This window comes from Sphingomonas oligophenolica (genome assembly GCF_039522915.1).
Lineage (GTDB): Bacteria > Pseudomonadota > Alphaproteobacteria > Sphingomonadales > Sphingomonadaceae > Sphingomonas > Sphingomonas oligophenolica.
On sequence record NZ_BAAAEH010000039.1, the window covers coordinates 1 to 115,343 of the forward strand.

98 protein-coding genes (1 of these 98 running past the window's edge) are annotated in these 115,343 nt (G+C 66.2%); 51 read left to right on the forward strand and 47 right to left on the reverse strand.

Annotation, left to right across the window (positions count from 1 at the left end):
- Window positions 1-109: 109 nt before the first annotated feature.
- Complete coding sequence (gene ruvB / locus ABD050_RS19150) at window positions 110-1,132, reverse strand: Holliday junction branch migration DNA helicase RuvB (RefSeq protein WP_343891099.1); 1,023 nt, start codon at window positions 1,130-1,132, stop codon at window positions 110-112.
- A 59-nt stretch (window positions 1,133-1,191) separates the two neighbouring features.
- Here ruvB and ABD050_RS19155 point away from each other — a divergent pair, with 59 nt between their 5' ends.
- The gene (locus ABD050_RS19155) at window positions 1,192-2,094 is read left to right on the forward strand and encodes a 2-hydroxyacid dehydrogenase (RefSeq protein WP_343891100.1); all 903 of its coding nucleotides are present in this window, start codon (window positions 1,192-1,194) and stop codon (window positions 2,092-2,094) included.
- 380 nt (window positions 2,095-2,474) lie between these two features.
- Here ABD050_RS19155 and ruvA read toward each other — a convergent pair whose 3' ends face one another.
- The 5 genes from ruvA to ABD050_RS19180 form a co-directional block, all read right to left on the reverse strand.
- Window positions 2,475-3,065 (reverse strand): Holliday junction branch migration protein RuvA, encoded by a 591-nt coding sequence (gene ruvA, locus ABD050_RS19160; RefSeq protein WP_343891101.1) that lies wholly within the window; start codon window positions 3,063-3,065, stop codon window positions 2,475-2,477.
- Window positions 3,066-3,182: 117 nt separating this feature from the next.
- On the reverse strand, window positions 3,183-3,674 hold the full coding sequence (ruvC, locus tag ABD050_RS19165; RefSeq protein WP_343891214.1) for a crossover junction endodeoxyribonuclease RuvC: 492 nt from the start codon (window positions 3,672-3,674) through the stop codon (window positions 3,183-3,185).
- Window positions 3,671-4,414, reverse strand: a complete 744-nt coding sequence (locus tag ABD050_RS19170) for a YebC/PmpR family DNA-binding transcriptional regulator (RefSeq protein ID WP_343891102.1) — start codon at window positions 4,412-4,414, stop codon at window positions 3,671-3,673. The genes ruvC and ABD050_RS19170 overlap by 4 nt, the downstream gene beginning before the upstream one ends.
- A gap of 115 nt (window positions 4,415-4,529) precedes the next feature.
- Window positions 4,530-4,769 carry a DUF2312 domain-containing protein gene (locus ABD050_RS19175; RefSeq protein ID WP_343891103.1) on the reverse strand — a complete coding sequence of 80 codons (240 nt, stop codon included), beginning with the start codon at window positions 4,767-4,769 and terminating at the stop codon, window positions 4,530-4,532.
- Window positions 4,770-4,818: 49 nt separating this feature from the next.
- Entirely contained in the window at window positions 4,819-5,130 is a 312-nt protein-coding gene (locus ABD050_RS19180) for a DUF1244 domain-containing protein (protein ID WP_343891104.1), read from the reverse strand.
- A gap of 73 nt (window positions 5,131-5,203) precedes the next feature.
- On the opposite strand from ABD050_RS19180, the gene pyk reads away from it, so the two are divergent.
- The gene (gene pyk, locus ABD050_RS19185; protein WP_343891105.1) at window positions 5,204-6,661 is read left to right on the forward strand and encodes a pyruvate kinase; all 1,458 of its coding nucleotides are present in this window, start codon (window positions 5,204-5,206) and stop codon (window positions 6,659-6,661) included.
- On the opposite strand, the gene ABD050_RS19190 is transcribed toward pyk, so the two are convergent.
- Window positions 6,658-7,272, reverse strand: a complete 615-nt coding sequence (locus ABD050_RS19190) for an HAD family hydrolase (RefSeq protein ID WP_343891106.1) — start codon at window positions 7,270-7,272, stop codon at window positions 6,658-6,660. The two genes, pyk and ABD050_RS19190, sit on opposite strands and share 4 nt — an antisense overlap.
- A complete protein-coding gene (gene ykgO / locus ABD050_RS19195; RefSeq protein ID WP_004210176.1) occupies window positions 7,273-7,398 on the reverse strand; it encodes a type B 50S ribosomal protein L36 in 126 nt (41 codons plus the stop codon).
- A 152-nt stretch (window positions 7,399-7,550) separates the two neighbouring features.
- On the opposite strand from ykgO, the gene ABD050_RS19200 reads away from it, so the two are divergent.
- From ABD050_RS19200 to ABD050_RS19220, 5 genes are all read left to right on the forward strand, one after another.
- Complete coding sequence (locus tag ABD050_RS19200; protein ID WP_343891107.1) at window positions 7,551-8,168, forward strand: DUF4136 domain-containing protein; 618 nt, start codon at window positions 7,551-7,553, stop codon at window positions 8,166-8,168.
- Window positions 8,165-9,283 carry a M14 family metallopeptidase gene (locus ABD050_RS19205; protein ID WP_343891108.1) on the forward strand — a complete coding sequence of 373 codons (1,119 nt, stop codon included), beginning with the start codon at window positions 8,165-8,167 and terminating at the stop codon, window positions 9,281-9,283. The genes ABD050_RS19200 and ABD050_RS19205 overlap by 4 nt, the downstream gene beginning before the upstream one ends.
- Before the next feature lie 60 nt (window positions 9,284-9,343).
- Entirely contained in the window at window positions 9,344-10,030 is a 687-nt protein-coding gene (gene gpmA, locus ABD050_RS19210; protein WP_343891109.1) for a 2,3-diphosphoglycerate-dependent phosphoglycerate mutase, read from the forward strand.
- Between the two features lie 161 nt (window positions 10,031-10,191).
- Complete coding sequence (gene purE, locus ABD050_RS19215) at window positions 10,192-10,677, forward strand: 5-(carboxyamino)imidazole ribonucleotide mutase (protein ID WP_343891110.1); 486 nt, start codon at window positions 10,192-10,194, stop codon at window positions 10,675-10,677.
- Complete coding sequence (locus ABD050_RS19220; protein ID WP_343891111.1) at window positions 10,674-11,753, forward strand: 5-(carboxyamino)imidazole ribonucleotide synthase; 1,080 nt, start codon at window positions 10,674-10,676, stop codon at window positions 11,751-11,753. Before purE ends, ABD050_RS19220 begins: the two co-directional genes overlap by 4 nt.
- Window positions 11,754-11,967: 214 nt before the next feature.
- Here the strand turns inward: ABD050_RS19220 and ABD050_RS19225 are convergent, their stop codons facing one another.
- The 9 genes from ABD050_RS19225 to ABD050_RS19265 form a co-directional block, all read right to left on the reverse strand.
- Window positions 11,968-12,267 (reverse strand): hypothetical protein, encoded by a 300-nt coding sequence (locus tag ABD050_RS19225; RefSeq protein WP_343891112.1) that lies wholly within the window; start codon window positions 12,265-12,267, stop codon window positions 11,968-11,970.
- Between the two features lie 23 nt (window positions 12,268-12,290).
- The gene (locus tag ABD050_RS19230; RefSeq protein ID WP_343891113.1) at window positions 12,291-15,113 is read right to left on the reverse strand and encodes a M16 family metallopeptidase; all 2,823 of its coding nucleotides are present in this window, start codon (window positions 15,111-15,113) and stop codon (window positions 12,291-12,293) included.
- 66 nt (window positions 15,114-15,179) lie between these two features.
- Complete coding sequence (locus ABD050_RS19235; RefSeq protein ID WP_343891114.1) at window positions 15,180-17,321, reverse strand: penicillin acylase family protein; 2,142 nt, start codon at window positions 17,319-17,321, stop codon at window positions 15,180-15,182.
- 15 nt (window positions 17,322-17,336) lie between these two features.
- Window positions 17,337-18,695: a DUF5690 family protein gene (locus tag ABD050_RS19240; RefSeq protein ID WP_343891115.1), complete on the reverse strand. Its 1,359-nt coding sequence runs from the start codon at window positions 18,693-18,695 to the stop codon at window positions 17,337-17,339.
- Window positions 18,692-19,504 (reverse strand): phosphonoacetaldehyde hydrolase, encoded by an 813-nt coding sequence (phnX, locus tag ABD050_RS19245; protein ID WP_343891116.1) that lies wholly within the window; start codon window positions 19,502-19,504, stop codon window positions 18,692-18,694. Before phnX ends, ABD050_RS19240 begins: the two co-directional genes overlap by 4 nt.
- Before the next feature lie 10 nt (window positions 19,505-19,514).
- A complete protein-coding gene (locus tag ABD050_RS19250; protein ID WP_343891117.1) occupies window positions 19,515-20,654 on the reverse strand; it encodes a TIGR03364 family FAD-dependent oxidoreductase in 1,140 nt (379 codons plus the stop codon).
- Window positions 20,655-20,926: 272 nt separating this feature from the next.
- On the reverse strand, window positions 20,927-23,050 hold the full coding sequence (locus ABD050_RS19255; protein ID WP_343891118.1) for a phosphocholine-specific phospholipase C: 2,124 nt from the start codon (window positions 23,048-23,050) through the stop codon (window positions 20,927-20,929).
- A 14-nt stretch (window positions 23,051-23,064) separates the two neighbouring features.
- Window positions 23,065-25,119, reverse strand: a complete 2,055-nt coding sequence (locus tag ABD050_RS19260; RefSeq protein WP_343891119.1) for a tetratricopeptide repeat-containing sulfotransferase family protein — start codon at window positions 25,117-25,119, stop codon at window positions 23,065-23,067.
- Window positions 25,120-25,209: 90 nt separating this feature from the next.
- Window positions 25,210-27,867 carry a TonB-dependent receptor gene (locus tag ABD050_RS19265; RefSeq protein ID WP_343891120.1) on the reverse strand — a complete coding sequence of 886 codons (2,658 nt, stop codon included), beginning with the start codon at window positions 27,865-27,867 and terminating at the stop codon, window positions 25,210-25,212.
- 231 nt (window positions 27,868-28,098) lie between these two features.
- Between ABD050_RS19265 and ABD050_RS19270 the strand changes: the two genes are divergently transcribed.
- The 4 genes from ABD050_RS19270 to ABD050_RS19285 all read left to right on the forward strand — a co-directional run bounded on the left by ABD050_RS19270 (window position 28,099) and on the right by ABD050_RS19285 (window position 36,938).
- The gene (locus ABD050_RS19270) at window positions 28,099-28,980 is read left to right on the forward strand and encodes a LysR substrate-binding domain-containing protein (protein WP_343891121.1); all 882 of its coding nucleotides are present in this window, start codon (window positions 28,099-28,101) and stop codon (window positions 28,978-28,980) included.
- Between the two features lie 329 nt (window positions 28,981-29,309).
- On the forward strand, window positions 29,310-31,889 hold the full coding sequence (gene clpB / locus ABD050_RS19275; RefSeq protein WP_343891122.1) for an ATP-dependent chaperone ClpB: 2,580 nt from the start codon (window positions 29,310-29,312) through the stop codon (window positions 31,887-31,889).
- Between the two features lie 781 nt (window positions 31,890-32,670).
- Window positions 32,671-35,898, forward strand: a complete 3,228-nt coding sequence (locus ABD050_RS19280) for a TonB-dependent receptor domain-containing protein (protein ID WP_343891123.1) — start codon at window positions 32,671-32,673, stop codon at window positions 35,896-35,898.
- 269 nt (window positions 35,899-36,167) lie between these two features.
- Window positions 36,168-36,938, forward strand: a complete 771-nt coding sequence (locus ABD050_RS19285) for a 2OG-Fe(II) oxygenase (RefSeq protein ID WP_343891124.1) — start codon at window positions 36,168-36,170, stop codon at window positions 36,936-36,938.
- A 526-nt stretch (window positions 36,939-37,464) separates the two neighbouring features.
- Here ABD050_RS19285 and ABD050_RS19295 read toward each other — a convergent pair.
- The 5 genes from ABD050_RS19295 to ABD050_RS19315 form a co-directional block, all read right to left on the reverse strand.
- Complete coding sequence (locus ABD050_RS19295) at window positions 37,465-37,809, reverse strand: hypothetical protein (RefSeq protein ID WP_343891125.1); 345 nt, start codon at window positions 37,807-37,809, stop codon at window positions 37,465-37,467.
- Window positions 37,806-39,314 (reverse strand): putative 2OG-Fe(II) oxygenase, encoded by a 1,509-nt coding sequence (locus tag ABD050_RS19300; RefSeq protein ID WP_343891126.1) that lies wholly within the window; start codon window positions 39,312-39,314, stop codon window positions 37,806-37,808. The genes ABD050_RS19295 and ABD050_RS19300 overlap by 4 nt, the downstream gene beginning before the upstream one ends.
- The gene (locus ABD050_RS19305; protein ID WP_343891127.1) at window positions 39,311-40,471 is read right to left on the reverse strand and encodes an aspartyl/asparaginyl beta-hydroxylase domain-containing protein; all 1,161 of its coding nucleotides are present in this window, start codon (window positions 40,469-40,471) and stop codon (window positions 39,311-39,313) included. Before ABD050_RS19305 ends, ABD050_RS19300 begins: the two co-directional genes overlap by 4 nt.
- Window positions 40,468-42,480: a tetratricopeptide repeat-containing sulfotransferase family protein gene (locus tag ABD050_RS19310; RefSeq protein WP_343891128.1), complete on the reverse strand. Its 2,013-nt coding sequence runs from the start codon at window positions 42,478-42,480 to the stop codon at window positions 40,468-40,470. Before ABD050_RS19310 ends, ABD050_RS19305 begins: the two co-directional genes overlap by 4 nt.
- Before the next feature lie 131 nt (window positions 42,481-42,611).
- The gene (locus tag ABD050_RS19315) at window positions 42,612-45,785 is read right to left on the reverse strand and encodes a TonB-dependent receptor domain-containing protein (RefSeq protein ID WP_343891129.1); all 3,174 of its coding nucleotides are present in this window, start codon (window positions 45,783-45,785) and stop codon (window positions 42,612-42,614) included.
- A 226-nt stretch (window positions 45,786-46,011) separates the two neighbouring features.
- Here ABD050_RS19315 and ABD050_RS19320 point away from each other — a divergent pair, with 226 nt between their 5' ends.
- On the forward strand, window positions 46,012-46,536 hold the full coding sequence (locus ABD050_RS19320) for a hypothetical protein (protein WP_343891130.1): 525 nt from the start codon (window positions 46,012-46,014) through the stop codon (window positions 46,534-46,536).
- 288 nt (window positions 46,537-46,824) lie between these two features.
- On the opposite strand, the gene ABD050_RS19325 is transcribed toward ABD050_RS19320, so the two are convergent.
- Genes ABD050_RS19325 through xseA form a run of 3 tightly spaced genes read right to left on the reverse strand, consistent with a single transcriptional unit; the run spans window position 46,825 to window position 49,370 of the window.
- Window positions 46,825-47,754 (reverse strand): M23 family metallopeptidase, encoded by a 930-nt coding sequence (locus tag ABD050_RS19325; protein ID WP_343891131.1) that lies wholly within the window; start codon window positions 47,752-47,754, stop codon window positions 46,825-46,827.
- Complete coding sequence (locus ABD050_RS19330; protein WP_343891132.1) at window positions 47,751-47,951, reverse strand: DUF2093 domain-containing protein; 201 nt, start codon at window positions 47,949-47,951, stop codon at window positions 47,751-47,753. Before ABD050_RS19330 ends, ABD050_RS19325 begins: the two co-directional genes overlap by 4 nt.
- 30 nt (window positions 47,952-47,981) lie before the next feature.
- A complete protein-coding gene (xseA, locus tag ABD050_RS19335) occupies window positions 47,982-49,370 on the reverse strand; it encodes an exodeoxyribonuclease VII large subunit (RefSeq protein ID WP_343891133.1) in 1,389 nt (462 codons plus the stop codon).
- Here xseA and purD point away from each other — a divergent pair.
- Window positions 49,369-50,631 (forward strand): phosphoribosylamine--glycine ligase, encoded by a 1,263-nt coding sequence (gene purD / locus ABD050_RS19340; protein WP_343891134.1) that lies wholly within the window; start codon window positions 49,369-49,371, stop codon window positions 50,629-50,631. The genes xseA and purD overlap by 2 nt on opposite strands.
- A gap of 240 nt (window positions 50,632-50,871) precedes the next feature.
- Here the strand turns inward: purD and ABD050_RS19345 are convergent, their stop codons facing one another.
- Window positions 50,872-52,137 carry a thiolase family protein gene (locus tag ABD050_RS19345; RefSeq protein WP_343891135.1) on the reverse strand — a complete coding sequence of 422 codons (1,266 nt, stop codon included), beginning with the start codon at window positions 52,135-52,137 and terminating at the stop codon, window positions 50,872-50,874.
- 123 nt (window positions 52,138-52,260) lie between these two features.
- On the opposite strand from ABD050_RS19345, the gene ABD050_RS19350 reads away from it, so the two are divergent.
- From ABD050_RS19350 to ABD050_RS19400, 11 genes are all read left to right on the forward strand, one after another.
- On the forward strand, window positions 52,261-52,590 hold the full coding sequence (locus ABD050_RS19350; RefSeq protein ID WP_343891136.1) for an ArsR/SmtB family transcription factor: 330 nt from the start codon (window positions 52,261-52,263) through the stop codon (window positions 52,588-52,590).
- Entirely contained in the window at window positions 52,587-53,030 is a 444-nt protein-coding gene (locus ABD050_RS19355; protein ID WP_343891137.1) for an SRPBCC family protein, read from the forward strand. Before ABD050_RS19350 ends, ABD050_RS19355 begins: the two co-directional genes overlap by 4 nt.
- Window positions 53,027-53,542, forward strand: coding sequence for an SRPBCC family protein (locus ABD050_RS19360; protein ID WP_343891138.1), 516 nt, complete (start codon window positions 53,027-53,029; stop codon window positions 53,540-53,542). Before ABD050_RS19355 ends, ABD050_RS19360 begins: the two co-directional genes overlap by 4 nt.
- A gap of 386 nt (window positions 53,543-53,928) precedes the next feature.
- Entirely contained in the window at window positions 53,929-54,624 is a 696-nt protein-coding gene (locus ABD050_RS19365; RefSeq protein ID WP_343891139.1) for a response regulator, read from the forward strand.
- Window positions 54,621-56,189, forward strand: coding sequence for an ATP-binding protein (locus ABD050_RS19370; RefSeq protein WP_343891140.1), 1,569 nt, complete (start codon window positions 54,621-54,623; stop codon window positions 56,187-56,189). Before ABD050_RS19365 ends, ABD050_RS19370 begins: the two co-directional genes overlap by 4 nt.
- A gap of 119 nt (window positions 56,190-56,308) precedes the next feature.
- Complete coding sequence (locus ABD050_RS19375) at window positions 56,309-57,511, forward strand: BaiN/RdsA family NAD(P)/FAD-dependent oxidoreductase (protein WP_343891141.1); 1,203 nt, start codon at window positions 56,309-56,311, stop codon at window positions 57,509-57,511.
- A 64-nt stretch (window positions 57,512-57,575) separates the two neighbouring features.
- Window positions 57,576-59,267, forward strand: coding sequence for a DEAD/DEAH box helicase (locus ABD050_RS19380; protein WP_343891142.1), 1,692 nt, complete (start codon window positions 57,576-57,578; stop codon window positions 59,265-59,267).
- A gap of 44 nt (window positions 59,268-59,311) precedes the next feature.
- Window positions 59,312-60,412: a histidinol-phosphate transaminase gene (gene hisC / locus ABD050_RS19385; RefSeq protein ID WP_343891143.1), complete on the forward strand. Its 1,101-nt coding sequence runs from the start codon at window positions 59,312-59,314 to the stop codon at window positions 60,410-60,412.
- On the forward strand, window positions 60,409-61,119 hold the full coding sequence (locus ABD050_RS19390) for a haloacid dehalogenase type II (protein ID WP_343891144.1): 711 nt from the start codon (window positions 60,409-60,411) through the stop codon (window positions 61,117-61,119). Before hisC ends, ABD050_RS19390 begins: the two co-directional genes overlap by 4 nt.
- Before the next feature lie 105 nt (window positions 61,120-61,224).
- A complete protein-coding gene (locus tag ABD050_RS19395) occupies window positions 61,225-62,340 on the forward strand; it encodes a DUF47 family protein (protein ID WP_343891215.1) in 1,116 nt (371 codons plus the stop codon).
- 7 nt (window positions 62,341-62,347) lie between these two features.
- On the forward strand, window positions 62,348-63,343 hold the full coding sequence (locus ABD050_RS19400) for an inorganic phosphate transporter (RefSeq protein WP_343891145.1): 996 nt from the start codon (window positions 62,348-62,350) through the stop codon (window positions 63,341-63,343).
- Window positions 63,344-63,726: 383 nt separating this feature from the next.
- Here ABD050_RS19400 and dinB read toward each other — a convergent pair whose 3' ends face one another.
- Window positions 63,727-64,779, reverse strand: a complete 1,053-nt coding sequence (gene dinB, locus ABD050_RS19405; RefSeq protein WP_425542488.1) for a DNA polymerase IV — start codon at window positions 64,777-64,779, stop codon at window positions 63,727-63,729.
- Between the two features lie 118 nt (window positions 64,780-64,897).
- Between dinB and ABD050_RS19410 the strand changes: the two genes are divergently transcribed.
- On the forward strand, window positions 64,898-66,520 hold the full coding sequence (locus ABD050_RS19410; RefSeq protein ID WP_343891147.1) for an NAD(P)/FAD-dependent oxidoreductase: 1,623 nt from the start codon (window positions 64,898-64,900) through the stop codon (window positions 66,518-66,520).
- Window positions 66,521-66,648: 128 nt separating this feature from the next.
- Window positions 66,649-67,239: a DUF805 domain-containing protein gene (locus tag ABD050_RS19415; protein WP_343891148.1), complete on the forward strand. Its 591-nt coding sequence runs from the start codon at window positions 66,649-66,651 to the stop codon at window positions 67,237-67,239.
- A gap of 411 nt (window positions 67,240-67,650) precedes the next feature.
- Here ABD050_RS19415 and ABD050_RS19420 read toward each other — a convergent pair whose 3' ends face one another.
- Entirely contained in the window at window positions 67,651-68,307 is a 657-nt protein-coding gene (locus ABD050_RS19420; RefSeq protein WP_343891149.1) for a sulfite oxidase-like oxidoreductase, read from the reverse strand.
- A gap of 55 nt (window positions 68,308-68,362) precedes the next feature.
- On the opposite strand from ABD050_RS19420, the gene ABD050_RS19425 reads away from it, so the two are divergent.
- The 6 genes from ABD050_RS19425 (at window position 68,363) to ABD050_RS19450 (ending at window position 72,101) form a co-directional block, all read left to right on the forward strand.
- Entirely contained in the window at window positions 68,363-68,782 is a 420-nt protein-coding gene (locus ABD050_RS19425) for a secondary thiamine-phosphate synthase enzyme YjbQ (protein WP_343891150.1), read from the forward strand.
- A 2-nt stretch (window positions 68,783-68,784) separates the two neighbouring features.
- Window positions 68,785-69,045 (forward strand): hypothetical protein, encoded by a 261-nt coding sequence (locus ABD050_RS19430; protein ID WP_343891151.1) that lies wholly within the window; start codon window positions 68,785-68,787, stop codon window positions 69,043-69,045.
- A 113-nt stretch (window positions 69,046-69,158) separates the two neighbouring features.
- Window positions 69,159-70,214, forward strand: coding sequence for a winged helix-turn-helix domain-containing protein (locus tag ABD050_RS19435; protein ID WP_343891216.1), 1,056 nt, complete (start codon window positions 69,159-69,161; stop codon window positions 70,212-70,214).
- Window positions 70,215-70,280: 66 nt separating this feature from the next.
- The gene (locus tag ABD050_RS19440; RefSeq protein WP_343891152.1) at window positions 70,281-70,472 is read left to right on the forward strand and encodes a hypothetical protein; all 192 of its coding nucleotides are present in this window, start codon (window positions 70,281-70,283) and stop codon (window positions 70,470-70,472) included.
- Window positions 70,473-70,521: 49 nt separating this feature from the next.
- Entirely contained in the window at window positions 70,522-70,818 is a 297-nt protein-coding gene (locus ABD050_RS19445) for a UvrB/UvrC motif-containing protein (RefSeq protein WP_343891153.1), read from the forward strand.
- Window positions 70,815-72,101 carry an NRAMP family divalent metal transporter gene (locus ABD050_RS19450; protein WP_343891154.1) on the forward strand — a complete coding sequence of 429 codons (1,287 nt, stop codon included), beginning with the start codon at window positions 70,815-70,817 and terminating at the stop codon, window positions 72,099-72,101. Before ABD050_RS19445 ends, ABD050_RS19450 begins: the two co-directional genes overlap by 4 nt.
- 3 nt (window positions 72,102-72,104) lie before the next feature.
- Here the strand turns inward: ABD050_RS19450 and ABD050_RS19455 are convergent, their stop codons facing one another.
- From ABD050_RS19455 to ABD050_RS19465, 3 genes are all read right to left on the reverse strand, one after another.
- Window positions 72,105-74,741, reverse strand: a complete 2,637-nt coding sequence (locus ABD050_RS19455) for a glycoside hydrolase family 3 C-terminal domain-containing protein (protein WP_343891155.1) — start codon at window positions 74,739-74,741, stop codon at window positions 72,105-72,107.
- Window positions 74,742-74,764: 23 nt separating this feature from the next.
- A complete protein-coding gene (locus tag ABD050_RS19460) occupies window positions 74,765-75,772 on the reverse strand; it encodes an alpha/beta hydrolase (RefSeq protein ID WP_343891156.1) in 1,008 nt (335 codons plus the stop codon).
- Window positions 75,773-76,036: 264 nt separating this feature from the next.
- Window positions 76,037-76,837: a glycerophosphoryl diester phosphodiesterase membrane domain-containing protein gene (locus ABD050_RS19465; protein ID WP_343891157.1), complete on the reverse strand. Its 801-nt coding sequence runs from the start codon at window positions 76,835-76,837 to the stop codon at window positions 76,037-76,039.
- Window positions 76,838-76,995: 158 nt separating this feature from the next.
- Here ABD050_RS19465 and ABD050_RS19470 point away from each other — a divergent pair, with 158 nt between their 5' ends.
- The 12 genes from ABD050_RS19470 (at window position 76,996) to ABD050_RS19525 (ending at window position 90,195) form a co-directional block, all read left to right on the forward strand.
- Entirely contained in the window at window positions 76,996-77,700 is a 705-nt protein-coding gene (locus tag ABD050_RS19470; protein WP_343891158.1) for a DUF4129 domain-containing protein, read from the forward strand.
- Entirely contained in the window at window positions 77,697-78,926 is a 1,230-nt protein-coding gene (locus tag ABD050_RS19475; protein ID WP_343891159.1) for a DUF4350 domain-containing protein, read from the forward strand. Before ABD050_RS19470 ends, ABD050_RS19475 begins: the two co-directional genes overlap by 4 nt.
- Entirely contained in the window at window positions 78,923-79,879 is a 957-nt protein-coding gene (locus tag ABD050_RS19480; protein WP_343891217.1) for an AAA family ATPase, read from the forward strand. The genes ABD050_RS19475 and ABD050_RS19480 overlap by 4 nt, the downstream gene beginning before the upstream one ends.
- Entirely contained in the window at window positions 79,876-81,186 is a 1,311-nt protein-coding gene (locus ABD050_RS19485; RefSeq protein ID WP_343891160.1) for a DUF58 domain-containing protein, read from the forward strand. Before ABD050_RS19480 ends, ABD050_RS19485 begins: the two co-directional genes overlap by 4 nt.
- Complete coding sequence (locus tag ABD050_RS19490; RefSeq protein ID WP_343891161.1) at window positions 81,183-82,202, forward strand: stage II sporulation protein M; 1,020 nt, start codon at window positions 81,183-81,185, stop codon at window positions 82,200-82,202. Before ABD050_RS19485 ends, ABD050_RS19490 begins: the two co-directional genes overlap by 4 nt.
- Window positions 82,202-83,080 carry an RDD family protein gene (locus tag ABD050_RS19495; RefSeq protein ID WP_343891162.1) on the forward strand — a complete coding sequence of 293 codons (879 nt, stop codon included), beginning with the start codon at window positions 82,202-82,204 and terminating at the stop codon, window positions 83,078-83,080. Before ABD050_RS19490 ends, ABD050_RS19495 begins: the two co-directional genes overlap by 1 nt.
- An 81-nt stretch (window positions 83,081-83,161) precedes the next feature.
- Window positions 83,162-84,433 (forward strand): MFS transporter, encoded by a 1,272-nt coding sequence (locus ABD050_RS19500; protein WP_343891163.1) that lies wholly within the window; start codon window positions 83,162-83,164, stop codon window positions 84,431-84,433.
- Entirely contained in the window at window positions 84,430-86,064 is a 1,635-nt protein-coding gene (locus ABD050_RS19505; protein ID WP_343891164.1) for a glycoside hydrolase family 43 protein, read from the forward strand. Before ABD050_RS19500 ends, ABD050_RS19505 begins: the two co-directional genes overlap by 4 nt.
- Before the next feature lie 376 nt (window positions 86,065-86,440).
- Window positions 86,441-87,082 carry a PilZ domain-containing protein gene (locus ABD050_RS19510; RefSeq protein ID WP_343891165.1) on the forward strand — a complete coding sequence of 214 codons (642 nt, stop codon included), beginning with the start codon at window positions 86,441-86,443 and terminating at the stop codon, window positions 87,080-87,082.
- Window positions 87,083-87,188: 106 nt separating this feature from the next.
- Window positions 87,189-88,313, forward strand: a complete 1,125-nt coding sequence (locus tag ABD050_RS19515) for an 8-amino-7-oxononanoate synthase (RefSeq protein WP_343891166.1) — start codon at window positions 87,189-87,191, stop codon at window positions 88,311-88,313.
- The gene (gene bioD / locus ABD050_RS19520; RefSeq protein WP_343891167.1) at window positions 88,310-88,939 is read left to right on the forward strand and encodes a dethiobiotin synthase; all 630 of its coding nucleotides are present in this window, start codon (window positions 88,310-88,312) and stop codon (window positions 88,937-88,939) included. The genes ABD050_RS19515 and bioD overlap by 4 nt, the downstream gene beginning before the upstream one ends.
- A complete protein-coding gene (locus tag ABD050_RS19525) occupies window positions 88,936-90,195 on the forward strand; it encodes an adenosylmethionine--8-amino-7-oxononanoate transaminase (protein WP_343891218.1) in 1,260 nt (419 codons plus the stop codon). Before bioD ends, ABD050_RS19525 begins: the two co-directional genes overlap by 4 nt.
- Window positions 90,196-90,255: 60 nt before the next feature.
- On the opposite strand, the gene ABD050_RS19530 is transcribed toward ABD050_RS19525, so the two are convergent.
- From ABD050_RS19530 to ABD050_RS19550, 5 genes are all read right to left on the reverse strand, one after another.
- Window positions 90,256-91,680 carry an efflux transporter outer membrane subunit gene (locus tag ABD050_RS19530; protein WP_343891168.1) on the reverse strand — a complete coding sequence of 475 codons (1,425 nt, stop codon included), beginning with the start codon at window positions 91,678-91,680 and terminating at the stop codon, window positions 90,256-90,258.
- Between the two features lie 13 nt (window positions 91,681-91,693).
- Window positions 91,694-94,879 (reverse strand): efflux RND transporter permease subunit, encoded by a 3,186-nt coding sequence (locus ABD050_RS19535; RefSeq protein ID WP_343891169.1) that lies wholly within the window; start codon window positions 94,877-94,879, stop codon window positions 91,694-91,696.
- Window positions 94,880-95,063: 184 nt separating this feature from the next.
- On the reverse strand, window positions 95,064-96,329 hold the full coding sequence (locus ABD050_RS19540) for an efflux RND transporter periplasmic adaptor subunit (protein ID WP_343891170.1): 1,266 nt from the start codon (window positions 96,327-96,329) through the stop codon (window positions 95,064-95,066).
- Window positions 96,326-96,745, reverse strand: coding sequence for a hypothetical protein (locus ABD050_RS19545; RefSeq protein WP_343891171.1), 420 nt, complete (start codon window positions 96,743-96,745; stop codon window positions 96,326-96,328). The genes ABD050_RS19540 and ABD050_RS19545 overlap by 4 nt, the downstream gene beginning before the upstream one ends.
- Window positions 96,746-97,051: 306 nt before the next feature.
- Window positions 97,052-97,666 (reverse strand): TetR/AcrR family transcriptional regulator, encoded by a 615-nt coding sequence (locus tag ABD050_RS19550; protein WP_343891172.1) that lies wholly within the window; start codon window positions 97,664-97,666, stop codon window positions 97,052-97,054.
- Window positions 97,667-98,120: 454 nt separating this feature from the next.
- Between ABD050_RS19550 and ABD050_RS19555 the strand changes: the two genes are divergently transcribed.
- The gene (locus ABD050_RS19555; protein WP_343891173.1) at window positions 98,121-98,720 is read left to right on the forward strand and encodes a hypothetical protein; all 600 of its coding nucleotides are present in this window, start codon (window positions 98,121-98,123) and stop codon (window positions 98,718-98,720) included.
- Between the two features lie 11 nt (window positions 98,721-98,731).
- On the opposite strand, the gene ABD050_RS19560 is transcribed toward ABD050_RS19555, so the two are convergent.
- Window positions 98,732-99,364: a TetR/AcrR family transcriptional regulator gene (locus ABD050_RS19560; protein WP_343891174.1), complete on the reverse strand. Its 633-nt coding sequence runs from the start codon at window positions 99,362-99,364 to the stop codon at window positions 98,732-98,734.
- A gap of 168 nt (window positions 99,365-99,532) precedes the next feature.
- Between ABD050_RS19560 and ABD050_RS19565 the strand changes: the two genes are divergently transcribed.
- Complete coding sequence (locus ABD050_RS19565) at window positions 99,533-99,856, forward strand: 2Fe-2S iron-sulfur cluster-binding protein (protein WP_343891175.1); 324 nt, start codon at window positions 99,533-99,535, stop codon at window positions 99,854-99,856.
- A 38-nt stretch (window positions 99,857-99,894) separates the two neighbouring features.
- Window positions 99,895-101,115, forward strand: coding sequence for a cytochrome P450 (locus tag ABD050_RS19570; protein WP_343891176.1), 1,221 nt, complete (start codon window positions 99,895-99,897; stop codon window positions 101,113-101,115).
- A gap of 70 nt (window positions 101,116-101,185) precedes the next feature.
- On the opposite strand, the gene ABD050_RS19575 is transcribed toward ABD050_RS19570, so the two are convergent.
- From ABD050_RS19575 to ABD050_RS19590, 4 genes are all read right to left on the reverse strand, one after another.
- Window positions 101,186-102,502, reverse strand: coding sequence for a hemolysin family protein (locus ABD050_RS19575; protein WP_343891177.1), 1,317 nt, complete (start codon window positions 102,500-102,502; stop codon window positions 101,186-101,188).
- 174 nt (window positions 102,503-102,676) lie between these two features.
- The gene (locus ABD050_RS19580; protein ID WP_343891178.1) at window positions 102,677-102,940 is read right to left on the reverse strand and encodes a hypothetical protein; all 264 of its coding nucleotides are present in this window, start codon (window positions 102,938-102,940) and stop codon (window positions 102,677-102,679) included.
- Between the two features lie 137 nt (window positions 102,941-103,077).
- Window positions 103,078-103,506 (reverse strand): nucleoside deaminase, encoded by a 429-nt coding sequence (locus ABD050_RS19585; RefSeq protein ID WP_343891219.1) that lies wholly within the window; start codon window positions 103,504-103,506, stop codon window positions 103,078-103,080.
- Window positions 103,507-103,582: 76 nt separating this feature from the next.
- Entirely contained in the window at window positions 103,583-103,873 is a 291-nt protein-coding gene (locus ABD050_RS19590; RefSeq protein ID WP_343891179.1) for a hypothetical protein, read from the reverse strand.
- 168 nt (window positions 103,874-104,041) lie between these two features.
- On the opposite strand from ABD050_RS19590, the gene rpmB reads away from it, so the two are divergent.
- The gene (rpmB, locus tag ABD050_RS19595; RefSeq protein WP_343891180.1) at window positions 104,042-104,341 is read left to right on the forward strand and encodes a 50S ribosomal protein L28; all 300 of its coding nucleotides are present in this window, start codon (window positions 104,042-104,044) and stop codon (window positions 104,339-104,341) included.
- Between the two features lie 66 nt (window positions 104,342-104,407).
- On the opposite strand, the gene ABD050_RS19600 is transcribed toward rpmB, so the two are convergent.
- The gene (locus ABD050_RS19600) at window positions 104,408-105,415 is read right to left on the reverse strand and encodes an esterase-like activity of phytase family protein (RefSeq protein ID WP_343891181.1); all 1,008 of its coding nucleotides are present in this window, start codon (window positions 105,413-105,415) and stop codon (window positions 104,408-104,410) included.
- Between the two features lie 136 nt (window positions 105,416-105,551).
- Between ABD050_RS19600 and ABD050_RS19605 the strand changes: the two genes are divergently transcribed.
- A complete protein-coding gene (locus ABD050_RS19605) occupies window positions 105,552-105,950 on the forward strand; it encodes a glycine zipper 2TM domain-containing protein (RefSeq protein ID WP_343891182.1) in 399 nt (132 codons plus the stop codon).
- A gap of 128 nt (window positions 105,951-106,078) precedes the next feature.
- Here ABD050_RS19605 and ABD050_RS19610 read toward each other — a convergent pair whose 3' ends face one another.
- From ABD050_RS19610 to ABD050_RS19630, 5 genes are all read right to left on the reverse strand, one after another.
- On the reverse strand, window positions 106,079-107,362 hold the full coding sequence (locus tag ABD050_RS19610) for a hypothetical protein (RefSeq protein WP_343891183.1): 1,284 nt from the start codon (window positions 107,360-107,362) through the stop codon (window positions 106,079-106,081).
- Between the two features lie 276 nt (window positions 107,363-107,638).
- Window positions 107,639-108,361: an acetoacetyl-CoA reductase gene (phbB, locus tag ABD050_RS19615; protein WP_343891184.1), complete on the reverse strand. Its 723-nt coding sequence runs from the start codon at window positions 108,359-108,361 to the stop codon at window positions 107,639-107,641.
- 34 nt (window positions 108,362-108,395) lie between these two features.
- Window positions 108,396-109,403, reverse strand: coding sequence for a ferrochelatase (gene hemH, locus ABD050_RS19620; RefSeq protein WP_343891185.1), 1,008 nt, complete (start codon window positions 109,401-109,403; stop codon window positions 108,396-108,398).
- A complete protein-coding gene (locus tag ABD050_RS19625) occupies window positions 109,400-111,640 on the reverse strand; it encodes a xanthine dehydrogenase family protein molybdopterin-binding subunit (RefSeq protein WP_343891186.1) in 2,241 nt (746 codons plus the stop codon). The genes hemH and ABD050_RS19625 overlap by 4 nt, the downstream gene beginning before the upstream one ends.
- Before the next feature lie 44 nt (window positions 111,641-111,684).
- Window positions 111,685-113,394, reverse strand: coding sequence for a class I adenylate-forming enzyme family protein (locus tag ABD050_RS19630; protein ID WP_343891187.1), 1,710 nt, complete (start codon window positions 113,392-113,394; stop codon window positions 111,685-111,687).
- A gap of 64 nt (window positions 113,395-113,458) precedes the next feature.
- On the opposite strand from ABD050_RS19630, the gene lgt reads away from it, so the two are divergent.
- Both lgt and ABD050_RS19640 read left to right on the forward strand, forming a co-directional pair.
- Window positions 113,459-114,349 carry a prolipoprotein diacylglyceryl transferase gene (lgt, locus tag ABD050_RS19635; RefSeq protein ID WP_343891188.1) on the forward strand — a complete coding sequence of 297 codons (891 nt, stop codon included), beginning with the start codon at window positions 113,459-113,461 and terminating at the stop codon, window positions 114,347-114,349.
- On the forward strand, window positions 114,342-115,343 hold the 5' portion of the coding sequence (locus ABD050_RS19640; RefSeq protein ID WP_425542486.1) for a class I SAM-dependent methyltransferase. The gene runs 72 nt beyond the window's last position; 1,002 of the gene's 1,074 nt are visible here — the first part of the coding sequence; its start codon is at window positions 114,342-114,344; the stop codon falls past the right edge of the window. Before lgt ends, ABD050_RS19640 begins: the two co-directional genes overlap by 8 nt.

Genomic DNA, 115,343 nt, shown 5'->3' on the forward strand with positions numbered 1-115,343 from the left:
GCAGAATCCTCAGGATTTGTCTGCCGTGCACCAACCCCTACAGATAAAATCCCGGACAGCAGTGGGAGGTGTGCCGGGGTCCAATCGTGCCGCAGCGCGTCGCCCAGGCCTAATCGAACAGCCCGTCCTGCGTGCTCGCGGGCGGGTTCAACCCGAGATGCTTCCACCCGCCGGCATTGAGGCAGCGTCCCCGCGCCGTCCGTGCGATCAGGCCGAGCTGGATGAGATAGGGCTCGATCACTTCCTCGACCGTGTCGCGCGGTTCGCTCAAGCCCGCCGCGAGCGTCTCGACGCCGACCGGGCCGCCGCGATAGACGTCGGCGATCATCATCAGATAGCGCCGGTCCATCGCATCCAGCCCGAGCCCGTCGACCTCGAGCCGGGTGAGCGCCGCGTCGGCGATCTTCGCGTCAACGGTCGCATTGCCGGCGACATTGGCGAAATCGCGCACCCGCCGCAGCAGCCGCCCGGCGATGCGCGGGGTGCCGCGCGAGCGGCGCGCGATTTCGTGGGCGCCGTCGGGCGCGACATGGAGATCGAGCAGGGTCGCCGCCCGCGTCACCACCCGCTCGAGCTCGTCGACACTGTAGAAATGGAGCCGCACCGGGATGCCGAAGCGATCGCGGAGCGGCGTCGTCAGCAGGCCCTGGCGCGTGGTCGCACCGACCAGGGTGAAGCGCGGCAGGTCGATCCTGACCGAGCGTGCCGACGGCCCTTCGCCGATCATCAGGTCGAGCGCACGGTCTTCCATCGCCGGATAGAGAATTTCCTCGACCGCCGGCGCGAGGCGGTGGATCTCGTCGATGAAGAGAACGTCGCCGTCCTCGAGATTGGTGAGGAGGGCGGCGAGATCGCCCGACTTGGCGATCACCGGGCCCGAGGTGGCGCGGAAGCCCACCCCCATTTCGCGCGCGATGATCTGGGCGAGCGTCGTCTTGCCAAGCCCCGGCGGGCCGAAGAACAGGACATGGTCGAGCGCCTCGCCGCGGTTCTTCGCCGCCGAGATGAAGATGCGCAGATTCTCGCGCGCCGCCTTTTGCCCGACGAAATCGTCGAGGCTCTTCGGGCGCAGCGCCGCGTCGATATCCTCGGGCTTGCGCGCGGGCGTGATGAGGCGGTCGCTGTCGGTCACGTCACGGCGATAGCGCGCCGATGCTGGCGGGGGCAAGGCGCGCGCCTTATGAGGACGAGATGAGCGATCTTCCCGACCTGTATCTCCCCGCCGCGATGGCGCCTTCGTTGATGGCCGAGCTGGCACAGCGCTTCCGGATCCATCGCGACAACCCGCCCGCCACGACGCGCGCGATCGTCGGCGGTGGCTCGGTGCTGGTCGACACGGCATTGCTCGATGCGCTGCCCGCGCTCGAAATCGTCGCGGTCAACGGCGTCGGGCATGACCGGATCGATCTCGCCGCGGCACGGTCGCGCGGTGTGCGGGTGACGACCACGCCCGACGTGCTGATCAGCGACGTCGCCGACCTTGCGATCGGGCTGATGCTGGCGGTCGACCGGCGGATCGCCTTCAACGATCGCGCGGTGCGGGCGGGCGGCTGGGACGTTCCGCTCGGCCGGCGAACCAGCGGGCGGCGGATCGGCATTTTCGGCTTCGGCCAGATCGGCCAGGCAATCGCCCGCCGCGCGGAACCCTTTGCCAGCGAAGTGCTGTATACCGCCCGGCACGAGCGCCCGGACTTACGCTTCCGCTTCGTCCCCGATATCGCGGCGCTGGCCGATGCCTGCGACACGCTGATCCTGATCGCGCCGGGCGGAAAGGAAACCCGGCATATCGTCGATGCGGCGGTGCTCGAGAAGCTGGGCGAGCAGGGCGTGCTGATCAACGTGGCGCGCGGCAGCCTGGTCGACGAGCCGGCGCTGGTTGCTGCGCTCGCCGCCGGCACCATCGCGGGCGCCGGGCTCGATGTCTTCGAGAACGAGCCGCAGGTGCCCGACGCGCTCAAGGCGATGGACCGCGTTGTTCTCATGCCGCATCAGGGGAGCGCCACGGTCGAATGCCGTGTAGCAATGGCCGCTCTCGTCCTCGCCAATCTCGATGCGCATTTCGCGGGGCTGCCGCTGGTGACTCCGATCCTGTGACCGGGTCGGCGCCGCGTTGAAGGTGTCGATTCAACTTCGACCGAGATTTTGGAACGGATGGAGCGGGCGGAGTCGCAGGTCGATTTCGCACCGCTCTTTGACATGACTGAAATCCGTTGACCGACAGGCGCCGCTGTTATCCCGCTGTTCGCCGCTGTTGTGGCCGGCGGCGCCGCTGTTAATCGCCGCTGTTCCCCGCTGTTATTCAACAACAGCGGGATCGCCGACAAGCGTTTGATAATACGTAAGGAAATTGCCCGCAAAATCCAACATAACAGCGGCGGAAAAAATTTTTCGAAAGAACAGCGGGAACAGCGGGCGGGCGAGCTCTCAGGCGATTGCCTGGGTCCGGGGGACCGATCCGATTTGCACGGCCCTCCCTATCGGGCTGCCTTCCTGAGCGCGAGCCGCACCAGCGCATCGAGGCTGGCGCTCCCGCCCAGCTCCTCCTCGGCGGCGGCCACCGCGCTGCTCGCTTCGGCGGGGCGGAAACCAAGGTTGAGCAGCGCCGACACCGCATCGGCGCTCGCGCCGCTTGCCGCGATCGGGGCCGCGCCGCCGATCGCGACGCCGCCGATCTTGTCCTTGAGTTCGCGCACTATGCGCTCGGCGAGCTTTGGGCCGACGCCATTGGCGCGCGCGACCATTGCCTTATCCTGGGCAGCGATCGCGCGGCTGAGATCAGCCGGATCAAGCGCTGAGAGGATGGCGAGCGCCACCCGGGCGCCGACGCCCTGGACGCCGGTGAGCAGGCGGAACCAGTCGCGTTCGCTTGCGGTCGCGAAGCCGACGAGACGGATGAAATCCTCCGCGACGAGCATTTCGGTGTGGAGCATCACCGCCTCGCCGACCGGGCCGATCGCGGCGAGGGTTTTCGTCGAGGCACCGACCAGATAGCCGACGCCGCCGACGTCGATCACCGCATGGTCGATGCCGGTTGAGTCGAGGCGGCCTTTGAGATGGGCGATCATGTCGTGGTCTGGTTCAATCCGTCATGCCGGACTTGTTCCGGCATCCACCGGGCCGCAAGCGCCGCGCGCTGTTCGTATGCGGCACGGTGGACCCCGGAACAAGTCCGGGGTGACGGGTCAGGCTCGGGGCACATGCCGCGCCGACGCCATATGATGCGCGTGGCATATCGCCACCGCAAGCGCATCGGCCGCATCGGGGCCGTCGATCGTCACGCCCGGCAGCAGCCGCGCGACCATCGCATGGACCTGGGCCTTCTCGGCAGCGCCGGTGCCGACCACCGCCTTCTTGACCAGCCGCGCGGCATATTCGCCGACCTCGATCCCGCTGCGCGCCACCGCGCACAGCGCCACGCCGCGGGCCTGGCCGAGCTTCAGCGTCGATTGCGGGTTGGCGTTGACGAACACTTCCTCGACCGCGGCGCTTTCAGGCGCATGATCGGCGATCAGCGCGACCAGCATCGCGTCGAGATGAGCGAGACGGCGAGGGAGCGCCGTCGTACTGTCGGTCTTGAGCCTGCCATTGGCGAGGTGGGAAAGCCGGTTGCCCTCGGCGCGGATCAGGCCCCAGCCGGTCGTGCCGAGGCCCGGATCGAGGCCGAGGATGATCAGCCGAGCTTCTCCATCACTGCATCCGACACTTCGTAATTGCCCCAGACCTGCTGGACGTCGTCGTCATCGTCGAGCGTGTCGATCAGCTTGAACAGCAGGCCGGCATCATCCTCGCCGACATCGACCATGGTCTGCGGCCGCCAGGCGAGCTTGGCGCCTTCGGGCTCGCCGAGCACCGGCGTGATTGCCTTGACGACCTCATGGAGCGATTCGTTCGACGTCCAGATCTCGTGACCTTCATCGCTCGATTCGACATCCTCGGCGCCGGCATCGAGCGCTGCCTCGAACACCTTCTCGGCGTCGCCGGCACTGGCCGGATAGGAAATCAGCCCCATCCGGTCGAAGCCATGGCTCACCGAGCCGCTCGCGCCGAGATTGCCGCCATTCTTGGAAACGGCGGTGCGGACATTGGTGGCGGTGCGGTTGCGGTTGTCGGTCAGCGCCTCGATGATCAGCGAGACGCCGCCTGGACCAAAGCCCTCATAGCGGATTTCCTCGTAATTCTCGGCGTCGCCGCGCGCTGCCTTGTCGATCGCGCGCTGGATATTGTCCTTGGGCATCGACTGCGCCTTGGCGGCGTTGACCGCCGCGCGCAGGCGCGGGTTCATGTCCGGATCGGGCGTGCCCATCTTCGCCGCGACGGTGATTTCGCGGCTGAGCTTCGAGAAGGCCGCTGACCGTTTCTTGTCCTGCGCGCCCTTGCGGTACATGATGTTCTTGTATTTGGAATGGCCTGCCATCGGGTCCTCTATCTCACAATCCGGGCGGAGCCTGTCGGTCCGCTCTTTTCTCTGAACCCCGGGGTAGAAGAAAGAACGGCCCTTCGACAAGTTCAGCGGCGAAGCGACGGGCTGATCAATCCAGCCCGAGCGCCGCCTTGTAGGTCTCGAGCAGCATCTCGGCCTCGTCGCGGTGATGCTTTTCCATCCGGCGCAGACGGACGATCGCACGCATCGTCTTGGTGTCATAGCCGTTGGATTTCGATTCGGCATAGACGTCCTTGATGTCGTCAGCGATGCCCTTTTTCTCTTCCTCGAGCCGCTCGATCCGCTCGATGAAGAGTCGAAGCTGGTCGGCGGCGATCACGTCGCTCATGGATATTCCTCGGTTGAATCGGTGAAGGTGGCGGCCTTAGCGGCGCTGGTCACGCGCGTCCATTCTTCGCGACGCTTGTCGCCATTCGGGCGAGCTGTTCGGGCGTCGCCTCGGGCTGGTTGGCCTTCCACTGCGCATAAGACATGCCGTAGATCGCCTCACGCGCCGCCTCTTTGTCGAGCGCACCCCCGGGGACTTCGGCGCTTGCCTCCCGCACCCAATCCGACAGGCAATTGCGGCAGAAACCGGCCAGCCCCATCAGGTCGACATTCTGCGCATCGGCACGGTGCCTGAGATGCGCGACGAGTCGCCGAAAGGCGGCGGCTGCCACCACATCATCCAGGTCTTCGATCGTCGCCATGCCATTCTCCCAACTTGATCGTCCCGAGATAGGGATTAGAGGCAGTCGCGCACAAGCCGAGGAAAGCGTTGTCATGACCAAGGCCATTCATCCGCGATCGCGTCAGGTACGCGTGCTGGCGACGCTGGGCCCCGCCAGCAACACGGTGGAAATGATCGGCCGCCTTTTCGAGGCGGGCGCCGACGCGTTTCGCGTGAACATGAGCCATGGCGACCAGCATTCGAAGATCGCGGTGATCGCTGCGATCCGCAGCCTCGAGAAGAAATTCGGCCGGCCGACGACGATCCTCGCCGACCTGCAGGGCCCCAAGCTTCGCGTCGGCAAGTTCGAGGGCGGCAGGACCGAGCTCGTCACCGGCACCAGCTTCACGCTCGATCGCGACAAGGCGCCGGGCGACGCAACCCGCGTCGAGCTGCCGCACCGCGAGATCTTCGAGGCGATCAGGCCGGGCGCGCGGCTGTTGCTTGACGACGGCAAGCTCGTGCTTCGGGTGGAAAGCCATGATGAGAAGACGATCGTGACGACGGTGGTCGTCGGCGGGCCGCTGTCGAACAACAAGGGGCTGAACGTCCCTGATGTCGTGCTGCCGATGGCGGCGCTGACCGAGAAGGATCGCAGCGACCTCGCCTTCGCGATCGACCAGGGGGTCGACTGGATTGCCCTGAGCTTCGTCCAGCGGCCCGAGGATCTCGCCGAAGCGCGCAAGCTGATCGGCGGCAAGGCGGCGCTGCTCGCCAAGATCGAGAAACCCTCGGCGATCGACCGCCTCGAGGAGATTGTCGAGCAATGCGACGGCGTGATGGTCGCGCGCGGCGACCTCGGCGTCGAGCTGCCGCCCGAATCGGTGCCGCCGCTCCAGAAGAGGATCGTCGAGACGGCGCGGCGGCTCGGCCGGCCCGTGATCGTCGCGACCCAGATGCTCGAATCGATGATCACCGCGCCGACGCCGACCCGCGCCGAAGTCTCGGACGTCGCGACCGCGGTCTATGACGGGGCTGACGCGATCATGCTTTCGGCGGAAAGCGCCGCCGGCGCCTGGCCGATCGAATCGGTCGCGATGATGAATTCGATCGCCAACGCCGTCGAACGCGACCCGATGCATGGCGACCGGATCCACTTCACGATCACCCGGCCCGACCCGACCACGGCGGATGCCCTTGCCGAGGCAGCGAAGAACATCGCGGCGACAGTCTCGGCGGCGGCGATCATCTGCTTCACCTCCTCGGGCTCGACCGCACGGCGGGTGGCGCGCGAGCGGCCGTCAGTGCCGCTGCTCGTCCTCACCCCCAAGATCGATACGGCGCGGCGGCTCGGGCTGCTCTGGGGGACTCATGCCGTCCACACCCGCGACGTCGAATCGTTCGAGGACATGGTCGCCAAGGCGAAGCGCATGGCGCTGCGCCACAATATCGCCAAGGCGGGCGACCGGGTGATCCTCATCGCCGGCGTTCCGTTCCGCACGCCGGGCTCGACCAATGTGCTGCATGTGGTGCGCCTGCTGGGCGACGAGCTGAAGGGCTATGGGGGTTAGGCGAGCAGCCCGAGCCTGACGAGATCGCTTCGCAGCGTCGGCGCATCGACGAAGAGCAGGCCCTGAATCCCCACGGCTTCGGCGCCTTCGATATTGTCTTCGCGGTCGTCGACGAACACCGCCTCGCCCGGCTCCAGCCCGAAACGATCGAGCGCTAGCCGGTAGATCGCCGCATCCGGCTTGACGAGCTTCTCGTCGCCCGAGACGACCACGTCGCGAAAGCGATCGAAGATCGCGGCTTCCCGCGCGCGGAACGGCACCCAGAATTCGCCCGAGAAATTGGTGATCGCGTAGAGCGGAACGCCCGCCGCATCGAGCTCCTCGACCAGTTCGGCCATGCCCGGCAGCATGCCCGGGATCGTCTCGCTGAAGCGCGGACCCCAGGCGGCGATATGGTCGGCGAATTCCGGATGCGCTGCACTCAGCTCGGCCGAAGTCTCGGCAAAAGGCCGGCCGGCATCATGCTGGAAATGCCATTCCTTGGTCGCGACATCGCGCAGGAATGCATCGAGCGCCCGATCATCATCGATCAGGCGCTCGTAGAGGAACCTCGGGTTCCAGTCATAAAGGACGTTGCCGACGTCGAAGACGACGGCAATCGGCCGCGTCACTTAGCCCTGGCGGGCCTTGAAGCGGCGATTCGTCTTGTTGATGACATAGGTACGGCCACGGCGGCGAATCACGCGGTTGTCGCGGTGACGCCCCTTGAGCGACTTGAGTGAATTGCGGATCTTCATGAGAGCGCTTCTTTGATTCTCGGGTGTTCGGAAAAGAGGCGCTCGCATATGGTCCGGGGGGCTTCAAGTCAACCCGCATGGGCATGGAACCCGTAAGCGGCTATGGAGCGTTACAAGAGCGCAACAACCGGTTTCGAAGAGGATAGCATGAGATGAGCACGGCGCGGATTTTGCTGGTCGCCCTGGCGGCGACGGGCCTGGCAGGTTGCACGACGACCGAGAGCGGGCCTGTGCATGTAACGCGTTACCACCTCGGCGCGCCGCTCGAGCGCGGCACGGTTGCCGTCGAACCGGCGGTTCGGGGCGGCCCTGCGAGCCTGGAATTCGAGACCTATGGCAATGCAGTCCAGAGCGAATTGCTCGGCCAGGGCTATAGCGCCGCGGCGCCCAATGCACCGACTCAATATCTCGCGGTCGTCAGCTACACCAACACGCTGCGCGAAGGCCCGCCAAAGCCGCCACCGTTCACCATCGGCATCGGCGGCGGCGGTTACAGCGGCGGCGGCTATCATGGCGGCGGCGGGGTCGGGATCGGCGGGGGTGTCTCCTTTCCCGTCGGCAAGCGCCGCAGCAACGATCTGGTCGTGACTGAACTGGCGGTTCAGATCAGGCGCCGCAGTGACGGCACGGTGATCTGGGAAGGCCGTGCGCAGACCGAAGCGAGCGAGCACGCCGCAGCCGCGCAGCCGGGCGTCGCGGCGGCAAAATTGGCGCACGCGCTGTTCCTGGGCTTTCCCGGCGAATCGGGCCGCTCTATCACGATCAAATGAGCATCCAGATCAACGCCGCCTTTGACGGCGGCAATATTCGCCTCGTCGCGATTGATGGAGACCGTGTCGACCTGGAGATCGCGCAGGATCACCAGTCCGAATTCTATCAATGGTTCTATTTCCGGGTGGCGGGCGCGACTGGCCGCAAGATCACCTATCGCATCGTGAACGCGGGGAAATCGGCCTATCCATTCGGCTGGCCGGGGTACAAGGCGCGGGTCTCGACTGACCGGCTAAGCTGGCGGATGATCGAGACGCGCTATGCGGACGGCGTGCTCGAATTCGACTGGGCGGGCGGCAGCCAGCTCGTCTGGTTCGCCTATTTCGCCCCCTATACGATGGAGCAGCATGACGCGCTGGTCGCGCGGATTGCGGCGCAGCCCGGCGTGGCGCACCGCCAGCTCGGCGAATCGCTAGACGGCCGCGCGATCGATTGCCTCGACATCGGTAGCGGGCCGAAGCCGGTGTGGCTCTATGCCCGCCAGCATCCCGGCGAGACGATGGCCGAATGGTGGATGGAAGGCGCGCTCGAGATGCTGACCGACCGGGCGAACCCGGTGACGACGGCACTGCTCGGGAAAGCGACCTTCCATGTCGTGCCCAACATGAACCCGGACGGCTCGTTCCGCGGCCATCTCCGCACCAATGCGGCCGGCGTGAACCTCAATCGCGAATGGCATGCGCCGTCGCCCGAAAGAAGCCCCGAAGTGCTGTGCGTGCGGAACGCGATGGACGAGACCGGCGTCGCCTTCGCTATGGACGTACATGGCGACGAGGCGATTCCGGCCAATTTCCTCGCCGGATTCGAGGGCATCCCGAGCTGGACGGAGGCGCTCGGCGACAAATTCTACGCTTATGCGCGCCGCCTTGCCGACCACACCCCCGATTTCCAGCTCGACAAGGGCTATGAGAAATCGGCGCCCGGCAAGGCGAACCTGACCATGTCGACCAACCAGCTCGCCGAGCGCTTCGGCGCAGTCGGCATGACGCTGGAGATGCCGTTCAAGGACCATGACCCGAACCCGGATGCCGAATATGGCTGGTCGCCCGAGCGCTCGAAAAAACTGGCGCATGCCTGCCTCGAAATACTGGCTGACGTGATCGACACCATCTGACCCATTGACGCGGTCACGCCGACCCTGTTTCAGCGTCCCCGCACGGTCTGAAGGAAATCAATGCCAATTCTAGTCCTGATCCGCCACGGCCAGTCGGCGTGGAACCTCGAGAACCGCTTCACCGGCTGGTGGGACGTCGACGTGACCGAAAAGGGCGCCGAGGAGGCGCGCGCGGCCGGACGGCTGATGGCCGAGAAGGGCCTCGATTTCGACCAGACCTTCACCAGCGTGCAGACCCGCGCGATCAAGACGCTTGACCTCGCGCTCGAGGAAATGGGGCGGCTGTGGCTTCCGGTCGAGAAGGACTGGCGATTGAACGAACGCCATTATGGCGGGCTGACCGGGCTCAACAAGGCCGAGACAGCCGCGAAACATGGCGACGAGCAGGTCCATATCTGGCGCCGCAGCTTCGACATTCCGCCGCCGCCGATGGCGCCGGGCAGCCCCTTCGATCTCTCGCAGGACCGCCGCTATGCCGGCATCGCGATCCCGGCGACCGAAAGCCTGAAGGACACGATCGCCCGGGTGCTGCCCTATTGGGAGGGCCGGATCGCGCCGGCGCTCAAGGCCGGGCAGCGCGTGCTGATCTCGGCGCACGGCAATTCGCTCCGCGCGCTGGTCAAGCATCTGTCGAACATCCCGGACGACGCAATCACCAGCCTCGAGATTCCGACCGGGCAGCCGATCGTCTACGAGCTTGACGAAGCGCTGAACGCGACCGACCGCTATTATCTGAGCGAGCGCTGAGCTTCATCCGCCATGCCGGAGTCGTTCCGGCACCCGCTGCGCCGCAAATCCTGCAGCCTTTGGGCTGCGGCACGGTGGACCCCGGAACAAGTCCGGAGTGACGGGTTGCGGTTGCGGCTGGGCATGGTTACCAGCGTCCCTCCTCCCACCGGGTATCTCTCATGACGGATCACCCCCTTGTCGGCATCATCATGGGCAGCGCTTCCGATTGGGAGACGATGCGCCATGCCGCCGACATGCTCGCCGAACTCGGCGTGCCGCATGAGAGCAAGGTGATCTCCGCGCATCGCACGCCGCAACGCCTCTATGATTATGCGATGCAGGCCGAGATTCGCGGGCTGAAGGTGATCATCGCCGGCGCCGGCGGCGCCGCGCATCTGCCGGGCATGACTGCCTCGATGACTCATCTGCCGGTGCTCGGCGTGCCGGTCGAATCCAAGGCGCTGAAGGGCATGGATAGCCTGCTCTCGATCGTCCAGATGCCCGGCGGCGTTCCGGTCGGCACGCTCGCGATCGGCAAGCCGGGCGCAAAAAATGCCGGACTGCTCGCCGCCGCGATCCTCGCGACGCATGACGCGCTGCTTGCCGAGCGGCTCAAGAAATGGCGGGCGGCGCAGACCGAGGCAGTCGCGATCAACCCCGAATGACTGCCGAAAAGACGATGCTACCTCCAGGATCGACGATCGGCATTCTCGGCGGCGGCCAGCTCGGGCGGATGCTGGCGAGCGCAGCGGCCGAGCTCGGCTATCATACCCGCGTCCTCGCGCCCGACGCCGAAAGCGTGGCGGCGCAGACTGCGTCGAGCTTCACCCGCGCCGATTATCACAGCCGGATCGTGCTCGACGAGCTCGCTTCCTCGACCGATGTGGTGACGTACGAGTTCGAGAATATCGCGCTCGACCCGGTCGAATATCTGGCGAGCCAGCTGCCGGTCTATCCGCCCCCCGCTGCGCTCAGGGTCGCGCAGGACCGGGCGACCGAGAAGGGCTTCGTCGAGGCGCTTGGCGGCCGGACGGCGCCGTGGCGCAAGGTCACGAGCCTTGACGAACTGCGAGGCGCGCTGGCCGAGATCGGCGCGCCCGCGATCCTGAAGACGCTGAGGCTGGGCTATGACGGCAAGGGCCAGGTACGCATCCGCGACATCGCCGATGCTGAAGCGGCGTGGGACGCGATCGGGGCGCGACCGGCGATCCTCGAAGGGTTCGTCACCTTCGGGCATGAATTCTCGATCCTGCTGGTGCGCGGCGTCGACGGCGCGATGGTCAGCTATCCGCCGCCCTGGAACGAGCATGTCGACGGCATCCTTGCCCGCTCCTCGCTGCCCGCGCCGGTCGAAATCGCGCGGCACTGGACCGAGGCGGCGGCGCTGGCCGGCCGGGTTGCCGACAAGCTCGGTTATGTCGGCGTGCTGACCCTCGAATATTTCGCGACCGACAACGGGCCGGTGTTCAACGAGATGGCGCCGCGAGTGCATAATTCGGGGCATTGGACGATTGAGGGTGCCGTCGCGTCGCAATTCGAGAACCATATCCGCGCAATCTGCGGGTTGCCGCTTGGCGATACGGGACTGACGGCGGCGCACATCGAGATGGAGAATCTGATCGGCGAGGATGCGGAGCGCTGGGCGGAAATTCTCGCTGAGCCGGGTGCCCATCTGCATTTGTACGGCAAGACGATCCGCCCGGGGCGTAAGATGGGGCACGTCACACGGCTGGCCCGATAGATAGTTCTCCCCTTGCTCGGGGAGGATTTATTTGACCCCCGGCAGGTCGATATAGCTCTGCCCAACGGCCGCGACCGTCACCTTTTGCGTCGCCTTCACATGATCCCCGGGCTCGGGGCAGCGGACGCCTGAACGAGTCCGGGGTGACGAAAAGGAAAACGGCCCGCCTCCCGAGGAAGACGAGCCGCTTTCGCAAGCAGGGGTAGCCGCCCGCTTATGCGGCGCGCGTGCCGCTCATCGGGAAGCTGCCGAACGCGCCGGCGCCGACAGTGCCGGTGATCGAATCGCCATCGGCGGTTGCCTTGCAGTCGAGCGTCATCGGCATCGGCACGGTGATGCTCATTGACCAGGCGATCGTATCGCCGTCAGCAGTGCCGCTGATGTCGACCGAGCCCATTGCGCCGACATAGCTGCCGCTGAAGGCACCGCCGTCGGTCTTGACCGTCAGCACCGCCTTCTGGTCGCCGAGCGGCGATTTCACGACCGTATCCCAGCTTCCGTCGATACCAGCCATTGAGTCTCTCCTAGCCTGAATTCCTAGCGCACTTCCGCGACGGAAGCGGCGGGCACCACCTCAACCGGCAGCCCGAGGCTGTCAAGCTGAGGGCGGACCTTCGCCGCGTCGCCGACGACAATCCAGATGAACTTGTTCGGGTCGATTGCCGCGCGTGCCGCAGCGTCAAGCTGCGGTAAGGTCAGCGCGCGATATTTTTGCGTGATCGTCGCATAATAATTGTCCGGGCGGCGATAGAGGTCGTTCGACTGCATCGCACTCAACACAGCGGACGAGGTTTCGAAATTGCCGGGCAAGGCGCGAATCGCGCCGACGATGGTGCGATCGAACTCGGGCTGGGTGATCCCGCTCGTCGTCAGGAAGTCCTTCACATCGCTTTGCAGCGCGGCGATCGAGGCGCCGGTCTTGTCGGCCTGGACCGGGGCCTGGATCAGATAGGGCGACGCGAATTCGGCGCGGCGAATCGTGCCCGAGACGCCATAGGACCAATGCTTGCCTTCGCGCAGGTCCATGTTGATCCGCGACAGGAAATTGCCGCCGAGCGAATCATTGGCTGCAATGACCGGCAGCAACTCGTCAGTGCCGACGAGAGGCGTCGGCGCAGCGCCGATGATCAGCGATTGCGGCGAATCAGGGCGGTCGATCAGCAGGATCTTCGGCGCTGACGGGCTGGACGCGACCGAGAAATCCTTGGTCCCGGCCGGCCCCGTCGCGGCCCAGCTGCCGAAGCGCGAATCGAGCACTGTCCTGATCTCGGCCAGCGGCCGATCGCTGACGACGAAGATCTTCGCCTTGTCAGGCCTGAGCCAGGCGTGCTGGAAGGCGATCAGGTCATCGCGGGTCAGCAGCGCGACTGCCTTGGGGTCGCCGCTGCCGAAGCCGCGGGCGTAAGGCGAGGCCGGACCATAAACGAGCCGCGGCAGCACCCGCGAGGCGAGGCCGCCCGGATTGGTCAGCTCGGCCGAGATCTGGGCGAGCTGCTGCCCCTTGACGCGCTCGACCTCAGCCGGCGCGAACGCCGGATTCTCGACCACGTCAGCGAACAGATCGACCGCTGCGCCGAGATTGGGGCTTGGGGTGAACAGCGAGAGGTTGGTGCGATCAGTAGTCGCGCTCGCCCCGATATTGGCGCCGAGCCGCTCCTTGGCCTCGGCAAGCGTGATCGAGTCCCTGCTCGTGGTGCCCTCGCCCATCATCGACAAGGTTAGCTGCTGCGTGCCGAGCCTGGTCGCCGGATCGGCGGCAACGCCCGCATCGAAACTCATGATCATGCGGGTGACCGGCACCGCCGCCTGGTGCGCATAGACGATCTCGATGCCGTTGCTCAGTTTGGTGCGCTCGACCGCCGGAAAGACGAGATCGGCGATCGTGCCGACCGCCGGCAGCGCGCCGCGCGTTCCCTTGGCGGGCGGGCTGTTGTCGGCGGGCGCCTTGGCGGGCGTGCCCGCCTCGGCATAGGCGGCACGCGGACCGGGCTCGACGGTTAGCGCATAGACCGGGCGCGACAGCCATTTGGCGGTCGCTGCCTGGACCGTGGCGGGAGTTTCAGCGGCGAGCGTCGCCAGCTCCTTCTTGTAATGGTCGGGATCGTGCGAATAGAGCTCGCCCGACGCAAGCGTGACTGCCTTGCCCCCGAAGCCGCCGACGGATTCGAGCCCGGCGATGGTTCCCGAAACGCTGCCCGTGGCGACGCGCTGCACTTCGTCAGCAGTCGGGCCCTTCGCGATCAGATCAGCAATGATCTCGTCGAGCCGCTTCGACACCAGGGCCGGATCGACGCCCGGCTTCACATCGGCATAGACGGTGAAGAGGCCGGTCTGCGCGAAGGTCTCGTTGCTCGCGGTGACTCGGACGGCGAGCTTCTCGCGGCGCACCAGCGCATTGTCGAGCCGCGAGCTCGACAGGCCGCCCAGCACGCCGGCGGTCACGTCGAGCGCGACCGAATCCTTGTTGTCCAGCCCGGGCACCGCCCACATCCGGTAGAGTCGCGTGGTCGAAACCCGGTCCTTCATCACCTCGGATTTGGGTGCGGCCAGCGTCGGCACATTGGCTGCCGGCACAAGGCTCTCGGGGCCGCGGGGGATGCCGCCGAAATATTTCTCGACCAGCGGCTTCGCGGTCGCCGCATCGATATCGCCGGCGAGCACTAGCACGGCGTTGTTCGGGCCGTAATGGCCGCGGAACCAGTTCTTCACATCATCGAGGCTCGCCGCGTCGAGATCGGCCATCGAGCCGATCGTCGTGTGGCCATAGGGATGATTGGCGGGGAACAGGGCCTCGATCTGCTTGTATTCGACCAGCCCGAAAGGCTGGTTGTCGCCCTGGCGCTTCTCGTTCTGGACGACGCCGCGCTGCTCGTCGAGCACGCCTTGGGTCATCGCGCCGAGCAGATAACCCATCCGGTCGCTTTCGAGGAACAGGGCCCGCTCGAGCGCGGGTGCGGGCACCGTCTCGAAATAATTGGTGCGATCGAAATAGGTCGTGCCGTTGAAGTCGGTCGCGCCGACTTCCTTCAAGGGCGTGAAGAAATCGCCCGGCGCATTCTCGCTGCCGTTGAACATCAGATGCTCGAACAGATGGGCGAAGCCGGTCTTGCCGGCGGGCTCGAACTTCGAGCCGACATTGTACCAGACGGACACGGCGACGATCGGCGCCTTGCGATCGGTATGGACGATCACCCTGAGGCCGTTGGGAAGCGTGAACTGCTGATAGGGAATATCGACGCTCTTCACGAGTGCCGAGACCGGCGCCGGCTTGGCGGCATCGGCCTTGGCAGGGGCGGCGGCGACCGGCGCGGCAAGCGCGGCGAGCGCCACGCCGGCCAGCGCGAAGAGCTTTATATTCATGAAGTTATACCCTCGAAATAGAAAGACTGTCTTGCGATGGTATAGCAGCGCCTTTGGGCCACGCAATCAGGGGCGATAGACCCTTTCGAGATGATGCCTGAGGTCGGCGGGATCGAACCAGACCGGCTTCAGCTGGTGCCGCACGAACAGCGGCGCCTGATCGGCATAATGCGGCGAATCAGGCCGCGTGGTCGCCGCGCCGAAGGGCTGGATCGACTGCGAGCTGACCTTGCCCTGTTTGTCCCAGGCGATGAACATGATGAAGCTGTCGCCATGCTTCACCGCGAGCCGGCCATCGGGCGCCTCGTCCCACAACTCCGCGGCGTGGAGCACATCGGGGCCGCCGTCCATCGCCAGGTCGACCTTGCCCTGACGAACCCGCAGGACCTCGCCGAGCGGCGGATCGAGCCGACCGAAATGGCTCTTCAGATAGGCCGCCGCGGTTGCGAGCGCATCGCGTGGATCCGCCGGGGGCCGGCGCTGATAATGCCATTTGTTGCCCGCGCGCATCAACAGCGCGGCGATCGCATCCGCCGGTCCCTTGCCGTCGAAATTCCAGTCCCATCTGGCGAGCAGCGCCTTGGCGTCGATCAGTGCGCGATCTCCCCTGGGATCCACCGCCGCCAGATCAGCGAACCATTTCGCGGCCCAACTGACATGGCTCACCCCGGTATCGAACTTGATCGCGTGGAGATCGGCGTCGCTGATCCTCGGGTTCGCCCCCATCAGTTCGAGCGCGCGCGTGGCGCGGTTGGTGGTGTCGGTCTCGATCCCGAGCAGCGGCGAATAGTCTTCCGGCCTGATCTCCGAGCCGGTGCCCGCCGCCTGGAAAGGCGTATTGTTGGCGTTGATCAGGAAGCCCGATGCCGGGTTCACATTTCGCGGCACCTGCGACCAGGGCACCGTCCCCGCCGCCAGGTCGCGCGAAATATCGCCGGGCAGGACATGGGCATAATCATAGCCCGGCTTCCGGTTGAGGAAGCTCGCATTGTAGAAATAGGCGATATTGCCCTTTGCATCGCCATAAATGAAATTGGTCGCCGGCACGCCCTGCATCGCCAGCGCCTTCTGCCATTCGCCGAAATCGCGGGCGCGGTTGAGGCGGTAATATTCCTCGACCATCTTCAACTGATCGGCGCCCGCATAGCGGATCGCGAAATCGCCCCTGGGCGTTTCGACCACCGGGCCCTGCACTGCGCGCAGCACCGTCTTCGGCACCGGCAGGACGAACGGGCCCCAGAGCTTCACGTGCAGCCAGACCCGGGTCCTTTCAAGCGGCCGCCACTGGCCATCGAAGCGGTAATGGGTGCGATCGCCGTCCAGGGCGAGCTTGTAGACGTCAGTCAGATCGGGGCGGTTTACCGTGTTGGTCCAGCCCAGAGTCCGGTTGTGGCCGAGGAGCGGATAGGGCGCGCCCGGGAAGGTGGCGCCAGCGAAATTCCAGCCGGTGCCTGAATGCACCACCAGCTCATACCAGGCCGCGCCACCGCGCCAGGGCTGGTGCGAATTGGAGACGAGGCGGGTGAAGCCGTCCGACGACCGCTTCGGCGCGACGACGAAGGCGTTCGATCCATTCTCGTTGCCGTTGGGGCCGATCGGCGTGATGTCGGGCCCGTCGGGGGTCGGGCCGGCGCTGTCGGGCGGCAGGGCAGTGTCGCCGGCCAGCGCTCCGAGCACCTGATCGAGCCCGAAGAAAAAGGGCGAGCGCAGCACGAATCCGGTCGCGACGTCCTCGCCACTGACCGGGAAGAGCCCCGCCAGCCGGATCTCGCCTGGATGCTTGTCGGCATAGCGGTTGAGCCCCGAGGCATAGCCGTCGAGCAGCGCCCGCACATCGGACGGCTGCTTCCCATAGTCGCGCGCGACGGTCTCGCGTGCGCCGAGCAGATGGAGGACATAGTCGGTCTTCGCCCCATCCTGCCCGGTCATCGCGCCGAGCCGGCCGCGAGTCATCGCCAGCACTTCCTGCAGAGTCGAGAAATCATCCTCGGCATGGGCATAGGCGATGCCATAGGCGACATCGGGGTCGGTCTTGCCGAAGATGTGCGGCACGCCGAACGTGTCGCGGGCAATCTTCACGTCATAGGCATGGGCGGGCGGCGGCGCAGGAGCGGTCGCGGTCAGCGGCTCCCAGACGGCGAGGCCGATCGCGACCAGGATCAGAAAGACGACCAGTCCGGTCGCGCCCCGCACGAGATTTCGCCGCATTCACCCTCACCCGCTCTATTGTGCGGCGAGTGTAGCGGCGGGCGATGTCCGGGGCGAGCGCGATTGCACCGAAGCGCGGAGGCGGTTCATGGCAAATCCTGTCGCGACGATGCCGACAAGGCTGGTGACATAGGCCAGGTCGCACATGAAACTGGTCCAGCGCAGCGACATATGGGCGAAATTGCGCAGGAGCAGGAGGAGCACGCTGCCGCAATAGCCGCTCGCATCGGCGACATAGATGAGGAATCCGGCATTGCCGGCGGTGGCGGTCGCCGCGATCATCCGGTCGAACAGCAGCGCATTGAATGGCGTGTAGGAAAGATACAGGCCGGCGCCGACCGCTATCATCCAGGCCACCGGCCCCAGCCACCCAAGCTGGAAGGCTGCCGTCGCCAGACCCGCCACAGCGAGGCCGATCGCGATCAAAGCGAGGTTCCACAAGACCGCATCGCGATTGTCGCGCACCCGGATCAGCAAGCTGAGCGCGACCAGGACGACGATCGCGACCGGCAGTTCGGACCAGGTGAAGATGCTCGCCTCGCCGCCATAGCCCAATTCGCCCCAAATCTCGGCGGCGAAATTATCGCGGAAATCCCGGAGCATGGTCAGCAGCACATAGACTCCGATCAGCGCAATCAAGGCTGGTGCATGGGCAGCGAAAAACCGGCGCCGCTGCGCTGCATTCATCGGCGTGCGCGGCACGCGCTCGAGTTCGTCGCGCGCGTCGGGTGGCGGCAGCTGGACGAGCGCCCAGACCGAAAGCAGCAATATCGGCGTGAACACCAGGCCGGTCGCCGCCGGCATCCAGCGCTCGCTCGCCCAGCCGCCGACCAGCAGCGCAGTCCCCGCCGATTTCACGACCCCGGAGGACAGGATGAAGCTCGCGCACAGCATTGCGCCGAGGACCTCGGTGAGGCGGCGGCCCTCGAGGAAACCGAATACCAGCCCCCAGATCATGCCGAGGCAGAGGCCGTTGAGGAACAGCGCGGCGACGCCCGCGACCGGCGGCACGATTGCGAAACCGGCCAGCGCCACTTCGGACAAGCCGATCAGCAACAGGATCGCGCCGGCACGATGCGCCGGCGGCATTTCGGAGACGATCTTGATGCCGATCAGCTTGGAGAGCGCATAGCCGGCGACCTGTGCGATCACGAGCATGATCTTGAAATCGATCACGAATGGCCAGCCGGCGACATGCGCATAGTTCGCCGCGGTGAAGGGCTTGCGGAAGGCGTACATCGCGAAATAGGCGCCGAACGCCGCGAGCCCTCCATAGAGTGCGAAGGCGGCAGGCGGAGCGGTGCGCAACCAGGTGGTGACGGCGCTTTCCCGGCGGGTCCGCGCCACATCCAGAGGCGCGTGCAGGGTGGTCATGCGCCGGGCCTCTCGCCCGCGTCGATCCGCGCGGCGATCGTCTCGAGCACCGGCCAGAGATCGGCAACGCTCGGCACGACATAATCAGCGCCGGCGGCGCGCAGATCGGCCGCGGCGGCCGCGATCCGCTCGTCGCGCTCGCCTTCGGGCAGGGCAAGCAGCGCCTCATAGCCAAGGCCGACGCCGTTGCCCGAGGCTGAGAGGCCAACCGTCCAGGCGCCGGCCGCACTGCCTTCGCCAATACCCACTGTCGCGTCGTCGACCTTGACGCAGGTCCAGGCGGGCCAGACGCCGAGCTCGACCAGGCCTTTCCAGAGCATCAGCGGCGACGGGCGGCCCTCGAGGGTCTCGCCCGAGCAGACCACGACATCGGGCGTATAGCCCTGCTCGGCGGCGAGCGGCAGGATGTCCGCCATCATCGGGCGGGTATAGCCGGTGCAGGACGCGATCCTGACGCCCTCCGCCCGGAGCCTGACCACCAGATCGGCAGCGCCCGGGATGAGCGCGGCGCAGTCCTTCGCGGCGCCGCGCATCATCGGCTCGACCGCATCGTGGAGACTGGCCACGTCCGCTTCGGTCGGGGGAGCACCATGCATGGCGCGCCAGGCCTCACCGACGCGCGGCGCGGCGAGGATCGCACGGATATGGTCGCGCTTGGCACGGCCCATATCGGCTCGCGCCTCGGCCTCGGAGATCGGCGTCCCCGCCTGCTCGAACACCCGCTGCAGCGCCACGACCGGCGCGCGGCAGCCATGATCGATCATCGTGCCCGCCCAATCGAGGATGACCGCCCTGATAGCGAAACTCATTTCACGAAGCTCATGCGGCGGCTCCAAGCCTGTCATCGGTGAGGTCGGCGATCACCTCCTCGGCGAGCGCGAAGGAAGTCGAGGCGCCGGTGCCGCTCGTCACGACGACCAGCCGCACGCCCTCGAGCGGCGCCTCGACGATGCTGTGGCCGGCCGCCGACGCGTAGGTGCCTGTCCAGCGTTCGAGGACAGGCGGCACGCTGCCGAACACGGCGCGGAACTCCTCTAGGATCAGCCGGTCGACCTGGTCAGAGGCGAAGGGGTCGGGCGTCCGGGCATAATGATGGCTGTCGCCGACGATGAGGCTGCCATCGGCGCCCTGCGCGACGATCAGGTGGATGCCGTTGGCGAGATGATCGGGGCGCTCGGCCTGAAGGCGCCGCTTGAGCGCCTTCGCCTCGGGCAGCGCGGCATAGCCGAGATAGCGGACCATCCCGAGATCCGACATGATCGTCGCCGGGAGCCCGTAGCCGGGCGACGCGAGGCGGAGCATCTGCAGCTTGCAGCGGGTGATCTCCGCTTTGGCGAGCGCGTCGGGAAAGAGCGTGGTGAGATCGTCCCCGGGGCAGACAATGATATGCTGCGCCCGGATAACGCCTTCGGCGGTTTCGAGCCGCCCGCTCTCGACATGATGGACAGCGACGCCGCGCCGGAACGCGACCCCCCGGCCCTGTTCGAGCCACGCAGCCAGCGCCGGAATGGCGGTGCGGGATTCGACCCGAAGATCAATCATGCTCGACAGCACGCCTTCGAGATGGGTCGGCCGCATGTCGCCCAAGAACGCCCTGGCCGCTGCACCCTCGATCCAGGTGCAGCCCTCCGCCATCTCGGTTGCGAGAAAGGCTTCGCAGACCAGCCGCGCTTCGGGCCGCTGGGCGACCATGGCGAGGCCGCGCTGCTCGACGGCGATCCCGGCCGGGCCGGCGATCTCGGCCCACACATCGCGCGAACGACGGGCGCGACGCCACACATTGCCCTGTTCCTGCCCCGTCACCGTGACGAAACCGAAATTGCGGATCGAGGCGCCATTGGCCTGGGCGTCGCGGTCGACAACGACAGCGCTCAGGCCGAGCCGTGTCGCCGCCAGCGCATGGGCGAGGCCGACAATGCCGGCGCCGACGATAGCGATGTCGAACGAATCCTGTGCCAATCCACTTACTCCCGGGCGCCTGTTCTGGGCTCGGGCAGCGGGGTCGCGCCAAGGCTTTGGCCATATGGCACTCATAGACGGCGCCTATGGAAAATGCCGCGCGCGCCGAAAGCAGGTTGCGCCCTTCTTCAGCCCGACCCGAACAATCATGGTGTCGGATACCGCAGCGCGCGGAGAGGTTGAATCGCGTGCGGTTGTAGGGAATGTCATGAGGGTCGCTGACATTTCCAATTGTACAGAAAATTGTACAATGTCCGGGAAAAGGCGCGCGGTTACGGCAGGTGCAGCATGGTCGCAGGACCGCCCATTGCCGGGTCGGAAATCGAATCCCGGCCGGTTTCCAGGCGGCCGGCGAAACGACGCAGATAGCGGCTGTCCTCGGGCACGCGCACCGCGATATCATACCAGCCATGGGTGGCGGACACGGACCAGCGTGCGGTGGTGGATTGGCCTGGCGCAAGCGTGAAGGATCCTGGGCCGAGCGCATGGCCATAGGCCATGGGGCGGGCCTCGATCCGCCGGGTCGCCTTTCCCGGATTGGCGATCGTCAGGGCGATCGACAGGCGGTCCGGATCGGCACTCAGCGAGACCCGCGGCTCGGCCATGGCGAGCCTGCCCGCGACGTGGCGATGGAAGCCGTTCGGGCCGAGTATCCAGAGATCAAGAGGTTCGTTCTCGCGCCCGCCCCAATCGCCGGTCAGCCTCTCCCCGGGCCCGACCGTGTAGCGGCGCGGGATGCGGTCGCGGTGCAGGCGATCATAGACATGGAAGACGGCGGCGGCCCGACCGGCATTCTCGAAGACCAGCCGGACGCCATCGTTCGCGACGTCGGCGCGCACCTCGAGCCTGTAGGGAAGCGCGCGCGATCGGCGCGCGCCGCTCGCCTGGACCGGCATATGCGGCTCGGCCGGCGGCGCAGCCGGCGTCTCGCCGGGAAGCGCCGCGGCGCGCGCCGATTGCGCGGCCGTCGCCGGCAAGGGCGCCCAGTTCCGCGCGTCGTTCGGGCGGCGGAAGTCGAAGGCCGATGTGAGATCGCCGCACACCGCCCGCCGCCAGGGCGAGATATTCGGTTCCTGGACCCCGAACCTTTGCTCGAGGAAACGGATCACCGAGGTATGATCGAAAACCTCGCTGTTGACCCAGCCGCCCCGGCTCCAGGGCGAGACGACATACATCGGCACGCGCGGACCCAAGCCGTAGGGGCGGCCGATCAGCGCCGGAGTCTCCGACTTCGCGTCAGCCTCGGAGCGGACGAGATGATATTCGCCGCCGGTCGCGACGGTCGAACCGCCGGCCAGCCCGTCCGGCGCGGCCGGATCGCGCGAGGGCGGCGCCGGCGGCGGCACATGATCGAAAAAGCCGTCATTCTCGTCGAACATGACGAACAGCACGGTGCGGCTCCATACCGCCGGATTGGCGGTGAGCGCCTCGATCACCCGGGCGGTATAATCAGCCCCCTGGGCGGGGCTCGACGCGGCCGGATGTTCCGAACTCGCCGCGTCGGCGACGATATAGGAGACCTGCGGCAATTTCCCCGCCAGCACGTCCCGGCGCAGCCGATCGAGCTTTTGCGTGCTCAGGCCACGATCGACCAGATCATGATCTGGGCCGCCCGGCCCGGCATCGTGCGCATCGCGGAATCGGGTGAAACCGGCGAGCGGATTGTCGGTGAAATTGTCCGCCATGTCCTCATAGATGCGCCAGTCGATCCCCGCCGCCTGCAGGCGCTCAACATAGGTGGTCCAGCGATAGCCGATCGGGGAGCCGCCATCCTTGACCAGGCTGTCATGCGAATTGCCGATCGCCGGCCCGCCCTGCGCGCCGCCGGGGTCATTCGTCCCGCTCCACAGGAATAGGCGGTTCGAGTTGGTGCCGGTCTGAATCGAGCAATGATAGGCGTCGCACACGGTGAACGCGTCGGCGAGCGCAAACTGGAAGGGGATGTCCCCGGCCAGATAATATCCCATCGAGCGCACCGTCTTGGCTTCGGGCCAGCGGCTCATCCGGCCTTCGTCCCATGCCGCCTGCGCGTCGGGCCAGCTGTGGGGCGTCCCCTCGGCGCGCATCAGCGCGAAACTGGCCTTGGTATCCAGATGGAAGGGCGCGACCGCGGCGGGCGTCGCCGGATCCTGGAATTGAGTCCAGACGGTCTGGCGCGGATGCCCGGCCGCCGACGGAATCGGGAAGCGGTCGCCGAAACCGCGCACGCCGGCCATCGATCCGAAATAATGATCGAAGCCGCGATTCTCCTGCATCAGGATCACGACATGCTCGACATCCATCAGCGAGCCCGAGCGGACATCAGCGTCGATCGCGAACGCCCTGGCGATCGGGCTTGCCGCAACCATGCCGGCGCCGGCAGCGAGGAGCAATTTTCTCCGGTCCATGTCCACCATCGAGCGCTCCCCTTTCATGACCGGTACCGGACCATCGCGTCGCCCAGTGCCTCTTTCAATGGCTCGAGCCAGGGCTCATATTTCTTCCACTGATCGAGCCCGTCGCGAAAGATCGGCTGGCGCACCTGTTCAGAGCTCGGCGTCCGGACGCTGCGCCGGTTCTGGTGGAACGCGATACAGGCGGCCTCGAAATCGAGCCCGACATGATCCAGGATCCGCCGCACGCTGCCGTCCAGATCGTCGACGACATCCTCGTGCTGCACCCGCAGGACTCGTCCCGGCAGCACCCTGTCCCAATGCTCCATCAGATCGAGATAGGTCCGGTAATAGCGCGCGATATCGTCGACGCCGTAGGAGAATTCCTGCCCCTGGGCGAAGAGCTGTTTCAAATTGCTGAAGCAACAGGAGATCGGATCGCGCCGGGCATCGATGATCGTCGCATTGGGCAGCATCAGATGGATCAGCCCGATATGCCGGAAATTATTGGGCATCTTGTCGATGAAAAAGGACCGGCCGCTGCGATAGACCCGGGTATCGTCCCTGTAGCGCCTGCCGAACGCGTCGATATCGTCGCGCGTCAGGTCAGCGAGGACAGCGGGGTAGCGGGGATTGTCCAGACCCGGATCGCGCCCCTGCAGATCGAGCACGATGCGCTGCACATCAGCCAGCTCCTGCGTGCCTTCGACCTGCGAATGCGAGGCGAGGATCTGCTCGATCAGCGTCGAGCCCGAACGCGGCAGGCCGAGGATGAAGATCGGGTCGCGATCGGGGATTCCCCAGCCGGCGCGGTTTTCGAAGAAGGCGCTTGTGCACACAGCGATCTGCTGCCGCGTGTTGGTCTCGAGGATTTCCGGGCGGTAGCGGCTTTCAGCGCGCTGCAGGGCATTGCCCCGCTCATAATGGAGCCAGGAGTCAGCAATCTCGCCCCGGTCCTCGAGCGCCTTGCCGAGCGCGAAGCAAAGATGGACCCTGTCGATGGCGGCGGTTGAAGATAAGGCCTCAACGGCGCGCATGCTGGTGATCTCGGCGTCGGTGAAAAAATAGCGTTTGAGATTCGCGAGGCTCCACCAGGCGTCTCCGAAATCGGGCCGCGCGGCAATCGAGGCCCGATAGGCAGCGATTGCCTCGAGCAATTCGCCCACCGTCTTCAAGGCATGGCCGAGCCAGAGGTTCAGGTCGGCCCGCGCCTGGACCGATATCCCGGCATCCCGCTGGCCGGCCGGCGCTGCGGCGATCTGGGCGAGCATGGCGCGGTAGAGCGCGATCGCCTCGTCATGTCGGCCCAGCCCCACGGCGATGGTCGAGGCGAGTTCGCGAAAATCGTGACTGGTCGGCTCGGCCGCCAGCAGCGGCGCGAGCGCGGCGCGCGCTTCGGCATATTTGTGGCGATAGGTCAGCGCCTGGGCATATTCGAAGCGTGCCGCGCGGTGATCGGGCATCATCTCGAGCACGCCGGCCAGCAGCAGCTCGGCATCGTCATAGACTTTATGGGCAAGGCCGATCTTGGCGAGCAGCCGCATCGCCTCGGGATGGTCGCCGTGCGCGAGGAGGAAAGCGCGGATCATCGCCTCGGCCGGGGCAAGGTCTCCGTCGAAGAACAGCGCCGTGGCGGCGACCACCGGTGGCGGGAGCGCCTGCAGCGCAGCGACATGGCCGGCGGCGATGGCGGCATTGTCGGTGTCGCCCGTGATCCGGTAGAGTCCGGCGAGCATCTTCCAGCTCATCGGCAGCGCGAGGTTGATGTTGACCGCCTCGAGCAACGCGGCGATCGCCGCCGGTGCATCCTTCCGCGCGACATGGCAGAGCCCGCGCTCCTGATGCATCAAGCTGAAGCGCGGATGATGCAGAGCGAGCCGGTCGACGCTCGCCAGCGCCTCGTCGATGCGGCCAAGATGGCGCAGGCTGACCGCCTCGATCAGCAGCAGATCCCGAGCCTCGGGCCATGCGGCAAACGGCGCGCACAGCTGCGCCAGGACGGCCTCGTGCCGGCCGTCGTCCTGCATTCGCCGCAGCCGGGCGATCTCCTGTTCAAGCTGAGCCGGCGCGCCGATCGGGATTTGCGTATTCATGCGTCAGGGTCCGTACCAGGGAAACGGGCGGCACCCTGGATGCCGCCCGTTTCAGTCTGGTGACACCGGGCCTAATCCGGCGGGTCGGCGTCAGAAATCGACGCCGACCTTGAGGCCATAGGTCGTCGGCCGCACCACAACCTCGGATTTGATGAACTGCGCCGAGGAAGTGAAGGTGCTGGCATGGCTGTCAGCGATATTCTCGCCGAAGATCGACAGGTTCCAGTTGCCATGCTTGAAGCCGATCGCGGCATCGACCAGCGCATAGCCGGGCTGGCGATAGCGCAGCAGGGTCGTGCCGGGGACGACCACGCCTTCGCCCGAAGGATAGGTCGAGGGCTGGTTATAGGTCACGCCCGTATAGGAGACGCCGCCCGAGACGAACCAGTCGAGCTTGGCCGGGCCGGTCCACTCATAGCGGGCGCGGATATCGCCCTGGACATGCGGGGCATAGGGCAGGCTCGAACCGAGCGCGCCGAACGGGCTCTGCAGCGGGATCTTGTTTCCGCCGCTGTAATAATAGGTGATGCACTTGCCCAAAGTCTCCGAACCCGCGACGTTCGAGATGAAGCAGGGCGCCGAGACCTGCTTGCTTTCATTATAGGTCGCGCTGGCCTGGATGCTGAGGCCGGCCATCGGGCGCGCCACGACCTGCGCCTCGAGCCCCTTGACGTGGAAATTGGCGCCATTGGTGACGAAGCTGGTGTTGCCGAAGCCGCCGGCCGGATTGAAGAAGCCGATCTGCACATTCTCCCAGATCATGTAATAGGCCGAGAGGTTGAGCTGAACCTTGTGGTCGAGCAGGTCGGTCTTGATGCCCGCTTCCCAGTTGGTGAGGCTGTCGGGAGCGTAGCCGTTGGGGCGGTTCAGCTGGGCGACGCCGTTCTGGCCGGGCAGGATCAGCTTGGTGGCGCGATTGAAGCCGCCCGGGCGGAAGCCCTGGCTGAAGGTCGCGTAGAGCATGGTGTGATCGCTTGGCTTCCAGGACAGCGACCCGCGGCTCTTGAAGCCGTGATAGACGACATGGTCGTGGGCTGCGTCGATGTTGACGTTGCCCGACCCGGCGACGGCACAGACAAGCACCTGATAGCAATTGCCCGCATAGGTCTGGTACTGCGAGCCGGTCTCGAACTCGCTGTAATGATAATAGCGGGTGCCGCCGGTCAGCGTCAGGTTCGGCAGGATGTCGAAATCGACCGATCCGAAAAAGGCATATTGATCATAGCCGCGCTGCGTGTCCTCGCCAAAGGCGGTGCTGTTCGACTTGAGCCCGGGCGTGTTGATGGTCGAGCCCGGATAGGGCTGGACCAGGCCCGAACAGGCAGCGTTGGCCGCGATCAGCCCGGTGGTGCAGGTCGGGATCGTCTTGTAGTTGAAATCCATGACATCGTAGATGCGGAACTCTTCATAGAAGGCGCCCGCGATCGCCCGGATCCGCTTGTCGTCGGGCGTGCTGACCCGGAATTCATGAGTCATGTGGGTGTTGCGCACCTTGTCGTGCCAATAGGCGACCGGCGAATAGCAGAAGGGCGTGCCGCTGCCCCAGCCGGTGCCGCCGCCGGTGCACTGATAATACATGCCGCCGCCGGTGCGCGAATAATTGGTGTAATCCTGCTGGGTTTCCAGATGCCGGGTCATATAGGCGCCGGTATAGACCATCTTGAAATCGCCGACCTTGCCGTTCAGCGTCCAGGCGGTGTTCCAATATTCGTCCTTGTTGTAGCTTGGCGAAAAGACGGTGGTCTGGAGCTCACCCAGCTTCTGGAAATCGGAACCGGTCGGGTAGGTCGCGAACGTGCCTTCGGAATGAATCCGCTGATAGCTCTCCGAGATCAGCGCGTCCCAATCGGGGCTGATCTCCCATTTCGCCGAAACGCGCCCGCCGATATAATCGACCGGGTTGAAGTCCTTCGCCGCCAGCGCGTGGTTGTCATATTGGCCCGCATTTGATTGCAGGCTCGGCGGCAGCACATGGCCGCCATTATAGGCGTTGAAATAGGAATTGCCGGTATCCGAATCCGAGCGGGTGAAGGTGCTCGGCACGTTGTCGATATAGCCGCCGTGATGATCGGCATAGATCACCGCGCGGACCGCCAGCTTGTCGTTGATCACCGGCACATTGACCATTGCGTTGAACGCGCCGTTGGGCGCGCCGCCGATGGTGCCGCCAACGGTGCCGTCGACATGGCCCTCGAAGGTGTCGAGCTTGGGCTTGTTGGTGATGTAGCGCACCGCGCCCGCCTGGGCGCCGCCGCCGAACAAGGTGCCCTGCGGGCCCTCGAGCACTTCGACGCGCTCCAGATCGACCGCATAGACATCGGCGTTGCGCGCCGGGAACTGCATCGACTGGTCGTCAAGATAGAGCGCGACGTTCGGGAAATAGGCGATCGTTGCCGAGGACTGGTTGCCCGCGAAGCCCGACGACAGGCCGCGCATGAAGATCGCACCCTGGCCTGGGCCGTTGTTGCTGTAGGTGACGTTGGGCGTATATTTCAGCAGGTCGTTGAAGGTGGTGACATTGAGCTGCGCCAGCGTGTCGCCCGAAAACGCCTGGATGGTGGCCGGCACCTTCTGGATGCTTTCGTTGCGGCGGGTTGCCGTCACGATGATGTCGCCGCCCTGTTCGGCGGGCTGGGCCGCCGCCGGCTGATCGTCCGCGGGCCTGGCGCCGGCTTCGATCGGCGCTGCGTGCGCCGCGGTGCTGAGCACCGCCGCCGCGGCACAGGACATCAGATATCGAGCTTTCATCGCCTTCATCCCCAAAGAGAACCGCCCGGGCGAAGCGACTTTGCGTCGCGCCCGGTGCAGATTCATGTTTCCCCGTCGGGCCGAGTCGATCCGGTCCCGCGAGAAACGCTTTCATCGGATTGCTGCACTGCGGCTAAGTCTTTGGCTGGATGGCCGCATAGGCGCCGCCTATGGAAAAGTCGCGAGATCGTCACGCAAGCGTCACGGCTCGGGGTTAGGCGTGACCCCATCATGGCAGCGAATTATCAGCATTTACGGACGTTTCACGCCATCGCGGCGGAAGGAGGCGTGTCCCGCGCGGCGCGACGGCTCAATGTCTCACAACCGACGCTATCGCAGCAGCTCAAGGCGCTCGAAGCGCGCTACGGCGTGACGCTGTTCGAAAGCCGCAAGGTGCCGCTCCGGCTGACGAGCGCCGGGCTCGAACTGTTCCGGCTCACCCAGAGGCTGTTCGCGACGGCCGGCGATATCGACGAGATGCTCGGCGAAACCCTGTCGCTTACCGGCGGAGTGCTGCGGCTGGGATCGGACAACCCCTTTTACGCGGCCAAGACGGTACAGCTTTTTCGCCGCGACAATCCGCAGACCGTCGTGCAGGTCAGGATGGGCAATGCACGGGAGGTGATGCGCTGGCTGAACGATGCGCAGATCGATGCGGCGCTGGCGAGCGACCCACCGGGCGACGGCACCCTCGGCTATGAGCCCCTGGCCAGCGACACCCTGTCCTGCGCCCTGCCGCACGATCATGCGCTGACCGCGCTCGATACCGTCCCCATCGCTGCGTTCGCGCGCGAAACGCTGTTGCTGCGCGAGCCCAACTCGAAGACCCGCGCCTTTACCGAGCGCGCCCTGGCCGATGCCGATATCGAGCCATGCGCGTTGATCGAGCTGCAGAGCCGGGAGACGATCCGCGAAGGCATCGCCCTTGGCCTTGGGATCAGCGTGTTCTTTACTTCCGAATGCCCGCCCGACACGCGCATCGCCTATCGCCCGCTCGATACGGGCGATCGCCAATATCAGCTGAGCAATTATCTCGTTTACCAGAAGGAGCGTCGGCGAAGCGCGCTGATGCGGGCACTGCAGTCGATCGCCGCTGAACTCAGGGCACCCTGACCCATGCTATAGCGTCAGCCGGTCGAGCAACGGCCCATAGGCTCTCCGAACCGGTCGAACAGATCGAAGACGTCATCCAGGTTGATAGTGGTCATTCTCATCGGCGAGTCACTCATGTCCAATGGATGGGACGACTCGCGACGCGTAGCGACCAATTCGGGCAGTTATGTTGCGCCTGGGCGCTGCGTGCCCACCGGGAGCGCGAGAGTGGCAAGTCGCCTTCGTGACAATTACGTATCGACCGCGCCCGCGCCGCGGGACATGTCAGCAAAAGGGCTTGTGTTGCAAATGTGCAACACCATATCGCGTGCGACATTGGAGGGACATTCATGAACCTGGAAAAATTCACCGATCGCGCGAAGGGTTTTCTGCAATCGGCTCAGACCGTTGCAATCCGGATGAGCCACCAGCGGATCGCGCCCGAGCATATCCTGAAGGCATTGCTCGAGGACGAGCAGGGCATGGCAGCCGGCCTGATCACCGCCGCCGGCGGTGACGCGAAGCGGGCGGTGACCGAGACCGATGCCGCACTGGCGAAGATTCCGGCGGTTTCGGGCGGCGGCGCGCAGCAGACGCCGGGTCTCGACAATGATTCAGTCCGCATCCTCGATTCAGCCGAGCAGATCGCGACCAGGGCGGGCGACGGCTATGTCACGGTCGAACGGCTGCTGGTGGCGCTCGCGCTGGGCTCGATCACCGCGGCAGGCAAGGCGCTTGCCGCCGCCGGGGTGAAGGCGGAAGCGCTGAACGCAGCGATCAACCAGGTCCGCGGCGGGCGCACCGCCGACACGCCCGGCGCCGAGGACCGGTTCGACGCGCTCAAGAAATTCGCCCGCGACCTGACCCAGGCGGCACGCGACGGCAAGCTCGATCCGGTCATCGGCCGCGACGAGGAGATTCGCCGCACCATCCAGATCCTCGCGCGGCGCACCAAGAACAATCCGGTGCTGATCGGCGAGCCCGGTGTCGGCAAGACCGCCATCGCCGAGGGCCTCGCGCTGCGCATCGCCAATGGCGACGTGCCCGATACGCTCAAGGACCGCAAGCTGATGGCGCTCGACATGGGCAGCCTGATCGCGGGCGCCAAATATCGCGGCGAATTCGAGGAGCGGCTGAAGGGCGTGCTCGACGAGGTGCGCGCCGGCGAAGGCGACATCATCCTGTTCATCGACGAGATGCACACGCTGATCGGCGCCGGCAAGGGCGACGGGGCGATGGACGCCTCGAACATGATCAAGCCGGCGCTCGCGCGTGGCGAGCTCCACTGCGTGGGCGCGACCACGCTCGACGAATATCGCAAATATGTCGAGAAGGACGCGGCACTCCAGCGGCGATTCCAGCCGGTGTTCGTCGGCGAGCCGACCGTCCCCGACACGATCTCGATCCTGCGCGGGCTGAAGGAGAAATACGAGCTGCACCACGGCGTGCGGATCACCGATGCGGCGATCGTCGCCGCCTCGACTCTCTCGAACCGCTACATCACTGACCGTTTCCTCCCCGACAAGGCGATCGACCTGATGGACGAGGCGGCGAGCCGGATCCGGATGGAGGTGGAATCCAAGCCCGAGGAGATCGAGAATCTGGATCGCCGGATCATCCAGCTCAAGATCGAGCGCGAGGCGCTGAAGAAGGAAACCGATGCGGCTTCGCGCGACCGGCTCGTCGCGCTCGAAACCGACCTCGCCAATCTCGAGCAGCAATCGGCAGAGCTGACCACACGCTGGCAGGGCGAGAAGGACAAGATCAATGCCGAGGCAAAGCTCAAGGAGCAGCTCGATGCCGCGCGGCTCGAGCTCGATCAGGCGCAGCGCGCGGGCGACCTAGCCCGCGCCGGCGAGCTTTCCTATGGCACGATCCCGCAACTGACCCGCCAGCTCGACGAGGCCGCCGGGGCGACCAAGGGCGCCATGCTGCGCGAGGAAGTGAACGCCGACGATATCGCGGCGGTCGTCAGCCGCTGGACCGGCATTCCGGTCGACCGGATGCTCGAGGGCGAGCGCGCCAAGCTGCTCGGCATGGAGGAAGCGCTCGGCAAGCGGGTGATCGGCCAGAGCCAGGCAGTGCGCGCTGTCTCGACCGCGGTGCGACGCGCTCGCGCCGGCCTGCAGGAGCCGAACCGGCCGCTCGGCTCCTTCCTGTTCCTCGGACCCACGGGCGTCGGCAAGACCGAGCTGACCAAGGCGCTCGCTGAATTCCTGTTCGACGATCCCGCCGCGATGGTGCGCATCGACATGAGCGAGTTCATGGAGAAGCACGCGGTCGCCCGCCTGATCGGCGCCCCTCCCGGCTATGTCGGCTATGAGGAAGGCGGCGTGCTGACCGAGGCGGTACGGCGCCGGCCCTATCAGGTCGTGCTGTTCGACGAAGTCGAGAAGGCACATGGCGACGTGTTCAACGTGCTGCTCCAGGTGCTCGACGACGGGCGGCTGACCGACGGCCAGGGCCGCACGGTCGATTTCTCGAACACCTTGATCATCCTCACCTCGAATCTCGGCAGCCAATATCTGTCGAGCCTCGCCGATGGCGCCGATGTCGCGAGCGTGGAGCCGCAGGTTATGGAGATGGTCCGCGCGCATTTCCGGCCTGAATTCCTCAACCGGCTCGACGAGATCATCCTGTTCCATCGCCTCGGCCAGAGCGAGATGGCGCCGATCGTCGATATCCAGGTGAGCCGCGTGCAGAAGCTGCTCGCCGATCGCAAGGTGGTGCTCGACCTGACCGATGGCGCGCGGGCGTGGCTGGGGCGGGTCGGTTACGACCCGGTCTATGGCGCCCGGCCGCTGAAGCGGGCGGTCCAGCGCTACCTGCAGGACCCGCTGGCTGACCTGATCCTGCGCGGCGACGTGAAGGATGGAGCCACCATTCGGGTCGACGAGGGCGACGGTAAGCTGGAGTTGAGTGTCGCGTGATCGCGGGCGCCGGTACGGCGCGGCCGGAGATTGTCGGGGCAGCAACGCGTCGGCGGACTATTTCCTGCAACCAGGCAGAATATATCCGCTCGCGGATCCGGCGCGTGGCTGGCCATGATGCGTCGGCCCGCGCCGGCGGTCCCGCGTAGAGCGACATCGGATCAATCGATCCGTCCGGCAGGAGGTTGCCGAACTGGGCTGCGTGGCGGGCGCCACCGGTGATCGTCGGCGCTGCCTGCTCGAATCGGGTTTCGCCGCCCTGATAGCCCCTTGAGGCAGACAGGCTCGGTCTTGATGCGCTGATCAGGCGCCGCCAGCACGTCGGTTTCGGCCAGCTTCTTTGCCATGACCTCGATCCCGAGAGCGCTGTCGACATTGCAGGCCGATGCGGAGCCGGTGACTGGCGGAATCGTTCAGCCACGTGAGCGCGCCGGCCAGCGGCTTCGCCGATGCCTCGGGCAGCCCTCCGGCGCCACGTCAGCGCCGCGCTATGGATCACGACCGTTAGCGCCTGCAACAAAATTACTCAGGCGGCACTTATGTTGCACGTCCATGTCGCCGCTGTGTCATTTGGGATACATGTCCGGCGAAAGGTGAACGCCGATTATGAATGGAAGCTTTACAGCCCATCGCGGCCTGTTCAATCAAACCACATGTCTTTGGGGCCGTATTGCGTGCGGCGACAGGGGCTTGGCAATCACCTTGCCGGATCGCAACAGCGGCCGGAAGGGTCAAGCGAGGGAAAAATTACGTGATCAACAGCACCCTTTTCGCGCGGAAAATGAGCTTGCTCGCCACCGTGGCGCCGATCTCCATCCTGCTGGCGGCGACACCCGCTCACGCCCAGGCTCAGACTGCTCCGGCTTCCGTAGCCGACGCGGCAGCACCGGATGACGCCAAGGCCGACAAGGACGAGGTCGTCGTTACCGGCTCGCGCATCGCGCGCCCCAACGACAATTCAACCGTTCCGGTCACCACCGTCACTGCCGCCGAGATCCAGCAGACCGCGCGGGTTTCCGTCGGCGACGTGCTGAACGATCTGCCGGCGCTGCGGAGCACCTTCAGTCAGGCGAACTCGACTCGCTTCCTCGGGACATCGGGCCTCAACCTGCTCGATCTTCGTGGCCTCGGCACCCAGCGCACCCTGGTTCTGGTCAACGGCCGCCGCCATGTCGGCGCCGACATCCTGAACAATGCCGTGTCGCCGGACGTCAACACCTTCCCGACCGACTTGATCGAGCGCGTCGACGTCGTGACCGGCGGCGATTCGGCAGTGTACGGCTCGGACGCGCTGGCAGGCGTCGTCAACTTCGTCCTCAAGGACCATTTCCAGGGCCTTCAGCTCCACGCGCAGGGCGGCATCAGCCAATATGGCGATGCCGGCTCCTATTATGCCAGCGTTCTCGCCGGCAAGAACTTCGCCGGCGGCCGCGGCAACATCGCCATCGACCTCGAATATGCCCGCGAGAACAGCCTCTACGCATCCGAGCGCGACTATCTGCGGCACGCTGATGGCTTTGTATCCGTCGAAAGCGATGCGGCCGGTCTGCCCAACGGCAGCGATGGCATTCCTGACTCGGCGTTCTTCCACGACATTCGCGTCGGGACCTTCTCAGCCGGCGGCCTGGTCGCTTTCAGGGGCAACGGCACCACTTGCGGAAAAGACTTCGCCGGTCGGGCATATACCTGTAATTTTCTGTTCCAGCCCGATGGCACGATTACGTCGGAGACCGGTAGCCGCATCGGCATCGCGGGTGGATCGGTGGCGGTTCCCAGCGCCACGCCGACCGGCTCGTTTCTGGGTGGCAATGGCGACACGCGGCGTACCGGCGATCTCGTGCAGATCCTGCCGCAGCTCGATCGCTATTCGGCTAACCTGATCGGTCACTTCGAGGTTTCGGATGCGTTCGTGCCGTTCGTCGAAGCCAAATATGTCCGTACCGATTCAGTCGGCCAGGGCGGTTCGGGTCCGGCATTTTACACGGGCGGAACGATCGACGGCTTCTATGAGCGGCCGCGGCTCGACAACCCATATCTGAGTGCGCAGGCGAAGTCGGTGCTGACAACGCAGGCGCTCGCATCCGCGACTGCGGGCTTCCAGCCCAATACTGGCGCGGCGTTCGCGCCCACCTTCAATCCTGACGGCAGTGTCAAACTGACGGCCGCGCAGGTTCAGCAGAACACGATCAACGCGATCAACGCGGGCTCGTTCCGCTTCATTCTGCGCAAGAACCTGACTGACCTCGGCTCGCGCACTGAAGCCGCCAAGCGTGAGACCTATCGCATCGTCGGCGGCGTGAAGGGCACGTTCAACGACGATTGGCACTATGAAGTGTCCGCCAACTATGGCGAGTTCCATGAGAAGACCAAGGTCCTCGGCAACGTGAACGTCCAGCGCGAGCTGCTCGCGCTGGATGCGAAGAAGAACTCGTCCGGCCAGATCGTCTGCGGCTCGCAGATCGATCCGACCCGCGCCTATGACGATTTCGGCGGAAATCCGGCGACGCTCGCCGCCGATATCGCCGCGTGCAAGCCGCTCAACCCGTTCGGCGAGGGCAGCATCTCGCAGGATGCCAAGAATTATATCCTGCAGGACACCGTCGCGACCGGCAAGATTACCCAGCTCGACCTGACCGCCTTCATCAACGGCGATTCGAGCAGCTTCGTCAACCTGCCGGGCGGCCCGATCGGTTTCGCCATCGGTGGCGAGTATCGCCGTGAAACCGCCTTCTTCCGGGAGGACCCGCTCGTCGAGAAGGGCTACACCTTCTACAACGCGATCCAGAAGTTCGCGCCGCCGTCGTTCGAAGTGACCGAAGGCTTTGCCGAGCTTCGCCTGCCGGTTTTGAAGGACCTCCCCTTTGCGCACGAGCTGACGCTGAGCGGCGCCGGTCGCGTGTCGAGCTACAAGGGGTCGGCCGGCACGGTCTGGACCTATAATGCCGGTGTCGATTACGCGCCGATCCAGGACATTCGCTTCCGGGCGAACTATTCGCGCGCCGTTCGCGCACCGAACCTGTCGGATCTGTATTCGCCGCTGGGCCAGAATTTCGCGCCGGGCTTCTCGGATCCCTGCTCGAACGTCAACATCTCCAGCGGAACCACGTTCCGCGAGCACAACTGCGCGTCGGCAGGCATCAACACCACCGGCCCCAACCCCTATGACTTCCGGTACGCCCAGTCGCTGGAGATCATGAGCGGCGGCAACCCGAAACTCAATGTGGAGAAGTCGGACTCGTACACTTATGGTGTCGTGCTCCAGCCGCGTTTCGTGCCGTGCCTGAGCCTTTCGGTCGACTACTACAACATCAAGGTGAACAACGTGATCACGGCGCCGTCGGCGCAGCAGATCGTCAATAGCTGCTATGACTCGCCGACCACCGCCAACCAGTTCTGCGCGCAGTTTAAGCGCGATGACGCGGCGGGTACGGTTACCGGCACCCCGTTCCGCATCATCGAGGGTAGTCTCCAGCAGGTCACGCTGAACTATGCGCGGCTCCAGGTTCGCGGCATCGACGTCGACCTGAACTACACGCATCGGTTTGGCGACGTGCGGTTGACGTCCCACCTGGTCTATACGCACTCGCTCACGAACGAGACTTTCCTCGATCCGAGCCAGCCGGGCTTCGCGGATAACCTGAACGGCGAGATCGGTAACCCGAAGGATGCCTTCAACTGGAATATCTCGGGCGACTTCGGCCCGGTGTTCCTGAACTATCAGCTTCGCTATCTGTCGAGCATGGCGGTCGGTGCGATCGAGAATCACGAGGCGTTCCAGGGCCGTCCGGCCCAGAACATCGACGATTTCAGCATCCCCTACTATCCGTCGGTTCTCTATATGGACGCTCGTTTCGGGTTCAACATCAGCAAGGGGTCGAACTTCTATCTGGGGGTCGACAATCTCACCAACCGCCTTCCCCCGCTCGGCTCGACCGCCATCGGTGGTGGTACGGCGATCTACGAGCCGGTCGGCCGCCGCTTCTATGCGGGCGTGACCGCGAGTTTCTGAGTAACCTGCAACAGGCTTTCGAGGGGTCGGCGATATTCGCCGGCCCCTTTTTTTGTTAGTGAAGGTTGATGAACGACACAGGCAGCGTTGCCCGCGCAAACGTACTCCTCGCCTCCGGGCACACGGCCCAGGCAATCGAAACGATCGAGACGGCCGCAGCTGCCGGTGATCCCGACGCATCGTTCACGCTGGCGGTGTGGCTGCTGGCAGGAAACCCGCTCCCGCGCGATCTGGCCCGGGCTCGCATCGTGCTTCGCCGCTGTGTGGAGATGGGCCATGCCGATGCCGCGCTCATGGAAGTCGCGCTCGTCGCCACCGGATCGGGCGGGCCATCCGACTGGCGCGCGGCCCATGGCCTGCTTGAAGCGGTGGCCGGGGATCCGGTCGCCGCAAACCAGCTCGCTCTGCTCGCGTTGATGGACCTCGACGAGGACGGACGCCCGACCCGGGTGCCAGTCGGCGAACGCCTGAGCGAATCCCCCGACGTGGTGCGCTTTCCCGGCCTCCTGTCACCGGCCGAATGCCAATATGTCGCTATGACGGCGCAGGACGTGCTCGAGCCCGCCGTCGTCATCGATCCGCGCACCGGCAAGATGGTGAGCCACCCTATCCGAACCTCCCTCGGCGCCGTGATCGGCCCGGCGCGCGAGAATCTGGTAGTCCGCGCGATCAACGCGCGGCTCGCCGCGGTCAGCAACACCGCCATAGAGCAGGGTGAACCCCTCGCCGTCTTGCGCTACGCGCCCGGACAACAATATCGTGCCCATCTCGACAGCATCGACAATGCGCCGAACCAGCGCATCAAGACGGTCCTTGTCTACCTCAATGAAGGCTTTCGTGGTGGCGAAACCCGGTTCACCGCCAACGGACTGAACGTCTCGCCGCGCGGGGGCGACGCCATCCTGTTCTCGAACGCTCTGGCCGACGGATCGCCAGATCGACGATCGGAGCATGCTGGCCTACCGGTTATTCAAGGCGTTAAATGGCTCGCCACCCGGTGGATACGCCAACGACCTTATAATCCGTGGAATCCTGGTTGAGGATATGAGCGACGCCTTCGCCGGTCGGGTCGACGCATTGCGGTGATCTGCTGCTGTTTTCTCGGTCTTGGAAGCTCATCCCTGCCGAGACGGATCCGCATTGAATCGCGGATGGTCCGGGCGCAGCGGCGGTTCGAGATCCTCGCGGCGCCAGATCGCGCTGGCCGGTTCCCCGGGGTCGGGAATGTCCGACAGCTCATGCGCGACCACTGGCTGTCCAGCCGCACCTTCTCCTCATGCGACGTCTCCTCATACGACGATATCGTCGACCGTAGCTGCCGCGCCTCGAACAGCCTCATCGATCAACCCTGGCGCATCATGTCCATCGGACTGCGCCAATGGGCTCATGAATATTGATCAATGCACGCTGGTATTACTGACACAGACGCCCGCCTTCACCGACGAGGGCAGGTTTCGACGCAACGCCGGGGACGCCTGCCGCCGCTGGGGCAGGCGCCGATCGCGGGTTATCCAGTGCGGAATGATCGGTCGGGCGCCAGTTCGCGTCGGTGGCCCCGCGTCGCGGTCAACAACCGCCGTTACGCACGCAGGGCGTGAGCTGCGAGCGGTCGACCAGGTCGCGGTCCGACTGGCGTTGCGCGTCCCATTGCGCGCGGGTCATACAGATTTTCTTGACCGCCAGTCGACTGCCGAGCACTTCCTGCTTTTCGCACAGGACCTCGTTCGGGTCGTGCTTGCGGGCTTCGTGGTGAGACGTCCCGCTCTGCGCCCCAGCCGGGACCACCAGCGCAAAGCCCGCAATCGCAAACAGGCCGCGTTGGATTGAGGTTGGCATCGTCAATCCTTTCCAAGGTGAATATTTCCGCAGGATGACCGACCGCTGCGGAAAGAGCAATCGCTGGTCGATCACCGGGGTGGAGCAACGTCGAATGCGATGGTGAGACGCTCGCCATTCGCGAAGGGACGCGTTCCATGCCACATCCAGGAAGGGAACAGGACCAGCCGGCCTTCCCGGGGCTCGATCAAGTGGGTCGGGCGGAGATCAACACCGAGCGCCGCCTGCGGCTCCCCAAGAGCCAGCCAGCCCGCCTCGGGCGACTCTCCGGGCTGTCGCGCCGGAAGGGCGACATAGAGCGCCGAACTGATCCAGCCCTGCGGATGGACATGGTTGGCATGATAACCGCCATCGCGGAGCCGAACCGACCAGCTCCCGGCGAAGCGGATGCGGCGATCGCGACGATGGCGCAGCAGAGGATGCGAGGCATCATTGTCCGGCAAGTCGGCAATATAGCGCCCGATGGCCGTCACCACCTCTGTCCGTGCCGAACGAATCAGCGGGTCGATGCGGCTGAATAGCGGGCCGTCAGTCTGCGTACCGCCGCGCACCGACTGGTCCAGATACTCGCCTTTCGCGATATGCAGCGAGCGCAACAGCGCCGCCAGGCGATCGAGCGACGGAAGGCCGCCGAGATCGATCGTCGCCACCAGTCGCGAATCGGCTTCCAGCCAGCCGCTGCGCGCGTCGCCGGCTAGCCGCCACGCCATCGCGGCATAGGGCCAGGCGGCCGCCGCGCGCTCGCCCTTCAGTTCGTTATCGATCAACCGCAGCGCTCGATCGAGCTGCCCGGTCCGCAAGAAATGGCGGATCCGCCAGATCGCGAGCCTGGGTTGCGCGACGGCCGGGACCCGGTCGAACAGCGCCGCCGCACGATCTGCGTCATCGCGTTCGGCGGCGGCCACCGCGGCATATTCCGAGCACAGTCCCTCGTCCTGGCCCGCCGTCCGTGCTCGCCCGACGGCAACCTCGAGCGCGGCGAAATCCTCACGACGGAGCGAAAGATCGAACAGGCTGGTCCACAGTGCCGGCTCGGCCGGCATCGCCGCCAATGCCCGTTCTATCGACGCCGTCGCCTGGGCTGAATGGCCAAGGACAGCGCGAAGCTGGGCTAGTTGTGCGTGACCCTGCAGCCACAGCGGCGCCTGCGCCAGGATCGCGTCGAGTTCGGCGATGGCCTCCTCGCCCCGCCCGACGGCCAATCGCGCGGCAGCGAGAGCGAGCAGCAAATCTCCCTTCTCCGGCGCGAGCCGGCGTGCATGCTCGAACAATGCGACGGCATCCAGCCCTGCCTCGAACGCGACCTGCGCGCGGCCACGGGCGATGCTGGCATCGAACGGTGCAATCCGCGCGGCGCGGCCGAAAGAGGCCAACGCATCCTCATGCTCGTCGAGCGCGCGCTGCAGCAGCCCTGTCCATTGCCACAAACGCGCGTCCGGCGACCGCTCGGCCCCGCGCACCAGGAACGGGAGAGCGGCTTCCTCCTCCCCCTGGGCAAGCGCAAGTTCAGCGAGGTTCGCGAGCTCGTCAGCGCCGGCATGGCCCCGCCGGACGGACTCAAGCCGCGCCGCGAAAGTCACAATCCCTCGGCCGAACCGCCCCCCTCAAGGGCGATGAGCGCGGTGACCGCCTCGCGCTCCACTGCACTGAGGTCCGGGTGCCAAAGGTCGAAGATGAGGACGACGCGGAGTTGATCGCTCGGATTCAGCGCCTCGTGCTCAATCGTATCGTCGAACACGAACGCCTCGCCGCGCCGCCAATATCGGGTCTCGTCACCAACGCGAAACCAGCACCCCTCGGGGATGATCAGCGGGAGATGGCAAACGAGGCGCGCGTTGCTCACCCCGACATGGGGCGGGATCGCGGTCTTCGGCGCCAGCAGCGAGAACATGGCATTGGGCGACGCCCCGGGAATGGCCGGCTGGCCAATCTGATCGAGCAGCGCGAGCGTACGCGGGCAATGGCGCGCATTCGCCTCGATCCGCCTGCCGTTCTGCCGGAGGTGAATCGCCGTCCAGTCGCGATTGTGGTTGAGCGGCTGCCATTGGCGAAGCGGCAGGTGCTCGGCATATTGGATGTAGGGAACAAGCTCGGCGCGCTCGGCCTTCATCGCGATGTCCAGCTCGGCCGCGATGGTATCGGTTTGCGCTTCCAGCTCCGACAGCCAGGGAAAAAGGCGGCGCGGGTGGAATTCGCGTTCGGCCAATTCCGGGAAATGAAAATGAGTCGGCTCGCTGTGATAGGGCCGCGTCCGGCGCAACACGTTGCTGCGGAAGCGGGCGATCCGCTGGCGCTCTTCTCGATCGGCGACGCGTTCGATGGCCTCCATGCCCTCCCTTAGTCGCGCCTCACGCTGATCGAGCCACGCCGCATGACGACGTTCTCCATCGGCCAGCGCGGCGGCCAGCTGCGGCGGCAAATTTCCGTCGGGCTTCTGCGCGATCGCGTGACCCCAGGCCTCGCCAGCGTTCGTATCGCCCAGGCGCTCGAGCAGGCTTGCCCGCATGAGCAGCGCGGTGAAATCGAGCGGGGAGACGGCAAGCGCCCGATGAATCGCGTCGAGCGCCGCGCGCGGTTGCCCGGCGGCGCGGGTGACCCCTGCCAGCCGCATCCATATCGCCAGGCTGTCAGGCTGCGCCTCGGCGGCCTGGCGCAGCAGCACGAGTGCGCGGGGCAGATCCTGCGCCGCCAGAGCGCGATCCGCTTCGGCCAGGTGCGTCAGCGGATCGATGCTCAAAGCGAGTAGCCGAACTTTCGCACCCAGGGCTCGATCGTCGGCAGGATCGGCTCCAGATGCGTGCGATATCGCTCCCATCGACCGGCCGCACGGGAGTAGATGGGCTCGGTAACCTGCGAATAGCTGGCGGTGGTGATCAAACCGCGGGACTTCGCCGTCCGCTGATGATCAAGCGCTGCTTCGTGCCAGTCGAGCCCGAGGAAATCGATCAGCGGCCGCACTTCGGCTTCGACATTGTCGACGAGCCGCTCATAGACGACCGTATGCACGTCCATGTCGAACAGCGCCTGCGATTGCTCCCAATGCCGGAAATTCAGATCGTAGAATTCGGCCGCGTCTTCCAGACGCAGGAAATTGGCCATTGCCGAGTTGAGCCGGAAATTGCTCATGAAGCAGCTTAGCAACACGTCGCACGGATGACGCAGCGCAAGGATGAACCGCGCGCGCGGGAAGAGGCGCTTGATCAGGGGCACCTTGTTGAGAAACAATGGTGACTTGTCGATCAGCAGGTTGCCTGGCGGAGGCGCGGCCAGCTTTTGAACTTCGGCATAATAGTCTGCCTGCGCTTTCGTGATCGCCGCCGCGTCGAGCGTCGGAATCGCGGCGAGGCCGCCAATCGCCTTGTCGACGAAATTGAGCGGCGGTTGCTCCTCCATCACCGTGACGGCAGGATGACCCATCAGGATCGTGTCGAGCAGCGTCGTCCCGGAACGCGGAAAGCCGACCAGAAACACCGGATCCGGACGATCCGCGACCGGCGGTGCCCAGGCCCAGCCCGCCGCCCATTCGGGCGTCATAAACTGCAGCTCGGCGCGAAGCTCGGTCCGAAGCTCGGCGCCGCGCCGCAGGGGCTCGGTCGGGCTCGCCTGATGCACCTGCGCCGCTTCCTCGAACGCACCGAACGCCTCGTCCGAGCGGCCCAGTCGATCGAGCAGGGTCGCCCGGATATGCGCCGTACGCTCCGGCTCCACTTCGGGCGGCACCAGTTGGATGCAGGCGAGTCCTTCCTCGAACCGCTTGGCGCGACGATGTTCGAGCGCCCGCAAAAAGGCGAGCGGGCCGGCCTCAAGGCCGTTTGCCTCGGCAAGCGAGATCAGCGGTGCGAATTCCTCCTCGCGATTGGTATGCTCATATTGAATCGCCAGGCCGAGATAGGCATCGACGAGCGTCGCATCGAAGCTGATCGCAGCGCGAAACGCTCGCTCCGCATCGGCAGGCCGCCGAACGAGACCATATTCCACACCCAGTTTGAGCTGCAGGCCTGCGTTGGAGGGGTTGCGGGCGCTCGCTTCCTCGATGACGGGCAGCGCCTCGTCATCGCGCCCATCGTGCTTGAATTCGACATAAAGCTCATGCAGCGGGCGATCGTCGTCCGGAAAATCCCGAGCCGCCTTGCGCAGCACTGCTTCGGCCTCGGCCGCACGGCCCGCCGCGTGCAACGCGATGGCGAGGTTGAGGCGCGTCGGCGCGGCGAGCGGATCGAGCTCCACGGCGCGCGTGAGAGCGGCGACGCTGCCGTCGAAATCCCCGAGGCCGGTTCGGGCGTTGCCCAGATTGTTCCAGCTCTCGAAATCGCGCGGTGCGTGCGCGACGACATGCTCATAGGCCTCCGCCGCAACCTGGAAATTGTCGAGCGATTGGGCCAGAAAGCCGCGGTAGCGCGCGATCCGCAGGCTGGGATCGGCAAAGGCGAAATCGTGCGTCGCGACCTCGAGCGCCTCCGCCGGCATCCCGGTTTCGATCAGCGCCGAAATCAGGTTGCACGCGATGGTCGCGTCATCGGGGCGACCGCGATGCGCCAGCTTGAGATGCCGGATCGCACCCGCGGTGTCACCGCCGCGCGCCCGCAGCATGCCCAGAAAGGCGTTGAGCGCGACGACATCCCCGCCCCGCGCCAGAGCCCCTTCAGCGAGCGCGCGCGCGTGGGACAGATCGCCCCGCTGGGCAGCGCCCATGGCCTGTCGCAGCGCATCTGCGGTTCCGGCATCTAATATGGGTGAAGTAGCCACCTTGGCCTTTTGGACCGGGTATCAGCGCCAATGCAATCGAATTGCTCAGCGATGCCACAGGGAAGAAACGGGCAAGACAAGGGCGGCGGGCCCGAAGGCCCGCCGCCCCAGATTTTAGAACGGCGACGGCGTCAGAAGTCGAGCGTGACGCCAGCGAACAGATAGCGGCCGAGCGCATCATAGGTCGCCGGATAGGTATTGCCGTTGCATGGGCCCGTCGGGCACAGATTCGACCCATCCTTGCCGCCATTGCCCGAGGTAACGAACGGCGGCTGCTTGTCCATCAGGTTGTTGACCCCGAGCCGGAACTTGAAACTCGAGCCGACGGCGAAGGTCGTCGCCAGGTCGAAATAGCTGTACGACTTGATGTGCAGGCCCGGATTGAACTGGTTCGCGGCGATAGCGGACAGAGCCTCATAGTTGCTCGTCGTCTCGGCCGAAACGGGACCGATATAGCGCCATTGCAGCGACAGCCCGATACCGCTCGGATGCTGCCAGGTCAGGCGAGCCTTGTGGCGCCAATGCGGCATCGTCGCACCGCTGACCGTGGTGCCACCGCTGCTGCAAACCGGGCCATAAAGGCCGGCGCAGTCATAGGCCTGCTGGGTGACCCCGTTATCGACCATGTACTTGTCGAGATAGGTGCCGTTGAAGGCCAGCGCCAGCGACCCGATTCCGCCGAGCGGCTGCGAATAATTGGCGCCGACCTCAATGCCCTTGGTCTGCACGACGCCGCGATTGTTCGGGAGGTTGTTCACATAGCCACCGGGGGTGAGCCACAGCGAACCCGCGGCGTCGCGGTGCACCAGGGTGCATGATTCAGGCGTGAACGTCGCGGTGGCATGAAGCACGCAGTCCTTCAGGATCGCGTCCTGCGACGGCGGCTGAATCGCGTCCCTGATCTTGATGTCGAAATAATCGACCGTCACCGCGAGCCGGGGAATGAAGCGCGGCTGGAACACGACACCGAACGACTTGGTCGTCGCCTTTTCGGGCGTCAGATCCGGGTTACCGCCGATCAGGCCGTTATACTGGCCGGCCGGATTGGACGACGGATCCTGGCCGATGGCGAGACCCTGGGCGCGGCAACCATAGTCTGAGGCGTGAACCCCGCCCACTATTCCGGTGCACGGGTCCTTGCTGCCGTTGAGGCCGACGGTCGGCGTGGCGAACAGTTCCTGGATGTTCGGTGCCCGCACCGCACGGTTGAAGGAAGCGCGGAACCGGATGTCGCGCACCGGCGCGAAATCGAGACCCAGCTTGAAGGTGTTGGTATTGTAGCTGCGGCCGGCGCTCGTCTTGTAGGACGAGTAGCGATATCCGCCGTTAAACGAGATATCGTGGACGAAATTGTCCTGCACCAGCGGAACCTGCGCCTCGCCGAAGAACTCGATGACGTGGAAGCTGCCCGAGATCGGCAGCGTCGCACCACCTTGCCCGGTCAAATCACCGGTCGAGAAGGCTTCGTCGGTTTTCAGCTCGAGCGATTCCTTGCGATATTCAGTGCCGATGTTGACGCTGACGCCGTCAGTGGCCCACGGCGTCTTCACATCATATTGGCCGAGATCGCCGGTCAGCGACGCGTTGGCGATCTGCTCGGTCGTGGTGCCGCTCTGGAATCCAGTCTCCGAAAGATAGGCAACCGACGCGGCCGAAGCCGCCCCTGCCCCGCCGAACACATTATAGGGCACGCAGTTCGGGTCGCCGCCCGGCATCAGCGTCGTACGGCAGACAATCTGACCAGTGGCCGGATTGCGTACCGCGTCGAGCGCGAGGTTGAGCTTACGGACCGAGAACTCGTTGCTGTAGATCTGGGTGTATTTCACCCGACCATATTGATAATAGGCGTCGTACGACCAGCCATGGCCGAGATCGCCCTTGACGCCGACCACGCCGCGGTAATCGGTGTGCTGCAGATCCGCTTGGCGCGGACCGCCTTCCACATTGCGACGCAGCAACTGGAAGAAGCCGAGATTATAAGGATTGCCAGTGGTCGGATCGATGAACGAGAGCGGCGCCGCACCCGGATTCGGGTTGAAAGGCGCCCCCGCTGCCAGCGGGAAATTGCCGAGATAGCCGTTGATCAGGTTGCCCGGGGCGAAGATGACAGCGCGCTGCGCCGGCGAGATGAACGGGTTGTCCGAGTTGATCGTCAGCGTATTGCCGAAATCGCCCGAGGGCGCGATCTGCGCGACCGTACGATCGTCCATGAACATGAATTCGAGGTACGGCTTGACCGCATCGCTGATCTCGTAATTGACGAACGCGCCCGCCGTGTAGCGCTCATCCGGGCGCTGATAATAGTTGGTCGGGGCGAAGTTATAGAGGCTGGTCGAGTTGTTGAAGCCGCCGTTCGGCGCGAATGTATAGATTGTCGATGTGCCGCCCGCGAACACGACGGCATTGCCATTGTCCGACGTCGCGGAGCCGCCGCAACGCGGCTTGCCGGCACCAGTGTTCTGAAGGACGCACGCGCTGTAATCGCGCCTGCCCTGCAGGATCGGGTCCACCTTGCGGTATCCGAAATAGGCCACTGCATGGCCGCGGTCATCGTCGAACTTGGCGCCCATCGAGACAGTCGCGTCGACGGTGCCGCCGTCAGCGACATTGCCCCGCGGATAGCCATAGCCGGCAAGGCCCTGGCTCGCCCGCGTGTCCAGCAGCGGCGTCAGGAATTTGTCGCGATTATTGTGCTGATAAAAGTTGTACTGGCCGTCGACCCGAACGCCAGTGAAGTCGGTATCGATGATGAAGTTGACGACGCCCGCCACCGCGTCCGCGCCGTAGGTCGACGAGGCACCGCCGGTCAGCACTTCGACCCGCTTCAGGATCGAGGTCGGGATGATGTTGATGTCCGCGGCCGAACCGCTCGTCGGGCTGGGATCGCCGGGGACGATGCGCCGGCCGTTCACCAGGGAGAGGGTACGCGTGGTGCCGAGGCCGCGCAGATCGACCGAAGCCGTCCCGTCCGCGCCATTCGACAGCGACGACGCCTGGCTCGCGAAGACCGACGGCAACGAGTTGAGCAGGTCCTCGACCCGCGTCGTGCCCTGCAGCTTGATTTCCTGGCTGGAGACGACGGTCACCGGCGCAGTCGATGTGAGGTTCGGCTGCGGGATGCGCGACCCGGTTACGACGACGTCGCCGCCCGGTGCGCTATCCGAGGTCTGCGTGGTGGGGAGTGTCGTATCCGCCGACGTCTGCGGCGCGGCCTGCGCATGTGCCTGAGCCGAGAGCAGCGCCAGGCCCAATGCGATCGGTGCGGCGCCATTCTTGAGCGTTGCGATTGTTACGTGCTTTTTCACGTGTGCTATTCCCTTTTTTTAGCCGCAGTCGAGCCACGGCGTTTGGGCCGAACGGCGAACAGTTTTTGTTCGGGTCGGGCAAGATTTGCTGCGTGCGCCCCTGCCAAACTTCTGTAAACGGGATTTGACCGCACCGCACAAATTTGCATCGCCAGTGTTGCAACCGTGCCACATGACGAAATATGCGATACAGGACAGTCAGCCTGAAGAACGAAGGAAGAAAGCTATGAGGCTGGGTTACATCGCTTTGTTCACCGCAGTCATGACCGGGCCGGCCGTGGCGAAGCAGACCGAAGCGTCTGGCCGGGCGCAGGCATTCCAGCGTCTCGTCGATTGCCGCGCGATAAAGGAAACGGCAGATCGGCTTGCCTGTTATGATCGGGAAGTCGCATCGCTCGACGCCGCCGAGAAGGCGAAGGACGTGGTGATCGTCGACAAGGAACAGATTCGCGACGCGAAGCGCAGCCTGTTCGGGCTGACGCTGCCCCACATCAGGCTTTTCGGCGACGCCAACGACAAGGGTCCGGCCGAAGTCGCCCAGATCGAATCGAAGATCGCATCGAGCCGCGAGGGAGTCGAAGGCTGGACGATCCGCCTCGAGGACGGCTCAGTCTGGCAGCAGACCGACACCGGGCCGTTCTACAGAAGCCCGAAGCCAGGTCTTGACGTCGTGGTGAAGCGTGGGGCGCTTGGCAGCTTCGTCATGCGGGTGGCGGGCTCGCCAGGGGTGAAGGTCAAGCGGATATTATAGTCCGGTGCGCGCAACCCCGTGTGCGCACGCCGAATAGGTTGGTCCGCCGCGGTGCCGACCAAAAACCCAGCGCCCGCTCCGCGATCCCCGCATGGACGGCCCTTGAGAATGACGTTCGCGACACCGGCGACAGGACAGGCCTCGCGAACCTGTAGAGCGTGCATTCAGGTTGAATGAAGGGGTTCATCCTCCTGTAGCCAAAATGACACGATCGCGACATTGTTGCGCTGCACTGGGGCAGCAATACGTAACTTTATTGCGGCCGCGAAAAAGTGAGGCCCCTTCCCCTCATTGCGCGACCGGCATCGGCCCGGCGACCAGCAGCGGATCGATACGGGAATCGCGCCATTTCATGCTCCAGTGGAGGTGCGGCCCGGTCGCGCGGCCGGTCATCCCGACCAGCCCGACCGGCTCGCCGCGCTGCACCCGCTCACCGACATGGACGGTGATCTTCGACAAGTGAAGAAAGGCGCTGTTGAGGCCCATGCCATGGTCGATCATCAACAGATTCCCCTCGAGCGTGAAGGGGTGGTCGGCGGCGAGGATGACCACCCCATCGGCGGGCGCGAGCGCGACGGTGCCCGTCGGCCGGGCGATGTCGATGCCCGAATGATAGGAGCCGGCCTCGCCATTCTTGTAGATACGCTGCGAGCCGAACAGGGTGGAGATGCGGCCGAGCACCGGCCACAGGAAAGGCTGGCGCCATCCGTCCGAGACGACCTGGGTCCGCCGCGCGGCGTTGATCTGCGCCAGCTCCGCCGGACGGATCTTCTCGAATTCGGGTTCGGGCACCGGGAATTTCGGCAAGGTGTCCAGCCGCGAGATATCCCAGGCGCGCGGCGCGACGGTCAGCGTGTCGCGCACCTCGCGGCCGTCGTCGAGTGTCGCCACGAGCGTGGCGGAGGGGCCGGCGTCGCGATCGAACGCAATGAGGAAACGCCGGTCGGGCGCGACCGGAATGGCGGCGCCGTTGAAGGCGAGCAGGGAGGTGCCGGCGGGCGCGATGCCGATCACCATCCCGCCCTGCATCATGCGACCCGAATAGCTGAAACTCCCCCGCGCCGCCTCCCGCGCGCCTGCCTGTATCGGCTGCGGCACCGGCGTGCGCGCGGTCGCCGTAACCCGCTCGGCGGCGGCGCGCGGTTCAGCCGCGGTGACGCAGCTTCCGAGGACCAGCAGCGCCGAGACTCCCCATGTCCAGCGCCGCGCCCGCTTCATTGCGGCGCCATCGCCTGCATCGCCAGCTCCGGGCTGGCATAGGGCTCCTGTCGTTCGACGCTCCAGTAGCGCAGGTCCTCGAGCGGGATGCGCGCGCCCGAGATCGCGCAGACGACATGGTCGCCGGTCGCAAGCACGCGAAAACCGTTGGCCATATAATGGAGGCGGGCGGGGCGATCGCTATTCGACATCAACATCGGTGTACTCTGCTCACAAAGGGACTGGATTCACAACAGGCTGGGCTGATCCGGGCTGGCCTTCTCATATGCCTTGCCGCCCGGCCGCTCAAGGCGCGCATCGACTGGCCCGTCCCGGAAGTGGAGCGTGACGGCGCCGGCGGCGCGCGCCGCCGCTGCCGAGCCGACCACGACGCCCGAAGGCCGTGCCGAAACATAGGCATAGCCGCGGGCGAGCACGCTCTTGTGGCTCAGCGATTCGACCAGCCGCCAGGTTCGGGTCAGCCGGTCATGCGACGCGGCCAATTGGCGCTCCAGCACTGAAAGCCGCAGGGCCCCGGCCGACCGGTCGAGCACGCCCCGCGCCAGCGTCACTCGCCGCTCTAGCCCGCGATCGAGCCGCGCGCCGAGATCGTCGGCGCGCTGGCGCTGCGGCCCGAGCAACGCGTCCCGCCTGGGAATCACGCGCACCAGCGCCTCGAGCCGCTCGCGGGCGCGCTCATGATGGCGCCGCGCGCAGCGTTCCGTGCGCTGGCCGTAGCCGTCGAGCGCCAGGCGCAGGTCGGCGAGCACCGGCACCGCCATCTCCGCCGCCGCGGTCGGTGTCGGCGCACGCAGATCGGCGGCGAAATCGACAAGCGTCGTGTCGGTCTCGTGGCCGACCGCCGAGATCAGCGGGATCGAGCAACCCGCAACGGCGCGGACCACGGCCTCCTCGTTGAACGCCCAGAGATCCTCGATCGAGCCGCCGCCCCGCGCGACGATGATGAGATCGGGGCGCGGCACCGGACCGCCCGGCGCGATCGCGTCGAAACCGCGGATCGCGCCGGCGACCTCGGCCGCGGCGCCGTCGCCCTGCACCTTGACCGGCCAGACCAGGACATGGGTCGGGCAGCGATCCTCGAGGCGGTGGAGGATATCGCGGATCACGGCGCCGGTCGGCGAGGTGACGACGCCGATCACCCGCGGCAGGAAGGGCAGCAGCTTCTTGGCGCGAACGTCGAACAGACCCTCCCCGGCAAGCTTCGCCTTCAGCTTCTCGAGCAGCGCCATCAAGGCGCCCTCGCCGGCCAGCTCCATCCGCTCGATGATGATCTGGTATTTGGAGCGGCCCGGATAGGTGGTGATGCGACCGGTCGCGATCACCTCGACCCCGTCCTGGGGCTGGAAGGCGAGGCCCGAGACCTGTCCCTTCCAGATCACGCCGTCGATCACCGCGCTGTCGTCCTTGAGGCTCAGATAGGCATGGCCCGAGGCGACTCGCTTATAGCCCGAAATCTCGCCGCGCAGGCGGACATGGCCGAATTCGCCCTCGACGATGCGTTTCAATTTGAGCGCGAGTTCGCCGACGCTGACCGGTGCGGCGTTGTCGCCGGGCAGTTGCTCGGCTACCAGCCGCCCGGCCCCATCCTGGGCGGTGTCGGAGAAAGGGTCGGCCATGAATGTCCTGCTGATCGGATCCGGTGGTCGCGAACATGCGCTGGCATGGCGGCTGGCGCAATCGCCGCGCCTCGGGAAATTATATGCAGCCCCCGGCAATCCGGGGATCGCGGCCCATGCGGAGCTGGTCGCGCTCGATCCGGCCGACCACCGCGACGTGATCAATTTCTGCCATCGCAACTCGATCGGCCTGGTCGTGATCGGCCCCGAGGCGCCGCTGGTCGACGGGCTCGCCGACAATATCCGGACGATGGGCATTCCCGTCTTCGGGCCGAACAAGGCGGCGGCGCAGCTCGAAGGATCGAAGGGCTTCACCAAGGATCTGTGCGCCCGCGCGAAGATCCCGACCGCCGGCTATGCCCGCGTCACGTCGCGCGACGGCGCGCTGGCCGCGCTCGGCGATTTCGGCCTGCCGGTGGTGGTCAAGGCCGACGGGCTCGCCGCCGGCAAGGGCGTGACGGTCGCGACGACGCGCGACGAAGCCGAGGCAGCGATCGCCGACCTGTTCGCGGTGCGCGGCGCCGAGGCAGTGATCGAGGAATTTCTCGAGGGCGAGGAAGCAAGCCTGTTCGTGCTCACCGATGGCGACGCGATCCTGCCGTTCGGCTCCGCGCAGGACCATAAGCGCGTCGGCGATGGCGATACCGGGCCCAATACCGGCGGGATGGGCGCGTACAGCCCGGCCCGCGTGCTCACGCCCGAGCTCGAACAGCGCGCGATCGACGAGATCATCCTGCCGACCGTCGCCGCGATGAAGGCGGCCGGCATGCCCTTTTCGGGGGTCCTTTATGCCGGCCTGATGTTGACCGCCCAGGGCCCGAAGCTGATCGAATATAATGCCCGCTTCGGCGATCCCGAATGCCAGGTGCTGATGATGCGGCTCGACGAGGATCTGCTCGGCTTGCTGCTGGCGACGGCGGAGGGCCGGCTCGCCGGGCACGCGCCCGCGCGTTTCTCGGCTGACACCGCGCTGACGGTGGTGATGGCGGCCAAAGGCTATCCCGGCACGCCCGAGACCGGCGGCGCGATCGCCGGGATCGAGGCGGCCGAGGCAACCGGCACGCGCGTTTTCCAGGCGGGGACCCGTCGTGACGGCGACACGCTGGTCGCCGCGGGCGGGCGCGTGCTCGCGGTCACCGCGATCGGCCCCGATGTGGCGTCAGCCCAGGCCGCGGCGTATCGCGGCGTCGACAGCATCGACTTCCCGACCGGCTTTTGCCGCCGCGACATCGGCTGGCGCGAGATCACCCGCATCGGCTGATCTTCCGTCTGTGTCGATGCTCTGGGGATTCAACATTTCGGTTCCTCCGCGCCGCCATGATTTTTCACGCGAAGACGCGAAGACGCGAAGAATATGCGCGGATAAAGCCATAATCCCGCGTTCTTCGGGCACCTCAAACCTGAGGAGCAAAAAGCCCGCCTTGCGATAACCTCTTCGCGCCTTCGCGTCTTCGCGTGAATCCCTTATAGCGGTATCAAACGCCGATCCGCCCTGAAACGGTCACGGCCGCCGCAGCAGCGCCACCGTCCCATGCCCGCCATCGGCACAGACGCTGACCACGGCAAGCGTGCCGCTCGGCATCGCCCACAACTCCTTCACCGCCTGGCTGAAATCCCGCGCACCGGTCGCCGCGAAGGGATGGCCGATCGCAACCGAGCCGCCATTGGGATTGACCCGGTCCCAGGGGAATTCCCCAAAATCGAAATCGACCCTGGCGCGCTCCCGCGTCCAGCCCGGCTTTTCCAGCGCCGCGACATTGGCGAGCACCTGCGCCGCAAACGCCTCGTGGATTTCCCACAAGGCGATGTCGCCGTAACGCAACCCGTGCCGCGCGAGCAGCCGGGGAATGGCGAAGCTCGGCGCCATCAGCAGACCGTCCTCGGCATGGTCGACCGCGGCGATCTCGTGATCGACCAGCTCGGCATAAGGTGTGCCTTCGGGCAGCCGCTTCAGCCCGGCTTCGGTCGCGACCCAGCAGGCGGCGGCGCCATCGGTGATCGGCGAGCTGTTGCCGGCGGTCAGCGTGCCCTTGCCGCTCTCCGGATCGAAAGCGAGCTTGAGGCTCGCGAGCTTTTCGATCGAGGTGTCGGCACGCGGATTGGCGTCGCGCTGAATCTCGGGCAGCGGGATGACGAGATCGTCGAAGAACCCGCGCTCCCAGCCGGCGACGGCGCGCTGGTGGCTCTTCAGCGACCAGTCGTCCTGCGCCTCGCGGCTGATGCCCCAGATCTGGGCCGTCTCCTCCATATGGTCGCCCATCGTTCGCCCGGTGATGCGATTGGCGAAGCCCTTGATCGGTAGCACGAGATCATTGGGGGTGAGTGCCTGAAGCGCCGACAGCGCCTCGGCCGGGTTGGTGCGGAACAATTTCACGATCCGCTTCGACGCCTCGAGTTTCAGCCCGATCGGCGGATTGCTCATCACTTCCGATCCGCCGACCAGGGCAAGGTCCTTGTCGCCGCCGAGCATCCCGCCGGCGGCGAACGCAGCGACCATCGAGGTCGAGCAGGCGAGCACCGCCGAGAAAGAGGGCACGGTCGGATCGAGCCCGGCATCGAGCCAGATCTCACGGCCGATATTGCTCCAGCCAAGGCTCGGGATCACCGTGCCCCAGACGAACAGGTCGGGCCGCGCCTTGGCGGCCATCGCCTGCGCCACCGGCACCGCCAGGGTGATCGCGTCATGGTCGGCAAGCGCCCCGCCCCCTCTCCCGAACGGGGTGCGAAGGCCGGCGGCAATGAAGATGGGCTGGGCGAATCGGTGCATGGCGATCTCCTCGGTAGAGCCCGGATCTGGCCCCGGCGCGCCTGCCTCGCAAGGGCATGTTCTCCGCACCATCATTAAACCAGGAGGTTGACAATTCGGCGCCGACCGGAATAGATAAACCAAATGGTTGAACGACTCGACATGATCTTCGCCGCGCTCGCTGATCCGACCCGCCGGGCGATGCTCGCCAGCCTTTCGGACGGCGAGCGCAGCATCGGCGAACTCGCCGCACCGCACGCGATGAGCTTCGCCGGCGCCGCCAAGCATGTGAAGGCGCTCGAGCGCGCCGGGCTGGTCGAGCGGCGCAAGGCCGGCCGGCAGCAATTGTGCCGCCTCCAGGCCGAGCCGCTGCGCGAAGCCGAAATCTGGCTGCGGCAATGGGAGAAATTCTGGAACGCGCGCCTCGATGTGCTCGAGGCGCTGATCAAGGCCGAGAAGGAGCGCGCGGCATGAGTACACCCGTCGTCCTGACTGTCTCACGCGACTTCGATGCGTCGCCCGAAACGATATTCGATGCGTGGCTCGACCCGGCAATTGCGGGCAAATTCCTGTTCGCGACGCCCGACGGCGAGATGCTCGAGGTCGAGATCGATGCGCGCGTCGGCGGCCGTGCGCTGATCGTCGAGCGCCGCGCTTCAGGGGATGCCCGTCACCATATCCTGTACCAGGTGATCGATCGCCCGCGTCGCCTGGTCTTCCTGTTCCGCGCCGACCCGGCCGGGGAAGGCGAATGGACTCGCGTCGCGATCGAGATCGCCGCCAGGGACGGCGGCTCGACCCTCACCCTCACCCACGAGATGGATCCGGCCTGGGCGTCCTATGAGGAACAGACCCGCAAGGGCTGGACGATGATCCTCGGCAGCCTCGCCCGCATCCTGGAGGAAGCTTCATGACGGACACCGCACCTGAGACCCGGTCGCTGCATTTCGAGCGGCTGCTCGACGCGCCCATCGACATTGTCTGGGAATGGCTGACCGATTCCGACAAGCGCGGCCGCTGGTTCGCTGCGGGAAACATGGAATTGCGGGACGGCGGCGATGTCGAGTTGATCTTCGATCACGACAATCTGTCGGCCGAGAAGGTGCCCTATCCGCCGGCCTATGCTGCGTACAAGGGGATCGTCGTCCACGAAAAGATCGTCCGGATCGATCCGCCGCGCCTGCTCGCCTTCACCTTCGAGGGCGACGGGAACGGCGTGGCCGAGTTCGCGCTGTTCCCGGAGGGCGACCGCACCCGGCTTGTCCTGACGCATAGCGGCGTCACCCCCGCGGCGCGCGCCGGCACCGGTGCCGGCTGGCAGTCGCACCTTGCTGTGCTCGAGGCAAAGCTCGTCGGCCGCGAGATCCCGGACTTCTGGGCGCTGCACGCGCGGTCGGAACAGGCGTTCGCCAACGACGCGGGATAAGCGGGCTTCCGGCGGTCAGCGATTCAACCCGACATCCGTCGGTGGCAATGCCCCCCGCCATGACGATTCCGCCCCTTGCCACGGTTGCGCCAACCCGGCGCCTCCCTGTTCCGGGGCAGCGTCTCCCTGTTATCTCCAACACAGCTCCCTGTTCCACATAACAGGGAGAATGGCATCATCTATTTGATTACACGGCATATTTTTCCGGAAAAATCGCCGCAAAAGGCCCGAAAAAAGAAAAGCCTCCCTGTTCCTCCCTGTTGTGGCCGCCGGAACAGGGAGGAATCGGCGCCTGCACCGTTTCTCCACATCGGCCGGATCAGGCATCGACTCGCCGCCTCTACACGCCGGGCCATTGTTGACCGATCCCCCGCTGGAAGACACTGATGAAGCCCATGAGCCACCGCATCCTCGTCGTCGATGACGATCCCCATATCCGCGAGCTGCTCGTCTTCGCGCTCGGCAAGGCGGGGATGCGGCCGAGCGAGGCTGGCGATGGCGAGGAGGCGCTCGCCGCGATCGGCCGCGACATGCCCGATCTGATGGTGCTCGACATCAATATGCCGCGGCTCAACGGGCTTGACCTGTGCCGGCGGCTGCGCGCCGCGGGCGGCGCCGGCGCGGCGCTGCCGATCCTGTTCCTGTCGTCACGCGACGACGAGATCGACCGGATCGTCGGCATCGAGATCGGCGGCGACGACTATGTCGTGAAGCCCTTCTCGCCGCGCGAAGTGGTCGCCCGGGTCGGGGCGATCCTGAAGCGCGGCGTGGCGACCGCCCCGCAGCCCGCGAGCATCACGCACAACCGGCTGGCGCTCGATACCGAGGGCTGGGAAGCGCGGTGGGACGACGTGCCGGTGCCGCTGACCGCCACCGAGTTCCAGCTCCTCCTGCTGCTCGCGAGCATGCCCGCCCGGGTCTTTTCGCGCGACTCGATCATTGACCGGCTGCACGGCCCCGGCTTCGCCATCACTGACCGGACGATCGACAGCCATGTCCGCAACCTGCGCGCGAAGTTCGGCGAGGCCGACCTGATCGAGACCCGCGCCGGGATCGGCTATCGGATCGGCAGCTGCGGTTGATCCCAAATCTGATCCGGGCCTTCAAGGATTTCGCCAAGGCGCATTGGCCCCAGCTCAGGCTGCGCACCATCCTGCTCGGCACCTTCCTGTTCGTGGCGGCGCTCCCCGGGGTCGCGGCGCTGTTCCTGCGCGTCTATGAGAACACGATCGTCCAGCAGACCGAGGCCGAGCTGATCTCGCAGAGCGTCGTGCTTGCCTCAGCCTATAAATCAGCCTGGCGCGACGGCGCCCCTGATCGCTCGCGCCGCTTCCTCGCGCCGGAGGCCCCGACGATCGACCTGCGCACCATGCCCGTCCTGCCGCCCCGCCCGGCCCCTGTCCGGCGCGGCATGCCCGATCCGCATGCCGTCCGGGTCGCCCATATCCTGCTCCCCATGGCGAGCGACGCGGCGGCGGTGACCTTGACCGCGACCCGGCTGCTCGACGCGCATGGCGTGGTCGTGCTCGGCCGCGACGATGTGCTGGTCAGCTATGCCGACCTGCCCGAAGTCCGGACCGCGCTCGCCGGCCGGCCGCGCACCGTGCTGCGCGCGCGCGGCCAATATGAGCCGCAGAGCTGGCTCGCGGTGATCAGCCGCGCCTATGCGATCCGGGTCCATCATGCCCGGCCGGTGATCGACCAGGGCCGGGTGATCGGCGTGGTGATGCTGTCGCGCACGCCGCGCGGGCTGTTCGTCGGCCTCTATCAGGATCGCGGCAAGATCGCGCTCGGCATCGCGCTCATCCTGATGACCCTGCTGGTGCTCGTGGCTCTTCTCTCGCGCGGCATCGCCCGACCGATCGACGCGCTGGCCCGGGCGAGCGAGGATATCGCGCGCGGCCGGGTCGCGGTGCCCGACACGCCGGTCACCGCTGCGGTCGAGATCGCCCAGCTCTACGACAATTTCCGCGCCATGGCCGAGCGGATCGAGCGCCGCTCGCGCTATCTCAAGGATTTCGCGGCGGCGGTCAGCCACGAGTTCAAGACGCCGCTCGCCGGGATTCGCGGCGCGCTCGAACTGCTCGACGAGCATGGCGAGGAGATGAGCGAGGAGGAGCGCCGCCGCTTCATCGCCAACGCCGCCGCCGATGCCGACCGCCTCTCCCGCCTCGTCCAGCGGCTGCTCGATCTCGCCCGCGCCGACATGGCGAATGTCGACGCCGATGCCCGCGCCGACATCGCCGCCGCGGCACGGCGCGTGGCCGATTCCTTCCGGTCGGATCGTTTCGCGATCGAGGTCGCTGCATCGGCCGCGCCGATGGCGCGGATCACGCCCGAAGTGGTCGAGACTCTGCTCGAGACCCTGGTCGAGAACAGTCGCCAGGCCGGGGCGGAGCGAGTCACCATCCGGATCGAGCCCGCCGATAACGGCGTGCTATTATGGGTGAGCGACGACGGTCCCGGCATCGCCATCGCCGATCTCGAACGCATCTTCGAACCCTTCTTCACCGGCCGCCGCGAGGCAGGCGGCGCCGGCCTCGGCCTCGCCATCGCGCGATCGCTGCTGGCCGCGACCGGCGGGACGATCGTGGCGAAGGAAGTGCCGGCCGGGGCGTGCTTCCGGCTGAGGTTGCCGGTGGCATGAGACATATCCAGATCGTCACCCCGGACTTGTTCCGGGGTCCACTACGCCGCGACAGCAACCATTGCGGCACTTGCGGGTCGGTGGATGCCGGAACAGGTCCGGCATGACGAAGAACCTGTATGGCAACCGCCAATATGCCTGATCGCACCCCCCAATCCTATGACGCAATCATCCTCGGCGCCGGCGCTGCCGGCATGATGTGCGCGCTCACCGCCGGCCAGCGCGGCCGCCGCGTCCTGCTGCTCGATCACGCCGACGAGCCCGGCAAGAAGATCCTCATCTCGGGCGGCGGGCGGTGCAATTTCACCAACATCAACACGGCGCCCGATCGCTACCTTTCCGCCAACCCGCATTTCGCCAAGTCGGCGCTCGGCCGCTACACTGCGGCGGATTTCATCGCCCTGATCGATCGCCACGGCATCGCCTGGCATGAAAAGACGCTCGGCCAGCTCTTCTGCGACGGGTCGGCAAGGCAGATCGTCGCGATGCTGCTCGACGAGTGCGATGCGGGCAAGGTGACGATCGGCCTCGGTCATCCCGCCCGCGCCGTCGATCACGCCGATGGCCAATACCGAGTCACCTGGGGGGACCGCACCGCGACCGCGCCGGCGCTGGTGATCGCGACCGGCGGCCCCTCGATCCCGAAAATGGGCGCGACCGGCTTCGCCTATGATCTCGCCCGCCGCTTCGGCCTCAAGGTGGTCGAACCCCGCCCCGCGCTGGTCCCGCTGACGCTGGGCGGCGAGGAAACCCTGTTCCGCTCGCTCTCGGGCGTCGCGGCGGACGTGGTCGCGCGCTGCGGCAAGGCCGCGTTTCGCGAGGCGGCCCTGTTCACCCACAAGGGCCTGTCGGGCCCCGCGATCCTGCAGATCTCCTCCTATTGGCGGCACGGCGAGTCGATCGGTATCGACTTCCTGCCCGACCTCGCGCCCGGCTGGCTGGCCGCGGCAAAGCGCGCGAAACCGCGTGCGGGGTTGCGCAACACGCTGGCTGGCCACCTGCCCGCCCGCCTCGCCGATACCCTTGTTGATCGGCTCGGAATCGACGGCGAGCTCGGGGCGCTCACCGACAAGCGTCTCGACGAAGCAGCACGCCGCCTCGCCGACTGGCGCTTCACGCCCAACGGTACCGAGGGCCTCGCCAAGGCCGAGGTGGTCGCGGGCGGCATCGCGACCGACGGCCTGTCCTCGCAGACCATGGAAGCGCGCCGCGTACCGGGCCTCTACGCCATCGGCGAGGCGGTCGACGTGACCGGCTGGCTCGGCGGCTACAACTTCCAATGGGCCTGGGCGAGCGGCTGGGCCGCAGGACAGGTGCTTTAGCCGCGCATCCGTGCTAGGGCCCATGTTTGCCGCGCCCGCGCCGCATCCCCATATCCGGAAGATCATGCCTTTCTCATCTCTGCCCACGCTTCTCGCCGAAGCGCTTTCCGCCCGTGGCTATGCCGCGCCTACCCCCGTCCAGGCCGCCGTGCTCGAACCCGAAGCCGTGGGTCGCGACATGATCGTCTCGGCCCAGACCGGCTCGGGCAAGACAGTCGCCTTCGGCCTCGCCATCGCCCCGCAACTGCTCGGCGAGGAAGGCACGATGCCGCCAGCCCGCGCCCCGCTCGCGCTTGCCATCGCCCCGACCCGCGAGCTCGCGCTCCAGGTCAGCCGCGAGCTTGCCTGGCTCTATGAAAAGGCCGGCGCGCGGATCGCCACCTGTGTCGGCGGCATGGATGCGTCGAGCGAGCGGCGGGCCTTGTCGCGCGGCGCGCATATCGTCGTCGGCACGCCCGGGCGGCTGCGTGACCATATCGAGCGCGGCGCGCTTGATCTCGGTTCGCTCAAGGCAGTCATCCTCGACGAGGCCGACGAGATGCTCGACATGGGTTTCCGCGAGGATCTCGAACAGATCCTCGACGCGACTCCCGACCAGCGCCGTACGCTCCTGTTTTCAGCGACCATGCCCAAGCCGATCGTCGCGCTCGCCAAGCGCTACCAGCGCGACGCGCTGCGCATCTCGACCGTCGGCGAGGATCGGGGGCACGGCGATATCAGCTACCAGGCTGTGACGGTAGCGCCGGCCGATATCGAGAATGCCGTCGTCAACCTGCTCCGCCTCCACGAAGCCGAATCGGCGATGCTGTTCTGCGCGACGCGCGACAATGTCCGCCATCTCCACGCCAGCCTGGTCGAGCGCGGTTTCGCCGCGGTCGCGCTGTCGGGCGAGCACAGCCAGAACGAGCGCAACGCAGCGATGCAGGCGCTGCGCGACCAGCGCGCCCGGGTCTGCGTCGCGACCGACGTCGCCGCGCGCGGCATCGACCTTCCCACGCTCAGCCTCGTCATCCATGTCGAGCTGCCGCGCGACGCCGAAACGCTTCAGCATCGCTCGGGCCGCACCGGCCGCGCCGGCAAGAAGGGCACCGCGGTGCTGATCGTGCCGTTCCAGCGCAAGCGCCGCGTCGAGATGATGCTGCGCGGCGCGCGGATCGCGGTCGAATGGGTCAATGCGCCAACCGCCGACGATATCCGCAAGGCCGATCGCACCCGGCTGATGTCGATGCTGCTCGAAACCGTCGAGGTCGATGACGATGATCGCGCCCTCGCCGCGCAATTGCTCGAACAGAAATCGCCCGAGGATATCGCGGCCGCCCTGGTCAAGACCTACCGCGCCCGCCTGCCCGCCCCTGAAGAGATGTTGACTCAGGGCGCCACGCAGCCTGCCGGCAAGGAGCATCACCGCGAAGGCTTCGATGACGTCGTCTGGTTCCGCATGGATATCGGCCGCCGCCAGAATGCCGATCCGCGCTGGATCCTGCCGCTGATCTGCAGGCGGGGCCATATCACCAAGAACGAGGTCGGCGCGATCCGCATCGCCCCGAACGAGACGATGTTCCAGATCCCCCGCGCGATCGCCGGCAAGTTCATGGCCTCGGTCAAGCGCACCGAGGGCGAGGAAGCCGAAGGCGGCGTCCGCTTCGAGGCAGTCCAGGGCGGGCCGGAGCATGCTGCCCGCGAGCCGCGCCGGCATAATGGCCCGGCGCCGGTGCGCCACCATCCAAGGCCGACGCTCAGGAAGCGGCCCAACTGAAGGCTGATCTTCCAATCTCCCCCGCCCCCCGCTAGGGCGCACGCATGACTGCACCCAAGCCCAAAGACTGGATCATGGCGATCGCCCCCTATGTGCCGGGGCGATCCACCACTGACAGCGGCGCGCCTGTCGCCAAGCTCTCGTCGAACGAGAATCCGCTCGGCACCAGCCCCGAGGCGCAGGCCGCCTTCTCGAAGCATGTCGGCGATCTCTCGCGCTATCCCGACGCCAGCGCGGCCGAGCTGCGCGCGGCGCTTGCCGCCTATCATGATCTCGATCCGGCGCGGATCATCTATGGCACCGGCTCTGACGAGGTGCTTCACCTCGCCGCCGGCGCCTATGCCGGGCCCGGCGACGAGGTCATCTTCGTCCGTTACGGCTTCTCGGTCTATGAGATCGCGACCCGACGCGTCGGCGCGCATCCCGTCGTCGCGCCCGACAAGGACCATGCGACCGATGTCGACGCGATCCTCGCCTGCGTCACCGAGCGCACCCGGATCGTCTTCATCGCCAATCCCAACAACCCGACCGGCACCTATGCCCCGCGCGGCGAGATCCTGCGCCTCCACGCCAATCTGCCCTCTGACGTGATGCTGGTGATCGACCAGGCCTATTCCGAATATCTGATGCCCGAAGAGGATGATGGCGGCCTGGATCTCGCCCGCCATGCGCCGAACGTGATCGTCACCCGCACCTTCTCGAAGATCCACGGCCTTGCCGCCGAGCGGATCGGCTGGGGCTATGGCTCGGCCGAGGCGGTCGCGGCGATGCACCGGATCCGCGCGCCCTTCTGCATCACCACCGCCGGCCAGCAGGCAGCGATCGCAGCGCTCGGCGCGACCGATTTCATCGAACATAGCCGTGCCCACAATATCAAGTGGCGCACCTGGCTCGCCGGCGAGATCGCAAAGCTGGGCAATGCCGGCCTGCGCGTCGTGCCGAGCCACGCCAATTTCCTGCTCGTCCTGTTCGAGGGCGCGCTGACCGCCGAGGTCGCCTATCATCAGCTGATGGAGCGCGGCATCATCGTCCGCTGGCTGCCGGGGCAAGGGCTGGCCAACGGCCTGCGCATGACGATCGGCACTGAAGCCGAGACGCGCACGCTCGTCGAGGCGCTCCGCGCGATTGTCGCCGACGCGGTGTGAGTGCCGCGGTCAGCGCGCTGGCATTCGATGTCTTCGGCACGGTCGTCGACTGGCGCACGAGCATCAGCCGCGAGGCGACGAGCTTCTTCGCCGATATCGGCCGCACTGATATCGATCCCGCGGCCTTCGCCGATGCATGGCGCGGCCTCTATCAGCCGGCAATGGAGGAATGCCGTTCCGGACGGCGGCCGTTCGTCCGGCTCGACATCCTCAACCGCGAGACGCTCGATACGCTGCTCGATCGTCATGACGTCTCCATGGGCGAGGCCAAGCGGGCCGACTTCGCCCGTGCCTGGCGGCGGCTCGACCCCTGGCCGGATGCGGTCGAAGGGCTGACCAGGCTTAAGCGCCGCTATCCGATCGTCACCCTTTCGAACGGCAATATCGCGCTGATGCTCGAAATGGCGCGGCGCGGCGGCCTGCCCTGGGATGCGATCCTCGGCGCTGAAATCACGCAAGCCTACAAGCCCGATCCCCGGGCCTATCTCGGCACCGCAGCGGCGCTCGACATCGCCCCCGCCAGTCTCTGCCTGGTCGCCGCGCATCACAGCGATCTCGCTGCCGCACGCGCCTGCGGACTCGCGGCCGCCTATGTCGATCGCCCGCTCGAATATGGGGGCCGGGCAGCGCCGGACCGGCATTTGCGGCAGGACTGGGATTATGAGACGAAAAGCCTTGTCGATCTCGCCGAACGGCTCGGCTGCTGAGCTCAAGGGGCTGGACTCGCGTGCCCAGTCGTGATTCTTCACTGTCTTCATTCTGTAACATAGCTGCCGCGACGGCGCGGCATCGGGAAATCGAAAGAAGCGACTATCGACCAGGTCGGCGCCCTTCCCTACCGCATCATGGAAGACGGCCGCGCGCAGGTGATGCTCATCACCTCGCGCGACACGCGCCGCTGGGTCATCCCCAAGGGCAACCATATCGCGGGGCTTGCTCCGCATGAATCGGCCGCCGAAGAGGCGTTCGAGGAGGCAGGAGTCCGCGGCATTCCGTGCCCGACGCCGCTCGGCACGTTCACGTACCTGAAACGCCGGCGCACCGGGCGGAGCCGTACGCTCGAGGTGACGGTTTTCCCAATCTCCGTCGTCGAGCAGGTCGAATCCTGGCCGGAACAGGGCCAGCGCGATACCGGCTGGTTCTATCTGGAAGACGCAGCTAAGAATGTCACAGAACTGCAACTAAAGGCGCTTATCAGCGGGTTTCGAGAGCCCGTGATACCGGCCAGTCTGGCACAGCGCGTGCTGCCGGCGTTTCGAAGCAAGGCAAGAAAGAGGGTTCCGATGGTCGCGTGGTTCCAGTCGCTGATGCCGACTCAGGGGCGTTTCTTCGATCAGTTCGAGGCCCATGCCGCAACCCTTGTCGCCGGTGCCGATGCGCTCGCCAAGCTGCTCCACGCTGAAGGCCCGATCGCGGAGAATATCGCCGAGATCGTCAAGCGCGAGCATGAGGCTGACGATATCACCCGCGACGTGCTGCAGGACGTGCGCCGCGTGTTCGTCACCCCGTTCGACCGCAGCGCGATCACCAGCCTGATCGGCGTGATGGACGATGCGATCGACCAGATGAACGGCACCGCCAAATCGATCGAGCTCTACGAGGTTACGACATTCGAGCCGCAGATGCGCGACATGTCCGGGATCATCGTCGAGGCGGCGCGGGTCACCGCGGAGGCGATCCCGCTGCTCCGGTCGCTCGGCAGCAATGCAGGCCGGCTCCATGATCTGACCGCCCGGCTGATCAAGATCGAGGGCCATGCCGACGACATCCATGACGCCGGGCTGAAAGCCCTGTTCAAGGCGCATGGCCAGAACGCGCCGATGGATTTCATCGTCGGTCGCGAGATCTACAGCCATCTCGAAAAGATCGTCGACCGGTTCGAGGATGTCGCAAACGAGATCCAGGGTCTCGTGATCGACCACGCCTGAACCGCCGGTGACACTTTCCCTCCCTTTTCTGATCGCCCTGATCGGCGTGGCGCTGCTGTTCGATTTCCTGAACGGCCTCCACGATGCCGCCAATTCGATCGCGACCGTGGTCTCGACCCGGGTGCTCAAGCCCTATCAGGCAGTGATCTGGGCAGCGTTCTTCAATTTCATCGCCTTCACCGTGTTCCCGCAACACATCGCCCAGACCATCGGCACCGGGATCATCTCGGCCAATATCGTCGATGCGCAGGTGATCTTCGCCGCGCTGATCGGGGCGATCGCCTGGAACGTCATCACCTGGGCGCTCGGCATCCCGTCGAGCAGCACCCATGCGCTGTTCGGCGGCCTGTTCGGCGCCGGCCTCGCCAAGGCGGGCTTCAGCGGCGTGGTCTGGAGCGGCGTGATCAAAACGGTGGTCGCGATCGTGGCGTCGCCGGCGCTCGGCCTTGTGCTTGCGCTGTTGCTGGTGCTGGTCGTCGCCTGGACCAGCCTGAAGCTTACGCCGATGGGGGTCGACAAGCGCTTCCGCAAACTCCAGCTCATCTCCGCCGCTCTCTATTCGCTTGGCCATGGCGGCAGCGATGCGCAGAAGACGATGGGGATCATCACGGTTCTGCTCTATTCGCAGGGCATGCTGAGCGGCGGCTTCCATGTGCCGCTCTGGGTGGTGCTGGCCTGCCAGGCGGCGATGGCGCTCGGCACCATGTCGGGCGGTTGGCGGATCGTCCACACCATGGGCTCGAAGATAACCCGGCTGACCCCGGCCCAGGGCTTCTGCGCCGAGACCGGCGGTGCGCTCACCCTGTTCCTGGCGATCTTCTTCGGCGTGCCAGTTTCTTCGACTCATACGATCACCGGCGCGATCGTCGGCGTCGGCGCAGCGCGACGGCTGTCGGCGGTGCGCTGGAACGTGGCGAGCAACATCGTCATCGCCTGGACGGTGACGCTCCCCGCCGCCGCGCTGATCGGCGCGCTGACCTGGTGGATCGCAAGCTTCTTCTAACGCTGCCTCGAACCCAGTCCACGCACCAGGGCACCGCTGCTGCTGCTGCCCAAAACGCACAGCACGGGGCCAAGCGAGGGATTATCGGGCGGACAGAGGCAGCGGCGCCCCCATAAACTGTTCCGACGGCGTGAAACGCTATCATCCCATCTATGGATCGTGACGCGACTGCGATACCGCGCCAGGACTGGTGGCCGGGGCGATACCAGAAGCGCGACGGAACGATAGGCATCCGCCCAACAAGATTTATATGCGCGAACGCAAGAATATGTTTGAATCTGTCGACATGATAGGTGCGCTGATTTGAATATAATAACGTTGCGCCGCACCATTCGAATCTTCGGTGTCGTAATTTTGCTATTCTTGTCGGAAGAGTGGAATCGTCATCGACCGCCATCCGCCTGCCGCAGAAGATCGAATTGCGCCTCGTCGCCGGTGTGATCGAAGGTCGACAACGTCACACCGATAAGCCGGATACCGGCGCGCAGCGGAAACAAGGTCCGCACCAGGGCCAGCGCCACTTCATGCAGCGTCTCCCGATCGCCGACCGTCGAGGCCCGGGTCCGGCTCCGGGTGACCTGCCGAAAATCGGCATAGCGCGCCTTCACCGTCACCGTCCGCCCGCGCCCACCGGATTTCTCGCACCACGCCCATACGTCGTCGGCCATCGCTCGCACACCGGCCTCGACCTGCTCCGGCTCGACCAGATCTACCTCATAAGTGGTCTCCGAGCCCGAGGATTTGCGCGGCTGGTCGGGGTTGACGCGGCGATCATCCTCGCCGCGGGCGATGGCGTGATACCAGGCCCCCGCCTTGCCGAAATGCGCCAGCAGAAAGGCCAGTTCACATGCCCGCAGATCGGCGCCGGTGCGGATGCCAAGCCGGTTCATCCGCTCGGCGGTCTTGGGCCCGACACCGTGGAAGCGCCCGACCTCGAGCCCCGCGACGAACGCAGGGCCGGCGCCGGGGGTTATGACGCATTGCCCGTTCGGCTTGTTCTGGTCCGACGCGAGCTTGGCGAGAAACTTGTTGTAGGAAATGCCCGCCGACGCGGTGAGCCCGGTCGTCTCGAAGATCCGCGCCCGAATCTCCGTCGCCGTCTCGGTAGCCGACGGCAGGCCTTTGAGATTTTCGGTCACGTCGAGATAGGCCTCGTCGAGCGAGAGCGGTTCCACCAAGGGTGTGTAATCGAGAAAGATCGCGCGGATCTGTTGCGAGACGGCGCGATAGACGTCGAAGCGGTGCGGCACGAATATCAGCTCGGGGCACCGCTTGAGTGCAGTGACCGAGGGCATCGCCGATCGCACACCGAAGCGCCGCGCCTCATAGCTCGCGGCCGCGACCACCCCACGCCCGGTCGCGCTCCCCACCGCGACCGGCCGGCCCCGCAAGCGAGGATCGTCGCGCTGCTCGACCGACGCGTAGAAGGCGTCCATATCGACATGGATGATCTTGCGGGTCACGGGCCAGCTTTTGCCACCACCGGCGCGTACCGGGAATAGGGCGTCGATAGGAGAATGGCGCGCCGCACTGCCACCCGCTAGAGCCCGAACCATGCTCCGTCTCACCGAACTGACGCTCCCGCTCCACCATCCGGACGAGGCGCTGCCCGCGGCGATCTGCAAAAGGCTCCGGATCACGCCGCGCGAGCTGGTCCGTCATGTCATCGCGCGCCGCGCCCATGATGCCCGCGACAAGGCGAACATCCTGCTGGTCTATTCAGTCGACGTGAATGTGAAGGACGAGGCAGCCGTCCTCGCCCGCTTCCGCAAGGACCGCAACGTCCAGCGCACGCCCGACACGAGCTATCGCTTCGTCACCAAGGCCTCGCCGGACGGCGCCCGGAAGCGGCCGGTCGTGATCGGCGCGGGCCCGTGCGGCCTGTTCGCCGGCCTGATCCTCGCGCAAATGGGGTTCCGCCCGATCATCCTCGATCGCGGCAAGGTCGTGCGCGAGCGCACCAAGGATACCTGGGGCCTGTGGCGGCGCAGCGTGCTCAACCCCGAATCCAACGTGCAGTTCGGCGAGGGCGGCGCCGGCACCTTCTCCGACGGCAAGCTCTACAGCCGGATCAAGGATCCGCGCCATCTCGACCGCAAGGTGCTGACCGAGTTCGTCAAGGCCGGCGCGCCCGAGGAGATCCTCACCGAGGCGCATCCGCATATCGGCACCTTCCGCCTGGTGACGATGGTCGAGAGCATGCGCGAGACGATCGAGGCGCTCGGCGGCGAATATCGCTTCGAACACCGGGTCACCGGCCTCGACATCGCCGAGGATTCAACCGGCGCCCGCAAGGTGCGCGGCCTGCATCTCCACACCGGCGACTATCTCGAGGCCGACCACGTCGTGCTGGCGATCGGCCACAGCGCACGCGACACCTTCGCGATGCTCCAGGCGGCCGGCGTCCATGTCGAGGCGAAGCCTTTCTCGATCGGCGTCCGCATCGAGCATCCGCAATCCTGGATCGACACTGCCCGGTTCGGCGCCGACGCCGGCAATCCGATCCTCGGCGCGGCCGATTACAGCCTGTCGCATCATTGCTCGAACGGCCGCACCGTCTACAGCTTCTGCATGTGCCCCGGCGGCACCGTGGTGGCGGCGACATCGGAGGTCGGCCGCGTCGCCACCAACGGCATGAGCCAATATTCGCGCAACGAGCGCAACGCCAATTCAGGCTTCGTCGTCGCGATCGACCCGGCGCGCGATTACCCGGGCGACCCGCTCGCCGGCATCGCCTTCCAGCGCCATTGGGAGTCGCTCGCCTATGTCGCCGGCGGCTCGAGCTACAAGGCGCCCGCGCAGAAGCTCGGCGATTTCCTGGCCGGGAGGCCGTCCGAAACGCTAGGCCAGGTGATTCCATCCTACCGCCCGGGCGTTCACCTCACCGATCTGGCTGAGTGCCTACCCGATTTCGCGGTGGCGGCGATGCGCGAGGCGCTGCCCGTGTTCGGCAGGCAGATAAAGGGCTATGATCACCCGGACGTCGTGCTGACCGGGGTCGAGACGCGCACCTCGTCGCCGGTCCGCTTCACGCGCGGCGAGGATTTTCAGAGCCTGAACACCGCGGGACTTTTCCCGGCAGGCGAGGGCGCAGGCTATGCCGGCGGCATCCTCTCGGCGGCGGTCGACGGGATCAAGGTCGCCGAGGCGGTGGGATTGAGCCTGGGGGCGGGATGATATTCCTCCGACGGCGCCGCCCTGTCGTCACGCGCAACCCCCTTATTCTGCCGGGCCGTTAACCATCTCCGCCTCGAATGCGTAAAGGCCGACTGGTGCAGGATGGCGCGAGCGGCGGGAGGGCGGCCATGTTTCACACGATACTCGGTTTCGGCGGCCGGATGGGACGGCTCGAATATTTCCTGATCTCGCTGGTGTTCGGGCTGTTCATGACGCTGCTGGTCGTCGCCCTGTTCCTCGGTCTCGCACCGCATGGCCTCACACCAGGCAATGCGCGCGCATCGATCGGCGGGTCGAGCCTCCTCATCGTCCTGCTTCTGGTGGTCATGCCGATTTATCTGTGGTTCTCGCTTGCCTTTCTGGCGAAGCGCCTCCGCGATATCGGCTGGAATCCGCTTTTCGTGATATTGGGCTGGATCGGAGCGATAATGATCGACCGGTTCGTCGCCATGACCGTTCCCGCGATGGCCCTGGGTCACGGCAGCGGAACCTTGGCCGGGTTGCTGCTCAATCTGTTCATGTATGGCTCGCTGCTGTTCTGGCCGAGTGCGCCGACCGGCACTGAGGATTGGAGTGGCAACAGCTACCCCGGCGGTCGGCCCGATCCCGACCCACGACTCCAAAGGCCCCGCGAGCCGAAACCCGCGGCCCAGCCCGCAGCCGCCCTGGCTCCTGCGCCGGTGCAGGCCCCGTCAGGATTTGGCCGTCGGGGCCTCTGAGCGGGCGCAGCGCGACGCTGATAGCGCTTGTAAAGGGCCGCATATCGTGACCATGGACACTGACTTCATGGCAGCGGCCGGCGACCGGCCAGGCGCTGTGACACCCTCCGATACGATTGGATTTCCCATGGGACAGCTACGCACCGCCAACAAGCGGCGCAATCGCGCCCTCGATCGCGCCGCCGCCAAGCCGGCCAAGGCAGCCGCGCCCGTGAAGACCGCGAAGTCAAGGACTGCGAAGAGCGCCGCTTCCTGATCATTTCGGAGGAGCCGTATCGCGGCACGGGCGCACACCTCCGGCCCCGAGCGCGCGAACCGGGGACGTGCCTGGCCGGGAACCCGGCGTGAGGGCGCTGTTGGGAGACATGAACGACGCCGGCCATGTCCCCGGCGCCTCAATCCCCGCGTGCCTCAGGAATAGCGCTCCTCAGCCCATGGATCGCCGCGCATGTGGTATCCGTTCACCTCCCAGAAGCCGGGCTTGTCCGCGGGCAGGAAATCGATCCCGCTGATCCACTTCGCGCTCTTCCAGAAATAGAGGTGCGGCACGACCAGCCGCACCGGCCCGCCATGCTCGCGCGCCAGCGGCTTGCCCTGCCAGCCATGCGCGAGAATCGCATTCGGCACCGCAAAATCGGCGAGCGGCACATTGGTGGTGTACCCGTCCGATCCGTGCAGCATCAGATAGCCCGCCTCATCCTTCGGCTGCACCAGATCGAGCAGGTCGCGCGTCGCGACGCCTTGCCAGTCATTGTCGTAGCGCGACCAGGTCGTCACGCAGTGGATGTCCGATCTGATGCCGGTCTGCGGCAAGGCCATGAAACCGGCCCAGTCGAGCGTCACCGGGTGTTCGACCAGCCCGCCGATCGCCAGCTTCCACCGTGCGAGCTGAACGTTCGGCTGCTGGCCGAGATCGAGCACCGGCCAGTCGCGGACGAGATGCTGGCCCGGGGGCAGCCGCTCGGTCTCTGGCCGCGCGATATGGCCGGTCAGGAACTTGCCTTCGCTCGCCCAGCGCTGTTTGGAGCGAGTCAGCTTGCTCGCCACGGGCGGGGTATCGTCGTCCATGAGTCGATCCTTCCAGGCTCGCACCGTCGATCAGAGTCGGGGTATAGCATTCGATATGAGACAGGCGACAGGCATGCTGACGATCGAGACGCGGCGACAGGGGCTGGCCGAGATCACCCGCGATATCACCGCCTGGATCGACGCGCAGGCAATGCGACAGGGCCTGCTGACGATCTTCTGCCGCCACACCTCGGCTTCGCTGCTGATCCAGGAAAATGCCGCGCCCGAGGTCCGTAGCGACCTCGAAGCCTGGATCGCGCGGATCGCGCCGGAGGATCCATCCGCCTATGCGCATGACGATGAGGGGCCTGACGACATGCCGGCACATCTGCGCACCGCGCTCACTCAGGTGCAGCTCTCGATCCCACTGGTCGATGGCCACTTGGCGCTCGGCACATGGCAGGGCATCTATCTGTTCGAGCACCGCCGGCGCCCGCACCGGCGTACCCTCGCGCTGCACCTGATCGGGGAATAGCTTTGGATCTCGACGCGCTCCTCCATCATTTCTTCGGCACGGCCGATCTCGACACGCTCGACGAAGGCGCGATCGAGCTCGGTATCGAACGGCTCGGCACCGCCTTCGGCACCGAGCGCGAGCCGGGCCGTCGCTTCGCGCTATGGACCCTGCTCCACGCGCTCGGCGAAGCGCCCGATCCCGCGACCGCCTTCAAGGACGCGCGCGAGCGCGCTGCGGCCGAGGCCTATGCGCGCGCCGCAGGCCGGGCGGCACAGTCCTGAGCGAGCAGCTGTCGCTGGCGCAGGCGCGACGGATCGCGCTCACAGCCCAGGGTTTCGGCCCGTCGCGGCCGCCGCGCATCGGCCAGGGCCACCTCGCCCGCACGATCGACCGGCTGTCTCTCCACCAGATAGACAGTGTGAACGTGCTGGTCCGCGCGCATTATCTCCCCGCCTTTTCGCGGCTCGGCCGCTACGACTGCGCCTTGCTCGATCGCGCCGCCTGGGGCCGCAAGAGCGCGCGGAGGCTGTTCGAATATTGGGCGCACGAGGCCTCGCTGTTGCCGCTCGCGCTCCATCCGCTGCTGCGATGGCGAATGGCGGAGGCTGATCGCGGCGAGGCCGGCTGGAACGGCATGCGCATCTTCGCCGGCGAGCGCCGCGCCGAGGCCGAGGCGATCCTCGCACGGATCACGGCGGAGGGGCCGCTCGCCGCGTCGGACTTCGAGCATGGCAAGAGCCGTTCCGGCTGGTGGGCCTGGGGCGACACCAAGCGCGCACTCGAATGGCTGTTCTGGGCAGGCCATATCACCACCGCTACCCGGCGACGCAGCTTCGAGCGGGTCTATGATCTCACCGAGCGCGTCATCCCGGCGTCGATCCTGGCGCTGCCGACTCCGCCCAGGGGGGAGGCGCACCGGGCGCTGATCGACCGCGCCGCCCGCGCGCATGGTATTGCGACCACGACTGACCTGCGCGACTATTTCAGGCTCGCGCCCGCTGACGCCAGCGCTGCCGTGGCGGCACTCGCCGAGGAGGGGGTGCTGATGCCGGTCACGATAAAGGGCTGGAGCCATCCGGCCTGGCTCCACCGCGACGCGAAGCGGCCGCGCCGCGTACGGGCGGCGGCCCTGCTCGCCCCGTTCGATCCGCTGGTCTGGGAACGCAGCCGCACCGAGCGGCTGTTCGATTTCCGCTACCGGATCGAGATCTACACCCCGGCGGAGAAGCGGGTGCACGGCTATTATGTCCTGCCCTTCCTGCTCGACGACCGGATCGTCGCCCGGGTCGATCTCAAGGCCGATCGCCAGGCGTCGACGCTGCTCGCGCGCAGCGTCCATCTCGAACCGGGTGCACCGCCCGACACCCTCGAGCGCCTGACTGTCGAGCTGCGCCATATGGCTGACTGGCTGGGGCTCGACACGGTCGCGCTCGGAGCGGTCTTGCCCTAGTCATGCTGCGTCCGGCCTTTTGCTGCTTTCGGGCATGGACACGCTTCGTTCGCGAGGGGAATCGGCATGCAGACGCCCAATATCGTCAAGACCATCGGCTATCTCGTGTCGACCCTGAGCGTCCTGCTGCTCGGCGTGGTTTCCTGGAAGGCGGCGCAGCAAAGCCCGGTGCTGATGGCGTGCCTGATCGGCGGCATGCTGTGCTCGGTACTCGGCATGGCGATGCGCTGGCTCTCCTACCAGATCGACAAGGAATGATGCCGCACCTCCTTCCGGGTCGATTTCGCTTCTGCCGCGTTGTGCCGCGATGACCGCCGAGATCGAGGAGTTGCAACGGCGAATGGAGGCTGCCGCCGAAGCGCTCGATTTCGAAGAGGCGCGACGTCTTCGCGACCAGCTGAGCCTGCTCCGTGGCGGCGCCTCGACGGCGGACGCCGCGGACGCCGACACATCAGGGCTCATCCGCCAGCAGCCCGGCAGCATGGGCCTGGGCACCAGCCAGGCACGCCCGACGCCGCCGCCCGGCTGGCGCCCACCACGAAAACCCGATCCGATGACCCGCGCGACCGGCCGCCGCCGTCCCGAAGCGAAGGATGAAGAATGAGCCCCGAAGCAGAGGTCGAAGCGAGCCTTGAAGAGCATGCCGAACCCGCCTCGGTGCTGAGGCAGCTCGGGCCCGGCCTCGTCACCGGCGCGGCTGACGATGATCCGAGCGGCATCGCCACTTACTCCCAGGCCGGCGCGCAATTCGGCTTCGGCCTGCTCTGGACGCTTGTCCTCACCTTTCCGCTGATGACGGCGGTGCAGCTCGTCAGCGCTCGGATCGGCCGCGTCACTGATGCCGGGCTCGCCCGCAACATGGCGAAGATCCTGCCGCGCTGGATCGTCACCGGTCTCGTCACCTTGCTGTTCGTCGCCAACACCATCAATATCGGCGCTGATCTGGCGGCGATGGGCGAGGCGGCGCAACTGGTGGTCGGCCGGGGCCAGCATGTCTTCACCTTCGTCTTCGCGATCGCCTCGCTGCTGCTGCAGATGTTCGCGCCCTATCATCGCTATTCCAACATCCTCAAATGGCTGACGCTGGTGTTGCTCGCCTATGTCGCCTTGGTCTTCATGGTCCATGTCGACTGGCTGGCGGCGGGCAAGGGCATGGTCTGGCCGACCATCGCCGGTGCGGCCGGCGTCACCACCGTCGTCGCGGTCTTCGGCACGACGATCAGCCCCTATCTCTTCTTCTGGCAGAGCTCGCAGGAGGTCGAGGAGATCGACCAGGACAAGGCAAAGCACGCGCTGAGGGACGCGCCGAAGGAGGCCCCGGGTGAATTCCGCCGAATCAGCCTCGACACCGTCACCGGCATGGCAGTGTCCAATCTGGTCGCGCTCGCGATCATGATCGGCACGGCGGCGACTCTCCATGCGGCGGGCAAGACCGACATCACCACCGCAGCCGATGCGGCGAGTGCGCTGAAGCCGATCGCCGGCCGGTTCGCCTTCCTGCTGTTCAGCCTCGGCATCATCGGCACCGGTCTGCTCGCGATCCCCGTGCTCGCCGGCTCGACTGCCTATGCGATCGGCGAATCGCGCGGCTGGAAGATCGGGCTCGAGCACAAGCCCTGGGAAGCGCGCGGCTTCTATGCGGTCATCACTGTCTCGGTTCTGCTCGGCATCGGCATCGACTGGTCGCCGATCGACCCGATCAAAGCCCTGTTCTGGAGCGCGGTGATCAACGGCGTGGTCGCGGTGCCGATCATGGCGGTGATGATGATCGTCGTCACCCGCAAGGCGACCATGGGCGACTATGTCGCCTCACGTCCGCTGCAATTCTTCGGCTGGACCGCGACCGCCGTGATGGCGGCCGCGGCGGTGGCGATGGTCGTGGTCTGAAGGTCACTCGGCCAGGGGCAGGCGTCCCGCAATGCTGAAGCGCGCCGCGGTCGTCACCGCACCGGTCCCAGGCTGGCCGCCGCCGACCGTGAGCGTGTACACGCCCGGCGCCACCATACGGTCGCCCGCTTGCGTCACGCTGGACAGATCGCGCGCATCGAGATCGAAGTGCACCCGGGCGTGCCCACCCGCGGCGAGATGCACGCGACGGAATCCGCGCAGTGCCCGGATCGGCATGCCGGGCGCGGCGGGGAAGCTCAGATACAATTGCGCTACCTCGTCGCCATCGGCCTTGCCCGTATTGCTGAGATCGACATCGACGCCGAGCGTATCGCCGGCCTTCAGCGATGCGCTCGACAGCACGGGCTTGCCATAGGCGAAGCTGGTATAGCTGAGGCCATGGCCAAACGGGTACAGCGGCGCGCCGGTGAAATAGCGATAGGTCCGCCCGGCCATCGCATAATCCTTGAACGCCGGAAGCTGATCGACGCCCTTGTAGAAAGTGACGGGCAGGCGCCCCGACGGATTATTGGCGCCCGAGAGGGTTTCGCCGATCGCGGTGCCGCCGGCCTGGCCCGGATACCAGGCATCGAGGATCGCATCGGCATTCTGGGCAGCCCAGTTCACCGACAGCGCCGACCCGTTCATCAGCACCAGCGCGAGCGGTTTGCCGGTGGCTTTCACGGCTTCGAGCAGCTTTTCCTCGTCGGCTGGCATGTCGAGGCTGGTACGGTCGCCACCCGAGAAGCCGGGAACATCAACCTTCATTTCCTCGCCTTCGAGCGCCGAGGTGATGCCGGCCACCGCGATCACCAGATCGGCGGTCTTCGCCGCCGCGACGGCGCGGCCGAGCGGATCCTCGAGCACCGGCGCCCAGACCAGATTGGGCGGGAAACGGCTCGGTGTCTGCTCGATCTTCACTGCGTAGCGATGGCCTTTCTCGAGCCTGATTTCGGCAAGGTTGGGCCCGCGCTGCTGCGGGTCGCTGTTATCGGCGATCAGCTTGCCGTCGAGCCAGAAGCGCGCGGCGCGGCCATTGATGCCGATCTTGTAAAGCCCATCGGCCGGCGCGGTGACGAAGCCGGTCCAGCGCGCCGAAACCACCGGTGCGTCGGTGATGGGCGGCGGCATGTTGCGATCGAAGGTCATCACCGCATCGATCCGGCTCACCGCCGGCGCGCCGCTGAAATCACTGCCGCGCCAGAATTCGGCCTTGAGCCCCGGCTGCCCGTCCCCGTTGGACAGCGCGGTCGCCGGCACGGCCTGGGCGGTGCGCAGGAAATTGGTGCCCGGCTCGAAGACGATCTCGGCGCCCGGAAAGGCAGCGCGGATGCCGTCGAGCGCGCTCACCGGCGCGACCGGCGTGCCGTTGTAATTGCCCGCCAGCACATCGGTCTGGTCGGCGAGCGGACCCACCACGGCGATCCGCTTCACGCCCGGCTTCAGCGGCAACAGGCCGTTATTCTTCAGCAGCACCATCGATTCCCGCGCGAGCTTCAGCGCCAGCGCACCATGTTCTGGCGAATTGAGCGCGCTGTCGGGGATCTGGGCATAGGGCACCATCGCCGGCGGATCGAACAGGCCGAGCCGCATTCGCACGGTGAACAGGCGGCGCAGCGACTGGTCGACCACCGCCTGGCTCACCAGCCCCTGCTTCATCGCATCGGTATAACGGTCATAGTCCGAGGTCGGCCCCGCCATGCGGCCATATTCGGTGCAGTCGTTATCGACCCCATGCTGCAGCGACACCGTCGCCGCCTCAGCCACTGTCCTGGTGAAATGATGCCCCCGCTCGATATCGGCGATCGCATCGCAATCCGAGACGACATGGCCCTTGAAGCCCCATTTGTCGCGGAGCTGGTCGTTGAGCAGGAAGTCGCTCGCACAGGCCGGCTGGCCGTTGATGCTGTTATACGCGCACATCACCGATTCGACCTTGCCCTCGGTCACCAGCGCGCGAAACGCGGGGAGATAGGTGTCCTCCTCGTCATGCTTGCTGACCGGAATGTCGTCGCTGTGCCGCCCGGGCTCGGGGCCGCTGTGCACGGCATAATGTTTGGCGGTCGCCGAGACCCGGTAATAATGCGGGTCGTTGCCCTGCATGCCCTGCACGAACGCGATCCCCATCCGCGCGGTCAGATAGGGGTCCTCACCGTACGTCTCCTGCCCGCGGCCCCAGCGCGGATCGCGGAAGATGTTGATATTGGGGGACCAGTAGGTCAGCCCCTGCATGATGTGATGCTCAGTCCCGGCGCGCTCGACCTGGTTCCACTTCACCCGGCCCTCGGTGCCGATCGCGACGCCCATCTGCTCGATGGTCGCAGGGTCGAAGGTGGCGGCGAGGCCGATCGGTTCCGGGAAGACGGTGGCGTAACCGTTGCGCGCGACGCCGTGCAGCGCCTCGCTCCACCAGTCATAGGCGGGCACGCCGAGCCGCGGAATCGCGCGCGCCTGGTTGACGAGCTGCGACGCCTTCTCCTCGACCGTCATCTGAGCGATCAGCGCATCGACCCGCTGCGCGGTGGGAAGGGCGGGGTTGCGCCATGGCGCGTCGGCGGGGGCGGTCTGCGCGCTGGCCGCCCCACCCAAAGTGAGTGCCGCGAGGCACCCGCACAGAGCCGTCATCCCCGAAACCCGCATCATCTCTCTCCTGAAAAAGCCGTTCATTTTCGATAGCCCCGCCAAACCCATTCGATCGCCTCGGGCAAAGTCTGGCCCACGACGCGCTGATCGACATGCACCGCGTCCTTCGCAAACACGTAGCGATAGGCATAACCCTTGGCCTTCAGCGCGGCCGCCATGCGCCGGTTGGCGAGCGGCCAGTTGTGGAAGGTCGATTCAGGGTCGCCGAAATGCAGATCCTTCTCGCCGACCTCCATCCAGATCCGGATCGGCTTTGCCGCGCTCTCGGGGATCAGATGGGCATGATAGTCCCAGGCGCCCTCGGGCGTCGCAGGGTCGGGCGGCGACTGTTGATTCACGAAGGTGCCCGAATAGGACAGAACCCGGTGGTACCATTCGGGGTGATACCAGGCCATCGAGAAGGCAGCGGACGCGCCCGAGCTTGCCCCCATCGTCGCCCGCCCGTCCGGGTTCGCGGTGAACTTGATGTGGTAATTGGCGGCAACGCGCGGCAGTACTTCCCGCTCGACGAACTCGGCATAGCGGCCCGACATGGTGTCATATTCGAGGCCCCGCTCGGAGCCTTGCGCATCGCCCCCGCCCGACTGGATCATCACCGCCACCATCGACGGCACACGGTGCTGCGCGATCAGCGTATCGAGCGCCAGCGCGACCCGGGTCGCATAGTCCCGCCCGTCCTGCACCACCATGAAGGGCGTCTCGGTGTTGGGTTTATAGCCCGCCGGAATGTAGACGATCACCTCGCGCCGATAGGGCGCAGCCTCGGATTGCTGCGCGGCCGTCGCGGCTATGCGGTTGCCATAGGCGTCGAGCTTCGCGGTATACTCGTTCTTCAGCGCGCGGATGCCGGGATAGATGCGGCTGTCGGCCGACATCATCACGAAGCCGTGCAGCGATCCCATCGGCTGGTTCGGATTGACCGCCATCTCGGGCGCATCGGCATAGTCGGGCCCGATCACGCTCTCGACCTTATCCTGCGCAGTGGCGGCGCTCGCCGTCAGGGCGAGGGCAAGGGCGAGCGTCTTCATCACAGCTCAGATCGAATAACCCGCGCTCCCAGCGCGACGATCACATCCCGACGGGCGATGCGGATCATGACATTCCTCTCCCTGGCCGGGCGCTCCTCCCTGGCGGAAGGATGTCAGCCGGATCTGCGCTGCATGGTAGCGCTAACCCGTGCTTATTTCCTATCCTATAGGATTGTCAAAGCGTGTTGACGCAGCAGTGGTGATTGCGTGCGGTCGCTGGGGGCGGTTCGGCAGTAACAGGAAGGAACGGGGCGAAGAGATATCCTACGCGAAGATATCCGCCAGTTTTTCGGATGCCGGCCCGTCCTTCCAGTTGCGCAACTCGACATAGAGCGAGGTGTGGATCGTGGTGAGGATCGCCGTGAGGATGGTCGACATGACGCCGCTGACCAGCACCCAGGCGATCGACGGGCCCTGGCGCATGCTGTCGGCCAGCCCTTGAACGCCATAGATGGCGACCAGGATGAGGCCGATCGCCGCCGCAAAGAGCCAGTAGATCAGCATCATGATCAGCCCGAGCGCGAATATTTTCCAGCGCGCGCCTTTGGTCAGGAAACTGCTGCGGTCGAACGCTCCGAACACCCCGGTCCGCTCTTCGACCAGCGCCGGGGCCGCGACCGCCCACATCAGGTAAAGGATGATTCCGGGAACGATCAGCAGGACGAAGCCGAGCGCCAGGCCAAGGCCCATCAGGATGCCGAGCAGGAACAATGGCACGGCGGCCCGCACGCCAGCCATCGCCGATTCGCCGAAGCTGGCGTTCCGTCCCTCGCTGAAGGCAGCGGTGGTGCGAACCAGGGCGCCCTGGGTCAGCATCGAAAAGAAGAGGGTGAGCAGGGCGGTCACGATCGTTGTGCCGAAGAAGATCGCCGGGGAGATCGCGCCCGTCGCGAAGCCCTGCTGCGTATAGCCCAGATTGCGCGTGCCGTAGTTCAACAACAGGCTCGGCAGCGCCCCGAACACGAAGGAGATGCCGAATACGGTGACGGGATTGCCGCCCAGGGTCGAAAACGCACGATTGAACACGCGCCCGATCGACATGTCGCGATCATCCTCGCTCGCCATCGATATCCCCCGTTTTGACGATGCGGCGGCCCCGGCCGCATCTCGCGGGGAGACTGGGGGCCCGGGTTCGGACTGTCCAGCGCAATTTACGCGTTGCGCGCGGTCGGGCATGCTTTAAGTCTAGTGTGGATAGCGTCTTACGGCGCCAGGGAGATGACGTGAGCGGGGGGAACACGCACGAAGCGGCTGCCGCCGCCGACCGCTTCGCGGCTGCCCATGCGGCGCTGAAGGCGGACAGCTCTGTCCAGTTCACCATGCCGCCGGCACCGCAGCCGCCGCCGCCGCCGCAATGGCTGATCGATTTCGGCCATTGGATAGGCAGGATGCTCAGGCCGATCGGCCGATTCTTCCACTGGATCGGCAGCTTCATGCCGGATGCGCCCTATGCGCGCATCTTTCTGTGGACCGTCCTCGCCGTGGCAGCAGTCCTGTTGCTGTGGCTGGTCTATCAGCGGCTGCGCCATGGGGAATGGCGGCTGCCGCGCCGTCGCACAGCACGGACCGCCGCCGTCGAGACGGTCGACGAAGGTTGGGTGCCGGACGCAGCGCCGGTTCGGGCATGGCTGCGCGAGGCCGATGCGCTGGCCGAGCAGGGCCGGTTCGACGAAGCCGTGCATCATCTGCTGTTCCGGTCGATCGAGGATATCGCGAAGCGTCGGCCGCGCCTCGTCCGGCCGGCGCTCACCAGCCGCGAGCTCGCCGCGGCTGACGCGATCCCCGGCCCGGCGCGGGACCTGTTCGCCAGCATCGCACGGCTGGTCGAACGCAGCCTGTTCGGTGGGCGGCCGGTCGATGCCGGTGACTGGGCATCGGCGCGCGGCGCCTATGCCGATTTCACGCTGCCGGGGACCTGGCGGGCATGAGCGACGTCGCAATCGGCAAGGGTGGAAGCGGCGGCGGGAGCGAGATGGATGGCGCGTTCCGCACGCGAACCGTCGTCCTGATCCTCGCCATCGGCATTCTCGGCTTCATCGGCACCCTGGTGCTCGGCGCCTATGCCCCTGATCTGCGATCGGGCCGGAATGGCGGCGCGCACGCCTTGTCCAATGCGGCGGTCGGCTTCAGCGGCATCGTCCGCCTCGCCCAGGCAACCGGACGCAATCCCCAGATCATCCGCGACGAGCATATGCTCGACAGCGAGGACCTGGTCGTGCTGACCCCGGAGACGGGGACGAAGGACGTCAGCCCTGGCCTGCGGGGGCGCAGTGCGAAACCCACTCTCTTCGTCTTTCCCAAATGGGAAACGGTTGGGGATCAATTCCATGGCGGCTGGGTGCGCTATCAGGGACTGAAGCCCGCCGCCGATCCGGAAGGGGTCCTCGCGCCGGGCTACCAGCTCAAAATCTATCGTCATCCCAGCGGCGGCCGGCCGCTGGTCACGACGGGCGGCCTTCCCGCGGATATCCATTTCACCGCCCCGCCGGCCGTGCAGACGATCACCGGGCCCAATGTCCATCCGCTCGTCACTGACGAGGAGGGCCGTGCGGTCGTCGCCCGGCTCGGTAGCGGGCCGCTTTACGTGGTTGCCGATCCCGATCTGCTGTCCAACCAGGGTATCAAGGACGCACACCAGGCCGCATCGGCGCTCGCGCTGCTCGACTGGATGAACTCGAACGATGCCGACTCGATCAATTTCGACGTGACGCTGAACGGCTTCGGCCATTCGGCAAGCCCGCTCAAGCTCGCCTTCGATCCGCCCTTCCTCGCCATGACGCTTGCGATCGCGGCGGCGGTGATGCTCGCGGCATGGCAGGCGACCGCGCGCTTCGGGTCGCCGCGGCGGCGCGAGCGGGCGATTGCCTTCGGCAAGGCGGCGCTCATCGACAATACCGCGGCTTTGGTGCGCAAGGCCGGGCGACAGGCAATGCTCGGCAGCCGCTATGTCGACGTTATCCGCGATCGGGCGGCGATGGTTTTCGGGATTTCACCGCGGCTTCGCGACGGCGCGCTCGACGCCCATCTCGACCGGCTCGAGGGCCGCGCGCGCTTCACCGAGCTTGCCGAGGCGGCGAAATCCGCGCGCGACCGGCATTCGGCACTTCTGGCGGCGCAGGCGCTGCATCAATGGCTATGGGAGAAGAGACGGTGACGGTAGAAGAGGTTCGCGGACTCGCCCAGGCGATCCGTGCGGAGATCGGCAAGGCAGTCGTCGGCCAGGAGGCCACTGTCGAGATGATGCTGGTCGCCCTGTTCGCCGGCGGCCATATCCTGCTCGAAGGCCCGCCGGGCACCGCCAAGACGCTGATCGCGCGCAGCTTCGCGCGCGTGATCGGCCTGGATTTCGGGCGGATTCAGTTCACCCCCGATCTGATGCCCGGCGACATCATCGGCGCCAATCTGTTCAACTTCCAGACCTCGACCTTCACGCTTACCCGCGGTCCGATCTTCACTGATCTGCTGCTCGCCGACGAAATCAACCGCACGCCGCCCAAGACCCAGGCAGCGTTGCTCGAGGCGATGCAGGAGCGGACGGTCACGATCGACGGGGAGAGCCTGCCGCTCGGCGATCGCTTCATGGTGGTCGCGACCCAGAACCCGATCGAGCAGCAGGGAGTCTATCCGCTGCCCGAGGCGCAGCTCGACCGCTTCCTGTTCAAGCAGGTCGTCGATTACCCCTCAGCCGCCCAGGAGCGGCGCATCATCGCCACCCACGGCGCCCGCCAGGCGACGATGTCGCCAGAGGATTGGGGTGTCGAGGCAAAGACCGATGCAGCGACGATCGGCGCCGCGATCGACACCGTCTCGCAGGTCAGGCTGGTCGATGAGGTGATCGACTATATCGCGGCGCTGATCCGCGGCACGCGCGACGTCGCCGATCTCGAAAGCGGCGCAAGCCCGCGCGCCGGCGCGATGCTGGCAGGCGCCGCCCGCGCCCGCGCGGCGATCGATGGGCGCGATTTCGTCATTCCGGACGATGTGAAGGCGCTCGCGCCGGCGTTGCTCCGCCACCGCCTGATCCTGTCGCCGGCCGCCGAGATCGACGGCCGGGCGGTCGAGGACGTCCTCACCGGCATCATCGAAACGATCGAGGCGCCGCGTTGATCTATCCAACCCGCGCGGCTGTGCTGACGGCGGCGGCGGGTGCACCCGTCGCGCTGATGGTCGCCGTGTTTCTGCCGGCACGCTGGTATGCCGGACTTGCCTGGCCGGTGGCGGTGCTGTTGCTGACGCTGATCGATGCGTTTACGGGCGTGCGCAGGGGCGAGGCGCGGATCGATCGCATCCCGGCGGCCAGCGTCGGCGCCACGATCGATGCGAAAATCACCGTCATCCTCGCCGGGTCCGGCGCGCCGGGAGCCGCCGAGGTCGCGATCGCGGCGAACCCGCTGCTGGCGGCGGAAGATGACGGGCGGCTCTGGATCCCGCTCGTCGCGGGCAAGGGCGCTGCCTATCTGCCGCTCACGGCGCTCAGGCGCGGGAAGGTGCATCTCGAGCAGCTCTGGCTGCGCTGGCGCGGGCCGCTCGGCCTGACCTGGAAGCAGCAGTCGATCCCGATCGATACGAGCTTCGCGATCCTGCCCGATATCCGCCCGGTGCAGCAGCGCGGCGCGCAGATCTTCCAGCGCCACGCCCTGCAGGGCCTGATCGCCCAGATCGACCGCGGCGACGGCGCCGATTTCGAATCGCTGGTCGAGTTTCGCTCGGGCATGGATCGCCGCGCGATCGACTGGAAACAGTCAGCCCGCCACGCCAAGCTCCATGCCAAGGAATTCCGCACCGAGCGCAACAACCAGATCGTCTTCGCGATCGATGCCGGGCGCCAGATGTCGGAGCCGGTCGGCGGCCTGCCGCGGGTCGATCGCGCCGTCTCCGCGATGCTGCTGACCGCTTGGGTCGCCCTGAAGCTCGGCGACCGGGTCGCGCTCCATGCCTTCGATTCGCGGCCCCGGATCGCAAGCGGCCTGATTTCCGGCGCCGCATCCTTCGCCGAGCTGCAGCAGCTTGCGGCCGGGATCGATTACAGCAGCGAGGAAACCAATTATACCTTCGGGCTGACGACGCTCGCGACCAGGCTCACCCGGCGATCGATGATCGTGCTGTTCACTGAATTCACTGATCTCACCTCGGCCGACTTCATGGTCCGCGCCGCCGCCCGGATCGTCCAGACGCATTTGCTGCTGGTGGTGGTGCTGCGCGACGAGGAGGTCGAGGCGATCGCCGATCGCGAACCGCAAGAGGCCGACGACGTGACCCGCGCGGTGACCGCGGCGGGGCTGCTCCGCGACCGCCGGATCGCGCTCACCCGGCTGCAGCATCTCGGCGTGCATATCATCGAAAGCGAATATGACCGGGTCGGCGAGCAGCTCGTCGCAGGCTATGTCGATCTCAAGCGGAGGAACCTGTTGTGACCGCGTCCAGCTCGGCGATCCTCGAGGCGCAGTCTATTCTCGTCAACGCCACGCGCTTCCGGGCGGCGCACGAGGCCGAATGGGAGCGGCTCGAGCAACTGGTGAGCCGGATCGAGAAGCGCTCGGTCCGCGCGCTCTCCGATGACGACCTGCTCGTCCTGCCGTTGCTCTATCGCTCGGCCTTGTCGTCGCTGTCGGTCGCGCGCGAGACGTCGCTCGACCGGTCGCTGGTGACCTATCTCGAGCAGCTCTGCACGCGTGCCTATTTCCAGATCTACGGCGTCCCGACCTCGGCATTCCGCCAGCTCGTCCGATTCTTCGCCAAGGGCTGGCCCGAGGCGGTGCAGGCAATCTGGCGCGAGACGCTCGTCGCCTTTCTGCTGACGGTGGCCGGCGCTGTGGTCGCCTATCTCCTCGTCCGCAGCGACCCGACCTGGTTCTACAGCATCATCCCGGAGGGGCTGGCGGCCGGCCGCGATCCATCCGCGTCGGCCGAGACATTGCGGGCGACTCTCTACGACAATCACAAGAATGACGGCCTGGCGGTCTTCGCGACCTATCTCTTCACCCATAATGCCCAGATCGCGATCTTCTCTTTTGCGCTTGGCTTCGCCTTTGCCGTCCCGACCGTGCTGCTGATCCTCTATAACGGCCTGATGCTCGGGGCGTTCATGGCGGTGTTCGTGCCCAAGGGTCTCGGCTGGAACCTGGGCGGCTGGCTGATCATCCACGGCACGACCGAGATCTTCGCGATCATCCTGTCGGGCGCTGCCGGTTTCAGGATCGGCATGGCGATCGCCTTTCCGGGCCGCATCTCGCGCGGCGACTCGGCGATCCAGGCAGGCCGGTCAGCGGCGACGGCAATGGCGGGGACAGTCGTGATGCTGATCATCGCCGGCATGCTCGAGGGGATCGGCCGGCAGACAGTCACCAACGACGCAGTGCGCTACGCGATCGGGCTGGCCATGCTCACCGGCTGGATCGCCTATTTCTACCTACCCCGGAAATGGGCCTGATGCGCTGGCCGACCCGAAATCGCTCCAAAGCGCCCAAGGGCCCCGCCTCGCTGCGGCGCAGCTTCGTCACGCCTGAAGGGGTCGACCTGAAGCTCGAGCTCGGCAGCGCGGGGACGCGCGCCGCCGCGTTCATGCTCGATGCAGTGCTGATGATCGTCGCGCTGGTCATCGTGACCATCGCGATCGCCCTGCTGTTCGTCGCGAGCAAGGCGGATGCGCTCGGTATCCTGTGGCTGATCGGCTTCTTCACCCTGCGCAACGGGTGGTTCATCCTGTTCGAAATGGGCGGGCGCGGCGCGACTCCGGGAAAGCGGGTGATGGGGCTGCGCGTCGTCGCCCGGGACGGAGCCCGGCTGACCGGCGGCGCGGTCATCGCGCGCAACGCGATGCGCGAGATCGAGGTGTTCCTTCCCTTGTCCTTTCTCGGCTTCCAGGCTGCCGCGGGCACGGCCGACGCCTTCCTCACCCTCTTCGCGCTGAGCTGGAGCTGCATCTTCCTGTTCTTCCCGCTGTTCAACCGGGACCGGCTGCGGGTCGGCGACCTGCTCGCCGGGACCTGGGTAGTGCGGTCGGTCACCGGGTCGCTCGGCCATGATCTCGTCGCCGGCAAGGTGCGGCCCCGCCGGGCCTTCAGCGACGCAGCGCTCAGCCTGTACGGGGTCTATGAGCTCCAGACGCTCGAGGATGTACTGCGCGGCGGTCGCGACGACGCCATCGCCACCGTCGCCTGGACGATCCGCAACAAGGCCGGCATCGCCGATGACGGCGACGATTTCGGCTTCCTCTCGGATTATTACGCAGCGCTCTGCGCCCGGCTCGAACGCGGGCTGATGCTCGGCAAGCGGCGCGCCGACAAATTCGCCTCGAGCAGGGGATGACTCGCACCTGCGCAATTTTCGGCATAGGGACGGACAGGACGAAGCGGTAGCGCTACCATGCGCACCATCCGGGAGAGCATGATGTTCGGGAGACGGGGGCGCATGATGCGCTGGTGGATCATCGGCCTCGTCATGCTCGGCACCGTCGTCAACTATCTCACGCGGAGCACGCTCGCCGTCGCCGCCCCGACCTTCATGGCGGAGCTGCATATCGACGAGCGGCATTATTCCTGGATCACCGCTGCCTTTCAGGGCGGGATCATGCTGCAGCCCGTCGTCGGCTATATCCTCGACGTGATTGGCCTGCGTTCGGGGCTTGTCCTGTTCGGCCTCGCCTGGGGCGTGCTCACCATGGCGCATGGACTGGCCACCAACTGGCAATGGCTTGCCGTGGTCCGCGGCGCATTGGGCTTCACCGAAGGCACCTCGCACACCGGCGGACTGAAGGTCGTTTCCGAATGGTTTCCCGCCCGGGAGCGCGGCCTTGCCGGCGGCATCTACAATCTCGGCGCCTCGGCGGGTTCCGCGCTCGCCGCCCCGCTCGTCGCCTGGTCGATCTGGATGTGGAACTGGCGGGGCGCCTTCGTCGTGGCGGGCGCACTCGCGATTGGCTGGGCGCTCCTGTGGTTGCGCTTCTACCAGCCGCCGGACCTGCACCGGACGATCTCCGAGGAAGAGCGGGCGCTGATCCTCGGCGGTCAGGAAAGCTATCTGCAAGCCACCGCAGCCCGACCGCCCATCCTGTCGATCCTGCGCCAGCGCAACTTCTGGGGGATCGCGATCCCTCGCCTCCTCGCCGATCCGGTCTGGGGAACGCTGACCTTCTGGATGCCGCTCTATCTCACCCGTGCTTACGGCTTCGATCTGAAGCAGATCGCGCTTTCGGCCTTCCTGCCCTTTCTCGCGGCCGATCTCGGCTGCCTGTTCGGGCCGGCGCTCGTGCTGCGCCTGGAGCGGCGCGGCATCCGCCTGGTCGACGCACGGCGCTGGACCTTCACGCTGGGCGCACTGATGATGATGGGGATGATGTTCGTCGGCTATGTGAAGAGCCCATATCTCGCTGTGGGGCTGTTGTGCCTCGGCGGTTTTGCGCACCAGACGCTTTCGGTCACCTGCATCACGATGGCCACCGATCTGTTCCGGCGAAACGAAGTGGGGACGGTCGCCGGGCTGGCCGGCCTCGCCGCAAATGGCGGCGTGCTGCTTTTCTCGCTGGCGATCGGCGCGCTGGTCGCGACGATCGGATACAGCCCGTTCTTCGTGGCGCTGGGGCTATTCGATCTGGTCGCGGCGGTGGTGTTGTGGAGCCTCGTCCGGGTGCCGGCCCGGTCCGAGCGAGGTCTACCGGCATGATCCGCAATCCGATCCTCCCCGGCTTCAATCCCGATCCGTCGATCGTCCGGGTGGGCGACGACTATTATATCGCGACCTCGACCTTCGAATGGTATCCGGGCGTCCAGATCCATCATTCGCGCGACCTGAAGCATTGGCGGCTGCTGACCCGGCCGCTTCGCCGCCCAAGCCAGCTCGACATGCGCGGCGATCCGGACAGCTGCGGCGTGTGGGCACCCTGTCTGAGCTACGCCGACGGGCTGTTCCACCTGATCTATACCGATGTGAAGCGGTATGGCCGGACGACCACCGGCGGCGCCTCGGGCGCATCGCTCCGCGACTTCCACAATTATCTGGTGACCTGCCCGACGATCGACGGCGACTGGTCGGACCCGATCCATCTCAACAGCAGCGGCTTCGATCCGTCGCTGTTCCACGACGACGACGGGCGCCACTATCTCGTCAACATGCTCTGGGATCACCGGCCCGGGACGAACCGCTTTGCCGGGATCGTCTGCCAGGAATATTCGCCGCAGGCGCAGACGCTGGTCGGGGAACGGTCGCTGATCTTCAACGGCACGCCGCTTGGCCTGACCGAGGCGCCGCACCTCTACAAACGCCAGGGCTATTATTACCTGATCACGGCTGAAGGCGGCACCGGCTGGAATCATGCGGTGACGATGGCGCGGTCGCGCTCGATCACCGGCCCGTACGAGCTCCACCCCGACACCTATATCCTCAGCGCGCGCGACCGGCCGGATTCGCCGCTGATGCGCGCCGGCCATGCGGACCTCGTCGAAACGCCGACGGGCGAGACCTGGATGGTGTATCTGTGCGGCCGTCCACTGCCCAAACGCGGGCGGTGCGTGCTCGGCCGCGAGACGGCAATCCAGCCGATGCGCTGGGGCGATGATGGCTGGCTCAGGACGAGCACCGGCGACGCAATGCCGGTGATCGAAACAACCGCACCCGACCTGCCGCCTGCGCCGTTCCCTACCCCGGCCAGCCGCACCGATTTCGATCGGCCCGATCTGCCGATCGATTTCCAGTGGCTGCGCACGCCCTCTCCGAACGAGATCTTCAGCCTGACCGCGCGGCCCGGGCATATGCGCCTCTACGGCCGCGAGACGATCGGGAGCCAGTTCACCCAGGCCCTGGTTGCGCGCCGGCAACAGGCTTTCAGCTATTCGGCATCGACCATGATGGAGTTCTCGCCCGCCCATTTCCAGCAGGCCGCGGGCCTGATCTGTTACTATAATGCAGCGAAATTCCACTATCTGCATGTTTCGCATGACGAGACGGTCGGGCGGCATATCCGGGTGATGTCGGCATTGCCCGACCAGCCCCAGGCCGACGCGTTCACCATGCCCACCCCGATCCCGCCGGGGCGCGTCGAATTGCGCGCCGAGGTGGATTTCGAGCGGCTGCGCTTCGCTTTCCGCATCGAGGGCACGCCGGACTGGGCCTGGCTGCCGGAGCGCTTCGACGCGAGCATTCTTTCTGACGAGGCAAGCGCGCCGGGGCTTCCCAACTTTACCGGCGCGTTCGTCGGGGTGGCATGTCAGGACATGGCGGGGACCGCGTGCCCCGCTGATTTCGCCTGGTTCGACTATCGTGAGCGTGGCTTCGTGGCCAATCCGACGGGCGATTGAGCAGTCGATTTTCCCTCGGCCTCGGGCGGATTGGCGCTGAAAAATTGGCGTTTGCCAATCTCTTGGGTGGCTGGATTTATCAGCCACCGGCCAGTTGAACAGCCGGCGGTTGAGTATAAGCCGCTGGATGGTCGAGCGAGATCGCAGTCATCCGGACGAAGATCGCGGCCGGCGGCCCAACCTATTCTAGGAAAAATGCGACATCAGCTTGCGGGGACGCAGCCAATCCGGCCGCGTTAACAATTTAGCAGCCAATTACGACAATAATGAAGGCGGGTGGGTTTGTTTGGGTTTTAACAGGGGCGGGGGGGGCGGCGACTGACCTGGCGAGCAGGTACAGGCGTCGAACAATATCGCTCGCTGGAGGCGCCCTTCAATGCTCGAAAATTGCAATAATGGCGGACTGACGACAGCTTCTCTATCCGGCAAGCCAGCACTCCCGAACGATCGACGCCAGCATGCCCGGCATGTCTCGGTGCTGCGCGTGGCCAAAATCAACACCCCACGAAGCGAAGAGCTTTGTCTCGTTCGCAACATTTCGGGAAAAGGCATGATGGTCCATGTCTATTCAGATCTGTGCGTCGGCGACCCGGTGAGCACCGAGTTCAATTCCGGCAAGCCGATCGCCGGCAGGATTATCTGGCATCGCGAGGGAATGATCGGAATCGAGTTCGACGAGAGCCTCGACCCCGACAGCATTCTTTCCGGCACCAATTCAGTGCCGGCCGCGCCGCATCCGCGCCCGCCGCGCGTCGGGCTCGAATTGCACGGCCGCATCCGGGTGGGCTCGCGCTATCAGACGGTAACCCTGTGCAATATCTCGCAGGGTGGCGCGAACATCCGGCCATCGGAACCCGACACGGTGCTCGAGAAGGTGGTCCTCATGGTCAACGGCCTGCCCCCGATCGCTGGGTCCGTGCGGTGGCAGGACGAGGAGCATGCCGGCATCGAATTCGACATTCCCGTCTCGTTCGAGGTGCTTGCGCGGTGGGTGCCTTCGGTGCGCCGACAAGGGTAAGGGCGCGGTCGATCCGGAAGGCGCGGCGGCAGCCTCTCGCCGCCGCTGAGATGTCGGCGCGCATCATCATCGTCAAAGCCGAGAGTTCGCGCTAACGGGTTGCGGCATGTCGATGTTCGCCGCCCATCATAGTCACCTCGCCGCGCTCGCGGCACGAGACCGTCTCCGCCAGCTGACCTCCCGGCGCGGCATTGATTTCTCCTCGAACGACTATCTTGCGCTCGCCGCCTCGGCGCGGCTCGCCAATGCCGTGACCGACGCGGTCGCGCGCGGCGTTCCGGTCGGGTCCGGCGGATCGCGGCTGCTCCGCGGCAACAGCGAGGAGCATGAGGCGCTTGAAGCCGAGGCAGCCCGATTCTTCGGCGTCGAGGCGGCGCTCTATTTCTCGAGCGGCTATGCCGCCAACACGGCCTTGTTCGCCACCCTGCCGCAACGCGGCGACCTGATCGTGCATGACGAGCTGGTTCATGCCAGTGCGCATGAGGGGCTGCGGCTCGGCCGCGCCGCTTTCGTCCCCGCGACGCACAATGACCCACAGGCCTTCGAGGATGCGATCACCGCCTGGCGGCAAGCCGGCGGCACGGGACGGCCATGGATCGCCGTCGAAAGCCTCTACAGCATGGACGGCGACCGTGCGCCGCTCGACGCGCTCGCGGGAATCGCGGCACGGAATGATGCTTTCCTGCTGATCGACGAGGCACATGCAACCGGTGTTTTCGGGGCGAACGGCCGCGGCCTCGCCCATCATCTGGACGGCCGGGAGAATGTCATCACGCTGCGCACCTGCGGCAAGGCGCTCGGGTGCGAAGGGGCGCTTCTGTGCGGGCCGATGGCGGTGCGCGATTTCCTGGTGAATCGCGGCCGCGCCTTCATCTTCTCGACCGCGCCCTCTCCATTGATGGCGAGCGCCGTGCGCGAGAGCCTGCGCATCATCGCCGACGAACCCGGCAGGCGCGCGCGCCTGCAGACGCTGGTGGCTGCCGCCGAGCGGGCGCTGGCGCGCTCCGGCGTAGTGCCGAGCGGATCGCAGATCCTGCCGCTGATCCTTGGCGACGATGCGCTGACGATGCGGGTTGCCGACATGGTGCAGTCGGCCGGTTTCGACGTTCGGGGCATCAGGCCGCCGACAGTGCCGGCCGGCACGTCGCGCTTGCGCATCTCGATCACCCTCAACGTGACCGAGACCGAGATCGAGGCATTGGGCGACGCGGTCGAGGCGGCGCTGCGATGACCGGACGGGCGATCGTCGTCACCGGGACCGATACCGATATCGGCAAGACAGTGTTCGCGGCCGCGCTCGCCGGTACGCTCGGCGGCTCTTACTGGAAGCCGGTCCAGGCCGGGATCGAGGGTGGGGGCGATACCGAGACTGTGGCGAGGCTCGGCGGATTGCCGCCGGCGCGAATCCTGCCCGAGGCCTATCGGCTGCAAACGCCCTGCTCGCCCCACCGCGCCGCCGAGATTGACGGGATCGAGATCGATATTGGCCGCCTCACCCTGCCGCGGGTAGACGGCCCGCTGATCGTCGAGGGCGCGGGCGGGGTGCTCGTGCCCGTCACCCGCGACATGCTCTTCGCCGATCTGTTCGCGCGCTGGGCACAGCCGGTGGTGCTGGTCGCGCGGACCGGTCTCGGCACGATCAACCACAGCCTGCTCTCGATCGAGGCGCTCAGATCGCGCGGCGTGCCGATCCTCGGCATCGCCTTTGTCGGTGACGCGGTCGAGGACAGCGAAGCAACCATCGCGCGGATCGGGGGGGTGAAGCGGCTCGGCCGCCTGCCCCGCGTCGAGCCGCTCGACGCAGTGACATTGCGCGCCGCTTTCCTGGCCCATTTCGATGTGGAGGATTTCCGCTGAGCGACTCCCCCATCTGGCATCCCTTCACCCAGCATGGCCTTGGCGAGGAAATCCCGCTCGTCACGCGTGCCGAAGGGGCGGCGCTGCACACCAGCGACGGCCGGCGGATTGTCGACGGCATCTCGTCCTGGTGGGTGACGACCCACGGCCATTGCCATCCCCGGATCATGGCGGCGATCGCGGCGCAGACTGAAAAGCTCGACCAGATCATCTTCGCGGGCTGGACTCATGAGCCGGCCGAAACGCTCGCGCGAGGGTTGGTGGAGATCATGCCGGCGGCGCTGACCCGCATCTTCTTCTCGGATTCGGGATCGACCAGTGTCGAGGTCGCGCTGAAGATGGCGCTCGGCTATTGGGCCAATCGCGGCGCGCCGCGCGGCCGGATCCTGGTGCTGCAGCACAGCTATCATGGCGACACGATCGGCGCGATGTCGGTCGGCGCGCGCGGCGTGTTCAACCAGGCTTATACGCCGTTGCTGTTCGATGTCGGCACCGTCCCCTTCCCGGCTGCAGGCCAGGAACAGGCGACCCTCGACGCTCTGGAAGCGGCGTGCCGCGAGCATCCTGCCGCCTTCATCGTCGAGCCCTTGATCCTCGGCGCGGGCGGGATGCTGATCTATCCAGCCCGGGTGCTGGCCGAAATGCGGGCGATCTGCGCCCGCCACGATGTGATCTTCATCGCCGACGAGGTCATGACCGGCTGGGGCCGCACCGGCACCTTGCTCGCCTGCGAACAGGCCGATGTGGTGCCTGACATCCTGTGTCTCTCGAAGGGGCTTACCGGCGGCGCCGTGCCACTTGCCGTCACCCTGGCGACCGAGGCGATCTATGCGGCGCATCTGTCGACTGACCGCGCGCGGATGTTCTTCCACTCGTCGAGTTACACAGCCAACCCGATCGCCTGCGCCGCCGCCAACGCCAACCTCGCGATCTGGCGCGAGGAGCCTGTGCAGGAGCGCGTCGCCGATCTGGGTGTGCGCCAACGCGGGCGCCTCGCTGCGCTGGCTGGCCATCCGGCTGTGCGCAATGCACGGTCGATCGGCACCATCGCAGCGCTCGAGCTTGGCAGCGGCGAGGGCAGCTATCTCTCGCAGCTTGGCCCGAAGCTGCTCGGCTTTTTCCGCGAGCGCGACCTGCTGATCAGGCCGCTCGGCAACACCATCTATGTCATGCCGCCCTATTGCATCGGCGACGATGATCTGGACGCGATCTATGCGGCGATCGCTGAGGCGAGCAGCTGGCTCGAAATGAGTTGAAGCCCTCCTCCTTCCCCCTTCCCCGGCCTGCGCCCGGGAAGGGGGAAGGATTCAATGCGCCTAACGGCTGCTCGCCACCTTCACATCAGCCTTGCTCCACCCGCCGCCAAGCGACCGGAACAGATCGACCTGCGCTCCGGCAATCCGCGCATTCGAGGCAGCAAGGTCGGCATCGGTATCGGCAAAGGTCCGCTCGGCGTCGAGCACCACGAGGAAATCGATCTGCCCCTCGCGCTGCCGGGCGCGGGTGATGCGCGCCGCCGCCGCGGCACCGTCACGCGCGGAGACCAAAGCGGCATGGCGCCTCAACTCCTGCTGATAGGTCGAGAGCGCCGTCTCGGTTTCCTCCAGCGCGCCGAGCACCGTCCCGTCGAACTGGGCGAGCGCTGCGCGGCTATCGGCCTGGCTGCCCGCGATCCGGGCGCGGACTGCGTCCTGGTTCAACGACCAGCTGATCAGCGGCCCGACCAGCCAGCGCAGCGCGCCGCCGGTGAACAAATCACTCAGCGAGGCGCTGGTCGCCCCGACCGACCCGCCGAGGCTGATATGCGGATAGAGATCGGCGGTAGCGACCCCGATTCGGGCAGTCGCCGCCGCCAGCCTTTGCTCGGCCGCGCGGACATCGGGACGCCGGGCAAGCAGCGCCGCACCGTCACCGACCGGGATCGGCTGGTCGAGCACGGGCGTGGTCGAGCGCTCGGCGGCAATCGCCGGCAGGTCCTGCGGGGTGCGGCCGGTCAGCGTCGCGAGCCGGAACAGCGCCGCCTGGCGCTCGGCCTCGATCTCGGGGACGAGCGCGGCGCGCTGGTCGCGTAGCGTGGTGATGCGCACAAGATCGAGCTTCTCCGCCCGGCCTGCATCGACTCGCTTGCCGGTGAGCGTGGCGGATTTGTCGAGCAGGTCGACGATCCGCTTCGCTACCGCCAGCCGCTCGGCCGATGAGGCCGCATCGACATAGGCGCGGGTAGTCGCCGCGACGACCGAGACGCGCACCGCATCGGCGTCGGCATCCGCCGCGCGGACATCGCCGCGCGCCGCCTCGATACTGCGCCGGACGCGGCCGGCGAGATCGACCTCATAGGAGACGTTCAGCCCGGCATCATAGGAGGCGCCTTCGGCCGGCGTGCCGGGCAGGCGCTGGGCATCGGCCGTGCGGCCATAGCCACCGGTCGCGCCGATATTCGCCTGGGGCAGCCGGTCCGACCGGGCGCCGCGCAGGCTCGCACGGGCCTTATCGAGCCGTGCCACCGCGACGCGGATATCGGTGTTGGCGGCAAGCGCATCCGCCACCAGCTGGTCGAGCACCGGGTCGTTGTAGAGCCGCCACCAGCTTTCGTCCGCCGGGGCAGTCGAGACGGCCGGGTTGGCGCTGCCGAGGAACGCGCCGGTCGCCTTGGGTGGCGCGATCGGCGCCTTGAAGTCGGGGCCGGCGGCGCAGGCGGAGAGTGCCAGCGCGGAAAGCGAGGCGAGCAGGATATGTTTCATGGGAGCCGCTCCTTTATTCGGCGGGCTGAAGGCTGAGGTCGTGCGCTGCCGGGCGGCGACGGCGAAGGCCCGCAAGCCTCAGCGCCAGCGCCCGGCAGACGACATAGAAGGTCGGGGTGAAGAGCAGGCCGAAGCCGGTGACGCCGATCATCCCGAAGAACACCGCCGTTCCCAACGCCTGGCGGAGCTCGGAGCCCGCGCCGGTCGCCAGCACCAAAGGCACGGTGCCGAGGATGAAGGCGAAGCTGGTCATCAGGATCGGCCGCAACCGGGTCTGGGCCGCGCGCACCGCAGCCTCGATCGGCGACAGTCCGTCCTGCTCCTCGGCCTGCTTGGCGAACTCGACCACGAGGATCGCATTCTTCGCGGCAAGCGCGATCAGCACGACAAGCCCGATCTGCGTCAGGACGTTGTTGTCCATGCCCCGCAGGTTCACGCCGGTCATTGCCGCGAGCAGGCACATCGGCACGATCAGGATGATCGCCAGCGGCAAAGTGACGCTTTCATATTGCGCCGCCAGCACCAGGAAGACGAACACAACCGCCATCAGGAAGACGATGCCCGCCGTGCTGCCGGCCAGCTTCTGCTGATAGGCAATGCCGGTCCATTCATGGGTATAGCCGGCCGGCAGCACCGTATCGGCGAGCTTCTCCATCGTCACCAGCGACTGGCCCGAGGAGAATCCCGGCGCGGTGTCGCCATCCACCTCGACCGCTGGGGCGAGATTGTAGCGGACGACACGGTACGGCCCGGTCTTGTCCTGGAAGGTCGCGACTGAGCCGATCGGCACCATCTGGCCCGAGTTGGAGCGGGTCTTCAGGTTGGCGATATCGGCGGTGGTGTTGCGGAACGGCGCGTCGGCCTGCGCTGTGACATGATAGGTCCGCCCGAGCAGGTTGAAGTCGTTGACGAAAGCCGATCCGAGATAGACCTGCAGCGCCTCGAACACCCGCTCCGGCGGCACGCCGAGCATGTTCGCCTTGGTGCGGTCGACATCAGTGAAGATGCGCGGCGTGGTCGTATCGAAGAAGGTGTAGATCTGCTGCAAGCCCTTGGTCTGGTTCGCCTTGCCGATCAGACCGAAGCTTGCCTTGCCGAGCGCGTCATAGCCGCGCGCCTGCGGATCCTGCACCATCATCCGATAGCCGCCGGCCGAGCCGATGCCCTGGATCAGCGGCGGCGGCACGATCATCAGCCGCGCCTCGTCGATATCGGCAGTCGCCTTGCGCGCCTCGCCCATGATGCTGGCAAGGGTCACGCCGAGCTTGGCGCGCTCCTCGAAGCTCTTGAGCGGGATATAGGCAGCGGCCGAATTGGGAGCGAGCGTCTGCGACGGGCCGTCGAAGCCGGCGAGCATCACGGCGCCCTTCACCCCGGCGAGCGGTAGGATGCGCGCCGCGACCTTGCGCATCGTCGCATCGGTGCGCTCGATCGAGGAGCCCGGCGGCAGCTGGATCACGGTCAGGAAATAACCCTGGTCCTGTGCCGGCACGAAGCCCGACGGAGTCCAGGCGAAGATCGCCGCGGTCAGCGCGATCAGGCCGCCATAGACGAGCATCATCCGCCGCGGCGCGCCGACCAGCCGGCGGGTGAGCGCCGCATAGGCCAGGCTCATCCGTTCGAAGCCCGCATTGAAGCGGTCCCCCGCCTTGCGGACGAAGCGCTGGAAGGCATTGCCGGCCGTCACGTCCTCATGCGGGCGCAGCAGCAGGGCAGCGAGCGCCGGCGAGAGGGTGAGCGAGAGGACGAGCGAGATGATCGTCGCGGTCGAGATGGTCACCGCGAACTGGCGGTAGAAGGCGCCCGACAGGCCCGACAGGAACACCGTCGGCACGAACACCGCGCAGAGCACGAGGACGATCGCGACCAGCGCGCCCGACACCTCGTCCATCGAGGTGCGCGCAGCCTGCAGGGGCGAGAGCCCCCGTTCGAGATTGCGCTCGACATTCTCGACCACGACGATCGCGTCGTCGACCACCACGCCGATCGCCAGCACGAGGCCGAACAGCGACAGGTTGTTGAGCGAATAGCCAAAGGCGGCGAGCACCGCGAAGGTGCCGATCAGCGAGACGGGGATCGCGACCACCGGGATGATCGCGGCGCGCCATTTCTGGAGGAAGACGAGAATCACCAGCACGACGAGGATCATTGCCTCGAGCAGCGTGTGCTTCACGGCGTCGATCGACTGGGCGATGAACTCGGTCGGGTTGTAGATCACCCGATATTCGAGGCCCTTGGGGAAGTGCGTCGACATGGACTTCATCTCGGCCGACACCGCGTTGGCGGCGGCGAGCGCGTTCGAGCCGGGGCGCTGGAACACGGCCAGGATCACCGTCGGCTGGCCACTGATATAGGTGTTGGTGCCGTAATCCTGCGCCCCGAGCTCGACCCGGGCGACGTCCGACACCTTGACCTGGCGGCCGTCGGGGTCGGTGCGGATCACCACGTCGGCGAACTGCTTCGGATCGTTCAGGCGCCCTTGCGTCTCGACATTGAGCTGGAAGGCGTTGCCCGTCGAATAAGGCGGCTGGCCGAGCGTGCCCGCCGCGACCTGGACGTTCTGGGCGCGGAGTGCCGCGACGATCTCGCCGGCGGTGAGGTCGAGCGCGGCGGCGCGGCCGGGATCGATCCACACCCGCATCGCATAATCGCGCGAGCCGAACAGCTGCACGTCACCGACGCCGTCGATCCGGCTCAGCCGGTCGCGGACCTGAGTCAGCGCATAGTTGGAGATATAGCCGCGATCGAGGCTGTTGTCGGGCGACACCAGGTTCACGACCATCAGGAAGTCGGGCGAGGTCTTGCGCGTCACCACGCCGAGGCGCTGCACCTCCTCCGGCAGGCGCGGCACGGCGACCGCGACGCGGTTCTGCACCAGCACCTGCGCCGCATCGAGATTGGTGCCCTGCTTGAAGGTGACGGTGATGACGAGCTTGCCGTCCCCGGTCGATTGCGACGACTGGTAGAGCATGTTGTCGACGCCGTTGATCTCCTGCTCGATCGGCGCCGCGACCGTCTCCGCGACGGTCTCGGCAGACGCGCCGGGATAATTGGCGCTGACCGTCACGGTCGGGGGCACGATGTCAGGATATTGCGACACCGGCAGGCTCATATAGGCGATCGCCCCCACCAGGGTGATGACGACGGCTATCACGGCGGCGAAAATCGGGCGCGTGATGAAGAAGCGCGAAAGGCGCATGGATTTCGTCCTCGAAGAAGAGGTTGACCCGCCACGGGGCGGGGGAGCCAAAAAGAACAGTTTCCCCATCCGTCAGGCCGGACTTGTTCCGGCATCCACGGCCCCGCGAGAGCAACCAGCTCTGATGGCGCGGCCCGGTGGACCCCGGAACAAGTCCGGGGTGACGGGTGGATGTTGGGCTAGCTCAGTTCGCGATCGTCGCCTCGCCCGCGACCGGCAGCGACACCGTCGGCGGCGCAGCCGACGCACTGCCGACGATATGGCCCGGCTTGGGCGCAACCTTCGCGCCCGGCATTGCCATCTGAGTCCCGGCGATGATCACCCGGTCGGTCGGCGCAAGGCCCGAGCGGATAATCCGCAAGCCATCGACCACCGGACCGAGCACGACCGGCTTGGCCGCAACCTGGTCCTGCGTGTCGACGGTGAGTACGACCTTGCGCGCCTGGTCAGTCTGGATCGCCGTATCCGGCACCAGCAGGGCCTGCGCCTTGCCGGCACTGGCGAGCCGCATATTGCCGAACATGCCGGGCGTCAGGAAATAGTTCGGATTAGCCAGCACCGCCCGGCCGCGGATCGTGCCCGAGCGCTGGTCGAGCCCGTTATCGGTAAAATCGAGCTGGCCTTTCCAGCGATGCTCGGTCTCGTCCTGGAGCTGGATCTCGACTGCGGCCGGCGCGGCGCCCGGCTGACGCGCCCGCTGGGCCTTGAGGTAGAGCGCCTCGGACCCGTCGAAGGTGAAGTAGATCGGGTCGAGCGCGTTGATCGTGGTCAGCACGGTGCCGGTCGTCCCTTCGCCGCCCGCAACCTGGTTGCCGGCATCGACCTTGCGGTCCGAGATCCGGCCCGAGATCGGCGCGCGAACCTGGGTGAACTCGACATCGAGCGCGCGTGCCCGCACCCGGGCATCGGCCGCGGCAAGCGCTGCCTGTGCTGCCTGGACCTTGGCCCGGAGCGAATCGACCTCGCCGGCCGAGACTGCCTCGTCAGCGATCAGCCGGGTCGCGCGGCCGAGATCGGCCTGGGCAAGCGCCAGCGCACTGCGGGCGCTCGCCGCATTGGCGCGCGCCTCGGCGAGCGCCGCATTGAACGGACGCGGGTCGATCGTGAAGAGCAGCTGCCCCTTGTGGACGATCTCGCCGTCGCGGAAATGGATTCCGGTCACTTCGCCCGCCACCCGCGGGCGAATCTCGACCGAACGGCTCGGCGCGAAGCGACCGACATAATCATCCCACTCGCTGACGTCGCGCACCAGGGGTGCCGCGACCGTCACTGCCGCAGGGGGCGGGGCAGCAGCGACGGCCGGGGACTTCTCGGCGAGCTTCGAGCCCGCCGCCGCGACCAGCGCGAGAGGAATGAGGACGAGCGCGGCGCGCTTCGTCCGGGGGAAGCTGGAAAAGCCGGTTCGGACCGGCTGCGCCTCATCGGCGTCAATGGGGGTGATCATGTTCATGCGGCGATCCTCGGCGTAGCGTAAATCTGGGTAAGGCCGACCCGGTCGCCGGTGACGCTCGCCACCAGGGTCTCGGCCTGATCGATGGTGAAGCCGGCTTCGACGAACCGGTCGATTTCGGCCTGGGGCAGGGCATAGCCGCGCCGCCAGGCATAGACGGCGACCCGCCGCAGCGCCTCGAGGCGCGGATCGGCAAGGCGCGATGTGGTGCCGAAGCCGAACAGGCTGCCGATCGCCCGCGACATGCGGCTCGGGTCGTCGAGCGACGCGATGCTGTCGCGGCGGGAGACGGCAATCACGCTCCATTCGAGCGCGGAAAAGCCGGACTCGGCGGTAGCGTCAGCTGCAGCGGCGGCATGTGCGCCACGGCTGCGGACCGGGGCGGCGAACATATTGTCGATGTCCAGATAAGCCATGGAAATTCTCCCTGAAGTCTGGCCGCAGGGCACCGTTCGCAGGGACGGGTTCGTCCGCGTTGGGCGCGCCATGAGGCGTGATGATCCGGCGCGGGACACCTACCCGGCGCCCGTCGTCGTGATTGGAAATGATGGGGCACGACAGGCCGGAGCCGGTCGCGATCAGTTCAGCCGTTTGATACGATCATGGGCGTTCCCTTCGCCGACAGCGAGGCCCCGAAGAGACTCACCTTCCATACCGATCGGTATATAACTCTATGCTGCGCCGCGTCAACCGCCTTTTGTACCGGCAGGTATATTTATTTTCTAGCGCGTTGGCCAGACCGACAGGCTCGTCTCGACGAGTTGCTGCAACTGGCTGCAGGTGGCGCCCGCGCCAGCCTGGACCGACAGGCCCTGCATCAGCGCGAACAGATACCGCACAAGCGCTTCCGGCTCGAGGCCATCGGGCAAATCGCCTTCGGCCTTGGCGCGCTCGAATCGGGCGATCAGCGCCGCTTCGGACGAGGCGCGGCGCGCGACGACATGCGCCTTGATCGATTCGGCCTCGAGCCCGCACGCGCTCATGCTGATAACCCCAAGGCACCCCTTTGGATCGCCCGGGCTCATCTGCATTTCGAGCGCGCCGTGCATCAGCCGTTCGGCGACGCCCCGCGCGGTCGGCGCGTCGAGCGCGGTCGCCATATAAGCCAGCTTCTCGCGCTCGTAGAGATCAAGCGCCTTGTTGAACAACGCCTCCTTGTTGCCGAAGGCGGCATAGAGGCTCGGCTTGGTGATCCCCATTTCGGCGGTCAGCTCGGCCATCGACGCGCCCTCATAGCCGCGGCTCCAGAATACCCGGAGTGCGGCGGCGAGCGCCTGATCCACACAGAATTCTCGCGGCCTGCCCTTGGGCGGCGCTGGGGCGAGGTCTTGTTCCATACCGATCGGTATATAGTAAGATTTTCGGGAACGTCCAGCCCTGCCGAATGACGGCGGCAGCCAGGCGCGATCTGCCGCTCCCCGTTCCTCCCTGTTCCTCCCTGTTCCTCCCTGTTCCGTGCCGAAATCTTTTTTTGGGACGATTCCTCCCTGTTATGTTGGAATTTCGTGGCAAATTCGCATCGGGATTCCAGTGACTTGAAGTCACTTCTCCCTGTTCCCGAAGAACAGGGAGGCGTTCGCGGCATAACAGGGAGAGCTCAGGATCGAACAGGGAGGGCATATCGACACCAACAAGCAAGACCGGGCGCGATTCGCCGGGCGGACCGCGATTGCCTTGCTAGCGGCTTATTCCGCGGGTTGAATCGCGCCCCGTTCCAGGCCGGCGTTGATAGCTGGCATTTGCGGGCGCCGCTGCGGTAAGGCTGGCCGGCACCACCAGGGAAGCGGCATCATGGAAACGACCCTCATTCTCGCGCTGCTCGCAATATTTGCGCTCGTCGTCATCTTCGGCATCATATGGGGCGCGATGCTGAAGCGCCGGCGCATCGCCGGCGACAAGCAGTTCGTGGCCAATCGCGAGGCAGCCGAAAAAGGCTCGCCCGGATCGACCACGGCTCAGCCGGCGGGCTCAGCCGCGCCCGCCCCGCCGTCGCTTGCCGATGAGCCGGTGGCCGCCGCTGCCCCGCTGGAGGCCAACCCGGCGGCGCTCGCCGCTGACCTGGCGCCCGAACCGGCCGCGCCGTCCGCGCCAGTCGAAGCCTCTGCCCCAATCGAGGCGCCTGCCCCGGTCGAAGCGCGGGCAGCACCAGCGGCAGCTGACCTGACCCAGCTCAAAGGCCTCGGTCCCAAGCTCGCCGCCACCCTCGCCGAGCTCGGCTTCACCCGCATCGACCAGATCGCAGCGCTGACTCCGACCGAGGCCGCGGATCTCGACGCGCGGCTCGGCGCCTTCCAGGGACGGATGGCGCGTGACCGGTGGATCGAGCAGGCCAAACTGCTCAGCGCCGGCGACAAGGCCGGCTACGAAGCCGAATTCGGGAAGATCGGCTGAAGCCGCGGGCGCTAGGCCGCGATCGCCCGACGGCAAAACTCCCAGATATCCGCAGCAAGCCTGACCCGGCGCTCGTGATCGCGCCGGCTGGCCTCCTCCGCCAGCAGCTCGGTGTGAACGGTGGTGGAGACCAGATTATACACCAGGGTCGCAAGGCGCTCCGGAGCGCCAGTCCGGACTGACCCGGCCTCCATGCCGTCCGACAACTGACGGGCGATCAACTGGAGGAGCGGATCAAGCGCTGCCTGCAGGTCGCCCGGACGGGATTCGGCCAGGCGCAGATGCTCGCGGCTCAAAGCTGCCGCCCGGCGGCTGCCATGCCCGTCATCCGGGCCTTCAGGAACGCTCCGTCCAAGTGCGATGCAGGTAACGATCAATCCGAGCCGTTCCATCGGATCCGACAGGGGCTCGATCTGGGCGCTATAGTGGCTGGCGGCCCGCCTGATCGTCTGCTCGAAGACGGCCAGCATCAGATCGTCCTTGCCGGCGAAACGTTCGTAAAAGGCGCGGCGCGCCAGCCCGGTTCGCATCAGCACCGCGCGAATCGTCAACCCTTCCAGGCCTTCCTCATCGAGCAGCTCATAGGCAGCATCGACGATCTGCCGGCTGCGCTCCAGGAACTGATCCCGCCCGGCATCAGCCATATCGGCCCGAGCCGGGGCGCGAGCGGGGGCGGGGGAAAGGCGGGATGTGGCAGCCAGGATCATCGACCATCGCAATTGAGAACAATGTTCTTCCCTCCTAGCGCATTCCGATGATATGGGTAATCGTGAGAACGGCGTTCTCAATCTGACTGAATCGAGGAGAGTGGCGTGACCTTCGTGACCTATATCGAGCACAGCGGCGCCGAGCATAAGGTCGACGTGCCCAATGGCGATTCGGTCATGCAGGGCGCGGTCAACAACATGATCGAGGGGATCGTCGCCGAATGCGGCGGCGGCCTCGCCTGCGCGACCTGCCATTGCTATGTCGACGACGCCTGGATCGACCGCGTCGGCCCGCCCTCCGGGCCTGAATCCGAGATGCTCGAATTCGCCGCCAATGCGCCCGGGCGGGGCAGCCGGCTGAGCTGCCAGATCAACGTCACCGACGCGCTCGACGGCCTCGTCGTCCGCCTGCCCGAATCCCAATTCTGACGCGCGCGCCGCGACAGCGACAATCAAGGAGAGTGACGATGGCGACGACCGAAGCGCTGGCCCAATTCGATATCCCGGCGCATGTGCCGCCCGAACTCGTCCACCCGCTCGGCATCACCGAGAGCGCCGAGTTCCTCGCCGCACCGCACGCGTTCATGGCCGGCCTGCACGGCAAATATCCGCCGATCGTCTATAGCCCGAGCGCGCAGACCGGCTCGGCGTGGCAGCTGACCCGCTATGAGGACGCCTATTTCGTCCTGCGCCATCCCGAGATCTTCACCACCGCCGGGGCGACGCCTTTCCCGCGCGATCCGAACAATTATTTCTACTTCATCCCGCTCGAGATCGATCCGCCCGACCACCGCAAATATCGGGCGATCCTGGAGCCGACCTTCTCGCCCAAGGGAATCGCCAGGCTCGACGAAAGCATCCGGCGGCTGGCCAATGACCTGATCGACCAGTTCATCGCCAAGGGCAGCTGCGAATTCACCAGGGATTTCGGACGGCCGCTCCCCGTCTCCGTCTTCCTCGACCTGATGGGCCTGCCGCAGGACATGCTCGACACCTTTGTCGGCTGGGCGATCGGGCTGCTGCACTCGCAAGACCGCGAAACGGCGGGGCGGTGCATGAAGGAAGCAGTCGCCTATATGCAGACGGTGATCGCCGAAAAGGCGCAGCACCCCGATGACGGCGTGATCAGCACGATCGTGCATTCGACGCCGGGGGGCGAGCCGATGACGGGCCAGGAGATTTTCGGCTTCGTCTTCTTCCTGTTCATCGCCGGGCTCGACACGGTGTTCGCGACGCTCAACAACATCTTCCTGTGGCTCGCCGAGAATCCCGACCGGCGCCAGGAGATCATCGACAATCCGGACAATATCGATGCGATCGCCGAGGAACTGCTGCGCGTCTTCTCGGTGACCTTTTCCGGCCGCACCCTGACCCAGGATTACGAGCTGCGCGGCGTGAAGATGAAGAAGGGCGACAAGGTCACCTCGATCCTGCCGGCGTGCAATTACGACCCGTCCGTCTTCGAGAATCCGCAGGAGGTGAATTTCCACCGACCGCGCAAGCCGAACCTCGCCTTTGCCGGCGGCGTGCACAGCTGCATGGGCGCGCATCTGGCACGGCTCGAGGTGAAGATCTCGATCACCGAATTCCTCAAGCGGCTGCCTGACTTCCACGTCAGCGAGGATGCCGCAATCGAGTATTGGCCGGGTGGGGTGGTTGGGCCGAAGGCGCTGCCGCTCAGTTGGTGACGGCGGTAATTCCGATCGCTGCGCGTCGCGCCTGACCGGCCGGGAAACCAAGAAGGGAGGGCGGCGGCAGTCACCCCCCTTTGCGGCGCGCCTCGCTGACCAGAAGCTTGTCGATTCGCCGCCCGTCGAGATCGACCACCTCGAATTTCCAGCCCTGCTCGACGAAGCTCTCGCCCTCACCGGGCAAGTGGCGGAACACGGCGAGCGCGAGGCCGGCGACGGTCGCATAGTCACGATCCTCGGGCAGATCGATGCCGAGCCGTTCGGCGAGCGCATCGACCGCCATCTGGCCGGCGACGAGCAGCGATCCATCGTCGCGCTCGACCACCGAGGGCGCTTCGTCGGGATCGGCATCCGAGGCGAATTCGCCGGCGATCGCCGCGAGCAGGTCGGCCGGCGTGACGATGCCTTCGAAATGGCCATATTCGTCATGGATCAGCGCCATCGGCACTTCGGCCTGGCGGAGCGCATCGAGCGCGTCCATCGCATCGATCTGATCGAGCACCACCGGCGCCTGGCGCATCAGCACGCGAAGATCGAGCGGCTCGCCCTTGAACAGGGCGATCGCGACGTCGCGCGCCTGGACGACGCCGATCACCGTATCGACCGAGCCCTCGGTGACCGGCAGCCGGCTGTGCGAGGCGGCGACCAGCGACGCGCGGATGCCGGCATCGTCGAGCGTCGCGTCGATCCATTCGACATCGGTGCGCGGCGTCATCACCTCGCGCACCGGCCGGTCAGCGAGCCGGACCACGCCCGAGATGATCGAGCGCTCATGCTCCTCGATCACCCCTGATTTCGAGGCCTCGGCGACGATCAGATGGAGTTCCTCGGCGGTGACGTGATCCTCGGTCTCGCGTTTCAGCCGCATCAGGCGGAACAGCAGGCCGCTCGACGAATCGAGCAGCCAGACGATCGGCGCCGTGCCCCAGGCGAGCGCCGCCACCGGCCCGGCCATGGCCGCCGCAATCGGCTCGGGCGCGCGGAGCGCGATCTGCTTCGGTACCAGTTCGCCCACCACCAGCGAGGCATAGGTGGTGATGGCGATGACGATGCCGAAGCCGATCGTCTGGGTGGTCTCGTTCGCCAGGCCGAGAAAGCCGAGCCGGGCCGCCACCGGGCCGCCCAGGCTCGCGCCCGAATAGGCGCCGGCCATGATGCCGATCAGGGTGATGCCGATCTGGGTGGTCGACAGGATCTTGCCGGGATCGGCGGCGAGCGCCAGCGCGGTGCGGGCGCCGCGCTTCTTCGCCCGCGCCATCGCCTCGAGCCGCGCCTTGCGCGACGAGACAATCGCGAGCTCGGACATGGCGAAGACGCCATTGAGCACGATCAGCGCGAAGATGATCGCGACGTCGATCCAGGGGAAGGGGGGAAGCGGTGCCATGGCGCTCCCTGTTCCTTGGCGCGTTTCGCGCCGCTTCACAACCGCGCGATGAGGGGCGATCGAATCAAAGGCGGGACGAGCGGACGACCGATCGGCGCGAATCGCCGCGTGAAGGGCAGGATTTCGCTGCCTTCAGATGTGGATAAACGGCGAGGTCAGCGCGAGGAACCGGGATCAGGGCTTGCGTGACTGCGCCTGACCCGCCGCAAGTTTCGCCGCAACCTTTTCCCACTCGGCCCTTGTATGACAAACGGGGCGACCTGACGACGTTTGGATAAGGCATGTCTCATCGGGAGCGGTCAGGAGATAGGACGCCCAACGGCCGGGCATCTCCTGAAAGCGGTTCAGGTCTCCGCCCTCCAAACCATTATGGGGGACCGGCTGAGCCGCAAGCACCGGCAAAAGGGAAAGAGTGGCAGCGATGAGAATATTGCCCATTTGTCGCCTCCTGGTCGTCGTGAAAATCGACTGTGTCGCCTGATCGCCAACAAGATTGCGGCACAGGCTACTATCCCATCAGGCAGCCTGCAAGAATCTCGGGATAATCAGGATCCGTCGAGGAGCGACGTCAGCCATTATCGCCGCGCCGCGAAGAATTCCCGGAGGAGCGCGGCGGCCTCGCCTTCGCCGATACCGGGATAGATTTCGGGCCGGTGGTGGATGGTCGGTTGCGCGAACAGCCGCGGACCATGCTCGACAGCGCCACCCTTTGGATCGCTTGCGCCATAATAGAGCCGGGCGATTCGGGCATGGGCGATTGCGCCGGCGCACATCGCGCACGGCTCCAATGTTACCCACAGGTCGCAATCGGAGAGCCGGTCGCCGCCGATCGCCTCCGCCGCGGCGCGAATCGCCAGCATTTCGGCATGCGCGGTGGGATCATGGCGGGTGCGCGGGGCGTTGGCGGCCACCGCGAGGATCCTGCCATCGAGAACGACAGCAGCGCCGACCGGCACTTCGCCCGCTGCGGCTGCCTGGACGGCGGCATCGAGCGCGGCGCGCATCGGGGCGGGGATCGGAAACACGGCCCCTCTTGCCCCAACCCCACCGCCCGGGCCAGCCCGGGCGGCACGGGACGCCTTATTTGGTAGCGCTGCTGTTCGCGGGCTCGCCGGGCTTGTTCATCGTCACGGTCGGCACCGTGATCGTCTTCTGGGTGGTGGTAACGGTGGGGACCTCGATCGTCTTGTTCTCGGTTCCCATGGTGACGGTAGCGAGATTCGCGTTCACTGACGGCGCAGTGCCGCCATTGAAGCTGACACTGGGCATCGAGCCCGGAGTGGTTTTCAGGGTCATGAGGCCAAGCGATAGCAGCACGGCGACGACGACGGCGGCGAGGCCGATCAGGGCGAGCAGGAAGCGCATGGGCATTCTCCAGGATATCGACGGAAATCGAATCGTTACCGTAATTAACGCTACTTCACCCGGTAGGTTGCATCGGTAAAGGCTGAATCGGTTGACGCCCTGTCCCGATCCGGCTATCCGCGCCGCCTTTACAGGGCTGTTGCAGCCCTTTGGCCGAACCTCAGGATACGACATATGTCGCGGATTTGCGAACTGACCGGCAAGGGCCGGCTGGTTGGGAACAACGTCTCCCACGCCAACAACAAGACCAAGCGCACCTTTCTGCCGAATCTGCAGAATGTCACGCTGATGTCCGAAGCGCTCGGCACCAGCGTCAAGCTGCGCGTCTCGACTCACGGGCTCCGCTCGGTCGAACATGTCGGCGGTCTCGACAATTGGCTGGTGAAGACCACTGACGACAAGCTGTCGCTGCGTGCACGTCGCCTGAAGCGCGACGTCCGCAAGAAGCTTGGCGCAGCGTCGGTCGCCGCCTAACCTCTTTTCGGTTTTCCGAACTGATGCCGGCCTGCTTCTCCATCGGGGAAGCGGGCCGGCTTCGTTTCAGCGGCGTGCCGGCGCCGGATCAGGCTCGAGCCTGAACTTCAGCAACAGGCTGCGCTGCAGGAACAGCTGATTGTCGTCGGAGCAGATCCAGATAATCGTCGCATCGCCCTCGCGCGTGACGGCGAGCCCTTCGAAATTGTCGTGGATCAGCGGCTTCGCCAGCGTCGCGATCTCGCGGCCCCGCACCAGCGCACCGGGGCGAATCGCCGCCTGATCGATCACCACCAGCTTCGCCGCGAACTCGAACGGCAGCCTGAACTGCCGATTGAGGATGAGCAGCCGGCCATCGGGCAGGACAGCCATGTCGCTCGGATCATAGCCCCGCGGCGGCAGGTAGCTGAACGCGAAACCGGCGCGGGGATGTTCAGTCGGATCACCCGAAAAGCGAATCGCCGCCCTGCCCTTCCCCCTGCCCCCCCCGTGTCGCCAGGGCCTTGTTTCGTCGATCACGACGAAGCCGCCGTCCGGGAGCCGGGTCATCGCCTCGGGACCCTCATTGGGTGGCCAATCGGCCATCGCCGGGGGCGCCGCATGCGCCTCGCCACGGGCGAAGCCGGGGGAGAAGCGCCAGATCGCGTTGGCGCTCTCGAAGCCGACCCAGATCCGACCCGTCGCCGGATCGACCGTCATCGATTCGCTGTCACGGTCCTGCTTGAGCCATCCGGTGCCGGGACCGGCCGGCAATTCCGCGAAGCCGCGCTCGCTCAGCTGGCCGAGCGAGTTCATCCTGAACCGCACGATGTTGCCGCCATCGCTCAACAGCGTGAAATGATCGTCGGCCACATGCATCGACGAAAAACCGCCAAAGGCGGAGTCGGAACTGAGGAGCTGCACGCCGCCGAGCCATGTCAGCTGGCCGACCCGGCGACGCGCCGGGTCAGCGCTGTCGAGCTCGACCGGGCGCGCCTCGAACACCGGATCCCGCCCGAGCAGCGGCAATTGGCTTTCGCCCATCCAGGACGGGACCAGAAACAGCAGCAACAGGACCGAGAGCAATATTCGCATCCCCCCGCCCTGATCGACGGCCGGCGCGCGTGCAACCGGCTTTCCATTCCTGAACGCGGGCTAACGACTCCATTCAGGACGCGCTCAAGCCGGCGGCGCCATAGCGGGATCAACGACCCAGGAAAGGAGAATGATCATGTTCAGGAAGCTCAGCCTCGCCGCCGCCACCCTCGCCATGGGCGCCTCCGCCCTGATCCCCGCTACGCCGGCCGCGGCGCAGCGCTATGAGCGTTATTATCAGGATCAGCGCTATGGCGACTATGATCGCGATTATTATTACGATCGCGGCTATTATCAGCAGGATCGTGGCTATCGCGGGTATCGCGACTATCGCGATCACCGCCGCGACTATCGCAGCCGTCGCTGCAACAATGATGCCGGCACGATCATCGGCGCGATCGCGGGCGGCCTGCTCGGCAACGGCATCGCCGGACGCGGCGATCGTACCCTCGGCACCGTGCTCGGCGCAGGCGCCGGCGCGCTTGCCGGCCGCGCGATCGACCGTTCGGACGATCCGGGCTACTGCCGCCGCTGAGATCCCTCGCGTAGCGTATCGAGGGAGGGGGCCGGTTCCGGAAACGGAGCCGGCCCTCGACTTTTTTGGTAAGTATGGAGATGCAGCCCGGCAGCAGATAACCGTCGGTGGGATCCCGGTCGGATGGCTTACGGTCGAGCCGGCGGAGAGAGGCCTTGGAAACGATCAGCCTGAAAAGACCGCGACCAGCCACGGAGCGTCAGGGCTCGCCACTCGGCCCGCCGATACGCCTCGCCTACAAGCAGAACCAACGCGGCGCCCATTAGGGCCGTACCCAGCAGTGGCAGCATCGGGTAGCTGAGCCCGGTCGCCAGCGCGACCGATCCAGTGCGACCCCATATCGGATCTTCCGCGATGTAGCCGTCAGCGATGAAAGGCACATAGGCGAGGATCGACGCTGCCTGGGCGAGCAGCATGGGCATCAGGAAGCGACGGTCACGGCAAGCAAGTGCTACCAACACTGGATCGGCCAGGTAGAAGTATCGATCATGCATCTTGGGTGTGATATAGGGGGCAAGGATCAGCAGGATCGCCGCAGCCAGCAGAAGCCCGTCGCGGACGTGCAGCGTGCCCGCGCGCCATAGCAGCAGGACGGCAGCGCCCGTCAGCACCATCGCGCCCGGGAGACCCAGCATCAGACCATGCTCGTAGCTCATCAGCCCCTGCCCAACCTGCCAGATATTTGGCGCGTTGTTTGACAGTATTTTGAACAAGTCGAATTGCTTACCATAGACGCCGAAGATCTCGGGCAGCGGGCGGCCCGCCATCACCATCGGCAGCGCGAACAACAGATAGGCTAGCGGAACCATCGCAAACGTCCATAGCGGCTGGCGTCGGTTCAGCCACAACAGGACGAGCAACGGCGCGGCCAATAAGGCTTGTAACTTGACGGCAAGCGCACCGGAGAAGGCAAGCATCGTCCATACTGGCCGCTTCCGCAGAGCAGCGGCGATGCAGGCAAGGACCATGGCCCCATAGATAGCGTCGGACTGCGCGAGCAGCGCCGAGTTCATCGCTATGGTCGGCAGCGCCAGCGTGATCGCCGCGGCGAGCAATCGCCGGCCCGGCGGAACGAGAAGCGTGACCATGAGGGCCAGCACCACGTCCCAGAGAATAGAGAAGATCTTGATGCGCAGGATTGCAGGTCCCGGGAACAGTGCGATCAGCGCCAGGCAATGTTCATAGAAGGGTGCGTAGTCGGTGAACCTATGGCTCAGGTAGCTTCCGCCCACTCGTTCGGCGGTCTGCAGCCAAGGCGTATAGGCACCTATCATGTCGACAGTGCGCGCCGGCAGGAACACAAGCCGCTCGGCCAGACCCAGTGCGAGGAGCAGGCCGCATGTCACCACCATCCGGTTGCCGATACGCGAGAACAGGTTGGGGAAAGGCAAGCGGGGCATATCGGCGCTCATAGTACAGGGCCCGTTAAGGTTCTCTGAAACGGTCCAGAAACGCGGCTGCTGAATAGACGAACGGATAGTCGCCTCTGAGCAGAGCTGCGGATACCGAAAGCGGAAGAGGCCTGGGTTGCGAGATGATGATCGCCCGGTCGCTCGGAGCCGAAGAAGCTGGCGCGCCGGCGGCAAAGCCGCCGTCGGTCGGGTTGGGCGTTGCCCACCCGCCGCCCGTGCCGGGCGCTGCGCGGGCGTCGCCGCGCATCGGGGTCGGCGTGGCGACCCCTGCGCCCGTCAGTACATATGCTGCCCGCCGTTGATCGACAGAGTCGATCCCGTCACGAACCCGCCGTCTTCCGAGCACAGAAAGGCAACGCCGCGCGCGATCTCGTGCGCCTGGCCGAGCCGGCCGACCGGGATTTTCGCCACGATCTTCTCGAGCACGTCGGCCGGTACCGCAGCGACCATGTCGGTATCGATATAGCCGGGCGCGATTGCGTTGACCGTCACGCCGACACGCGCGCCTTCCTGCGCAAGCGCCTTGGTGAAGCCGTGAATGCCCGATTTGGCGGCGGCATAATTGACCTGGCCATATTGCCCGGCCTGGCCGTTGATCGAGCCGATATTGACGATCCGCCCCCATTTGCGCTCGCGCATGCCGGGGAACACCGCCTTGGCCATGTTGAAGCAGCCGCCGAGATTGGTATCGATGACCTCCTTCCACATCTGATAGGTCATCTTCAGGATCGTGCCGTCGCGGGTGATGCCGGCATTGTTGACGACGATATCGACCGGACCCAGCTCCTCGGCGACCTGTGCGCAGCCGGCCTGGCAGGCGTCGAAATCGGCGACATCCCATTTATAGGCGGCGATCCCGGTCTGCTCGGTAAAGGCGCGCGCCCGCGCGTCGTCGCCGCCATAGGTCGCGGCGACGGTCACCCCCATATCCTTGAGCGCAAGGCTGATCGCCTCGCCGATGCCGCGGGTGCCGCCGGTGACGATCGCAACGCGTGCCATATTCTTTCTCTCCTCTTGCCGGTTGAACGCGAGGCTAGGCGGGGACGGTCCAGCCTTCAAGCTCTCGAAGGATCAATATCCGAAGCATCGCGATGCTCTCCGGACTGTCGTTGAGGCAGGGAAGATAGGCGAAATCGCTTCCGCCCGCCGCGATGAAGCTTTCCCTGCCGCGGATCGCCAGCTCCTCGAGCGTCTCGAGGCAATCAGCCGAGAAGCCCGGCGCCACGATCGCCACTCGGGCAATGCCCTTGCCGGGCAGGCTCTCCAGCACCGTGTCGGTCGCTGGCTCGAGCCATTTGGCGCGACCGAAGCGCGACTGGAAGGTGACGATCAGGTCACGACCCATTGCCTCGCCGAGCAGCCGCGCCGTCTTGCGGCACTGGCAGTGATAGGGATCGCCGAGCTCGAGCGTGCGCTGCGGCATGCCGTGGAAGCTCGCGAGGATCGCCTGCGGCGTGAAATCGAGCGCCGCAAGCGCTGCCTCGACCGAGGTCTTCAGCGCGCCGATATAGGCCGGATCGTCATGATAAGGCGGCAGCGTGCGGATCGTCGGCTGCCAGCGCATCCCCGCAAGCACCTCGAACGCCTTGTCATTCGCGGTCGCGGTCGTCGCGCCGCAATATTGCGGATAGAGCGGCGCGAGCAGGATGCGCTCGCAACCGGCCGCCTTCAACGCCGCGAGCCGATCCCCGATCGACGGGTTGCCGTAGCGCATCGCCCAGTCGACCATCACGTCGGGGCCGAATGCGTCCTTCAGCGCCGCTGCCTGGAGGCGGGTAATCGCGGCGAGCGGCGAGCCGTCCTCGCGCCAGACCTGACCATAGGCATGGGCCGATTTCTTGGGTCGCGTGTTGAGGATGATCCCGCGCAGGATCGGCTGCCAGAGGATCGGCGGGATTTCAACGACGCGCCGGTCCGACAGGAATTCGGCGAGATAGCGTTTCACGGAGCGCGCGTCAGCCGCGTCGGGCGTGCCGAGGTTGATCAGCAGAACGCCGAGCTTGCGCGCGGGGACGGCGGGATGGTCCTGGGGGAGCGTCATTCGTCGCCGCGCACCAGCGGCAGGTTGCGGATGCGGTAGCCGGTCGAGGCCTGGAGCGCATTAGCGATCGCCGGACCGATTGCCGGCACGCCGAGCTCGCCGACCCCGCCCGGATCGGCTTCGCTGCGAATCAGCTCGACGGTGATGTCGGGGATATCGGCAAGCCTGGGCAGGTCGAGATCGCCAAGAGTGCGGGCATCAGCGAGATTCTCGGTGAAGCCGGTCGCGCCGCCGAGCGCCGCCGTCATGCCGAAGATCAGTCCGCTTTCGATCTGCTGGCGCACCACGTCGGGATTGACCTGGCGGCCGCAATCGACCGCGGCGACGATCCGGTCCACCACCGGGCCCTGGTCGTCGCCGATATGCGCCTCGGCCAGCACGGCGATATGACTGCCGCGAAAACTGTGACAGGCGATGCCCTGGGCACTGCCCTGGACGCCGCCTTCCCAGCCGCCGAGCGACGCGGCGGTCGAGAGGCAGCGGGCAAGCCGGGCGTCGCCGCCGAGCATGCCGATCCGGAACGACAGGGGCTCGGTGCCGGCGACATGAGCAAGCTCGTCGAGAAAACATTCAGTGAAGAAGGCGGTGTAGCTGTGTGCGCCCGAGCGCCAATGGCCGGTCGGCACGCCGATATCGGCCGGATGATGATCGATCGCATAGGCCGGCATGCGGTAGAAAGGTTTTGCGCCGGCGACTGCATAGGCATCGCCGATGCCCGGGAGTGCCAGCGCCGCCCTTACTGTCTTGTCGCTTGCCATCAGCCGGCCGGCGAGCTCGTGTCCGGTGCGAGGCGCTGCGATCTTGGCGAGCCAGCCGAGGATCTGCCCGTTGGGGCCGAGCCGCGCCGACATGCGGGCGGCGGCCGGCGGACGATAGCGATCATGGAGCAGATCCTCGCTCCGCGACCAGACGAGCTGGACCGGGCGTTTCAGCACCTGCGCCAATATGGCCGCCTGGCCCGCGGCCTGATGCTCGAGATTGGCGCCGAACGAGCCGCCGATCAGCATCGGATGGATCGTTACCCTGCTTTCGGCGATGCCGATTGCCGCCGCCGCAGCGGCGCGGGCGAGGCCTGGCGCCTGGGTCGGCAGCCAGAGTTCCAGTCGGCCATTGTCGAGATGCGCGGTTGCCGTCATCGTCTCGATCGCGGCATGGACGGCAAGGCCGGCGCGATATTCGGCGGTGACGAGGCGCGCGCCCTTGAAGATCGCCGCGAGATCGCCCTCGCTCGCCATCCGCTCGCCCGGACCGTCGAGCGCTGCGGTCAGCGCGTCGTCGATGCTCGACGAGCTGACGATCGCGCCCTTGGTCTCGAAGGTCGGGTTGAGCGCGCGCAGCGCCTGGTTCGCCGCCCACCAATTATTGCCGATCGCCGCGATCCAGCGATCATTGGTCACCACCGACAGCACGCCGCGGATCCGATCGGCGGCGGCGCGATCGGCGGCGATCAGTTTCGAATCACCCACCGGGCCCTGGCGGATCGCGGCGAACACCATGTCGGGCAGGCGGACATCGCCGGCGAAATTGGCCGAGCCGTCGACCTTGGAGGGCACATCGAGCCGGGGCAGCGACTGGCCGTAGAGCCGGTTCGCGTCGCCGCTGCGCAGCGGCAGCGGATCGGGCAGCGATCCGCCGGTCGCCTCCGCGGCGAGATCGCCGAAGCGCAGTTTGTCGGCGCCGTGGACGACGAACCCGCCCACCGTGCTGCAGGCGCGCCAATCGACCTTCCACCGTGCCGCCGCCGCCTTGCAGAGCAGCACCCGCGCCGTGGCACCAGCCTGGCGGAGATCATTCTCGAAGGCGCGCACCGAAGTCGAGCCGCCGGTCAGCTCGAGCGCCGTCCGTGAGACATGGCTCGCGCGGAGCGGCCCCGGCAAGGCGTCGAACACGCCCTCGAACAGCACATCGGCGGCCATCGGATTGGCATAGAGCGGGTTGAGCGGCGCGGGCTGCACCGCGACGGTGCGCCAATCGGCACCGAGTTCGTCGGCGATGATCTGCGGGAGCGTGGTATAGACGCCCTGGCCATGCTCGGCCTGCGGCACCGCGACGGTGACATGGCCGTCGGTGCCGATCTTGAGCCAGGCGCCGTAGATCGTCTCGCCCTTGGCCGCGGTGAGGTTGGGCGTATAATGCCGCGGCCATACCCCCCAGGCGATCAACAACCCGACGCCAACGCCGCCGCCGATCAGCAGCTGCCGCCGGTCGATCTTCTCGAACATGTCGCGTGCCGCCATCGGGCTGCTCTATCGCGGAGATCGACGAGGCGCCAGTTTGACCTTCACGCCTGGGCCTGTCGCGCCTCTTCCTCGGCAATCGCGCGATATGTCGCCCTGAGCGCCACCTTGTCGATTTTCTCGGTCCCCAGCCGCGGCAAGGGCTCGGTCGAGCTCCAGATCCGCTGCGGCACCTTGAAGGCTGCGATATGCGCATAGAGATAGGCGCACAGCTGTTCCTGAGTCAGCGCCTCTCCGTCGCGATATTTCACCACCGCGCCCGGCACTTCGCCGAGCCGCTCGTCGGGAAGGCCGAAGACCGCGACCTCGGCGACCGCGGGGTGTGCGTAGATCGCCGCCTCGACTTCCTGGCACGAGATATTCTCGCCGCCGCGGATGATGATGTCCTTCTTGCGATCGACGATGAAGAGATAGCCGTCCTCGTCGAGATAGCCGATGTCGCCGGTCAGGAAATAGCGATCGACCGTGAAGGCTGCGGCGGTCGCCTCGGGCCGGTTCCAATATTCCCTGAAATTGCAGACCGAACGGATGCCGATCTCGCCGCGCACCCCCTGCGCGACCGGGCGGCCATTGCCGTCGAGGATGGCGAGATCGACGAGCGGCGCCGAGGCGCGCCCGGTCGAATTGGGCTTGGCGAGATAATTGTCGCGCCAGTTGCCGCAGCCGACGCCATTGGTCTCGGTGAGGCCATAGCCGAGCAACGGGGCGCCGCCGCCCATTTCCTCCTTGATCCGCCTGACATGCTCGACCGGCCGCGGCGCGCCGCCGGCGGCGAAATCGGTGACGGTCGAAAGATCATATTTCGGGCGATTGGGGTGAGTGAGAATCTCGAAGCTCATCAGCGGCACGCCGACGAAATAGGTGATGCCTTCCGCCTCGATCAGCCGCATCGCCTCTTCCGCATCCCATTTCGGCATCAGGACGAGCTTGCGGCCCATCGCGAAGCTCTGGAGGAACACCGGCACTTCAGCGGTCACATGAAACAGCGGGACGGTGAGCAGGGTGGCGGGCTGGCCTTCGGGCGGGTTGCCGTCGGCGGTCGCGATGCCGAGCATGACAAGCGCCTGGGTCAGATAGTTGAACACTGCCTGGAGCACCGCGCGGTGATCGCTGAGCGCGCCTTTCGACTGGCCGGTCGAGCCAGAGGTGAACAGGATGGTCGCGTGATCGTCACCGCTGAGCACGGGCAGCGGCACCCTGGGCCAGCTATGCGTGATCGTGGCCATCGCCTTGGCCAGCGGCTGGAGATCGTCGATCTCGACCACCGGCAGCGCCAGGCCCTCGATCGCCGCCAGTCTTTTCGCGCGCGGCGGATCGGCGAACACCAGGGTGCAGTCGACGTCGCGGATCGCCTCGGCAAGTTCTTCCGACTGCCACCAGCCATTGAGCAGGCAGGCAATCCCGCCGGCCATGGTGATGCCCATGTACAGCGTGATCCAGGACGGCGAATTGCGCATGGCGATGCCGACGCGCTCGCCCTTGATCAGCCCCTCGCCGACCAGCGTGCGCGCAACCTTCTCCGCCTCGGCATAGACGGCAGCGAAGGTCAGCCGCTCGTCACCCGCGACGAGGAAGGTCTTGTCCTTATGCTCGGCGGCATAATGCGCGAAATAATGCGGCAGCGCGGGCGGCGCCGCCATGATCATCGGGAGGTCGATGCCGTCGAGCGTGATCGAGCCGAGCGGCAGGGGGCCGGCTTCGCCGGTGAACATCGCCAGCCCTTCGTCCATTCGCCGGTCGAGTTCCGTACGCATCGTCTCTCCCCTTGGTCTTGACCTCAACGGTCTTTATGGAGGCGCGAACCCTTGGGGAAAAGCCTTGATCCTGACCGCCCTTGCGACCGCCCAGAACCATATCCGGTTCGAGGACCTTCACCTTCACGCCGAAGCGCTGAAGATTCCTCTGTTCGGGCATGAGTTCGACATCAAATGGTATTCGCTCGCCTATATCACGGGGATCCTTCTCGGCTGGTGGTATCTGCTCAAGCTGATCGCGACGCCGGGCAGCCCGATGGCGCGGCGCCATGCCGACGATCTGGTCTTCTACGCGACGCTCGGCATCATCCTGGGCGGGCGGCTTGGCTATGTGATCTTCTATGCGCCGAGCATGTTCGTCCATCCGCTGCAGATATTGAAGCTGTGGGATGGCGGCATGTCCTTCCATGGCGGGATGATCGGCACGTCGATCGGAATCATCCTGTTCGCCCGGCGGCATCAGCTCAACTGGCTGCGGATTCATGATTATCTTGCCGGCTGCGTGCCCTTCGGGCTGTTCTTCGGGCGCCTGGCGAATTTCGTGAACGGGGAATTGTGGGGCAAGCCCTCCGATCTGCCCTGGGCGATCGTCTTCCCACGCACTGTCGCTTTCGGCGTCGATCCGGCGCGCCACCCGAGCCAGCTCTATGAGGCAGGGCTGGAGGGCATCGTCCTGTTCGCGATCCTGTGGTTCGCCTTCTGGAAGACCAAGGCGCGCTACGATCCGGGCAAATTGGTCGGGCTGTTCCTGATTTTCTACGGCCTGGCGCGCTTCACCGTCGAATTCTTCCGCGAGCCCGATTCGCAGTTCCAGGGCACCTTCTTCGCGACGACCATCCATATGGGCCAGGTGCTGACGCTGCCGATGATCGCCGGCGGCATCTATCTGGTGGCGACCGCGAAGAAACGTCGCGAGCGCGTCGAGCCGATCGCGGGGAGCGAGAGCGTTGCGTGAACCGCTCCCTCCCGCAGGCGCGGGGGGGATCGAGGCATCGCTCGCTGATCGCCTCGCCCGCGCGATAACGCTGGCGGGGCCGATCTCGATCGCCCAGTTCATGGCCGCCGCCAACGCGCATTATTACGCGACGCGCGATCCGCTCGGCGCCTCGGGCGATTTCACCACCGCGCCCGAGATCAGCCAGATGTTCGGCGAGCTGATCGGCCTGTGGTGTGCCGATCTCTGGGATCGCGCCGGGCGGCCAGACATTGCCTGGGTGGAGCTTGGCCCGGGACGCGGCACGCTCGCCGCGGATGCGGTGCGGGCGATGGCCAGGGCCGGCCTCACCCCGCCCGTCCATTTCGTCGAGACCAGCCCGGTGCTGCGTGCCGCACAGGCGGCGCGGGTGCCCGGCGCAGCCTGGCATGACGCTGTTTCGACGCTCCCGACCGATCGCCCCCTGATCGTCGTCGCCAATGAATTCTTCGACGCGCTGCCGATCCGCCAGCTCGTCCGCGCCGGGGCCGGCTGGCATGAGCGGCTCGTCGCCTGCCAGGATCTGCTGTTCCTGCCGATCGCCGGCAAGCAGGTGCCGGACACGATCATCCCGCCCGGCCTGCGCGATGCCCCGCCGGGATCGATCATCGAGACCTCGCCGGCGAGCGTTGCGGTGATGCGTGCGCTTGCCCAGGCGATCGCCGCGCAAGGGGGTGCTGTACTCGCGATCGACTATGGCTATGAAGGGCCGGCGATCGGCGACACGCTTCAAGCGATACGCGCGCACGCCTTCGCCAATCCGTTCGAAACACCGGGAGATCAGGACCTGACCGCGCATGTCGATTTCGCGACCCTGGCCGCCGCCGCGCTGGCTGAAGGGGCGCATGCCTCGGCCGTGATCGGCCAGGGCACCCTGCTGACCGCGCTCGGCATCGACGCGCGGGCGGCGACGCTCGCCGCCGCCGCGCCCGATCGCGCAGCGGGCATCGCCGCTGACCGGGAACGGCTGACCGGC

Excerpts from the sequence above, each read along its gene's own strand:
- ABD050_RS19155 (WP_343891100.1), top strand. The coding sequence starts at position 1,192 with ATGAGCGATCTTCCCGACCTGTATCTCCCCGCCGCGATGGCGCCTTCG.
- ruvA (WP_343891101.1), bottom strand. The coding sequence starts at position 3,065 with ATGATCGCCCATCTCAAAGGCCGCCTCGACTCAACCGGCATCGACCAT.
- ABD050_RS19170 (WP_343891102.1), bottom strand. The coding sequence starts at position 4,414 with ATGGCAGGCCATTCCAAATACAAGAACATCATGTACCGCAAGGGCGCG.
- ABD050_RS19175 (WP_343891103.1), bottom strand. The coding sequence starts at position 4,769 with ATGAGCGACGTGATCGCCGCCGACCAGCTTCGACTCTTCATCGAGCGG.
- ABD050_RS19180 (WP_343891104.1), bottom strand. The coding sequence starts at position 5,130 with ATGGCGACGATCGAAGACCTGGATGATGTGGTGGCAGCCGCCGCCTTT.
- pyk (WP_343891105.1), top strand. The coding sequence starts at position 5,204 with ATGACCAAGGCCATTCATCCGCGATCGCGTCAGGTACGCGTGCTGGCG.
- ykgO (WP_004210176.1), bottom strand. The coding sequence starts at position 7,398 with ATGAAGATCCGCAATTCACTCAAGTCGCTCAAGGGGCGTCACCGCGAC.
- ABD050_RS19200 (WP_343891107.1), top strand. The coding sequence starts at position 7,551 with ATGAGCACGGCGCGGATTTTGCTGGTCGCCCTGGCGGCGACGGGCCTG.
- ABD050_RS19205 (WP_343891108.1), top strand. The coding sequence starts at position 8,165 with ATGAGCATCCAGATCAACGCCGCCTTTGACGGCGGCAATATTCGCCTC.
- gpmA (WP_343891109.1), top strand. The coding sequence starts at position 9,344 with ATGCCAATTCTAGTCCTGATCCGCCACGGCCAGTCGGCGTGGAACCTC.
- purE (WP_343891110.1), top strand. The coding sequence starts at position 10,192 with ATGACGGATCACCCCCTTGTCGGCATCATCATGGGCAGCGCTTCCGAT.
- ABD050_RS19220 (WP_343891111.1), top strand. The coding sequence starts at position 10,674 with ATGACTGCCGAAAAGACGATGCTACCTCCAGGATCGACGATCGGCATT.
- ABD050_RS19225 (WP_343891112.1), bottom strand. The coding sequence starts at position 12,267 with ATGGCTGGTATCGACGGAAGCTGGGATACGGTCGTGAAATCGCCGCTC.
- ABD050_RS19230 (WP_343891113.1), bottom strand. The coding sequence starts at position 15,113 with ATGAATATAAAGCTCTTCGCGCTGGCCGGCGTGGCGCTCGCCGCGCTT.
- ABD050_RS19235 (WP_343891114.1), bottom strand. The coding sequence starts at position 17,321 with ATGCGGCGAAATCTCGTGCGGGGCGCGACCGGACTGGTCGTCTTTCTG.
- ABD050_RS19240 (WP_343891115.1), bottom strand. The coding sequence starts at position 18,695 with ATGACCACCCTGCACGCGCCTCTGGATGTGGCGCGGACCCGCCGGGAA.
- phnX (WP_343891116.1), bottom strand. The coding sequence starts at position 19,504 with ATGAGTTTCGCTATCAGGGCGGTCATCCTCGATTGGGCGGGCACGATG.
- ABD050_RS19255 (WP_343891118.1), bottom strand. The coding sequence starts at position 23,050 with ATGGTGGACATGGACCGGAGAAAATTGCTCCTCGCTGCCGGCGCCGGC.
- ABD050_RS19260 (WP_343891119.1), bottom strand. The coding sequence starts at position 25,119 with ATGAATACGCAAATCCCGATCGGCGCGCCGGCTCAGCTTGAACAGGAG.
- ABD050_RS19265 (WP_343891120.1), bottom strand. The coding sequence starts at position 27,867 with ATGAAAGCTCGATATCTGATGTCCTGTGCCGCGGCGGCGGTGCTCAGC.
- ABD050_RS19270 (WP_343891121.1), top strand. The coding sequence starts at position 28,099 with ATGGCAGCGAATTATCAGCATTTACGGACGTTTCACGCCATCGCGGCG.
- clpB (WP_343891122.1), top strand. The coding sequence starts at position 29,310 with ATGAACCTGGAAAAATTCACCGATCGCGCGAAGGGTTTTCTGCAATCG.
- ABD050_RS19280 (WP_343891123.1), top strand. The coding sequence starts at position 32,671 with ATGAGCTTGCTCGCCACCGTGGCGCCGATCTCCATCCTGCTGGCGGCG.
- ABD050_RS19285 (WP_343891124.1), top strand. The coding sequence starts at position 36,168 with ATGGGCCATGCCGATGCCGCGCTCATGGAAGTCGCGCTCGTCGCCACC.
- ABD050_RS19320 (WP_343891130.1), top strand. The coding sequence starts at position 46,012 with ATGAGGCTGGGTTACATCGCTTTGTTCACCGCAGTCATGACCGGGCCG.
- ABD050_RS19325 (WP_343891131.1), bottom strand. The coding sequence starts at position 47,754 with ATGAAGCGGGCGCGGCGCTGGACATGGGGAGTCTCGGCGCTGCTGGTC.
- ABD050_RS19330 (WP_343891132.1), bottom strand. The coding sequence starts at position 47,951 with ATGTTGATGTCGAATAGCGATCGCCCCGCCCGCCTCCATTATATGGCC.
- purD (WP_343891134.1), top strand. The coding sequence starts at position 49,369 with ATGAATGTCCTGCTGATCGGATCCGGTGGTCGCGAACATGCGCTGGCA.
- xseA (WP_343891133.1), bottom strand. The coding sequence starts at position 49,370 with ATGGCCGACCCTTTCTCCGACACCGCCCAGGATGGGGCCGGGCGGCTG.
- ABD050_RS19345 (WP_343891135.1), bottom strand. The coding sequence starts at position 52,137 with ATGCACCGATTCGCCCAGCCCATCTTCATTGCCGCCGGCCTTCGCACC.
- ABD050_RS19350 (WP_343891136.1), top strand. The coding sequence starts at position 52,261 with ATGGTTGAACGACTCGACATGATCTTCGCCGCGCTCGCTGATCCGACC.
- ABD050_RS19355 (WP_343891137.1), top strand. The coding sequence starts at position 52,587 with ATGAGTACACCCGTCGTCCTGACTGTCTCACGCGACTTCGATGCGTCG.
- ABD050_RS19360 (WP_343891138.1), top strand. The coding sequence starts at position 53,027 with ATGACGGACACCGCACCTGAGACCCGGTCGCTGCATTTCGAGCGGCTG.
- ABD050_RS19365 (WP_343891139.1), top strand. The coding sequence starts at position 53,929 with ATGAAGCCCATGAGCCACCGCATCCTCGTCGTCGATGACGATCCCCAT.
- ABD050_RS19375 (WP_343891141.1), top strand. The coding sequence starts at position 56,309 with ATGGCAACCGCCAATATGCCTGATCGCACCCCCCAATCCTATGACGCA.
- ABD050_RS19380 (WP_343891142.1), top strand. The coding sequence starts at position 57,576 with ATGCCTTTCTCATCTCTGCCCACGCTTCTCGCCGAAGCGCTTTCCGCC.
- hisC (WP_343891143.1), top strand. The coding sequence starts at position 59,312 with ATGACTGCACCCAAGCCCAAAGACTGGATCATGGCGATCGCCCCCTAT.
- dinB (WP_425542488.1), bottom strand. The coding sequence starts at position 64,779 with ATGGACGCCTTCTACGCGTCGGTCGAGCAGCGCGACGATCCTCGCTTG.
- ABD050_RS19410 (WP_343891147.1), top strand. The coding sequence starts at position 64,898 with ATGCTCCGTCTCACCGAACTGACGCTCCCGCTCCACCATCCGGACGAG.
- ABD050_RS19415 (WP_343891148.1), top strand. The coding sequence starts at position 66,649 with ATGTTTCACACGATACTCGGTTTCGGCGGCCGGATGGGACGGCTCGAA.
- ABD050_RS19420 (WP_343891149.1), bottom strand. The coding sequence starts at position 68,307 with ATGGACGACGATACCCCGCCCGTGGCGAGCAAGCTGACTCGCTCCAAA.
- ABD050_RS19425 (WP_343891150.1), top strand. The coding sequence starts at position 68,363 with ATGAGACAGGCGACAGGCATGCTGACGATCGAGACGCGGCGACAGGGG.
- ABD050_RS19440 (WP_343891152.1), top strand. The coding sequence starts at position 70,281 with ATGCAGACGCCCAATATCGTCAAGACCATCGGCTATCTCGTGTCGACC.
- ABD050_RS19445 (WP_343891153.1), top strand. The coding sequence starts at position 70,522 with ATGACCGCCGAGATCGAGGAGTTGCAACGGCGAATGGAGGCTGCCGCC.
- ABD050_RS19450 (WP_343891154.1), top strand. The coding sequence starts at position 70,815 with ATGAGCCCCGAAGCAGAGGTCGAAGCGAGCCTTGAAGAGCATGCCGAA.
- ABD050_RS19455 (WP_343891155.1), bottom strand. The coding sequence starts at position 74,741 with ATGCGGGTTTCGGGGATGACGGCTCTGTGCGGGTGCCTCGCGGCACTC.
- ABD050_RS19460 (WP_343891156.1), bottom strand. The coding sequence starts at position 75,772 with ATGAAGACGCTCGCCCTTGCCCTCGCCCTGACGGCGAGCGCCGCCACT.
- ABD050_RS19465 (WP_343891157.1), bottom strand. The coding sequence starts at position 76,837 with ATGGCGAGCGAGGATGATCGCGACATGTCGATCGGGCGCGTGTTCAAT.
- ABD050_RS19475 (WP_343891159.1), top strand. The coding sequence starts at position 77,697 with ATGAGCGACGTCGCAATCGGCAAGGGTGGAAGCGGCGGCGGGAGCGAG.
- ABD050_RS19495 (WP_343891162.1), top strand. The coding sequence starts at position 82,202 with ATGCGCTGGCCGACCCGAAATCGCTCCAAAGCGCCCAAGGGCCCCGCC.
- ABD050_RS19500 (WP_343891163.1), top strand. The coding sequence starts at position 83,162 with ATGTTCGGGAGACGGGGGCGCATGATGCGCTGGTGGATCATCGGCCTC.
- ABD050_RS19505 (WP_343891164.1), top strand. The coding sequence starts at position 84,430 with ATGATCCGCAATCCGATCCTCCCCGGCTTCAATCCCGATCCGTCGATC.
- ABD050_RS19510 (WP_343891165.1), top strand. The coding sequence starts at position 86,441 with ATGCTCGAAAATTGCAATAATGGCGGACTGACGACAGCTTCTCTATCC.
- ABD050_RS19515 (WP_343891166.1), top strand. The coding sequence starts at position 87,189 with ATGTCGATGTTCGCCGCCCATCATAGTCACCTCGCCGCGCTCGCGGCA.
- bioD (WP_343891167.1), top strand. The coding sequence starts at position 88,310 with ATGACCGGACGGGCGATCGTCGTCACCGGGACCGATACCGATATCGGC.
- ABD050_RS19530 (WP_343891168.1), bottom strand. The coding sequence starts at position 91,680 with ATGAAACATATCCTGCTCGCCTCGCTTTCCGCGCTGGCACTCTCCGCC.
- ABD050_RS19535 (WP_343891169.1), bottom strand. The coding sequence starts at position 94,879 with ATGCGCCTTTCGCGCTTCTTCATCACGCGCCCGATTTTCGCCGCCGTG.
- ABD050_RS19540 (WP_343891170.1), bottom strand. The coding sequence starts at position 96,329 with ATGAACATGATCACCCCCATTGACGCCGATGAGGCGCAGCCGGTCCGA.
- ABD050_RS19545 (WP_343891171.1), bottom strand. The coding sequence starts at position 96,745 with ATGGCTTATCTGGACATCGACAATATGTTCGCCGCCCCGGTCCGCAGC.
- ABD050_RS19550 (WP_343891172.1), bottom strand. The coding sequence starts at position 97,666 with ATGGAACAAGACCTCGCCCCAGCGCCGCCCAAGGGCAGGCCGCGAGAA.
- ABD050_RS19555 (WP_343891173.1), top strand. The coding sequence starts at position 98,121 with ATGGAAACGACCCTCATTCTCGCGCTGCTCGCAATATTTGCGCTCGTC.
- ABD050_RS19560 (WP_343891174.1), bottom strand. The coding sequence starts at position 99,364 with ATGGCTGATGCCGGGCGGGATCAGTTCCTGGAGCGCAGCCGGCAGATC.
- ABD050_RS19570 (WP_343891176.1), top strand. The coding sequence starts at position 99,895 with ATGGCGACGACCGAAGCGCTGGCCCAATTCGATATCCCGGCGCATGTG.
- ABD050_RS19575 (WP_343891177.1), bottom strand. The coding sequence starts at position 102,502 with ATGGCACCGCTTCCCCCCTTCCCCTGGATCGACGTCGCGATCATCTTC.
- ABD050_RS19580 (WP_343891178.1), bottom strand. The coding sequence starts at position 102,940 with ATGGGCAATATTCTCATCGCTGCCACTCTTTCCCTTTTGCCGGTGCTT.
- ABD050_RS19585 (WP_343891219.1), bottom strand. The coding sequence starts at position 103,506 with ATGCGCGCCGCGCTCGATGCCGCCGTCCAGGCAGCCGCAGCGGGCGAA.
- ABD050_RS19590 (WP_343891179.1), bottom strand. The coding sequence starts at position 103,873 with ATGCCCATGCGCTTCCTGCTCGCCCTGATCGGCCTCGCCGCCGTCGTC.
- rpmB (WP_343891180.1), top strand. The coding sequence starts at position 104,042 with ATGTCGCGGATTTGCGAACTGACCGGCAAGGGCCGGCTGGTTGGGAAC.
- ABD050_RS19600 (WP_343891181.1), bottom strand. The coding sequence starts at position 105,415 with ATGCGAATATTGCTCTCGGTCCTGTTGCTGCTGTTTCTGGTCCCGTCC.
- ABD050_RS19605 (WP_343891182.1), top strand. The coding sequence starts at position 105,552 with ATGTTCAGGAAGCTCAGCCTCGCCGCCGCCACCCTCGCCATGGGCGCC.
- ABD050_RS19610 (WP_343891183.1), bottom strand. The coding sequence starts at position 107,362 with ATGAGCGCCGATATGCCCCGCTTGCCTTTCCCCAACCTGTTCTCGCGT.
- phbB (WP_343891184.1), bottom strand. The coding sequence starts at position 108,361 with ATGGCACGCGTTGCGATCGTCACCGGCGGCACCCGCGGCATCGGCGAG.
- hemH (WP_343891185.1), bottom strand. The coding sequence starts at position 109,403 with ATGACGCTCCCCCAGGACCATCCCGCCGTCCCCGCGCGCAAGCTCGGC.
- ABD050_RS19625 (WP_343891186.1), bottom strand. The coding sequence starts at position 111,640 with ATGGCGGCACGCGACATGTTCGAGAAGATCGACCGGCGGCAGCTGCTG.
- ABD050_RS19630 (WP_343891187.1), bottom strand. The coding sequence starts at position 113,394 with ATGCGTACGGAACTCGACCGGCGAATGGACGAAGGGCTGGCGATGTTC.